The sequence below is a fragment of the Pseudomonas sp. MWU16-30316 genome (assembly GCF_020515645.1).
GTDB lineage: Bacteria > Pseudomonadota > Gammaproteobacteria > Pseudomonadales > Pseudomonadaceae > Aquipseudomonas > Aquipseudomonas cerasi.
In genome coordinates, this window is the sequence record NZ_JAIZAZ010000001.1 from 456,140 (window position 1) to 569,195 (window position 113,056).

The window sequence follows — 113,056 nt, forward strand, 5'->3', positions numbered from 1 at the left end:
TCTGACCGTGTCATAGACGATTTTCTCGCCTTCCGAGGTGTTGCCATCATTGATGACCTTGGCCTTGTCGATCAGGACGATACGGTCCTGGCCGGCGTAATACTGAATGGTGACGGCATAGGCCTGCACGATCGGCTTGTCCACGGCAGGCTTCTGCTCGTAGTAGGCCAGATTGCCGACCGAGGTGAATACGTCGACTTCGCCCTGGGCATTACGCGTGATCGTCACGGTGTTGCCCGTGATTTTCATCGAGCCCTGAGTGATGATGACATTGCCCTTGTAAGTCGCCACGCCTTTCTTGTCATCGAGCTGAGCATCGTCAGACTGGATGTGGATAGGCTGATCTCGGTCGGTTGGCAGGGACCAGGCGCTCGCGCTTCCCAGTGCTGCGCCCAGGCCGAGCAATAAAGGAAGAGTTTTAACGAGCCTCATACTGTCCTCTTACGTTGGACAGCAGGTCCATCCTGCTGTCTTTCAAATACGCTTTCATTCCCTTGGCCGTGGTCACACCGCCTGCGCCGTCGATTCTAACGTCTTGGTCGGTCTGCGCATATTGCTTCTGAGGGAATACGGTCATGCGACTACTGGTGATGATAGTCGTACGTTGTTTTTCATCGGTGCGTTCAACGCGCACGGAATCGATCAGCTCGACCTGGTCGCCGCCGGACGAAACCTCGCCTTTCTTGCTCTGCACGTGCCAGGGAAACTCGCCGCCGCGGTACATGTGCAGGTCTGGCGTGGTCAGCAGGGTCACGTCAGTGGCTTTCACATGCTCCACCTTGTCGGAGGTCATGTCGTACTGAAGCGTGCCGTCGGGCAGGTACTGAACGCTGTGGGCGTTGATTGCATAGTAGTCGATGACAGTGTCGTCGACCGTCGAGACCGGTTGATCCATGAAGCTTTCCGGGCTGATGTTCCAGTAGCCGACCGCTGCCAGCAGCAGCGCCAGTACCCCGAGAAGCAGGAACTTGCGAATTTTTTTAGTGAACATAATGGCTTCTATAAATAGGCGGAGTGAGCCGCTTCAAGGTTGCCTTGCGCACTCAGAATCAGTTCGCAGAATTCGCGCGCTGCGCCTTCGCCGCCTCGCGCCCTGGTTATCCCGTGTGCATGCTCGCGTACAAAGCCGGCAGCATTGGCCACTGCCATGCCCAGACCTACGCGTCTGATGACGGGCAAGTCTGGCAGATCATCACCCAGATAGGCGACTTGTTCGTAACTCAGATTGAGTTCTGCCAGCAACTTGTCCAGCACTACCAGTTTGTCTTCACGCCCCTGGAACAGGTGTTCAATGCCCAGGCTCTTTGCCCGGCGCTCGACTATCGCGGTCTTGCGGCCACTGATGATCGCCGTGGTGACGCCCGAAGCTATCAGCATTTTAATGCCTTGGCCGTCGAGGGTATTGAATGTCTTGATCTCGCTGCCGTCTTCCATGAAGTAAAGGCGGCCATCGGTCAGCACGCCATCGACGTCGAAGACTGCCAGCTTGATGGCCTTGCCGCGTTGCATGAGATCCTGGGTCATTATTTCGGTTTCCATTACATGACGCCTGCGCGCAGGAGATCCTGCAGGTTGAATGCGCCAACCGGCCGGTCGTTCTGGTCTACGACAACAAGCGCACTGATTTTGTTGTCCTCCATGATTTTCAGCGCCTCGGCGGCGAGCATCTCGGCATGGGCGGTCTTGCCATGAAGCGTCATGACCTCATCGATGATGGTCTGGCGGATATCGACAGGGCGGTCCAGCGTCCGGCGCAAGTCACCGTCCGTGAAGATGCCGGCCAGGGTGCCATCGGCTTCGACGATGGCGGTCATGCCCAGACCTTTACGAGTCATTTCAAGCAGTGCGTCGCGCAGCAGGGTACCGCGTTGCACGCTGGGCAGTGATTCGCCGGAGTGCATCACATTCTCGACCTTGAGCAGCAGGCGACGACCCAATGCGCCGCCCGGATGTGAGAATGCGAAATCTTCGGCGGTGAAACCGCGGGCGTCGAGCAGCGCTACGGCGAGGGCGTCGCCCATGACCAGTGCGGCGGTTGTCGAGGACGTCGGTGCCAGGTTGAGCGGGCAGGCCTCATGCACGACATGCGCGTTGAGGTTGATGTCGGCAGCCTTGGCCAGAATGGACTCGGGGTCGCCGGTCAGGCTGATCATCTTTATGCCCAGGCGCTTGATCAGTGGCAGCAGGGTGACGATTTCGTTGGTGCTGCCAGAGTTCGACAAGGCCAGGATGATGTCGTCACGGGTGATCATGCCCATGTCGCCATGGCTGGCTTCGGCCGGATGCACGAAAAAAGAGGTGGTGCCCGTGCTCGCCAGCGTGGCAGCGATCTTGTTGCCGATATGTCCGGACTTGCCCATGCCGACCACGACCACGCGCCCTTTGCTGGCAAGGATCATTTCGCACGCGCGCACGAAATCGCCGTCAAGACGTTCAAGCAAGCCTTGCATGGCTTCTATCTCAAGGCGAATGGTGCGTTGCGCCGATTGGATCAGGTCACTGGATTGGTTCATGTCTGGAAAGGGTCAGCCTGCTGAAAGGCGGCGATTATAGCGGTAATGAACGATTCCCTCACGTCTGATCGTCGTTGTGTTGTTTTTAAACGAATTTTCTACGTACCTGCGGGTCTGTATTCAAGCCTGTGGCCATAACATTGTGGTACAGAATAATTCAGCGAATACCTGAACCGCTCGGTTCTCTTCTTGGGGGCGGGTGGCTGCGGTGATATAGTTCGCGGCCTGTTCGGCACGCCTGGACAGCCTGTCGGTGTTCAAAAACCGACGGCTCAAGGCGGAAGCTGTATCGCAAGGAGTTTAGATGAGTCCTGATGACGCCTATGCGGTCGAGTTGAAAGGTGTGTCTTTCAAACGCGGTGCGCGCAGCATTTTCAATAACGTTGATATTCGTATTCCGCGCGGCAAGGTTACCGGGATCATGGGGCCGTCAGGTTGCGGCAAGACCACCCTGTTGCGCCTGATGGGTGCCCAGTTGCGCCCGAGCGAGGGACAGGTGTGGGTCAATGGCCAGAATCTGCCGGAGCTGTCGCGCAGTGATCTGTTCGATGCCCGCAAGCAGATGGGCGTTTTGTTTCAGAGCGGTGCACTGTTTACCGATCTGGATGTTTTCGAAAACGTCGCCTTTCCCCTGCGCGTGCACACCGAGCTGCCGGAAGAAATGATCCGCGACATCGTTCTGCTCAAGCTTCAGGCCGTGGGCCTGCGCGGCGCGGTGGAACTGATGCCGGACGAATTATCGGGCGGCATGAAGCGTCGTGTCGCGCTGGCGCGCGCAATCGCTCTCGATCCGCAGATTCTCATGTATGACGAGCCCTTTGTCGGGCAGGACCCTATTGCGATGGGGGTGCTGGTGCGTCTGATCCGGCTGCTTAACGACGCACTGGGTATCACCAGCATCGTGGTGTCCCATGACCTCAGCGAGACTGCGAGCATTGCCGACTATCTATATGTCGTCGGCGACGGGCAGGTGCTGGGGCAGGGTACGCCGCAGGAACTGATGTCCTCGGACAATCCACGTATTCGTCAATTCATGACCGGCGAGCCGGACGGCCCTGTACCGTTCCACTATCCGGCGCCGGATTTTCGCGAAGATCTATTGGGGAAGCGCTGATGCGCAATAAGTCACTGATGGACCGGGTCAGCCTGCTGGGGCGTTCGGCCATTGATATTGTTACTGTTCTGGGGCGTTCCGGTCTGTTTTTGGTGCACGCCCTGCTCGGTCGCGGCGGTGCCGGCAGCAGTTTTCAATTGCTGGTCAGGCAGCTGTATTCGGTGGGGGTCATGTCGCTGGTCATCATTGTGGTGTCCGGCATGTTCATCGGCATGGTACTGGCGTTGCAGGGCTTCAGCATCCTGACCAAATACGGTTCGGAGCAGGCGGTCGGCCAGATGGTTGCCCTGACCCTGCTGCGTGAACTCGGTCCTGTGGTGACGGCCTTGCTGTTCGCCGGTCGTGCCGGGTCTGCATTGACCGCCGAGATCGGCAACATGAAATCCACCGAGCAGCTGTCGAGCCTTGAAATGATCGGTGTCGATCCACTCAAGTACATCGTTGCGCCGCGTCTGTGGGCCGGCTTCATCTCGTTGCCGATTCTGGCGATGATTTTCAGCGTGGTCGGTATCTGGGGGGCTTCCTGGGTGGCGATCGATTGGCTCGGAGTCTATGACGGTTCTTTTTGGTCGAACATGCAGAACAGCGTTTCTTTCACGAACGATGTGCTCAATGGGGTGATCAAAAGCGTCGTATTTGCCTTCGTGGTGACATGGATTGCCGTTTTCCAGGGTTACGATTGCGAGCCTACTTCCGAGGGGATCAGTCGCGCGACGACCAGAACCGTCGTATACGCCTCGTTGGCCGTGCTGGGACTGGACTTTATTTTGACCGCTTTGATGTTTGGAGATTTCTGATGCAAAACCGTGCCATCGAAACCGGAGTCGGTCTGTTCCTGCTGGCGGGGATACTGGCTCTGCTCCTGCTGGCCCTGCGAGTCAGTGGTCTGAGCACGAGCGCGAGCACCGACACTTATAAACTTTATGCCTACTTCGACAATATTGCCGGTTTGACTGTCAGAGCCAAGGTAAGCATGGCTGGCGTCACGATCGGCAAGGTGACGGCGATCGATCTGGATCGCGATACCTTTACCGGTCGCGTCACGCTGGAGATTCAGAAGAAGGTCGATAACCTGCCTTCGGACTCGACTGCGTCGATTCTGACTGCCGGTTTGCTGGGTGAAAAATACATCGGTCTGAGCGTCGGTGGCGATGACAAGCTGCTCAAGGATGGCGGGACTATCCATGACACGCAGTCGTCGCTGGTGCTGGAAGACCTGATCGGAAAATTCCTGCTCAATACTGTTAGTAAAGACGCCAAGTGAGGAGCTTCAAATGATCTCTATTCTGCGCCGTGGCCTGCTGGTATTGCTGGCCACTCTGCCAATGCTGGCGAATGCCGCGGCGACCCCGTCGGCTCATGACCTGGTGGAGCGCACCACCAAGGAACTGTTGAGTGACCTGGCGACCAATCGCGAGCAGTACAAAGCCAACCCAAGCGCGTTCTATGATGCACTGAACCGCATTGTCGGTCCTGTCGTGGATGCCGATGGCATTTCCAAAAGCATCATGACCGTGAAGTACTCCCGCAAGGCGAGCCCTGAACAGGTGAAGCGTTTCGAGGAAAACTTCAAGCGCAGCCTGATGCAGTTCTACGGCAATGCCTTGCTTGAATTCAACAACCAGGGCATCACCGTCGCACCTGCCAAGGACGAAGGCGATGACCGCACCAGCGTTGACATGCAGGTCAAGGGCAATAACGGCGCGATCTATCCGGTTTCCTACACGCTGGTCAAGCTGAACGGCGAGTGGAAAGTGCGTAACGTTGTCATCAACGGTATCAATATCGGCAAGCTGTTCCGTGATCAGTTCGCCGATGCCATGCAGCGCAACGGCAACAACCTGGATACCACCATCAACAACTGGGCTGGCGAAGTGGCCAAGACCAAATCTACCGTTGATGCCACGCAGAAGCCGGTGCAATGACCGAATCTGCCGTCCGCCTCGTCGGGCCGGGTGAGCTCAGGCTGATCGGTGTGCTGGATTACCGTACAGGGCCGCAACTGCGCAAGCAGGGTGCGGCGTTGATCAAGTCCGGTGATCTGGCAGACCTCACGCTTGACTGCTCGGGTGTCGAGAAGTCCAGCAGCGTCGGCCTGGCCTTGTTGCTGGCGTTCATGCGCGACGCCCGTGATGCGGGCAAGTCGATGACCATCCGTGCACTCCCCGAAGACATGCGCCAGATAGCTCGCGTATCAGGTTTGACCGAGCTGCTGGACGCCCACTGAAAGGCATCATCGAAAAAGCCCTTTATCCGGGACCTGCTTGTCGGGCTTCGCATAACATGGGCTTTTTTTGTATGATGCCAGACCCGCGCGCGTACAGCGCCGATCGAGGTTAAGCATGCAGGCCGTAGAAGTTAAAAGCTTCCTTGAAGGAAAGCTGCCGGAAATCAAAGTGGAAGTCGAAGGCGAAGGCTGCAACTTCCAGTTGAACATCATCAGCGACGAGTTGGCCGGCCTGAGCCCGGTCAAACGTCAGCAACAGATTTATACCCATCTGAACCCCTGGATTGCCGATGGCAGCATCCACGCGGTGACCATGAAATTTTTCAGCCGCGCTGCATGGGCCGAGCGTTCCTGAGCCAATTGGTGTCGAGACTCTAATGGATAAATTGATTATTACCGGCGGCGTTCGTCTTGATGGCGAAATTCGCATTTCCGGGGCAAAGAACTCTGCCCTGCCGATCCTTGCCGCCACGTTGCTGGCGGACGGACCCGTCACCGTTCAGAACCTGCCGCACCTGCACGACATCACGACCATGATCGAGCTGTTCGGTCGCATGGGCATCGAGCCTGTCATCGACGAAAAGCTCAGTGTCGAAATCGATCCGCGCACCATCAAGACCCTGGTCGCCCCGTACGAACTGGTGAAAACCATGCGTGCGTCGATTCTGGTGCTGGGCCCGATGGTCGCTCGATTCGGTGAGGCCGAAGTGGCTCTGCCAGGCGGCTGTGCCATCGGTTCGCGTCCGGTCGACCTGCACATCCGTGGTCTTGAAGCCATGGGCGCGATCATCGACGTCGAAGGTGGCTACATCAAGGCCAAGGCACCCGAGGGTGGCTTGCGCGGTGCCAACTTCTTCTTCGATACCGTGAGCGTGACCGGTACTGAGAACATCATGATGGCAGCCAGCCTCGCCAACGGTCGCAGCGTGCTGCAGAACGCCGCACGCGAGCCCGAGGTTGTCGATCTGGCCAACTTCCTGATCGCAATGGGCGCCAAGATTCACGGTGCAGGTACCGACACCATCACCATCGATGGCGTCAAGCGTCTGGGCCCGGCCACTTATAAGGTCATGCCTGACCGTATCGAGACCGGCACCTACCTGGTGGCCGCTGCTGTTACCGGCGGTCGCGTTAAGGTCAAGGACACCGATCCGACCATCCTCGAAGCTGTGCTGCTCAAGCTTCAGGAAGCAGGTGCTGAAGTCACGACCGGTGAAGACTGGATCGAGCTGAACATGCACGGCAAGCGTCCAAAGGCGGTCAATGTGCGTACCGCGCCTTACCCGGCGTTCCCGACCGACATGCAGGCGCAGTTCATTTCGCTCAACGCGATTGCCGAGGGCACGGGGGCGGTCATCGAGACCATCTTCGAAAACCGCTTCATGCACGTGTATGAAATGCACCGCATGGGTGCTCAGATTCAGGTTGAAGGCAACACCGCCATTGTCACCGGCACCGAAGTACTCAAGGGCGCGCCAGTCATGGCGACCGACCTGCGTGCATCGGCCAGTCTGGTGATCTCGGCGCTGGTCGCTCAGGGCGACACGCTGATCGACCGCATCTACCACATAGACCGTGGTTACGAGTGCATCGAAGAGAAGCTGCAAATGCTGGGTGCCAAGATCCGCCGCGTTCCGGGCTAGCAGCAGGCGGCCCTGATGCCGCTGGCATCGGGGCCGCCTGTTCTGTCGCGGGTGTGATTTCTGATTCGTTTCACTTCAGGTCAACAGGCCTGAGGGCTGTCATGCGCCGCTTGCGTCGTGACAAAAGTTTCCTGATAAGGACTTACGTTTCCCATGTTGACCATCGCACTGTCCAAGGGCCGCATTCTTGATGACACCCTGCCGCTTCTCGCTGAAGCGGGCATCGTGCCGACCGAGAATCCGGACAAGAGCCGCAAGCTCATCATCCCCACGACTCAGGCCGATGTGCGCCTGCTGATCGTGCGCGCCACCGACGTGCCGACCTATGTCGAGCATGGTGCCGCCGATCTGGGTGTCGCGGGCAAGGATGTGTTGATGGAATACACCGGTCAGGGCCTCTATGAGCCGCTGGACCTGCAGATTGCCAAGTGCAAGCTGATGACCGCTGGCGCCATCGGTGCGGTCGAGCCCAAGGGCCGTCTGCGCGTGGCTACCAAGTTCGTCAACGTTGCCAAGCGTTACTACGCCGAGCAGGGCCGTCAGGTCGATATCATCAAGTTGTACGGCTCCATGGAGCTGGCACCGCTGATTGGCCTGGCAGACAAGATCATCGATGTGGTCGACACCGGTAACACCTTGCGCGCCAACGGCCTCGAGCCTCAGGAACTGATCGCGACCATCAGTTCGCGTCTGGTGGTCAACAAGGCCTCCATGAAGATGCAGCACGCACGTATCCAGGCCCTCATCGACACCCTGCGCAAGGCAGTGGAGTCGCGACACCGTAGCTGATCCCTTCACGCAACGTTGAGTTGCGTCCAGCTATCCGTGTCATAGCCAAATTTCTCAGGTGCCTGCGCGGATAGCTTGGTAGCTTTAGGCTCCTGAGCATCCGCCAATTATTGAGGCCCCGCTATGACCACTCCCACTGCAATTCGCCGACTCGACGCTGCTGACCCGGATTTCGCACGACATCTGGATCATCTGCTGAGCTGGGAAAGTGTGTCTGACGATTCGGTCAACCAGCGCGTGCTCGACATCATCAAGGCGGTGCGTGAGCGGGGCGACGCGGCGCTGGTCGAGTTCACCCAGAAGTTCGACGGGCTACAGGTTGCGTCGATGGCCGACCTGATCCTGCCTCGCCAGCGCCTGGAGCTAGCGTTGACGCGCATTACCCCGGTTCAGCGCGAAGCCCTGGAAAAGGCCGCCGAGCGTGTACGCAGCTACCACGAAAAGCAGAAGCAGGATTCCTGGAGCTACACCGAGGCCGACGGCACGGTGCTGGGCCAGAAGGTCACGCCGCTGGACCGTGCAGGCCTGTACGTGCCGGGTGGCAAGGCTTCCTACCCGTCTTCGGTATTGATGAACGCCATACCGGCCAAGGTGGCAGGCGTGACCGAAGTGGTCATGGTCGTGCCGACGCCGCGTGGTGAAATCAACGAGCTGGTGCTGGCCGCTGCCTGTATTGCAGGGGTTGACCGGGTGTTCACCATTGGCGGGGCACAAGCTGTTGCCGCGCTGGCGTACGGCACTGAAAGCGTGCCGAAAGTCGACAAGGTGGTCGGTCCTGGCAACATTTACGTGGCGACCGCCAAGCGTCATGTGTTCGGCCAGGTGGGGATCGACATGATCGCCGGTCCTTCCGAAATTCTGGTGGTGTGTGACGGCCAGACCGATCCTGACTGGATTGCCATGGACCTGTTCTCCCAGGCCGAGCACGACGAAGATGCCCAGGCCATTCTGGTCAGTCCGGATGCCGAATTTCTCGACAAGGTCGCCGCCAGCATCACCCGTCTGCTACCGACCATGGAGCGGGCGGCCATCGTCGAAACGTCGATCAATGGCCGCGGTGCGCTGATAAAGGTGGCTGACATGGCCCAGGCTATCGAAGTCGCCAATCGCATTGCGCCCGAGCACCTTGAACTGTCGGTCGCCGATCCGGAAGCCTGGCTGCCGCAGATCCGCCATGCGGGTGCGATCTTCATGGGGCGCCACACCTCCGAAGCACTGGGCGACTACTGCGCAGGTCCCAACCATGTGTTGCCGACCTCTGGCACGGCGCGTTTCTCTTCGCCGCTGGGCGTCTACGATTTCCAGAAGCGCTCGTCGATCATCTATTGCTCGCCGCAAGGTGCGTCCGAGCTGGGCAAGACAGCGTCCGTGCTGGCTCGTGGCGAATCCCTGAGCGGCCACGCGCGCAGTGCCGAATATCGAATCACTGACCCTGACTGGAAAGCAGGCAACACAGAGGACGGCAAATAATGAGCAAATTCTGGAGCCCTTTTGTCAGCGATCTGGTGCCTTATGTGCCGGGCGAACAGCCGAAGCTGACCCGACTGGTCAAGCTTAATACCAATGAAAACCCGTATGGCCCTTCGCCAAAGGCCATCGACGCCATGCGCGCTGCGCTGACCGACGACTTGCGTCTGTACCCGGACCCCAACAGTGATCTGCTCAAGCACGCTGTCGCCGATTACTACAAGGTGCAGCCCAATCAGGTGTTCCTGGGCAATGGCTCGGATGAAGTGCTGGCGCACATTTTCCACGCTTTGTTTCAGCACGATGCTCCGCTGCTGTTCCCGGATATCAGCTACAGCTTCTATCCGGTGTATTGCGGCCTGTATGGCATCGACTATGAAACGGTCTCGCTGGACGCGCAGTTCCAGATCCGTGCTGTGGACTATGCCAAGCCGAATGCCGGGATCATCTTCCCCAACCCGAATGCGCCGACGGGTTGCCTGCTCGGTCTGGACAAGGTCGAGCAGATCATCAAGGCCAGCCCGGATTCGGTGGTGGTCGTCGATGAAGCATATATCGACTTTGGTGGCGAGACGGCCATTACGCTGATCGACCGTTACCCGAACCTGCTGGTCACTCAGACCCTGTCCAAGTCGCGCTCGCTGGCCGGTCTGCGCGTTGGCCTGGCGGTGGGGCATCCTGACCTGATCGAGGCGCTGGAGCGGGTCAAGAATAGCTTCAACTCCTACCCGCTGGACCGCATGGCCAACGTGGGAGGGGCAGCGGCTTTCGAGGATCGCGAGCACTTCGAGACGACCTGCAACAAGGTCATCGAAAGCCGCGAGGCGCTGGTCGAGCAGTTGCAGGGCAAGGGCTTTGAAGTGCTGCCATCGGCAGCCAACTTCATCTTCGCTCGCCACCCGCAACACGATGCCGCAGCACTGGCCGCCAAACTGCGCGAGCAGGGCGTTATCGTCCGCCACTTCAAACAGCAGCGAATCGCCCAGTTCCTGCGTATCAGCATCGGCACGCCAGAGCAGCATCAGGCGTTGCTGGAAGGTCTGGGCGACATCTGAGACGCGGATCGGTCAGCCCGAAAACGGGCTGACCTTGCGCTGCCACAGCATCATCGATGCCGCAGAGCATCCGCATGGCCTGGAAACACCGCCGACCTATGTGAGTAATCCAAACGGCTCGAAAACACCCCGGACCTGTGTGGGAGCGAGCTTGCTCGCGAAGAGGCCCGTTCAGCCTCTGAAACTCCATTGATCAGGTAATCCGCCTTCGCGAGCAAGCTCGCTCCCACAAGATCATCGCTGCCGCAGAGCATCTACATTGCTTGAAACACTTCGGACCTGTGTGAGTGTCTCGCATGGCTTGAAAACACTCCGGATCTGTGTGGGAGCGAGCTTGCTCGCGAAGAGGCCCGTTCAGCCTCTGAAACTCCATTGATCAGGTAATCCGCCTTCGCGAGCAAGCTCGCTCCCACAAGATCTCGCTGCCGCAGAGCATCCACATGGCTTGAAACACTTCGGACCTGTGTGAGTGTCTCGCATGGCTTGAAAACACTCCGGACCTGTGGGAGCGAGCTTGCTCGCGAAAAGGCCTGCACAAGCGCCGAAAATGCATCGATTGAAACACTTTCTTCGCGAGCAAGCTCGCCCCTCACGCCCTTCGGGCAGAAGCCCGGACGCCCTTTATTCCCGGCGTCACAGATCTGTGCTGTACCGCACTTTCAGGTAATGGCGCATCACTCCGGCGCTGCGGCGGGTGTCGGGGCGGGTGGTGGGCGTAGGCCGACTTCGGCGCTCAGGCGCATTTCCTTGCCGTTGCGCATCACGTCGATAGCAATCTTGTCCTTGGGTTTGGTGCGCGCCACTTGGTTCATCGAGCGACGACCATCGCCGGCAGGTTCGCCATTGATGCTCAGGATCACGTCGCCCATTTGCAGGCCGGCTTTCTGCGCCGGTCCGTCGCGGAAGATGCCGGCCACAACGATACCTGGACGATCCTTCAGCCCGAAGGATTCGGCCAGTTCCTGGGTCAGGGGTTGAACTTCGATGCCCAGCCAGCCACGAATGACCTGACCGTGCTCGATGATCGACTTCATGACATCCATTGCCAATTTGGTCGGAATAGCGAAGCCGATGCCCTGGGAGCCGCCGGACTTGGAAAAAATCGCGGTATTGATACCGATCAGATTGCCGCTGGCGTCTACCAGCGCACCGCCCGAGTTACCCGGGTTGATGGCCGCATCGGTCTGAATGAAGTCTTCATAAGTATTGAGGCCCAATTGATTGCGCCCGGTGGCACTGATGATCCCCATGGTCACGGTCTGGCCGACCCCGAACGGGTTGCCGATCGCCAGCGCAACATCGCCGATGCGGATGCTGTCAGAGCGCGCGATGGTAATCGCGGGCAGGTTTTTCAAATCGATCTTGAGCACCGCCAGGTCGGTTTCCGGGTCATTGCCGATGACCCGGGCAATGGTTTCGCGGCCGTCTTTTAGCGCTACCACGATCTGGTCAGCGCCAGTGGTGACGTGGTTGTTGGTCAGTATGTAGCCTTCAGGGCTCATCATCACGCCAGAACCCAGGCTCGATTCCATACGCTTCTGCTTGGGCGTGTTGTCGCCGAAGAAGCGGCGGAACTGCGGGTCTTCGAAAAGCGGATTGTTGCCCTTGTTGACCATCTTGGTGGTATAGAGGTTGACCACCGCGGGCGCTGCGGCAATGACCGCGTCGGCATAGGAAGACGGACCTTGCATGACGTTGGTGGTCTGTGGGGCCTGTTGCAGATTGACATCCAGGCTCGGCAGACCGACCCACTGCGGATAGCGCTGAATAATCAGCATGGCGATAAGCACGCCAGCCAGCAATGGCCAGCCGAAAAAACGCAGTGCCTTGAACATTTAACAAGTCCTGATGGTTGCGGGCGCAGAAAGTTTTGCCACGGGTGCGCCATAATGGCGGGCATTATACGAGTACAACGCAGCTCTGAACTGCATATTTAGGAGTCTTTTATGGCTGTTGCCCTGAGCACCCTGGTCGAAGAAGCCGACCGCTATCTGAACAGTGCCCGGATTCAGGATTACTGCCCCAATGGCCTGCAGGTCGAAGGGCGGCCGCAAGTCATGCGCATCGTCAGCGGCGTGACGGCCAGTCAGGCCCTGCTGGATGCGGCAGTCGATGCCCAGGCTGATCTGGTTCTGGTTCACCACGGTTATTTCTGGAAGGGCGAAAACCCGTGTGTCGTCGGCATGAAGCAGCGTCGCCTGAAGACCTTGCTCAAACACGACATCAGCCTGCTGGCCTATCACCTGCCGCTGGATGTGCATCCCGAGGTGGGCAACAACGTGCAACTGGCGCGTCAACTGGACATCACGGTCGAAGGCCCTCTGGACCCTGAAAACCCGCGTGTGGTCGGGTTGATCGGCTCGTTGTCCGAGCCCATGACTGCGCGGGATTTTGCCCGTCGCGTGCAGGATGCGCTGGGGCGTGAGCCATTGCTCATCGAAGGCAGTCAGATGATTCGCCGTGTCGGCTGGTGCACGGGCGGTGGTCAGAACTACATTGATCAGGCAGTGCTGGAAGGCGTCGATCTGTTCCTCAGTGGCGAAGCGTCAGAGCAGACGTTTCATAGCGCACGCGAGAATGACATCAGCTTCATTGCGGCCGGTCATCATGCCACCGAGCGCTATGGCGTGCAGGCGCTGGGCGATTATCTGGCGCGACGGTTTGCGCTCGAGCATATCTTCATCGACTGCCCGAACCCGATTTGAACGATCAAACAGCAGGGCATATGCATAGATCGTTTCGATCTAGCTGCGTCGCTGATTAGCGATATCACGCATGTTAAAGTGCCCGGCTCGAATACGGCCCGCTGGCCGCCCCGGGGTTTCCCGGTCCATAACGAACGCAATCCGTGAGTAGCCATGGTTGACAAACTGACGCATCTGAAACAGCTGGAGGCGGAAAGCATCCACATCATCCGCGAGGTCGCCGCCGAGTTCGATAACCCGGTGATGCTGTACTCGATCGGCAAGGATTCGGCCGTGATGCTGCACCTGGCGCGCAAGGCATTCTTCCCCGGTAAACTGCCATTCCCGGTCATGCACGTCGATACGCGCTGGAAATTTCAGGAGATGTATCGCTTCCGCGACCAGATGGTCGAGGAAATGGGGCTGGACCTGATCACCCACATCAACCCCGATGGCGTGGCACAGGGCATCAACCCGTTCACCCACGGCAGCGCCAAACACACCGACATCATGAAGACCGAGGGCCTGAAGCAGGCGCTCGACAAGCATGGTTTCGACGCCGCCTTTGGCGGTGCCCGACGCGATGAAGAAAAGTCCCGGGCCAAGGAACGCGTCTACTCGTTCCGCGACAGCAAGCACCGCTGGGACCCGAAAAACCAGCGTCCCGAGCTGTGGAACGTCTACAACGGCAACGTCAACAAAGGCGAGTCGATCCGTGTGTTCCCGCTCTCCAACTGGACCGAGCTGGACATCTGGCAGTACATCTACCTCGAAGGCATCCCGATCGTGCCGCTGTATTTCGCCGCCGAGCGCGACGTCATCGAGAAGAACGGCACGCTGATCATGATCGACGACGAGCGCATCCTCGAGCATCTCACCGATGAAGAGAAGTCGCGCATCGTCAAGAAAAAGGTCCGTTTCCGCACCCTCGGCTGCTACCCGCTGACCGGTGCTGTCGAGTCCGAAGCGACCAGCCTGACCGACATCATTCAGGAAATGTTGCTGACGCGAACTTCCGAGCGCCAGGGCCGGGTCATTGACCATGACGGCGCTGGCTCGATGGAAGAAAAGAAACGTCAGGGTTATTTCTAAGGGGTGTCACATGTCGCATCAATCTGATTTGATCAGCGAGGACATCCTCGCCTACCTGGGCCAGCACGAACGCAAGGAAATGCTGCGCTTTCTTACCTGTGGCAACGTCGATGACGGCAAGAGCACGCTGATCGGGCGTCTGCTGCACGACTCCAAGATGATCTACGAAGATCACCTGGAAGCCATCACCCGTGACTCGAAGAAGTCCGGCACCACTGGCGATGACGTCGATCTGGCGTTGCTGGTGGATGGTCTGCAGGCCGAGCGGGAGCAGGGCATCACTATCGATGTCGCCTATCGCTATTTCTCCACGGCCAAGCGCAAGTTCATCATTGCCGACACCCCGGGCCACGAGCAGTACACCCGCAACATGGCCACCGGCGCGTCGACCTGTGACCTGGCGATCATTCTGGTGGACGCGCGCTATGGCGTGCAGACCCAGACCCGTCGTCACAGCTACATCGCTTCGCTGCTGGGCATCAAGCACATCGTCGTCGCCATCAACAAGATGGACCTCAACGGCTTCGATGAAAGCGTTTTCGAGTCGATCAAGGCCGATTACCTGAAGTTTGCCGAGGGCATAGCGTTCAAGCCGACCACCATGGCTTTTGTGCCGATGTCGGCGCTCAAGGGCGACAACGTGGTGAACAAGAGCGAGCGTTCGCCGTGGTACACCGGCCAGTCGTTGATGGAAATTCTCGAAACGGTCGAAATCGCCAGCGACCGCAACTATGCGGACCTGCGTTTCCCGGTGCAGTACGTCAACCGTCCGAACCTGAACTTCCGTGGCTTCGCCGGTACGCTGGCCAGCGGCATCGTGCACAAGGGCGACGAGATCATCGTGCTGCCATCGGGCAAGAGCAGCCGTGTGAAGTCCATCGTCACCTTTGAAGGTGAGCTGGAGCAGGCCGGGCCGGGCCAGGCAGTGACGCTGACCATGGAAGACGAGATCGACATTTCCCGTGGTGACCTGCTGGTGCATGCCGACAACGTTCCGCAGGTCAGCGATGCGTTCGAGGCCATGCTGGTGTGGATGGCCGAAGAGCCGATGCTGCCGGGCAAGAAGTACGACATCAAGCGCGCCACCAGTTATGTGCCGGGCTCTATTGCCAGCATCACCCACCGGGTCGATGTGAATACGCTGGAGGAGGGCCCTGCCAGCTCGTTGCAACTGAACGAGATCGGCCGGGTCAAGGTCAGCCTCGATGCGCCCATCGCGCTGGACGGCTACAGCAGCAACCGCACCACGGGTTCGTTCATCGTCATCGATCGTTTGACCAATGGCACCGTTGCGGCAGGCATGATCATTGCCAAGCCGGTTTCAGGTGGTGGCTCGCAGCACCATGGCGAACTGGCCCACGTCTCCACAGAGGAGCGCGCGCAGCGCTTCGGTCAGCAACCGGCCACCGTGTTGTTCAGCGGCCTGTCCGGCGCGGGCAAAAGCACGCTGGCCTATGCGGTCGAGCGCAAGCTGTTCGACATGGGCCGTGCGGTCTATGTACTGGACGGTCAGAACCTGCGTCATGACCTGAACAAGGGCTTGCCACAGGATCGTGCCGGTCGTACCGAGAACTGGAGCCGTGCTGCTCATGTGGCGCGTCAGTTCAACGAAGCCGGCCTGCTGACTCTGGCCGCATTCGTTGCGCCGGACGCCGAAGGGCGTGAGCGCGCCAAGGCGCTGATCGGCAAGGATCGTCTGCTCACGGTCTATGTGCAGGCATCGCCAGCGGTCTGCCGCGAGCGTGATCCACAGGGCCTGTATGCCGCTGATGGCGACAATATCCCTGGCGAGTCCTTCCCGTATGACGTGCCGCTGAATGCCGATCTGGTGATCGACACGCAGACACTCAACGTTGAAGAAAGCGTCAGGCAGGTGCTGGATCTGCTGCGCAGCCGCGGCGCGATCTGATTCATAGCCTCTAGCAAGGGGCTTACATCTGCAGGGGATTGCAGTGTCGATCCCACAAAAAAGCCCGCCGCAGACAATCTCTGCGGCGGGCTTTTTGTGTGGCTGTGAAAGCTTACTTCTTCAAGCCGTAATGCTCGTCCAGCATGCCCGGGGTGTTGGGCGACTTGGGGGCGTAATCCTTGGGCGTTTCAGTGTCGCGTGGCGGGGTCAGGCGGTCGCGATGATCGCGGTGCGCATGATTGGCCTCAGGGTGCAGGGCGGCCAGCAGGCGTTGGCGGGTCAGCTCGTCGAGAGCCAGGCGGTTGGCGCCCTCGGCAAGGTGTTCCTGAACATCCTGATAGCTCTGTGAAAGCTTTTGTACCAGATTGGCCGTGCTGTTGAAGTGCGTGACTACCTCGTTCTGATAGGTGTCGAAACGCTCCTGAATGTCATCCAGCTGGCGCTGGGTGCTGTTCGGAACGGTGTTGGGCAGCAGGCGTGCCACCAGAAAACCAATGACGACACCGGCCACCAGGGCGAGCGTCGGCAACAACCAGACTAAGAGCGAGTGTTCCACGAGTCCTTCCTCTATAAACGGCTTTGCTTTACGTTAACGGCTCGAACCTGCGCTGTATACCCGCGACGTATCGTTGATATGCATGCCGCAGACAATCAGCTAGACGAGTCGACCCATTTCGAGGTCACGGAGTTCTGTTTTGCTCATGCGTGAAACCCCATTATTTATCGATGGCCCTGAGGGCCAGCTCGAAGCGCTGTATCAGGACGTCCCCGACGCCCGAGGTGTTGCACTGATCTGCCATCCTAACCCGATACAGGGCGGAACGATGCTCAATAAAGTCGTTTCGACGTTGCAGCGCACCGCACGCGATCAGGGTTTGATCACATTGCGCTTCAATTATCGCGGCGTCGGCGCCAGTGCCGGTACGTCGGTTGCCGGGCCGGGCGAGATTGATGATGCCCAGGCAGCCGCCCGATGGCTGCGGGCGCAACATCCGGATCTGCCGATGACCCTGTTCGGATTTTCCTTTGGCGGCTACGTTGCTGCAAACCTGGGTGGCAGGCTGGAAGCGCAGGGTGAAAAGCTCACGCACGTGTTTCTGGTTGCTGCTGCGGCTTCGCGGCTCGAGGATCAGAGCGTGCTGCCCCAGGCTTGCCCGCTGACGATCATTCAGCCCGAGAACGACGAAGTGATCGAGCCCGAGACCGTCTATGCATGGTCCGCCGCGTTGCAACGTCCCCATGAGCTGCTGAAAGTGGCAGAATGCGGACACTTTTTTCACGGCAAGCTGACTGATCTGAAAGATCTGCTCCTGCCGCGACTTTCCAGCTGATTGCAGCCGTATTGCATCCTATTGATAAGCGACCTGCCATGACCACTCGTATCCTGACCGGTATCACGACCACCGGCACTCCCCATCTGGGCAACTACGCGGGCGCCATTCGCCCGGCCATTGTCGCCAGCCGTCAGAGCGATTTCGACTCGTTCTACTTTCTGGCCGACTACCACGCGCTGATCAAATGCGATGACCCGCTGCGCATTCAGCGCTCGCGTCTGGAAATCGCCGCGACCTGGCTGGCAGCGGGGCTGGACGTTGATCGTGTGACCTTCTATCGCCAGTCGGACATTCCCGAAATCCCGGAACTGACCTGGCTGCTCACCTGCGTCGCGGCCAAGGGCCTGCTCAATCGCGCCCACGCCTACAAGGCGTCGGTGGACAAGAACGTGGAAAGTGGCGAAGACCCGGATGCAGGCATCACCATGGGGCTGTACAGCTACCCGGTGCTGATGGCTGCCGACATCCTGATGTTCAATGCGCATCAGGTTCCGGTAGGGCGTGATCAGATTCAGCACGTTGAAATGGCCCGCGATATAGGCCAGCGTTTCAATCACCTGTTCGGCAATGGCAAGGAGTTCTTCGTCATGCCCGAGGCATTGATCGAAGAGAGCGTAGCCACGCTGCCAGGCCTGGACGGTCGCAAGATGTCCAAGAGTTACGACAACACCATCCCGTTGTTCAGCGGTGCCAAGGACATGAAAGGCGCGATATCGCGCATCGTCACCGACTCGCGTGCGCCGGGCGAAGCGAAAGACCCGGACACCTCGCACCTGTTTACTCTGTACCAGGCGTTCTCGACGGCCGAGCAGTGCGCTGAATTCCGCTCTGACCTGTTGCAGGGCCTGGGCTGGGGCGAAGCCAAGAATCGTCTGTTCACGTTGCTGGATGCACAACTGAGCGAACCCCGTGAAAAGTATCTGGGGCTGATCGAGCGTCCTGCCGATCTCGAAGACATCCTGCTCGCTGGCGCGCAGAAAGCCCGTCGCGTCGCCACTCCGTTTCTCGAGCAATTGCGCGAGGCGGTGGGCCTGCGGTCGTTCCGTACCGTGGTGCAGAACGCCGACACCGGCAAGAAAAAGGCCAGCAAGGGCGCTCGTTTCGTCAGCTTCCGTGAAGACGACGGCAGCTTCCGTTTCCGCCTGCTGGCAGCCGATGGCGAGCAGTTGCTGTTGTCGCGCAACTTTGCCGATGGCAAGGCTGCAGGCGTGGTCAGCAAGCAGTTGCAGCAGGGCGGCGAACTGGACCTGCGCAGCGAAGACGATCGCTTCACGCTGTGGCTGGACGGCGCCTGTGTGGCGGACAGTCCGGTATTCGCCGACGCTGCCGCGCGCGACAGTGCCATCGAAACTCTCAAGCTGGCGCTCGCTCCTCAACAGGACTGATTGCCAATCCCCGGGGTCGTCGCTACAGTGACGACCCGTTTTTGTTGCCTTGCTAACGAATTATGACGCCCCTAGAACGATATCAAGCTGATCTGAAACGCCCGGACTTCTTTCACGATGCCGCGCAGGAAAACGCTGTGCGTCATCTGCAGCGCCTGTACGACGATCTGATCGCCGCTCACGACAGCAAGCCTGGCCTGTTCGGCAAACTGTTCGGCAAGAAAGAGCAGACGCTGGTCAAGGGGCTGTACTTCTGGGGTGGCGTAGGCCGCGGCAAGACGTATCTGGTCGATACGTTCTTCGACGCACTGCCGTTCCAGGACAAGGTCCGTACGCACTTCCACCGCTTCATGAAGCGCGTGCACGAAGAGATGAAGACCCTCAAGGGCGAGAAAAACCCGCTGACGATCATCGCCAGGCGGTTTTCCGACGAGGCGCGGGTCATCTGCTTCGACGAGTTTTTCGTCTCCGATATCACCGATGCCATGATCCTCGGCACGCTGATGGAAGAGCTGTTCAAGAACGGCGTGACGCTGGTGGCTACGTCCAACATCGTCCCGGACGGCCTGTACAAGGACGGCCTGCAGCGGGCGCGTTTCCTGCCGGCCATCGCGCTGATCAAGCAGAACACCGACATCGTCAACGTCGACAGTGGCGTCGATTACCGTCTGCGCCACCTGGAACAGGCCGAACTGTTTCACTTTCCGCTTAACGAAGTTGCACAGGAAAGCCTGCGTAAAAGCTTCAAGGCCCTGACGCCGGATTGCGCAGAAACCATCGAAAACGATGTGTTGATGATCGAAAATCGCGAGATCCGCGCGCTGCGCACCTGTGACGACGTGGCTTGGTTCGACTTCCGTGAATTGTGCGACGGCCCGCGCAGTCAGAACGATTACATCGAGCTGGGCAAGATCTTCCATGCCGTGCTGATCAGCGGCGTCGAGCAGATGGACGTTGCTACTGACGACATCGCCCGGCGCTTTATCAACATGGTCGACGAGTTCTACGATCGCAACGTCAAGCTGATCATCTCGGCCGAGGTTGAATTGAAGGACCTGTACACCGGCGGCCGGTTGATGTTCGAGTTCCAGCGTACCCTCAGCCGCCTGCTGGAAATGCAATCCCACGAATTCCTCTCGCGGGCGCACAAGCCTTAGCAGTTGCGGCGAGCTTCAGGCGACAGGCCTGAAGCTCGATCACGCTGCGCCTTGTACCTCAAAGCCGCTCTTTATGGCCTTCGAACTGTTGCCGGTACTGATTGGGTGACAGCTCGGTGTGCTGGCGGAACAGTCGGGCAAAGAAGCTGGCGTCGTCGTAGCCCACTTCATAGCTGATGGTCTTGATGCTCTTGCGCGTCCCAGAGAGCAATCCCTTCGCCGTTTCGATCCGCAGTCTTTGCAGGTAATGCAGTGGCTTGTCGCCCGTGGCGGTCTGAAAGCGGCGCATGAAATTGCGAATGCTCATGCCATGCTCGCGGGCCACGTCTTCAAAGCGGAACTTGTCGGCAAAGTGCTCTTCCAGCCAGTGCTGAATTTGCAGGATGACCACGTCCTGATGAAGCTTCTGACCGCCAAAACCGATTCGCCCCGGCGAGTAGGTGCGACGCACTTCATAGAGGATGTCGCGGGCGACGGCCTGGGCGACATTGGCGCCGCAGAAGCGCTCGATCAGATAAATATACAGATCGCAGGCTGAGGTCGTGCCGCCCGCGCAATACACGTTGTCGGCGTCGGTAAGGTGCTTCTCCTGATTGAGCAGGACCTTGGGATAGCGCTCGGCAAATGCGCTGAAAAAACGCCAGTAGGTCGTCGCTTCCTTGCCGTCCAGCAAACCGGCTTCGGCAAGCCAGTAGACACCGGTGGCTTCGGCGCAGAGTACGGCGCCGTTGGCGTGCTGTTCGCGCAACCACGGCAGGGTCTGTGGATAACGCTGGCAGAGGGTTTCAAAATCGTCCCAGAAGGCCGGGATGACGATAATGTCGCTCTGGCACAGCGCGCCGTCGACCGGCAGGGTGACATCGCTGAAGCTGCTGACAGGCAGCCCGTCGGGGCTGACCAGGCGCGTTTCGAAGGCGGGCACCAGGCCGTGGCCCAGTTGCTTGCTGTAGCGCAGGCTCGCCAGGTGGAAGAAGTCCTTGGCCTGCATGACAGTGGAGGCAAACATCTTGTCCGTGGTCAGAATGCTTACGCGGCGCAGAAGAGTGGCGTGTCGGATCGGCATAATCGTTATTCTTATATGGGTAAATGGTCAAGCTACGGCTGGATCGTCTTATTTTTTGCCAAAACTGTCCAGTCTCGTTACGTGGAGCCCCTTGGCAGGGCACCCATGATGGCTTTGTGCTAAGAGGATCAATATCCGCCAATCCACGCCTCGCAGGCAATAAACAGAATGTGAACAAAAAATCCGGTTGAGGTTATTTTTACAGTCTGTATAATCCGCCAGCTCTTTGCAGTGGAAGTGATGCGCCGTCTGCCGAAGAATCTTGCCGTATAACGGACGCGCTGACCCGAGCCCCCGATAGCGTCTGTTTCCGGCTGCCTTTGACTTGTCAAAGTACGCACTATTCAGTAAGATCCGCCGTCTAATTTTCAGGGCGGCCCCTGAGGCTATAAAGAATGAAAACTTTTACTGCTAAACCGGAAACAGTTAAGCGCGACTGGTTCGTCGTCGACGCTGCTGGTCAGACCCTGGGTCGTCTGGCCACCGAAATCGCGAGCCGTCTGCGTGGCAAGCACAAACCGGAATACACTCCGCACGTTGATACCGGCGACTACATCGTCGTGATCAATGCCGAGCAGATCCGCGTTACTGGTGCCAAGACCACCGACAAGATCTACTACTCACACTCCGGTTTTCCGGGCGGGATCAAGTCGATCAACTTCGAAAAGCTGATCGCCAAAGCTCCTGAGCGCGTGATCGAGACCGCGGTCAAAGGCATGCTGCCTAAGAACCCGCTGGGTCGCGACATGTATCGTAAGCTGAAAGTCTATGCGGGCGCTGTACACCCTCATACTGCTCAGCAGCCCCAAGAACTGAAGTTTTAACGGAATAGTTCATTATGTCGGCGACTCAAAATTACGGCACTGGCCGTCGCAAGACCGCAACCGCTCGCGTTTTCCTGCGTCCGGGTACTGGTAACATCTCGATCAACAACCGCTCCCTGGACAATTTCTTCGGCCGCGAAACTGCCCGCATGGTAGTTCGTCAGCCGCTGGAACTGACCGAGACCGTTGAAAAGTTCGACATCTACGTCACCGTTATCGGTGGCGGCGTAAGTGGTCAGGCTGGCGCAATCCGCCACGGTATCACTCGCGCTCTGATGCAGTACGACGAGACACTGCGCGGTGCTCTGCGTAAAGCAGGCTTCGTGACTCGCGATGCTCGTGAAGTTGAACGTAAGAAAGTCGGTCTGCGTAAAGCGCGTAAGCGTCCGCAGTACTCGAAGCGTTAATACGCTCTTCGTTCAAAGAAAGAACGTCCATCCCCTCGCGGGGCTGGGCGTTTTTTTATGGGCGTGATTTTTACGGTCATGATGTTTTTGCGTTGCTCGTTTTACGTCGATATTGTGAAATTTATCCGCCTGTCGACGAAGATTACGGAATTTACATCGCGTAAATGAGCTATCTTGTGGCCCGCGACGAACGCCTGTCATGTTGTGTTCATTATCGGATTCGCCCTTGAAGCGCGTTCGTTCGTCTGTCCGATAAATTTTAACAAGCGAGGAGGATCGCCATGGGCGTGACCAACCGGTTGGCCTGCTACTCCGACCCCGCCGACCACTATTCTCATCGCGTACGCATTGTGCTCGCCGAGAAGGGTGTCAGCGCCGAAATCATTGAAGTGGCGGCAGGTCGTCATCCGCCGCAGCTGATTGAAGTAAATCCATACGGCAGCGTGCCGACCCTCGTCGATCGTGACCTGGCGTTGTACGAGTCGACCGTGGTGATGGAGTATCTGGATGAGCGCTATCCACATCCGCCTCTGCTGCCTGTCTATCCGGTTGCCCGTGCCAACAGTCGTTTGCTGATCCATCGTATCCAGAGAGACTGGTGTGGCCTTGTCGACCTGATTCTGGATACGCGCAGCAAAGAGCCTGCTCGTGTTCAGGCGCGCAAGGAGCTCCGCGAGAGTCTGGCCGGGGTTTCTCCGTTGTTCGCGGAAAAAGCTTTTTTCATGAGCGACGAGCTAAGTCTTGTTGACTGCTGTCTACTCCCCATACTCTGGCGTTTGCCAATTTTGGGTATTGAATTGCCGCGGCCTGCCAAGCCGCTGCTTGATTACATGGAGCGCCAATTTGCGCGTGAGGCTTTTCAGGCGAGTCTGTCTGCTGCCGAACGTGAAATGCGCTAAGGCTTAAGGAGCCGTTAATGAACTCCAGTCGCCCTTATCTTGTTCGTGCTCTTTACGAGTGGATCGTCGATAACGATTGCACCCCGCATGTGCTGGTCAATGCGGATTACCCGTCGGTGCAGGTCCCGCAAGGGTTTGCCAATGACGGGCAGATTGTCTTGAATGTTTCGCCGAGTGCCGTGCGTCATCTGCATATGGATAACGAAGCGGTGAGCTTCGAAGGCCGCTTCGGCGGTGTGCCGCACACGCTTTATGTACCTGTCGCTGCCATCCTGGGTATTTATGCCCGCGAGAACGGTCAGGGCATGGTTTTCGATCTGGAGCCCTCCATGGAAGAGGGCGAAGAAATCGAGATCGAGATCGAAGACGATACGCCTCCGCCAGACAGCGAACCGCCTCGTCCGAGTGGCAGGCCGAGTCTGAAGGTCGTGAAGTAAAAACCGGCAATAAAAAAGGCGATCTTCGGATCGCCTTTTTCATGCCTGTCGGTTACCCGTCAGTCGATGTACTCGAAGAGTTTGACGATCTTCTGCACGCCGGAGACGCCCTGTACCAGGTTGGTGGCGCGATTGGCTTCGTCCTGGGTTACCAGGCCCAGCAGGAAGACGATGCCGTTCTCGGTCACCACCTTGATGCGCGAGCCGGGAATGGATGCGTCAGCGATCATCTGGCTTTTGATCTTGGTGGTCAGCCAGGCGTCATTGTTGCGCGCCAGCAGCGAGGAGGGTGCCATCACCTGCAGTTCGTTGTTGACCTTCTTGACGCGCTGAACAGCGCTGGCGGCCTGTTCGGCCATTGCCTTGAGGTCGGCACGCGGTGTCTGGCCAGCCAGCAGCACGATGCCGTTGAAGCTGGTCACGACGATGTGCGAGCCCTCTGCGAGGTCAGGGTTGGCCTTGGAGATGTTGACGGCTGCCTTGGTCTCGATCAGTGAATCGTCGATCTTGCTGCCGAAGGTGCGCGTGCCGCGATCGTCTTTGATCGGTTTTTCGCGAGTGGCCGTGATCACCGAACTGCATCCGGTGATGCTGAGGCACAGTGTCAGAACCAGTAGGCTGAGACGATTAGGGGTCATTCTTCACTCCCGAACAGTTGGCTGTCGATCAAATCGCAAAGGCAATGGATCGCCAGCAGATGGACTTCTTGTATGCGTGCCGTGACATTGGCGGGTACGCGGATCTCCACATCCTCGGGCAATAGCAGCGAGGCCATGCCGCCACCGTCGCGTCCTGTCAATGCTACGACAATCATTTCGCGATCATGTGCGGCCTGGATGGCTTGAATAATATTCGCCGAGTTGCCGCTGGTGGAAATGGCCAGCAACACATCGCCTGGCTGACCCAGCGCGCGAATCTGTTTGGAGAAGATTTCGTTGTAGCTGTAATCGTTGGCGATCGAGGTGATCGTCGAGCTGTCGGTGGTCAGTGCAACCGCTGGCAGGCTCGGCCGCTCGCGCTCGAAGCGGTTGAGCAGTTCCGAGGAGAAGTGCTGTGCATCGCCCGCTGAACCGCCATTGCCGCATGCGAGCATCTTGCCCTCGTTGAGCAGGGCATTGACCATGACCTGACTGGCTTGCTCGATAAAGGGTGCAAGGACTTCCATCGCCTGTTGCTTGGTTTCGATGCTGGCCTGGAACAGCCGGCGAATTCGGGATTGCATGTCCATCAATGTGACCTTAATTAGAGCGTACGGCGGCGGGACGGATGCGCCGGGTTCTCCCGGGAGCTATCCGGCACACAAGGTGTGCAGCCGGCAAAACAAATAGCGAAATCGGTGACGGTTAGTAGTGTGTTGCAGGTCATGACTCAAGTCGGATTGCTGCTTCACTGCGCCAGGTCAGCTGTCAAAAGCGCTCTTGATCCAGTTCAGTGGTGCGGCCTTGCCGGGCTCGCCTTCAATGGCGATCACGTCGAAACGGCAGGGGTGATTGGCCCAGGCCGTTGCGTGCTGCAGAAAAAGCTGTGCGGCTGTGACGAGTTTCTCCTGCTTGCGAAAATCGACGCTTTCCGTGGCGCCGCCCCATCCTGAATGGCGCCGGTAGCGAACTTCGACGAATACTACTGTATCGCCGTCAAGCATGACTAGATCAAGCTCGCCGCGTTTGCATAACCAGTTTTGTTCAATCAGGCGCAGGCCCTGCTGCTGCAAAAACTGCAGGGCGAAGGCTTCGGCCTCGCGCCCTGCTTGCTGGCGGGTGCTGCGTTGCATCAAGGAGCGGTGTCCGGCAGGCGCTGGATCTTGCCGTCGACGAACTCGGCCCATGGCAGCTGGCGTTCGACGCGGCGGCCAGGGTTCAGGCTGAGGCTACCGGACAGCCCGTCAATGCGGCTGTCAGGCATCGCCTTGAGTTGAGCGAGGCGCGGCGCCAGGCGATACGCGTCGATACCCATCGCATACAGACGACCCAGGCTGCCTGCAGCCTGTGGCCATTGTGCGGTGACCTGCTGGCGCAGCGGGTCTTCGGCGTTCAGCAGCCATGGCGTTTCGCAGAAGCGCACGCCATTCAGGTCCATGTATTGGGCGTGATCGTTGCTGTTGGTGAACAGGTGCGAAGTGGCATAGACCGGAACGTCACCGGCGTACTGGAAGACCATGGTGGGTTTGATCTGTTGCGCTTGTTGTGGCGTCGCGGCGAGGAACATGAAGTCGATGTCCTGGCGACGGCTCGGCTGAGCTGCGATCTGAGTGCCGGCCGTGCTTTGCAGGCGCTGAGCGCGGCCTTCGCTATTGCGCAGCTGGAACAGGTCGGCGACCTGCTGTGCCAGTTCTACCGGCTGATCAACGTGCTCTGCAGCGATCAGCGTACCGCCCTTGGCTTGCCAGCTCTTGCGGAAGGCATCCAGCACGCGGTCGCCCCACTCACCTTTCGGAACCATCGCCACGGCGCTGCGCTTGCCGTCCGCCCAGGCACGACGAGCAACCTCGCGGGCTTCGTCTTCTGCGGCCAGGCCGAACTGATACAGCTGCGCCGGGCCTTCATTGCTGGTATCGCTGTAGTTCAGCGCCAGTGTAGTAATAGGCAACTGCTGACGGCTGTTCAGTTGTTTGACGAGATTCTTTTCCAGCGGACCGACGACCAGTTGCACACCAGCGGCCTGAGCCTGACGGTAGAACTCGTCCATCGAGGTGATTCGCGAGCTGTCGAAGACCTGAATGGCCGGAGGATTCTCACCTGCTTGCTGAGCCTGGAAGTGCGCGGCCATGAAGCCTTCGCGCAGCGCCTTGGCGACTGCGGCCAATTGGCCATCCTGCGGCAGCAGCAGGGCAATTTTGGTAATCGGCTCGCTGGTCAGTGCACGCAGCTGCGCGAGAGCGGTTGGCAGTTGCAGTGCAGCAGGGTGTTTCGGATTCTGCGCTTTCCAGCTGTCGATGGCAGCCTGTTGCTGCTCAAGCGTGCCTGCGCCCTTGATCGAGCGAGCCAGGTTCAGCCAGCCGCCCATATCGTCGGTCGCTGTGCTCTGCAGTTGCTCGGCGGGCAGGGCAGAGACCAGTGTCCAGATCGCGTCATTGTTGGCGCTGGCGTCTGCGCCTTGCAGCAACGGGCCGGCATAAACACGTTCATTGGCGGCTGCGAGCGCCTGGCCATCGGCTTCAAGAGCGCGTGCCTTGACCATGTGCGTGCGAATCTGCTGCTCGACCGACAGCTCGCCCAGGCGCTGCATGCTTGGATGATTCAGGGCGGTCAGCGCTGCCTTGGGTTGATTACGGCCCATCGCCAGTTCGGCGGACAGTGTGCTGGCGAAAACCTGCAAGCCGGGCTTGAGTTGATCGATTTGCACCTGTCCGAGGATTTGCGCGGCGCGTCCTGCGTCATTCTGGCGGCTGGCCAGATCGGCCGCACTCAAGCGCAGCGTTGCGGCCTGCTCGGGGGTTTTGGCGCTGGCGGCCTGCTCGAGCAGTTGCTCGATGCTGGCATCAGGGGTTCGAGGCAGCTCGCCAAGGCTGGACGAGGGCGAGCTGGCACAGGCTGCAAGGAGGGCAGCGAGGCAGAGGGCAGAGAGCAGCCGCAGACAAGCGATCATTGGTATGTTCCTGAAACTCGAGCGAATTAACGGGGGATTGTACCCAAGCGCTGGCCGGGGTGCGATGTCGAAGGTATTTAAAGCCGTGATATCAGTCGCGTTAAGGTCATCTGGCGGCCAAATCGTTCAATTGGAGAGGTGCGCCGCGTTTCTTGCTCGGGTCTGAACATGTTTTCATTCCTTTTTTGTCGGCATCCTGACGCGCGAACCGTTCCGCCGCGCCGCAGCCTGTACAATGCAGTTTTTCCAAGCACCTGTTATAACCTGCGAGGTTTGCGTTTTGACTGTTCCGGTTGTTTCGAATTCCACTCCGGGTTCGCTTTATGTAGTGGCGACTCCCATCGGCAATCTGGACGACATGAGTGTGCGAGCCTTGAAGGTGTTGCGTGAGGTCGCGCTGATCGCAGCTGAAGACACGCGCCATTCCGCACGGCTGATGCAGCACTTCGGCATCTCGACTCCATTGGCAGCCTGTCACGAACATAACGAACGTGATGAGGGTAGTCGCTTCATTACACGTCTGCTGGCCGGAGATGACGTTGCGCTGATTTCCGATGCCGGCACGCCGTTGATCTCCGACCCCGGTTATCACCTGGTGCGTCAGGCGCGTGCCGCAGGTGTTCAGGTTGTACCGGTGCCGGGCGCGTGTGCCTTGATTGCGGCTCTGTCTGCGGCCGGGCTGCCGTCGGATCGATTCATTTTCGAAGGTTTTCTTCCGGCCAAGGCTGCGGGTCGCAAGGCCAGGCTCGAGCGTGTCAGGGAAGAGCCACGCACGCTGATCTACTATGAAGCGCCGCACCGCATCCTGGAGTGCCTGCAGGATATGGAGCTGGTCTTCGGTGCTGACCGTCAGGCCTTGCTGGCGCGTGAAATAACCAAAACTTTCGAAACCCTCAAGGGTCTGCCTTTGGGTGAGCTGCGTGCATTCGTCGAATCGGACAGTAATCAGCAGCGCGGAGAATGCGTGGTGCTGGTGGCTGGCTGGACGCCGCCGGATGACGAAGATGTCATTGGTGAAGAGGCTCGTCGGGTGCTGGATCTGCTGCTTGCAGAGATGCCGCTCAAGCGCGCCGCAGCGCTGGCAGCCGAAATAACCGGCGTGCGCAAGAACCTGCTGTATCAGGTGGCGCTGGAGAAACAGAAGGAGTAACGGGGGCTTTTGAAGGGGGTAAGCGAGCCACACAATGCTATTAAAGCTTGTTCTTGATGGCGTGTGCCGCTAACCTTGTCGGCGGAGAGTCGATTGGACAGTCGCTGCCTCTTGTTGTTCCGCAACAAGGGGGGGAGGAAAGTCCGGGCTCCATAGGGCGGAGTGCCAGGTAACGCCTGGGAGGCGCGAGCCTACGGAAAGTGCCACAGAAAATAACCGCCTAAGCGCTTCGGTGCCGGTAAGGGTGAAAAGGTGCGGTAAGAGCGCACCGCACGTCTGGTAACAGTTCGTGGCAAGGTAAACCCCACTCGGAGCAAGACCAAATAGGGTTCCTAGGCGTGGCCCGCGCTGGAACCGGGTAGGTTGCTAAAGGCGTCCAGTGATGGCCGTCGTAGAGGAATGACTGTTCTCGACAGAACCCGGCTTACAGATCGACTCTCCACCTTTTTTCTTCCCCTTCGTTTCACGCAGCAAAACCCCTCCGTAATACCAAAAAAATCTTACAGCTCATAAATCACATTAACTTTGAATCGCAACGATTTGAGCTGTGTGGGATTTATCCGTCAGTTCCTTCGCAAAATTACCTTTTTAGCCCCGATACCTCTCCTAAATCTCCGAAATGTAAGGGTTTTCCTTAAGACCGTGCCTTGACGGTGTGGTGGGCGCGTTCCTATAGTGTGCGCAAGTGGCAGAAAGTGGCACGAAGTGGGTTTTTTTAGCGCAAAAAGCTAATATTCGGAGAATGCGCCTGTGTTCCGTGGTGCCAATGCGATCAATCTCGATGCCAAGGGCCGTCTCGCTATGCCGAGCCGGTACCGTGACGAGTTGGATTCGCGTAGCGCCGGCCAACTTATCGTGACCATTGATGCCGTTGATCCATGCCTTTGCCTTTATCCGCTTTCCGAATGGGAGCTGATAGAAGCAAAACTTCGTGATCTGGCGACGTTTCGTGAAGAGAACCGCCGTCTGCAAAGGCTTCTGATTGGTAATGCTGTCGATCTGGAACTCGACGGGAGTGGGCGTTTTCTGGTGCCGCCGCGCCTGCGCGAGTACGCCAGGCTGGATAAGCGCGTAATGCTGGTGGGCCAGCTCAACAAGTTTCAACTGTGGGACGAGGACGCCTGGAATGCTCTTGCTGATGCTGACCTGGCTGCCATTCAAAAACCTGGCGCGATGCCCGACGAATTACGTGATTTGATCCTGTGACTATGAATAGCGGCTTTACCCACATCACCGTGCTGCTTGAAGAAGCCGTGGAGGCTCTCGCGGTGCGCGCCGATGGCTGCTACTTGGACGGCACGTTCGGGCGTGGCGGGCATAGTCGTCTGATACTCAGCCAGCTGGGCCCAGAGGGTCGGCTCCTGGGATTCGACAAGGACCCTCAAGCGATTGCCACCGGGCAAGCGCTAGCGGCCGAAGACGGCCGCTTTGTCATTGTGCAGCGCAGCTTTGCCGAATTGGGATCCGAGACTCAGGAACGCGGTTTGGCGGGCAAGGTCAGTGGCATTCTGCTGGATCTGGGTGTGTCGTCCCCGCAGCTGGATGATCCCGAGCGCGGTTTCAGCTTCATGAACGACGGTCCTCTGGACATGCGCATGGACCCGACCCGTGGCGTGAGCGCTGCCGAGTTCATCGCGACTGCACCGGCTGAAGAGATTGCCCGCGTTTTCAAGGAATACGGCGAAGAGCGATTTGCCAAGCGGATGGCCAATGCGGTCGTCGCGCGCCGCGAAGTCCAGCCTTTCGAGCGCACAGCCGATCTGGCAGAAGTGCTCAAGGTCGCCAACCCTGCCTGGGAAAAGGGCAAGAATCCTGCAACGCGTGCCTTTCAGGGCCTGCGTATTCACGTAAATAACGAATTGGGCGATCTGGAAGCCGGTCTCGAAGCGGCTCTGGATGCGCTGGAAGTGGGCGGCCTTCTGGTCGTCATCAGCTTTCACTCGCTGGAAGACCGCATCGTCAAGTTGTTCATGCGCAAGCTCGCCAAGGGCGAAGCCGACAACATGCCGCGCAATCTGCCGATCCAGTTCAAGCCGTTCGAACCGAAAATCAAAATTCACGGCAAGGCCCAGTTCGCCTCTGATGTCGAAACCAAAGCCAACCCGCGCTCGCGCAGTGCTGTCATGCGTGTAGCGGAGAAGCTCAGGTGAGCCGTCTGTTTCTGAAACCTCTGCCCGGCGGCAGCTTCATTATGCTGCTGCTGTTCATTGCTGTACTGATTTCGGCGATTGGCGTTTCCTATAGCGCACATTGGAATCGTCAACTGCTCAACTCGCTGTATTCGGAAATGAGCGTGCGCGACAAGGCGCAGGCAGAGTGGGGCCGGTTGATTCTTGAGCAGAGCACCTGGACTGCACACAGCCGTATCGAGACTCTGGCCACCGAACAACTGAAGATGCGCATCCCGAGCGCTGCCGAAGTACGGATGGTGGCGCCATGATGAAGCTCGATGGCGCTCTTTATCCGTGGCGTTTTCGCGTAGTCGTAGGGCTGCTGGTATCCCTCGTGCTCGCCATTTGCTGGCGCATCGTCGACCTGCAGGTCATCGACCATACCTTTCTTAAAGAGCAAGGCGATGCACGCAGCCTTCGGCATATCCCTATTCCGGCGCACCGTGGCCTGATCACCGACCGTAACGGCGAGCCGCTGGCGGTCAGTACTCCTGTGACGACGCTGTGGGCCAACCCGCGTGAAATGCAGCAGGACAAGTCCAAGTGGCCGATGCTGGCAGCCGCGCTGGGTCAGGATCTCAAGGCATTGACCGAGCGTCTGGACTCGCAGGCGAACAAGGAATTCATCTATCTGGTCCGTGGCCTGACGCCAGAGCAGGGCCAGTCGGTCATCGACCTGAAAGTACCGGGTGTCTACGGCATCGAAGAATTCCGCCGCTTTTATCCTGCCGGCGATGTCACCGCACACATGGTCGGCTTTACCGACCTTGATGACCATGGCCGCGAAGGCGTCGAGCTGGCGTATGACGACTGGCTCGCCGGTGTGCCTGGCAAACGTCAGGTCATCAAGGACCGGCGCGGTCGACTGATCAAGGATGTTCAGGTCACCAAGAATGCCAAGGCCGGAAAGACCTTGGCTTTGTCCATTGACCTGCGCCTGCAGTACCTGGCGACCCGTGAACTGCGCAATGCCATCGTCGAGAACGAGGCCAAGGCCGGCAGCATGGTGATCATGGACGTCAAGACCGGTGAGGTGCTGGCGATGGTCAACCAGCCGACCTACAACCCGAACAACCGCCGCACCATGGTGCCTGCCGCCATGCGCAACCGGGCCATCATCGACGTGTTCGAACCTGGTTCGACCATGAAGCCGATCTCCATGACCGCGGCGCTGGACAGTGGCCGCTGGAAGCCGACCGACAAGGTCGAGGTTTATCCGGGCACCCTGCAGATCGGCAAATACACGATTCGTGACGTGACCAAGACCGAAGGCCCGATCCTCGATCTGACCGGCATTCTGATCAACTCCAGTAACGTCGGCATGAGCAAGGTCGCGTTCGATGTGGGCGGTGAGGCGATCTTTCGTGCCATGCAGCGCGTCGGTTTCGGTCAGTACACCGGCCTCGGCTTCCCTGGCGAGCGCGTCGGCAACCTGCCCAACTACCGCGAATGGCGCAAGGCTGAAACCGCCACGCTGTCCTATGGCTACGGTTTGTCGGTCACGGCTTTGCAACTGGTGCATGCCTACGGCGCGCTGGCCAACAATGGCCGCATTGTGCCGTTGACCATTCTGAAAACAGATAAAGAGCCGGAATCGACCCAGGCCATTCCGGAGAAAACCGCCAAGACCCTGCAAGGCATGTTGCAGCAGGTTATCGAGGACCCGCGCGGCGTCTATCGCGCCCGTGTACCGTCCTACCACGTCGGTGGCAAGAGTGGTACGGCGCGTAAGACGTCCATCGGTACCAAGGGCTACGCGGAAAACTCCTATCGCTCGCTGTTCGCCGGGTTCGGCCCGATGAGTAACCCGCGTTACGCCATCGTGGTCGTCATCGACGAGCCGAGCAAGGGTGGTTACTACGGCGGTCTGGTTTCGGCCCCGGTATTCAGCAAGGTCATGTCCGGCACGTTGCGTCTGATGAACGTGACGCCGGACAACCTTGCGCCACCTGAACAAGTCAACGCCGCACCGGCAGCCAAAGGAGGGCGTGGTTGATGGCCTTTAATCTGAGCAAGATTTTCGCTCACACCGACCGCGATGCGCTGATTCGCGAGTTGACTCTCGACAGTCGCAATGTCCGTCCGGGTGATCTGTTTCTAGCCATACCGGGTATCAATGTCGATGGCCGTGCGCATATTGCCGACGCGCTCAAGCGTGGCGCGGCGGCTGTGGCGTACGAAGTCGAAGGCTCGACCGTTCTGCCGATCACTGACGTGCCGCTGATCCCGGTCAAGGGGCTCGCCGCGCAGTTGTCCGATATTGCCGGCCGCTTCTACGGCGACCCGAGTCGCAGTCTGAATCTGGTAGGTGTTACCGGCACCAACGGCAAGACCAGCGTCACCCAGCTGGTTGCGCAGGCGCTTGATGCGCTGGGTCAGCACTGCGGCATCGTCGGCACACTGGGCACAGGATTCTACGGCGCGCTGCAAAGCGGCCGTCATACCACGCCTGACCCGATTGCCGTTCAGGCGACGCTGGCCGATCTGAAAAAGGCCGGTGCGCGCGCAGTGGCGATGGAAGTGTCGTCTCATGGGCTGGATCAAGGGCGGGCGACGGCGCTGGCGTTTGATGTGGCGGTGCTGACCAATCTGTCCCGTGATCACCTGGATTATCACGGCACCATGGAAGCGTACGCTGCCGCCAAGGCCAAGCTGTTTGCATGGTCCAACCTGAAATGCCGGGTAATCAACCTGGATGATACTTTCGGTCGTGAACTGGCCGGTATCAAGCAAGAGTCGCGGTTGATCACCTATAGCCAGCTGGATAGCTCGGCCTACCTGTATTGCCGCGATGCGAAATTCGATGATGATGGCGTGCGCGCTACGTTGGTCACGCCTCAGGGCGAGCATTTCCTGCGCAGCAGCCTGCTGGGTCGCTTCAACCTGAGCAACGTGCTGGCTGCGGTCGGCGCTTTGCTGGGCCTGGATTACGCGCTGGACGAAATTCTCAAGGTGCTGCCGAAACTCGAAGGCCCGGTCGGGCGCATGCAGCGTCTGGGTGGTGCCGACAAGCCGCTGGTGGTTGTCGATTACGCGCATACTCCGGATGCGCTGGAAAAAGTCCTCGAAGCACTGCGCCCGCACGCCAAAGGCCGTCTGTTGTGCCTGTTCGGCTGCGGCGGTGATCGTGATCGCGGCAAGCGTCCGCTGATGGCTGAAGTGGTCGAACGCCTGGCAGACGGTGCGTGGGTCACCGACGACAACCCGCGCTCCGAATCGCCAGCCAGTATTTTTGACGATATTCGCCCTGGCTTCGCTGCTGTCGACAAGGTGCGTTTCATCGAAGGTCGCGGTCAGGCCATTGCCGAACTGATTGCCAGCGCCAATGCCGATGACGTCGTAGTGCTCGCCGGCAAGGGCCACGAGGACTATCAGGAAATCAATGGTCAGCGGCAGCCATTCTCCGATTTGCAAGAAGCCGCCAGCGCGCTTGCCATATGGGAGCCTGCAAATGCTTAAGCCAATGACCTTCAGCGAACTGGTTGTACCACTCGATGCGCGTCTGGTCGGGGGCGACTGCAGCTTTTCCGGCGTGAGCACCGACAGCCGTGGCATCGAGCCAGGCCAGCTGTTTGTAGCCCTGACCGGGCCGCGTTTTGACGGTCATGAATACCTCGATCAAGTGGCTGCCAAAGGTGCGGTCGGTGCTCTGGTCGAGCGCGAAGTGCAGGGCGCCGCCTTGCCGCAACTGGTCGTGCTGGATACCCGCAAGGCGCTTGCCCAACTGGGTGCCATGAATCGCAATGCATTCGTCGACCGGCCGGTTGCTGCAGTCACCGGCTCCAGTGGCAAGACCACGGTCAAGGAAATGCTCGCGAGCATCCTGCGCACGCGCGGCCCGGTGCTGGCGACCCGAGGCAACCTGAACAACGAATTGGGCGTTCCACTGACTCTGCTGGAACTGGCCCCGGAATACACGTCCGCTGTGATCGAGCTGGGTGCGTCGCGGGTCGGCGAGATTGCCTACACCGTAAGCCTCGCCAAGCCGCACGTCGCCATGATCACCAACGCCGGAACTGCCCACGTCGGCGAGTTCGGCGGCCCGGACAGAATTGTCGAAGCCAAGGGCGAGATTCTCGAAGGTCTCGGCGCGGGTGGTACTGCAGTATTGAATCTGGAAGACAAGGCGTTTCCGATCTGGCGCAAGCGCGCCGGCGATCGCAATGTCCTGACCTTCGCACTGACCGACTCTGCGGCTGACGTGTACGCCAGCGAGCTGAGCCGTGATGCTCGGGGCTGCCCGGCTTTTACCCTCAACAGCCCGCTCGGCACTGCCCGGGTCCAGTTGAACCTGCTCGGCACACACAATGTGTCCAACGCCTTGGCCGCTGCGGCTGCGGGCTGCGCAATGGGTGTGCCGCTGGAAGGGATCGTCACCGGGCTGAACAACGTGCAGCCGGTCAAGGGCCGTGCCGTGGCGCAAATCGCCAGCAATGGCATGCGCGTCATCGATGACACCTACAACGCCAACCCTGCCTCGATCAACGCGGCCGTCGACATCCTCACCGGCTTCACCGGTCGTACCGTACTGGTGCTGGGCGACATCGGTGAGCTGGGCGAATGGGCCGAGCAGGGCCATCGCGAAGTGGGCGCCTATGCCGCTGGCAAGGTGTCGGCGCTGTATGCCGTCGGCCCATTGATGACTCACGCGGTCAGCGCCTTCGGCGAGCACGCTTACCACTTTGCCAGTCAGGCTGAACTGATCGCGGCGCTGGGCGCCGAGCAGAATCCTGATACCACTTTACTGATCAAGGGCTCGCGTAGCGCTGCGATGGAACACGTCGTGGCTGCCTTGTGCGGTTCTAGCCTGGAGAAACATTAATGCTGCTGCTGTTGGCCGAGTTTTTACAACAGTTCTACAAAGGCTTCGCGGTCTTTCAGTACCTGTCATTGCGCGGGATCCTTGGCGTGCTCACCGCCCTGACGCTGTCGCTGTGCCTGGGGCCGTGGATGATCCGCACCCTGCAAATGCGTCAGATCGGTCAGTCGGTGCGCAACGATGGTCCGCAATCGCACCTGTCCAAGTCGGGTACGCCGACCATGGGTGGGGCGCTGATCCTGTCGTCCATCGGTATCAGTACATTGCTGTGGGCTGACCTGAGCAACCGTTACGTATGGGTTGTGTTGCTGGTGACACTGTTGTTCGGCGCCATCGGCTGGGTCGATGACTACCGCAAGGTGATCGAAAAGAATTCCCGGGGCCTGCCGAGCCGCTGGAAGTATTTCTGGCAGTCGGTTTTTGGCCTCTGTGCAGCGATCTTCCTTTATACGACTGCACCGTCGGCGACTGAAACCACGCTGATCGTGCCGATGCTCAAGGATGTGCGTATCCCGCTGGGTATCGGTTTCATCGTGTTGACCTATTTCGTGATTGTCGGCTCCAGCAATGCAGTCAACCTGACTGACGGGCTGGATGGTCTGGCGATCATGCCGACGGTGATGGTAGGCGGTGCCTTGGGCATCTTCTGCTACCTGTCGGGTAACGTGAAATTTGCTGAATACCTGCTGATTCCCTACGTGCCGGGGGCGGGCGAGCTGATTGTGTTCTCTGGGGCGCTGATTGGCGCCGGGCTCGGATTCCTCTGGTTCAACACGTATCCGGCGCAGGTGTTCATGGGCGACGTCGGTGCGCTGGCACTCGGCGCGGCGCTGGGCACCATGGCGGTGATCGTTCGTCAGGAAATGGTCCTGTTCATCATGGGCGGCGTGTTCGTGATGGAAACCCTTTCAGTGGTCATTCAGGTTGCGTCTTTCAAACTTACCGGCCGCCGCGTATTCCGCATGGCGCCGATCCACCACCACTTTGAACTCAAAGGCTGGCCCGAGCCACGTGTGATCGTCCGTTTCTGGATCATCACCGTGATTCTGGTGCTCATTGGCCTTGCCACGCTGAAACTGAGGTAGAACGAGTGTCCCTGATCGTTTCCGACCGCTTCCGCATTGTCGTGGGTCTAGGCAAAAGCGGCATGTCCCTGGTTCGCTTCCTGGCGAACCAGGGCGTGTCCTTTGCCGTGGCCGACACGCGGGAGAATCCTCCTGAGCTGGCGACCTTGCGTCGCGACTATCCGCAGGTGGAAGTGCGTTGTGGCGAGCTGGACGTGGATTTCCTCTGCCGTGCCGATGAGCTGTATGTCAGCCCCGGTCTGGCCCTGGCGACCCCGGCCCTGCAGCAGGCTCACGCACGTGGCGTCAAACTGTCGGGCGACATCGAACTGTTCGCGCGTCACGCGAAGGCGCCGGTGATTGCCATTACCGGCTCGAATGCGAAAAGCACCGTGACGACACTGGTCGGCGAAATGGCTGCTGCCGCTGGAAAGCGTGTGGCGGTGGGCGGCAATCTCGGCACTCCGGCGCTGGACCTGCTCAGCGACGACGTCGAGCTGTACGTGATGGAGCTTTCCAGCTTTCAGCTCGAAACCACTGACCAGCTCAATGCCGAAGTGGCGACCGTGCTGAATATCAGTGAAGACCACATGGACCGTTACAGCGGCCTGCCTGCCTACCACCTGGCCAAGCACCGGATTTTCCGTGGCGCGCGGCAGGTGGTGGTCAATCGTCAGGATGCGCTGTCCCGTCCGTTGATTGGCGAAGGCCTGCCGTGCTGGACATTCGGCCTCAACAAGCCCGACTTCCATGGTTTCGGCCTGCGTGAAGAGAACGGCGAAAAGTACCTGGCGTTCCAGTTTGAAAACCTCATGCCGGTACGTGAGCTGAAAGTGCGTGGTGCGCACAATCAGTCCAACGCGCTTGCCGCCCTGGCCCTGGGGCATGCGGTCGGCCTGCCGTTCGACGCCATGCTCGCCAGCCTGCGCGAGTTCACTGGTCTGGAGCATCGCTGCCAGTGGCTGCGCGAGCACGAAGGCGTTCATTACTACAACGACTCCAAAGCCACCAACGTGGGTGCCGCGCTGGCTGCCATCGAAGGTCTGGGCTCGGATATCGACGGCAAGCTGGTGCTGATCGCCGGCGGCGATGGCAAAGGCGCTGATTTCAGCGGTTTGCGCGCGCCAGTCGCCGAGCATTGCCGCGCGGCGGTCTTGCTCGGGCGTGATGCCCAGCTTATTGCCCAGGCATTGGGCGACGCTGTCCCGCTGGTGCATGTCGACACCGTCCAGGCGGCTGTCGAGCACAGCGCAAAACTGGCTCAGCGTGGCGATGCCGTATTGCTTTCTCCTGCATGCGCCAGTCTGGACATGTTCAAGAATTATGAAGAGCGCGGACGTGTGTTCGCGCAGGCAGTGGAGTGCTTGTCATGATCTTCGGTGTGATCAAGCCTTATCCATCGCCACTGATCAGTGGGCGAGGCATCGACCTGGACTTCCCGATGCTGGTCGGCTGCCTGGCGCTGCTCGGCCTTGGCCTGGTGATGATTACCTCGGCCTCGTCGGAAGTTGCCGCCGTACAGTCCGGTAACACGCTGTACATGATGACCCGTCACCTGGTTTATCTGCTGATCGGTCTGGGTGCCTGTGGCGTGACCATGATGATTCCGGTCGCCACCTGGCAACGCCTGGGCTGGATGATGCTGCTTGGCGCGTTCGGCCTGTTGCTGCTGGTACTGGTGCCGGGAATCGGGCGCGAGGTAAACGGTTCGATGCGCTGGATCGGTTTCGGCGCGTTCAACGTGCAGCCGTCGGAAATCGCCAAGGTATTCGTGGTGATCTTCCTTGCCGGCTACCTGATTCGTCAGCAGCAGGAAGTTCGCGAAAGCTGGATGGGCTTTTTCAAGCCGTTCATCGTGCTGCTGCCGATGGCCGGTCTGCTGCTCATGGAACCTGACTTCGGTGCGACCGTGGTAATGATGGGCTCGGCGGCAGCCATGCTGTTTCTCGGCGGTGTCGGCCTGTTCCGCTTCTCGCTGATGGTGGTGCTGGCGGTCGCTTCTGTGGTGGTGCTGGTCCAGGCCCAACCTTACCGGATGGCGCGTCTGACCAACTTTACCGACCCGTGGGCCGACCAGTTCGGTTCCGGCTATCAATTGACCCAGGCACTGATCGCCTTCGGTCGCGGCGAGTGGTTCGGCGTCGGACTGGGCAACAGTGTGCAGAAGCAGTTCTATCTGCCGGAAGCGCACACCGACTTCGTGTTCTCGGTACTTGCAGAAGAGCTGGGCGTGGTGGGTTCGCTGATCACCGTCGCGCTGTTCCTGTTCGTCAGTATTCGCGGCATGTACATCGGCATGTGGGCCGAGCGCGCCAAGCAGTTCTTCGGTGCCTATGTGGCCTACGGCCTTTCGTTCCTGTGGATCGGTCAGTTCCTGATCAACATCGGTGTGAACGTCGGTCTGCTGCCTACCAAGGGGCTGACCCTGCCGTTCCTCAGCTACGGCGGCAGCTCGCTGGTGATCTGCTGCGCGAGCCTCGGGCTGCTGCTGCGCATCGAGTGGGAATCGCGCAACAACATGGGCAGTGAAGAAGCCGAGTTCAAGGAAAGCGACTTCGCCGAGGACACACCGCATGGACGCTAACGTGCTGATCATGGCAGGCGGGACCGGCGGGCATGTATTCCCGGCGCTGGCCTGTGCGCGCGAGTTCCAGGCACGCGGCTACAAGGTCCATTGGCTGGGCACGCCGCGTGGTATCGAAAACGAACTGGTGCCGCAGGCCGGTCTGACGCTGCACCTGATCAACGTTACCGGTCTGCGTGGCAAGGGCCGCTTGTCGCTGCTCAAGGCGCCGTTCATGTTGCTCAAGGCCCTGATGCACGCACGCAAGGTTGTGCGTGAGGTGAAACCGGTCTGCGTGGTCGGCTTCGGTGGCTACGTCACCGGCCCTGGCGGTCTGGCGGCGAAGCTGGCAGGCGTACCGTTGATCATTCACGAGCAGAATGCCGTTGCCGGTACCGCCAACCGCAGTCTGGCCTCGTTCGCCAGCCGGGTGTGCGAAGCGTTCCCGAACACCTTTGCGGATTCATCCAAGCGTCGCACCACCGGCAACCCGGTGCGTGTCGAGCTGTTTCTGGAAACACCGCGTCAGGCTCTGGCCGGACGCAAGGCTCGTCTGCTGGTACTGGGCGGAAGCCTGGGCGCGGAGCCGTTGAACAAACTGCTGCCCGAGGCGCTGTCTCAGCTGCCTCAGGACATCCAGCCCGAAGTGTTTCATCAGTCGGGCAAGAATCATGACGCAGTCACCGCCGAGCGCTATCGCAACGTGGGCGTCGAGGCGCAGGTTGCGCCATTCATACAGAACATGGCCCAAGCCTATGGCTGGGCCGATCTGGTGGTCTGCCGCGCAGGCGCATTGACCATCAGCGAACTGGCCGCCGCCGGCCTGCCGTCGTTGCTGATACCGCTGCCCCACGCGATTGATGACCATCAGTCACGTAACGCTGACTATCTGGCTCGCGAAGGCGCAGCCTTCGTCATGCCGCAAGCGACAACTGGCGCCGCCGAGATGGCAGCACGCCTGAAAGAGGTTTTGATGCAACCCGAACAATTGAACAGCATGGCCCGCACTGCACGCAGCCTGGCCATGCCTGATGCAACCAGCACTGTCGTCAACGTCTGTGTGGAGGTGGCCCATGGTTGAGAATCAACGCGCCATGCCACAACCTGAAATGCGCCGTATCCGTCGTATCCACTTCGTCGGTATCGGCGGTGTCGGCATGTGCGGGATCGCCGAGGTGTTGTTGAACCTGGGTTACGAAGTCTCGGGCTCCGACCTGAAGGGCTCGGCCGTGACCGAGCGCCTGGAATCGTTCGGCGCACAGATTTTTATCGGCCATCGTGCCGAGAACACCATCGGTGCCGACGTGCTGGTAGTGTCCAGTGCCGTCAACACCTCCAACCCGGAAGTGGCCACCGCGCTGGAGCGCCGCATTCCGGTCGTACCGCGTGCCGAGATGCTCGCCGAGCTGATGCGTTATCGCCACGGCATCGCTGTTGCCGGTACGCACGGCAAGACCACCACCACCAGCCTGATCGCTTCGGTATTCGCTGCCGGCGGCCTGGACCCGACCTTCGTGATTGGCGGCCGTCTCAACGCGGCGGGCACCAATGCGCAGCTGGGCACCAGCCGCTACCTGATCGCCGAAGCCGATGAGAGCGACGCCAGCTTCCTGCACCTGCAGCCTCTGGTCGCTGTGGTCACCAATATCGACGCCGATCACATGGCGACCTACGAAGGCGACTTCAACAAACTGAAGAAGACCTTTGTCGAGTTCCTGCACAACCTGCCGTTCTATGGGCTGGCGGTGATGTGCATCGACGATCCGGTGGTGCGTGAAATTCTGCCGTTGGTCAAGCGTCCGACGCTGACCTATGGCTTCAGCGAGTCTGCCGATATACGTGCAATCAATGTGCGTCAGGACGGCATGCTGACATTCTTCACCGTACTGCGCCGCGACCGCGAGCCGCTGGATGTGTCGGTGAACATGCCCGGCAATCACAACGTACTCAACTCGCTGGCGACCATCGCCATCGCCACCGACGAGGGCGTCAGCGACGAGGCCATCGTTCAGGGCCTTTCCGGGTTCCAGGGCGTCGGTCGGCGCTTCCAGGTCTACGGCGAGCTGCCGGTTGACGGCGGCAACGTGATGCTGGTCGATGACTACGGTCACCATCCGCGCGAAGTCGCTGCCGTTATCAACGCTGTGCGTGGCGGCTGGCCTGACCGTCGTCTGGTGATGGTCTACCAGCCACACCGTTTCAGCCGCACCCGTGACCTGTACGACGATTTCGTCCAGGTGCTGGCAGACGCCAATGTGCTGCTGCTGATGGAAGTCTACCCGGCCGGTGAAGAACCGATTCCTGGTGCGGACAGCCGCAACCTGTGCCACAGCATTCGTCAGCGTGGCCAGCTGGACCCGATCTACATCGAGCGTGGTGTCGAGCTGGCGCCGCTGGTCAAGCCGCTGTTGCGTGCCGGCGACATCCTGTTGTGTCAGGGCGCTGGCGACATCGGTGGTCTTGCGCCACAGCTGCTGAAAAGCCCACTGTTCGCCGGTGCCAAAGTGGCCCCCACCGAAGGGAAGCTGAAATGACAGCCGTCGCCCAGTCGTCCCTGCGCTCGACACTTGAGCCGAAAAGCTTCGGCCGTGTCGCCGTGCTCTTCGGTGGCAAGAGTGCCGAGCGGGCGGTCTCGCTGAACTCGGGTAATGCCGTGCTCGGCGCGTTGCTCGAGGCTGGCGTGGATGCGTTCGGCATCGATGTGGGCGATGACTTTCTGCAGCGACTGGTCAGCGAGAAAATCGACCGTGCCTTTATCGTTCTGCACGGACGTGGCGGTGAAGACGGCACCATGCAAGGCCTGCTGGAATGCCTGGAAATCCCTTATACCGGCAGTGGCGTACTGGCTTCTGCCCTGGCGATGGACAAGTTGCGCACCAAGCAGGTCTGGCAGAGTCTCGGCCTCGCCACACCGCTGCATGCCGTTCTTGAAAACGAGAGTGATTGTATTTGCGCCGTGACGGAACTGGGCCTGCCTTTGATCGTCAAACCGGCCCATGAAGGTTCAAGTATCGGTATGGCAAAGGTGAACAGCGTCGATGAATTGATCGCCGCCTGGAAAGCCGCCAGTACCTACGATTCGCAAGTATTAGTCGAACAGTGGATTCAGGGACCTGAGTTCACTGTGGCGTCTCTGCGTGGCCAGGTGTTGCCTCCCATCGGCCTGGGCACTCCTCATAGTTTTTATGATTACGATGCCAAGTACCTGGCGTCCGATACTCAGTATCGGATTCCGTGCGGACTTGGCGATGCGCAGGAACAGGAACTCAAACAACTTGCAGCACGTGCTTGCGATGCCATCGGCATTGCAGGCTGGGCGCGCACGGATGTCATGCAGGACGCACAAGGCAAGTTCTGGTTACTGGAAGTCAATACTGTACCCGGCATGACCGATCACAGTCTGGTGCCTATGGCGGCCCGTGCGGCAGGTCTGGATTTTCAACAACTGGTGTTGGCGATTCTGGCCGACAGCGTTCAGGCGAGAGGTTAAGGCATGTACGGCGCGTCGACACGTCCTCAGCCACCTGCTCCCGGCCGCAACAAGCCGGTGCCGCGCGGCGCCAGCCGTATGGTGGCCAAGGAGCCCTTGTCGGCGCGCCTGCCCAAGGCCAACTTCAGTTTTCTGAAGCGTTTGCTCTGGCCTGTGCTGTTGGTGGTTCTGGGCTTCGGTACTTATGAGGCAGCACAGCGTCTGCTGCCGTACGCCGACCGCCCGATCACCCGCATCAACGTGCAGGGCGATTTGAGTTACATCAGCCAGCAGGCTGTGCAGCAGCGGATTGCGCCTTATGTGGCGTCGAGCTTTTTCAAGATCGATCTGGCTGCCATGCGCACCGAGCTTGAGCAGATGCCCTGGATCGCGCACGCCGAGGTCCGTCGTGTATGGCCGGATCAGGTCGTGATTCGTCTTGAAGAGCAGTTGCCGGTTGCCCGTTGGGGCGATGAAGCGCTGTTGAATAACCAGGGGCAGGCTTTCACACCGCGTGAACTGTCCAATTACGAACATCTTCCCCAGTTGTTCGGCCCGCAGCGGGCCCAGCAGCAGGTGATGCAGCAGTATCAGGTGTTGAGTCAGATGTTGCGCCCGCTGGGCTTCTCCATCGTGCGCCTGGAGCTGCGCGAGCGTGGCAGCTGGTTCCTGACGACAGGTGCCGGTAGTGCTGGCCCGGGTATCGAGTTGTTGCTTGGACGCGACCACCTTGTCGAAAAAATGCGCCGCTTCATCGCGATTTACGACAAAACGCTGAAAGACCAAATAACGAATATCGCGCGCGTCGACTTGCGTTACTCCAACGGCCTTGCGGTCGGTTGGCGCGAACAGGCAGCGCCGGCGACGGAAAAACCCGCCGTCGCGAAGAATTGATAAGAGGCAGGACCATGGCAAATGTGCAAAGCGGCAAAATGATCGTCGGGCTGGATATCGGTACCTCCAAGGTGGTGGCACTGGTAGGCGAAGTCGCGGCCGATGGCTCGCTGGAAATCGTGGGTATCGGTACCCATCCCTCCCGCGGCCTGAAGAAGGGCGTGGTGGTGAATATCGAATCGACCGTGCAGTCGATCCAGCGCGCAATCGAAGAAGCGCAGCTGATGGCCGGCTGCCGTATCCACTCGGCATTTGTTGGTGTGGCAGGCAGCCACATTCGCAGCCTGAACTCACACGGCATCGTGGCGATTCGTGATCGCGAAGTCAGCTCTGCGGATCTGGAGCGTGTGCTCGATGCTGCTCAGGCGGTGGCCATTCCTGCCGACCAGCGCGTGCTGCACACCTTGCCTCAGGATTACGTGATCGATAATCAGGAAGGCGTGCGTGAGCCCCTGGGCATGTCCGGCGTACGTCTGGAAGCCAAGGTTCACGTGGTGACCTGTGCGGTGAACGCGGCGCAGAACATCGAGAAGTGCGTACGTCGCTGCGGGCTGGAAGTCGACGACATCATTCTCGAACAGTTGGCCTCGGCGTATTCCGTGCTGACCGATGACGAGAAAGAACTGGGTGTCTGCCTGGTGGACATCGGAGGCGGCACTACCGACATCGCGATCTTCACCGAAGGCGCCATTCGCCACACAGCGGTCATCCCGATTGCGGGTGATCAGGTGACCAACGACATCGCCATGGCGTTGCGCACTCCGACCCAGTACGCCGAAGAAATCAAGATTCGTTATGCCTGTGCGCTGGCCAAGCTGGCCGGTGCAGGCGAAACCATCAAAGTGCCGAGCGTGGGAGACCGCCCACCTCGCGAGCTGTCGCGTCAGGCCCTGGCCGAAGTGGTCGAGCCTCGTTACGACGAGTTGTTCACCCTGATCCAGGCCGAACTGCGCCGCAGCGGCTACGAAGACCTGATCCCGGCCGGCATCGTGCTGACCGGGGGCACAGCGAAAATGGAAGGTGCGGTCGAACTGGCCGAGGAAATCTTCCACATGCCGGTGCGCCTGGGCGTACCGCACAGCGTCAAAGGGCTCGCTGATGTCGTCCGCAACCCGATTTACTCAACCGGCGTAGGCCTGTTGATGTACGGGCTGCAAAAACAATCGGATGGCATTTCGCTGTCCGGGATTGTCGGCAACAGCAGCTACAGCGACGAAACCAAGGCACCGGTGCTTGAGCGTATCAAGCGTTGGGTGCAGGGCAATTTCTAAGTTTCAACGTTTAACGGTTTCACAGCTTCAGATTCAGGGCTTCACCAGCAGTATCGGCAGGCAGTAGGCAAAACTAACTAGAAAGCGGAAGGAGAGAGAAAATGTTCGAACTCGTAGACAACGTCCCGCAAAGCCCGGTTATCAAGGTTATCGGCGTAGGCGGTGGTGGCGGCAACGCTGTCAATCACATGGTCAAGAGCAACATCGAAGGCGTGGAATTCATCTGCGCCAACACCGATGCTCAGGCGCTGAAAAACATCGGCGCGCGGACCATTCTGCAGCTGGGCACCGGCGTGACCAAGGGCCTTGGCGCTGGCGCCAACCCTGAAGTCGGTCGTCAGGCCGCACTGGAAGATCGTGAGCGCATTGCAGAAGTTCTGCAGGGCACCAACATGGTTTTCATCACCACTGGCATGGGCGGCGGTACCGGTACCGGTGCAGCACCGATCATTGCTGAAGTGGCCAAGGAAATGGGCATTCTGACGGTCGCAGTCGTGACCCGTCCGTTCCCGTTCGAAGGTCGCAAGCGTATGCAGATCGCCGATGAAGGCATCCGCATGCTGTCCGAAAGCGTCGACTCGTTGATCACCATTCCCAACGAGAAGCTGCTGACCATCCTCGGTAAAGACGCCAGCCTGCTGTCGGCTTTCGCCAAGGCTGACGATGTACTGGCCGGTGCCGTTCGCGGTATCTCCGACATCATCAAGCGTCCGGGCATGATCAACGTCGACTTCGCCGACGTGCGTACCGTGATGAGCGAAATGGGCATGGCGATGATGGGCACTGGCTGCGCCAGCGGTCCTAACCGTGCACGTGAAGCGACCGAAGCAGCGATCCGCAACCCGTTGCTCGAAGACGTCAACCTTCAGGGCGCTCGCGGCATCCTGGTCAACATCACTGCCGGTCCTGACCTGTCTCTGGGTGAGTACTCGGACGTGGGTAGCATCATCGAAGCGTTCGCTTCCGAGCACGCGATGGTCAAGGTCGGTACCGTTATCGATCCGGACATGCGTGACGAGTTGCACGTGACCGTGGTTGCCACCGGCCTGGGCGCGAAAATCGAGAAACCTGTCAAGGTCATCGACAACACGCTGCAGACCACCCAGCAGGCTCCTGCGCAGCAGGCGTCCCGTCAGGAAGCACCATCGGTCAACTACCGTGACCTGGATCGTCCTACCGTGATGCGCAATCAGGCACACGCAGGCGCTACAGCAGCGGCGAAGATGAATCCAAACGATGATCTCGATTACCTGGACATCCCGGCTTTCCTGCGTCGTCAGGCCGATTGATGAAATGTATCAGGGGTATTAGGGTGATTGGTGTTCAGCAAAGGCATGGTCTGCTATCATCGCCAGCCTTTGTTGATACCAGTTCGCAACTTGCGCTGAAGCGGCCCATGCCATGATAAAACAACGCACCCTGAAAAATATTATCCGTGCCACAGGTGTAGGCCTGCACTCCGGGGAGAAGGTTTACCTGACCCTCAAGCCCGCACCTGTGAATACCGGCATTGTGTTTTGCCGAGCTGACCTTGACCCCGTCGTGCAGATCCCTGCGCGTGCGGAAAACGTCGGTGACACCACTCTGTCGACCACTCTGGTCAATGGTGATGTCAAAGTCGACACGGTAGAACACTTGCTCTCGGCCATGGCTGGCCTTGGCATCGATAACGCCTACGTCGAGCTCTCTGCCTCCGAAGTTCCTATCATGGACGGCAGCGCAGGCCCTTTCGTATTCCTGATTCAATCGGCAGGCCTGGAAGAACAGGACGAGCCGAAGAAATTCATCCGTATCCTGCGTGAAGTCACAGTCGAGGAGGGCGGTAAACGCGCTACTTTTGTGCCTTTCGAAGGGTTCAAGGTCAGTTTCGAGATCGATTTCGATCACCCCGTCTTCCGTGACCGCACCCAGAGTGCAAGCGTGGACTTTTCCAGTACTTCCTTCGTGAAGGAAGTCAGCCGTGCCCGGACCTTCGGGTTCATGAGTGATATCGAGTACCTGCGCAAGCACAACCTCGCACTCGGCGGCAGCGTGGAAAACGCCATCGTGGTCGACAAGGACGGTGTACTGAACGAAGACGGCCTGCGTTACGAGGACGAATTCGTCAAACACAAAATCCTCGACGCCATCGGTGACCTCTACCTGCTGGGCAACAGCCTGATTGGTGAGTTCCGGGGTTTCAAATCGGGGCATGCACTGAACAACCGTCTGCTGCGTACGTTGATCGAGCAGAAAGACGCTTGGGAAGTGGTGACTTTCGAGGATGCCAGTACGGCACCTATTTCTTACATGCGTCCTGTCGCGGCCGTGTAAGCAAGCTTTACTCTCTTTCCTTTTGTTCTTTAAAGGCTGCCCTCGGGTGGCCTTTTTTTATGGGTTTTTCAGGGGAGGTCAGTGCTGGCGGCGATCAGGCAGGGTTACTTCCTGTCCTTTGCATGGCTGGCCAGTCTTTCCAGTGCGGCACGCAAGCGCGGATCGGTGATGCCTTCAGCGGTGGCCTGAATGTTTTCGGCAGCCACTGCCGACAGGTCGATGGTATGCGTGGCAGCTCCGCGTGGCGCTTCAGGCGGCTGCACCTTGAACACAATGCGGGTCAGGTTGATGAATTCGTCGAAGGCCATCATTTGCCGGTGCAGGCGTTTCTGCTGGTAGCGCAGGCGCGTGGCCCAGTGACCGTCCGTCACGATCAGCAACAAGGTACCTTCGCGCCACGAAGCCACGCGACAATGCTCCCGGGCCGCTGGTTGCAGCTGGCTTTCGAGCAGGCGCTGCAAGTGGCTGAGCCGCTCGGCGTGACGAAATATAGCCTTCAGGGGCTTGGCTTCACGCAGCAAAACCGCGGGCGGGCGGGCGTTCAGAGGACGAAAGGCCATGGTGGGATGCCTGGGTAACAAGATGAACATCTTAACAGAAAGCGTTCTGACGGCTGCTTTTCAGGGCATTTCCGTGCTTTCATATGCAAATCAATGAGTAACTTCCCCGGATAACGGGTTGAAGTGCTTGAAAATGGCCCCATTGTAAACCTGCCCCGTCACAGCGCTGTGCCAGCATCGTGGAATAACGCCACTTTCCTCACCATCGTTTCCGGGTAGAATGCTCGTTCGCATGCGGCCATCTGGGCTGCACGGGCGACTCACGGGGCCGCCCTCCATTCCTATGTGTGGAAGATCCTGTCGATATGTTTGCGCCTTTGTTGAAAAAACTTTTTGGAAGCAAGAACGAGCGTGAAGTAAAACGCATGCTCAAGACGGTACAGATCGTCAATGCCTTCGAAGAGCAAATGGTGGCCCTTTCGGACGAGCAACTGCGCGCCAAGACCGAAGAGTTCAAGGCCCGCATAGCCAAAGGCGAGACCCTCGATCAATTGCTCCCTGAAGCCTTTGCTGTCGCTCGTGAAGCGGGTAAGCGTGTCATGGGCATGCGCCACTTCGACGTACAGTTGATCGGCGGCATGACCCTGCACGAAGGTCAGATCGCGGAAATGCGTACCGGTGAAGGTAAAACCCTGGTCGGTACGCTGGCTGTCTACCTCAACGCATTGTCCGGCAAGGGCGTTCACGTGGTTACCGTGAACGACTACCTCGCTCGCCGCGATGCCAACTGGATGCGTCCGCTGTACGAATTCCTCGGCCTGACCGTAGGCATCGTCACGCCATTCCAGCCGCCGGAAGAGAAGCGCGCCGCCTACGCTGCCGATATCACTTACGGCACCAACAACGAGTACGGTTTCGATTACCTGCGCGACAACATGGCGTTCAGCATGGACGACAAGTTCCAGCGCGAACTCAATTTCGCCGTGATCGACGAAGTCGACTCGATTCTGATCGACGAAGCGCGTACGCCGCTGATCATCTCCGGTCAGGCTGAAGACAGCTCCAAGCTGTACACCGAAATCAACCGCCTGATCCCCAAGCTCGAGCAGCATATCGAGGAAGTGGAAGGCGAAGTCACCAAGCCGGGTCATTTCACCGTTGACGAGAAAACCCGTCAGGTCGAGCTGAACGAAGCCGGTCACCAGTTCATCGAGGAAATGCTCACCGAAGTCGGCCTGCTGGCTGAAGGCGAGAGCCTCTATTCGGCGCATAACCTGGGCCTGCTGACTCACGTCTATGCCGGTCTGCGGGCGCATAAGCTGTTCAATCGCAACGTCGAATACATCGTTTCCGACGGTCAGGTGCTGCTGGTTGACGAGCACACCGGTCGTACCATGCCGGGTCGTCGCCTCTCCGAGGGCCTGCATCAGGCTATCGAAGCCAAGGAAAACCTGAACATTCAGGCCGAAAGCCAGACCCTGGCATCGACCACGTTCCAGAACTACTTCCGTCTGTACAACAAGCTGTCCGGCATGACCGGTACGGCCGACACCGAAGCGTTCGAATTCCACCAGATCTACAACCTGGCCGTGATGGTCATCCCGCCTAACAAGCCTTTGGCGCGCAAGGACTTCAACGACCTCGTCTACCTGACGGCGGAAGAGAAGTACGCCGCCATCGTCACCGACATCAAGGCCTGCCTTGCAGAAAACCGTCCGGTGCTGGTGGGTACAGCGACCATCGAAACTTCCGAGCACATGTCCAGCCTGCTCAACAAGGAAGGCATCGAGCACAAGGTTCTGAACGCCAAGTTCCACGAGAAAGAAGCGGAAATCATTGCGCAGGCCGGTCGTCCGGGTGCATTGACCATCGCCACCAACATGGCCGGTCGTGGTACTGACATCCTGCTGGGAGGCAACTGGGAAGTCGAGGTCGCCAATCTGGAAGACCCGACTCCGGAGCAGATCGCGCAGATCAAGGCTGACTGGCAGAAACGCCATCAGCAGGTGATCGAAGCGGGCGGCCTGCACGTCATCGCCTCCGAGCGCCACGAATCGCGCCGTATCGACAACCAGCTGCGCGGTCGTGCCGGCCGTCAGGGCGACACCGGCTCCAGCCGTTTCTACCTGTCGCTCGAAGACAGCCTGATGCGCATCTTTGCCTCTGACCGGGTGAAGAACTTCATGAAGGCGCTGGGCATGCAGTCCGGTGAGGCCATCGAGCATCGCATGGTGACCAACGCCATCGAAAAAGCGCAGCGCAAGGTGGAAGGTCGCAACTTCGACATCCGCAAGCAATTGCTGGAGTTCGATGACGTTGCCAACGAACAGCGTAAAGTGATTTATCACATGCGTAACACGTTGCTGGCCGCCGAGAACATTGGCGAGACCATTGCCGACTTCCGTGAAGAAGTGCTCAACAACCTGATCAGCCAGCATATTCCGCCACAATCCCTGCCGGAGCAGTGGAATGTTGCCGGTCTGGAATCGGCGCTCAACACCGACTTCGCGGTTCAACTGCCGATCCAGCAGTGGCTCGACGAAGACGACAACCTGCACGAAGACAGCCTGCGCGAAAAAATCATGGCGCAGCTGCTGCTGGCTTACAACGAGAAGGAAGACCAGGCCAGCGCCGAAGCCCTGCGTTCCTTCGAGAAGCAGATCCTCCTGCGCGTGCTGGACGACCTGTGGAAAGATCACCTGTCGACCATGGACCACCTGCGTCACGGTATCCACCTGCGCGGTTACGCTCAGAAGAACCCTAAGCAGGAATACAAGCGCGAGTCCTTCACGCTGTTCCAGGAACTGCTCGATTCGATCAAGCGCGATACTATCCGTGTGCTTTCGCATGTTCAGGTTCGCCGCGAAGATCCAGAGGAAGAAGAAGCACGCCTGCGTCAGGAAGCCGAAGAGCTGGCCAGTCGCATGCAGTTCGAACACGCGCCTGCACCGGGTATCGAGCAGCCGCTGCTCGACGAAGAGGGTGGCGAAGCGCCTGTTGCCGTTGCATCCGAGCCGGTTCGCAACGACCAGAAACTGGGCCGCAACGAGCTGTGCTGGTGTGGTTCGGGCAAAAAATTCAAACACTGTCACGGCCAGATCAACTAAGCCTTTGACTGTGTAATACCTGCGCCGCGACCGGCTTGCCCGTCGCGGCGTTTTTTCATTGATCGGCGTACCGATGCGGACGGCGCCACACTCCATGAGGAGCACCCCGATGGCTGTTGGTCTTGGTCCTTTGCCTGCGTTGCACCCGGTTCCCGGTTTTGAACTTGGCATTTCTTCTGCCGGCATCAAACGCCCGGGGCGCAAGGATGTCGTGGTCATGCGCTGTGCCGAAGGCTCCAGCGTTGCCGGCGTATTCACCTTGAATGCGTTCTGCGCAGCGCCGGTCATTCTGGCCAAACAGCGTGTTCAGGGCACCGTGCGTTATTTGCTGACCAACACCGGTAATGCCAATGCGGGCACAGGCGAACCAGGTCTTGTGGCGGCGCGGCGTACCTGCGAGAAGCTGGCGCAACTGACTGGCGTCGATGCTTCGGCGGTGCTGCCCTACTCGACGGGCGTGATCGGCGAGCCGTTGCCTGTGGAAAAGATCGAAGGCGCCCTGCAAGCCGCGCTGGATGATCTGTCTGTGGATAACTGGGCCGCTGCGGCGACCGGCATCATGACCACCGACACCCTGCCCAAGGGCGCCAGCCGTCAGTTCAGCCATGACGGCGTGACCGTCACTGTGACCGGCATCAGCAAGGGTGCAGGCATGATTCGCCCGAACATGGCGACCATGCTCGGTTACATCGCCACCGACGCCAAAGTGGCGCAGAGCGTGCTTCAGGACCTGATTCGTGACGGCGCCAACAAGTCGTTCAACCGCATCACCATCGATGGCGACACCTCGACCAACGATTGCTGCATGCTGATCGCCACCGGTCAGGCTGACCTGCCGGAAATCACCGAGGCCAGAGGCCCGCTATTCGAAGCGTTGAAGAAAGCCGTGTTCGATGTGTGCATGGAAGTCGCTCAGGCCATCGTGCGTGACGGTGAAGGTGCGACCAAGTTCGTGACCGTTGAAGTCAATGGTGGCGGCAATCATCAGGAATGCCTGGACGTCGGTTATGCCGTGGCCCACTCGCCACTGATCAAGACCGCGCTGTTCGCCTCCGACCCGAACTGGGGACGTATTCTGGCGGCTGTCGGCCGTGCCGGTGTGCCGGATCTGGACGTGAGCAAGATCGACGTATTCCTGAGTGGCGTGTGCATCGCCAGCCAGGGCTGCCGCGCCACGACCTACACCGAAGAGCAGGGCTCGGCGGTGATGGCCGAAGAAGAAATCACCATCCGTATCGAGCTGGGCCGCGGCAATTGCAGCGAAACGATCTGGACCACCGATCTTTCTCACGAGTACGTGAAGATCAACGCGGAATATCGCACCTGATTCAATGCCCGGCGCGCCGGCATACTGTCTTCGCGCCGGGCTCAATGGAGCTGAACCATGAGCCTGCACCTGATTATCGGCGACAAACGCTACTCCTCCTGGTCGCTGCGTCCCTGGCTGGTGCTGGAAATGACCGGTGCTTCGTTCACCGATCAGGTCATCCGCCTGAACCAGCCTGACACCCGTGCGAACATTCTCAAGTATTCACCCACCGGCAAGGTCCCTGCGTTGCAGTGCGAGCACGGCACGATCATCGATTCGCTGGCCATTTGCGAATACCTGGTCGAACGTTTTCCGGACGCTGGCCTGTGGCCGAGTGACATCGCTGCGCGTGCCCAGGCACGTTCTGCCTGCGCGCAGATGCACAGCGGCTTTGTCAGTCTGCGTTCGAACATGCCGATGGACCTGCGCCAGGATCAGGCACTGGAAGTAATCCCGGTCGATACCCAGAACGACATCGACCGTATCGTCGAACTGTGGGCCGAATGCCGCACTGCGTCGGCCGAAAGTGGTCCGTTTCTGTTCGGCAAGCCAAGCATTGCCGACGCGTTCTTTGCCCCGGTAGCCATTCGCCTGCGCAGCTACCGTGTCGAGTTGCCTGAAGAAGCGCTGAAGTACATCGAAACCATTTACCAGTGGCCTGCTTTCAAACGCTGGCAGCAGGCCGGTCTGGAGGAGTCCTGATCGTGAAGCGAGTTCATGTGGCCGCCGCCGTCATTCGTGGCGCTGACGGCAGCGTATTGATTGCCCGACGTGCCGACACTCAGCATCAAGGCGGCCTCTGGGAGTTTCCTGGCGGCAAGGTCGAGGAGGGCGAGACCGTCCAGGCCGCGCTCGCACGTGAACTGCAGGAAGAGCTGGGCATCCTGGTGACGGCGGCACGTCCGCTGATCAAGGTTTGTCACGACTATCCGGACAAGCAGGTGCTGCTGGACGTCTGGGAAGTCTCGGCGTTCACTGGCCTGGCGCATGGTGCAGAAGGGCAGCCGCTGGTCTGGGCCAGCCCGCGTGAGCTGGCCAATTATGACTTTCCGGCCGCCAATCAGCCTATCGTCGCGGCGGCACGTTTGCCCGGCGAGTACCTGATCACCCCTGAGGGGCTGGACAATATCGAGCTGTTGCGCGGTATGCAGAAAGCCATCGCAGGCGGCATCAAACTGGTCCAGTTGCGTGCGCCGGGTGGTTACGACCCGAAGTACCGTGACCTGGCCGTGGATGCGGCGGGCCTGTGTGCCGGCAAGGCGCAGCTCATGCTCAAAGGGCCTCTGGAGTGGCTGGGCGACTTTCCGTCCGCCGGTTGGCACCTGACGGCGGAGCAACTGCGCAAGTACGCCAGTCGCGGGCGTCCGTTCCCTGAGAACCGTTGGCTGGCTGCGTCATGCCATAGCGCCGAAGAGCTGGCTTTGGCAGAGCAGATGGGTGTGGATTTCGTCACCCTGTCGCCTGTTCAGCCAACCCTGACCCACCCCGATGCGCAACCGCTGGGCTGGCGGCAGGCAACGCAACTGATTGCAGGCTTCAACAAGCCGGTCTTTCTGTTGGGTGGCGTAGGCCCTGCCGAGCGTCAACAGGCCTGGGAAAGCGGCGCACAGGGCGTGGCCGGGATTCGCGCGTTCTGGCCTGACGAGATCGTCTGACGGTCAGCAGAGGACGCAGAGCTCCCAGAACGGCATGCCTACGCAGAGTACCTGACGTTATACACAAGTCTGCTCTTGATTCTGGCCGCAGGCCGTGGGAGTGAGCTTGCTCGCGAAGAGGCCAGTAAAACCCCTGAAAATGGGGCGTCTGGACCAACATCTTTGTGAGCAATGCGGATCGCCGCCCCGCTCAATCCCACAAGGCCTATACCTAACGCCAGGCCGCTGGCGTGAGGGTGTCTTCTGTGCTGCTCCGTGTAATGGATATGCCCGTCAAACCGGCTTGGGCGCGGGCTGCCAAAGGATCTCGGCAATGCCCTGTCTTCTGGCGATCAATCGAGCAGCGACGAACAGCAGGTCCGACAGCCTGTTGATATACGCCAGCCCTGCGCCTTCCAGCGGCTCGACAGCATTCAGATGCTGACAGCGACGTTCTGCACTGCGCGCCAGGCTACGGCAGATGTGCGCTTGGGCGATCAGCGATGAACCGCCTGGCAAAATGAAATTCTCCAGTGGCCCCAGTTCGTCATTCCAGACATCGATGGCGGCCTCCAGTCGCTCGACCTCGGCTTCGTTCAGCGCCTTGTAGGTCGGCATGGCCAGTTCGCCGCCCAGATCGAACAGACGGTGCTGACACGGTGCAAGTACTTCGATCACTTCCTTGAGGGCCGGGACGCGCTGAGCTTCATCGATCAACCCTGCCAGCAATAGCCCCAGCTGGCTGTTGAGCGTATCGACCTCACCGATGGCCTCGACGCGCGGATGATCCTTGGAGACCCGACGGCCATCGCCCAGACCGGTTTCACCGGCATCGCCAGTGCGCGTGTAAATCTTCGACAAACGAAAGCCCATTGATGCGATTCCTGATCAGGATTTTGAAATGACCTGCTGCTGAACGCTCACCTGGTTGGCCACCAGCGGTAGACGCAGCGTAAAGCAGGTGCCTGTGCCGAGAGAGGAATGTACCTCCATCTGGCCTTTGTGGTTGTTGGTGACAATGAAGTAGGACACCGACAAGCCCAGTCCGGTGCCCTGGCCTATTTCCTTGGTGGTGAAAAACGGCTCGAACGTACGCTTGCGGATGTTCTCCGACATGCCGATGCCGTTGTCCTCGACCTGGATCTCGGCCCACGGCGGATTGAGGCGCGTGCGCAGGGTGATGCGCCCGGGCTCTTCGCTCTCCGGCCGCTGGTGAATGGCCTGCGCGGCATTCTTCAGCAGGTTCAGCAGCACCTGCTCCAGCTCGTTGGCAATGCACGGCACCGGACCCAGTTCGGGGTCGAACTGACGGATGATGTGCTGGCCCTTGAAGTCGAAACCGATGGTCAGATCGAAGTCGTTACTGGCGATCTCCACGGCCTGATCGATCAAGGCCGGCAAGTCGCAGGGTGATAACTGACGACTGCTCAGGCGGCTGAAATTGAGCATGTGGCTGACGATTTTTGCGGCCCTGGCACCGGCCTGCTGGATGCCGTCGAGCAGTTTGGGCACTTCGCGGCTTTCCAGGTAATGGTTGACCTGTGCCAGATCGACGCCGTCGGCCTCGGCCTGCTCGATGTTCTTCGGCAGCTCCGGGGACAGCCGCCGGCGGATGTTCTGCACGTTGTGCAGAATGGCGCCCAGCGGGTTGTTGATCTCATGCGCCATGCCTGCTGCCAGCCCGCCGACGGACAACATTTTTTCCGACTGCACCATCATTTCTTCCAGCGATATGCGCTGGGTGATGTCATCGATCCGGATCACCACGCCGCGCCCGGCATCACCGGTCAATGGGTAGAACGTCAGCGCGTAGTGGCGGGACTCGTCATTCTTGATCCAGGTCACGCGCTCTATCTTGGTCACGCTGTGGCGCTCGACGGTGTGCTTGATCTGCGGCAGAAACGAGCGCATCGGCTCGAAGGCCAGGAAGATCGGCTGGTTCAGCGCTTCGTCCAGAGTCGTCCCGGACAATGCCGTCGCCTCCTGATTCCACTGGGTGACGTACAGCTGTTCATCCAGCGCGATCATCGCCGACGGCATCGAGTCGATGATGCTGTTGAGGTAGTTCTGGAAGCCGGTGAGCTTCTTCTCGATCTTGCTGCGCACCTGGACTTCCAGCTCCAGCTTGCGGTTGGTGTGGCGTGTCTCCTCGGCCAGCCCTTGGGCCTGATCGTAGGCTTCCTGCGAGTCGTCCCGCGCGCGCTTGAGTTGCTGTTCACGCGCCTCGATACGCGACAGCATGGTGTTGAACGCCTCGGCCAGGCTGCCGATTTCATCCTCGTTACCGGGTTCTGCGCGGAGTGCGTAGTTCTCTTCGCGGGTCACCTGCCGGGACAGTTCTTCAAGCTGATAAATAGGTTCAGTAATCAGGCGCCGAATCTGCCGTGCCACCACCAGCCATAGCAACACGCTGAACACCAGAATGCCCAGGCTGGCAGTCAGCGTACCGGTGTAAAACGCTGGTGGCAGCTCACTGCTGGCAACCAGCAACAAGTGCCCTGGCGGCTCGTCGCCCTTCGGTACGGTAATGACCTGCGTACTGCGAAATTCGGTCAGGCGCCAGTTGTCCATGTCTTTGAAGTGTCTGGGCAGCTCAAGGCTTTCGCCCTGATGCATCTGCTCAAGTCGCTCGCCGTTGTTGTCATACAGAGCTGCGGCACGTAACGGCCCGTAGCTTCTCAGTTCCTTGAGCAGCGCGCGCGCCTCATCAGGCGAGTACAAGGCCCGTTCGTTGAGGTTGGCGCTGCTGATCAGCCGGCCGATGGTCTGCAGGGCCTGCGGAGCCATCGCCTCTTGAGAGATGTAATAGGCCGCGCTGATGAAGGTCAGGTTGGCGACCAGCAGCACGGTGGTCATCAGGACCAGCAGGGCGGCCAGTAGTTTCTGACCGACTGGCAGGTTTTCCAGGCGTTGGCGCAAAGGCATTGGGCAAGTCGCAGTGACGGGTGATGCGAGCAGGGTAGCGCGGGCTAGTCGGTACGCAAACCCTTGCTTGCCAGATGGGCTGTCAGACGCGTCTGCAAATGCTGCAGGTGCGGTGCGGGGCTGCCATGACGCGCTGCGGCTGCGCACGCATAACCCAGCAGGTAGCTGATTTCGGTGCGTCGTCCGTGAAGCACATCCTGATACATGGATGAATAGTTGGCGGCGGTCGCCTGGATGACCCGCAGCACTTCGGCATGCAGTTCCTGCGCGGCCGCTGGCTGGCCGCAGCGGCCCAGCAGCTCGGTCAGCTCGGCGCACAGCGTGGCGACCTCGCTGGCGTGCTCGAGCAGGCCACCATTACGGCAGTCATGCAGCACCGTCAGCGGGTTGATCGCGCAGTTGAGGGCCAGCTTGCGCCACAGGCGGGTCAGGATGTCCGGCGTCCATTGGTGGGGAATGCCACTGTCGTGCAAGTCCTGCAGAAGCGCGGGGGCTGTCGGGTTGGATGCATCCCCCAGCCAGTTGAAACCATGGCCAGCAAACCTGACACGCCAGTCCGACTCCAGAAACGCGCCTTCGGTGCTGGAGGCGAACAGGCAGCGCACGTGGGGGATTTGCGCCGCCACAGCGTCCTGGCTGCCCAGGCCGTTCTGCAACAGGATGACGTCGGCCTGCGCCGTCAATCGCGGAGCCAACTGAGCGACAGCCTGCTCGGCCTCGTAAGCCTTGCAGGCCACCAGCAGCCGTTCGATGGGCTGTCGATGGTCGGCGGTCTGCGCTTCAACCGGGTACGCATGGGCAATATCGTTCTCGACCAGCGTCACGCAACTGCCATTGGCTTGATAGGCGGCCAGCCGATCAGCGTTGCGAAGGATCAACCGCACCGGCAGATTCGCGCGTGCCAGTCGCGTCGCCCAGAGACTGCCCAGGCTGCCTGCACCGAGAACATGCCATGTCACCGCCATCACAGCGGCACGTTATGGCGCTGAAGCGGTCTGCAGAAGGTGAAAACAAGGATGTGCATGGAGGCTCACAGTGAACGCTGGAAAAGTCTCGTTATAATGAGCGTTCTTTCACACCGTCAAGTCATGCGTGCCCGAATTGTGCGCACGCCGTTTATCTGGAGAACATACATGCCCTCGTTCGACGTAGTGTCCGAATTGGATAAACACGAAGTCACGAATGCCGTCGACAACGCTATCAAAGAGCTGGACCGTCGCTATGACCTCAAAGGCAAAGGCACGTTCGAGTTCAAGGAACTGACCGTCACGCTGACTGCAGAAGCAGACTTCCAGCTGGAGGCCATGATCGAAATCCTCAAGCTGGCGCTGGTCAAACGCAAGATCGACGCGAAGTGCCTCGAGATCAAGGACGCTTATGCTTCCGGCAAATTGATGAAGCAGGAAGTCATCCTGCGTGAAGGCATCGACAAGGAGCTGGCGAAGAAAATCGTCGCTCACATCAAGGAAGCCAAACTCAAGGTCCAGGCCGCCATTCAGGGCGAGCAGGTGCGGGTGACCGGCAAGAAGCGCGACGACCTGCAAGAAGCCATCGCAGCGCTGCGTGCCTACGATTCGGGCATGCCGTTGCAATTCAACAACTTCCGCGACTGATCGTTGCATTGAAAGCCGGGGAACCCTGCGTTCCCCGGCCAGTCCGAATCGCCCTGAGCATTGAAATGACGGCAGGCCGCCGTGGTTTTGATCGCAGTTCGTGACGAGTAAGGAGATAACGATGGATTTAAACGCAGAAGTCGGTCATCTGTGGCAAGCGTCGCAGGCCTGGATTCCGATGATCATGGAGTACGGCAGCCGCTTGCTGCTGGCAGTCGTTACATTGTGCGTAGGCTGGTGGCTGATCAACCGGCTGACCGGCAAACTGGGCGCCTTGCTGGCCTTGCGACACGCCGATCTGGCCTTGCAGGGCTTTGTCAGCAACCTGGCCAACATCATTCTGAAAATCCTGCTGGTGGTCAGCGTCGCGTCGATGATCGGCGTGGAAACCACCTCGTTCGTGGCGGCGATCGGTGCGGCCGGTCTGGCGATCGGTCTGGCCCTGCAAGGCAGCCTGGCGAACTTCGCCGGTGGCGTACTGATTCTGTTGTTCCGTCCGTTCCGTATCGGTGACTGGATTGAAGCCCAAGGTGTGTCGGGAACCGTCGACAACATTCAGATCTTCCACACTGTACTGCGCACCGGCGACAACCGTACGGTGATCATTCCCAACGGCAACCTGTCCAACGGCATCATCACCAACACCAACCGTCAACCGACCCGCAAGATCACCTTCGACATCGGCGTCAGCCACGATGCGGATTTGAGGAAAGCATTGCAGGTCCTGCTGGACATGGCCGACGACCCGCGCGTACTCAAGGACCCGTCCCCCCAGGCCGTGGTGGCTGCGCTGGGGGAGAACGCAATTACCTTGTCCCTGCGTGTCTGGACCAGCAGTGGCGACATGGGCGACGTGACGTCGATGTTCAACATCGAAGCGCGCGACCGCCTGAAGGACGCAGGCATCGAGATCCCACTGCCGCAACGGATTGTGCGGGTGGTTCAGGAATAGTTGTGAGTGCGGTATGAAAAAGCCCTGGCTCGTGAGAGTCGGGGCTTTTTTAGTTGCAGGTTCAGGAAAAGGCTCTTTCCATGGTTGATGATTGTCTGCCTTCAGCGATGCCCGGGCGCTTTACCGTCTGTTGATACGAACATGCCTTTCAGCTCTCCAGCACAAAAAGTAGGTTATTTACTGTAAATGTAACCGTCGTCGTCCTCATCTTCCTCGTTGATATCTTTGAGTTTTTCTTGATGAGGCACCGGGTAAAGACCCAGTACAGCCGCTATTCCCGCAGATATGCCCATGAGGAATGGGGTCGGCTCGGGATACTGCGAAAGTTTCCGATCGGGTTCCTCTGTGGGATTAACGCCGCTGCCAGTGGGGAGCTTCATTATCTTCATACCATCAGCGGTGAGAATGCAGCGAGGTGGTACTATTTTGCCTTCAAACATGTCCACTATTTCGGCGTTGGGTAAGGGGGTGAGGGGCTCGCTGACCTGTGCACCCGATTCGCTATGCGTGAACAAGAACTTCTCGCCGCTTTTCTCGATACGAATCCTTGGCTGATTCTTGGGCTTTGTGGCGTAGTCACCAATCAACTCGTCACACGGGGACACTGACTCTTGCGCACAGCCCGCTAATAGAACCATCCCGGCGACTAAATGCATCCCTACGACGGCCTGACAAAAACGCGTGTACATGTTTCTTCCTTGTTCCAATTGAGGGGGCAGTTCCATGTCGTTTCCTGTACTTGCGCTGCATGACCTGATCACGAAATATCCTAAACCACTCGCACATTCATGGCGTGGCTGGCCACACCCTGACAGCCGCACGCCAGTCGATGGCCGTGCAGGACCACCGGTATGCCGTTCAGTTTTCGGGTGGGGTGGCCTTCGATAAAGGCGAATTCTCCTGAATGAAGCGGGCAGGTGGCTTTGTCGCCCAGCACGGCCGGAGGCTTGCCATTAAGGGTGTGGGTGCCTGCCAGTTGGCAGGACACCACTCGGCCACCACTGCTGGTGGCGTCGCCCAGGCAGACGGGATAACTCATTCCGCAGGTGCCCCGCCGGTTGGCGAGCCGAAGGTGAACGGGTCTGCGCCGCGGTTCTGGCTGTTCTTCGCTTTGCGGGCTTCATCGGGCGGGCGGACCATTTGTACGGTCAGGCTGCCATCGGTGCCGGCGTAGACCACGGCACTGACGCCGCCATCCTTGTAACTGGCGATGGTCGCCAGATTGATCTCGACCAGCGCACCACTGACCCCGGTATTGCCCAGACGGCGGCCGATGTCGTAGCCCTCTTCGACATTGCCCAGCTCAAGACCGTGGCCGTCCTTGTTCAGGTCGTGCAGGGCATTGTTCAGGGCGATTTCCGCTTCCGGGTTATTGGTGCTGTCGTAGAACACCCGCACAGGTTTCTGACCGTCGGGCAAGGTATCCAGCGCCTGCACCCAGGCTGCTTGCAGCGCTTTGGCTTGCAATGCAGGTTTCAGGCGCTTGCCGTTTTCATCCTGCATGGGCGCCTTGATCGGGCGGTGCAGATAGCCGAGTACCGGTGCAGCGTCGAACTCCTTGACCTGATGCTGCCCCCAGCGAATGGGCAGCCAGGGTGAGGGCTCGAAGTTGCCAGGGCCGCGATTGCTGATGGTTTTCCATAGAGTAGGGAGTTGGGATTGCCAGTAGGCGGTGGACATGGTGCCTGGAGCGTAGGGGCTTTCAATCCCCTTGGCGTTCTCCTCGCTTTCGTACCAGTCTGAAAATGCTTTATCACGGCTCCAATAAAAAGCCCAAAGTTTGCCCAGATCGGTATTTTTGTTTTGATTGTCTTCTTTTTCGCTTATCGCATAAGGACGAATATACCGGTCTACACGATCCGAACGGGTGACAAGTAGGCCTGTCATGCTTTCGAACACGGTCGGTACGACCTGAGCATTTTTGGGCAGGCCGGGGGTACCACGTTTACGATAAATGTTTCGTGTGACGTCGCCGTCCTGACTTGCGATCAATGCTTGTGGGACCTGCGGATTATCGTTGAAGAACTTGAAAAGTCGCTCAATCATGGCTTGAGCATTGCTCGTGCTCTCATCGTCCTGCCATAGGAATAGCGTGACGCCGAGAGTAGCAGCATTGCGACCGGCGTTGATCAGGTTTGCGGCTCTGTAGGGTTTTTCATATGGATTAGGTGGGCCAAGCGCGAAGACTGGAATCGGCCAATAGGCTACGGATTCAGACGCTGAATGTTTGAAAGCGACTTGTAATTTTATATCTGCGCTGATCTCTCTAGCGTCGAGTGAGGGGTCATAATCCTTGGGATCCCGTGAAAAGATAGAGACAAAATTATTGTTTTTCTTTTTTATGAAATCCCAGATTTCAGACTGATGATCTTCATAGATGCCAATTCCGCCACCTCTTATCTCCAGTGAATAGGTTCGCTGTCGAGCAGCCTCCTGTTCTGCATTCTGAGTGATCACTTCGGATTTATAAGCGGCCAGTTCAGCTTTTTCATGAGCGACCGCGTTGCCCCACCAATGCCCGCTGTACGCCAATAGTGCAGCAGCTAAAATCCCTGTAATACTCCAGCGTACCACTGAATGTATATCACGAAGTTCCACGTCGGTTTCCTGTGCTTTCAAATAAACAATGATGACAAAGCCGAGCCACAGCACCAGCGTTAGTCCGATCGTCCAGAGGTAGGGTCTTAGTGACGGGCGAAGTGAAGATTTTTGTTTGGTGTCCGTCACTGCTTTGCCTCTTTATTCAATACATTCTTGACCAAGGCCGGTGGGGACAGAGGGACCACCCCATAGGGTGGAAATATACCTTTTTGATAGTACTGATGACTGGCCTTTATCAATGCCTGGGCACGTGGACTGAGACGGCCCCACGCTGGGGACTCGGTTGTATTGAGAAATTTTTTTGCATCCATTCGCCAGTCCCCAATAGCCACCAGCAATTCACACATTGCTGGGTCGTCCAGGCTTTTGCATTGGCCAATCGCTATGTCCATTGCAGTGACCCAACGGTGATTCTCCGGACTCCGTAGCAAACCGGAGTGATAGGAGTTGTCTCCCCATGTACTGTTGTCATGTTCCATACGTTTACGGACTTCGGACGGTGTTTCTTCTCGCTGAAAGCTTCGACGATTGTTGGAGATGCGTACCGATCTGGTATGTTCTTCGGGGTCATTGGACAGGCTGTTATAACGTGCCAGAGCTTGCTCCTTATCAATCTTGTACGGGTCATACTCACCAGGCATCTGTATCCAGAGAAACGTGGCCGCGTCTTTGCCGAGTGCAACGCTTTTCCCGACATCGTCAGGCCTATCTCGGCCAGCGGTCGTGGCTGTCCCTCTGATTGCTTCGCCGCCAAACATCTGCGGTTCGTGAGGGGGATTCAATGCCTCTGCATTGATCAGGCGTTCTTGCCCTTCTGATACGGGTGCCTGAGAGACAAGCCCGACAAAGAAAGAACCGCCTGGGTAACGGCTTTCGCCCTCCGCACGCAGAAACTCGGGCTGAGGTGTCTTGCCTACCAAAACCGGCTCTCCGTCGCGATAGCGTTTTGTCCACATCCGCTGATAAAAGCGTCTTGCCTGCAGGATCATCATAGCCATTCGCCCATCCGGCAAAGCGTCAGGTACGCCATACGTGCCGATGCCCTGCACATCGTCCAGCGCCACTGTGGTGTCATCAGGACAGAAGTAGAGATACACTTTGCCGCGATTATCTCGTTCGGGGAAGACGGTCAAGTTACCTAGCTTATTCTTTCGGGTACCTTGAGCGGGCGACCATTTAGGCCCACTTCTGCCTGCATAGGTAGCGGGGTTTCTCAGGTCTGACAATGGCGGCTGTGTGTGAGGGTTTTTTGTAACCGCGCTGACGATATTGATCAGCGTTGATAGGGTGTCATGGTCTTTGGGTGTTACGTCTGGCAGCACACTGTAGGGTGAGTCAACCATGATCACAGTGTCCGCGCAACGCTGGCCTTCATCGACTAACAAGGCTTGCGCCAATAACGTTATAAGCGTGCCTTGACTATGGCCCATGATGGTGATGGTTTCATCGGGCGATAGGCGGCGAATCTCGCGGACCAGCATCGCCAAACGATGCGCTGCCAGCACAAAGTAGTGCCTTGAAGGCGCTTTTCCAAAGTATAAAGAGTTATCCGCACTCAAGAATTCTACTGAATGAGTTTTGAAGTTTGGCTCGAAGCCTTCTCCATACATTTCTTGTAAATTGTTTGTCGCGTTGGCGAAAAAACCACCGCCCTTGGCAAAATGACGATCCAGACGGTTGCCGTTGATGTCTTGAAACTGATTGCGCATTCGGAGCGGGTCGCCCGCCTCATCGCGTTTTATATCCTCAGGTGCTGCTCGATAGCCCCAGTAAAAAGGGATGAGAAGACTGTGGGTTTTAGGGTCAGTGGTGTCGCGTCGATAAAGATAAGTGTCAGAATCATCGATTATTACTTTCTGGTCACTGCTCCGTTTTTCAGGCGCTGTTTTTTCAGCTGCCTTGTACTTGGCCCCATACCGTCCCGCCACCAGATCCGGCCGATCCAGCCGCTCATTCACCCCCTGACACAACCCGGTCTCCACCCACTCATAAGAAGCCCCCGGGTCATTCACACCGTGCAGAAAGATCACTACGCCTGGCAAGTCGGCGGGCACTTCCATTTTGCTGGTGGTATTTAGGTTGGGGATCAGGCGTGTGTTGCCTTGGGCAACGGCGTATTCATCGGCGCCGTTCATTACGCACCTCCTTTCGGGGTACCGCTGCGCAGTGCCGATACTTGCGCCTGATGCATCATTTCGCGTTCCACGCGCTCGGTCAGTCCTTCTGCGTTCGTCATTCCTTTCACCAGGCTGCCATCTTCCAGTTTGATTTCATACGAGTGATCCGCTGCTGCCCGCGGGCTTTGTTCGCTGTGGCCGGGGTAGTGGAAGGTGACCTGCTGGGCGGCGGGGTCGCGGCCGAAAGAGGGGATAGCAGCGCTGTCGGTCTTGGGGCCGATCCAGTCGTGTTCGCTGGCGTGCACGGTGACTTTGCCTTGCGAGCCGATCTCGACGCCGCCGCCAATCTTGATGTAACTGCCGTCATCGGCGACCAGGCGGATGGTCGGCGCGGTGATGACCACTTCGCCTTCAACGGCCGAGACATGCAGGTTTTTCTGGGCATTGAGGGCGATGTCGTCTTCCTGCGCTTGCACCAGCACCTTGCCGCGGTTGGCGATGGCGCTGATGCCTGCATCCTGAGCGAAGGCCGACAGCCCTTTGCCTGCTTGCAGGTGCATGGCCGCGCCGCTGGTCAATTGCAGGTTGTCCTGCGCAGTGGTGTCGTGATTTTCACCCGCATAGTGAACCTGCGAGCGTGGTGTGGCGCTGGCAATGCCGGCGGCAGCGGTCATGGCCAGTACCGGGTCGCCCAGGCCGTTATTGTCCGGCGCGGGCCATTGGTCGAGCGACTGGCGCAAGGCTTCCATACCTTTGACATCCACCGCCTGACTGCCACGTGCGGCTGCGGTTTCGCCGAGGGATTTGAACAGCTCGCCGCACTCGGCCAGCAGTTTGAGCAGCTCTTCGCGATCCAACTGTGAGCCTTTTGCGTCGGTACGCGCATAGGTGGTCAGCAACATGCCTTGCGCGGCACGCAGGGCGATGGCGGCATCGGTGCGCAGTTCTGCGCCGTTGCCGCGTGGCTGAGCGGTGCCGTCAGTACGCGGATCGGTCAGTTTGCCCAGGTTGAGGGCAGTGGCCTGATGGGTCGTGCCCATGCGTGCGCGCAGCGAGCCCGGCGTGTCATCGAACAGCAGTTCGTTGAAGCCGCTGCCTTTGTGTTCCTGGGTGCGGATCCCCGACAGCGTGCGGTTGCCGGGCAGCCCCGAGGCCTTGCTGAAGCGTGGCGGCAGATTAATGTTGTTGTAGAGTACCGACGTCACCAGAGGCCGGTCGATATCGCCCGCCAGAAAAGTCACCAGCACTTCCTGGCCGATGCGTGGCATGAACTGATGCCCGAAGCCGCTACCGGCACTGGGCATCGCCACTCTTAACCAGGTGGTGCCTTGCGGCAGGCTGTCGCCGCGCTGCCAGTGGAACCTGACCTGTATCCGCGCCAGTTCATCAGTGAACACTTCTTCACCTTCCGGCCCGACCACGATGGCGCTCAGAGGGCCCGGAATGCTCGGGCGCGGGACGGTGATCGGATGACGGTAGGGGATTTTGTGGCGAATGCACACGAACTCGTTTGTGTAGCCCGCGCCTTCGTCCGACAGGTAATTGTTGCTGCCCTCATGCTTGACCGATATCAGCAGAAAACTGCGATCTTCAGCAGAGCCGCGGTCATGATCAAAATGTTGGGTCAGTTCAAAGGTGTGGCCAGGGTACATGGCGCGGCAGTTACTGTTGCCGGTGAATGTCTTGCCCTGAACTTCAATGGCCTCCAGACGCTGACGTACCAGGCGTTCACCGTCATTGAAGGTGCCGTGGCTGTAGTGATCGAGCACGTCATACACTTCATACGAATCGACGTTGCCCTGCTCGTTGAGACTCGGCATGCCAACCGGCAGCGAATTGCGCGGCTGCTTGTAATCGAAAGTCTGAATGGACATGCGCCCCGACTGCAGGCGTCGATGGCTGCGCCATTCGGTAATCGAATCCGCTGTCTCGGTAACGGATGCACTGTGATAACGAATGGTGGGCTGTTGCGGCAGGGGCGAGAGGTCACGCGAGTGATCAAGAATGATCAGCGTGTGCTTTTCCTGATTGTGATCGAAATAGAAGAACAACCCTTCGTGTTCCAGCAAGCGCAATACAAAGGTCAGATCGCTTTCACGGTACTGGGTGATGTAACTGTGTGTCTTGAGTGGCTGGCTGAGTTGAAACTCGAAATCGGGCAACGCGCCATAGGCCGCAAATACCGTTCGGATAACGGCTTCGATGGTCTGTTCCTGAAATATGCGCGAGTCGACGCGTCGCGAGAGCATCCACAGCCAGGGGCTCAGTGTTGCGCTGTAACGTGCCAGACCGCCGTCGCTGCCTTCCAGGCTGAAGGCACTGATATAGCCATTGATGAAGCGCGACTCGCCGGTGGCCAGCTCTATTGCCAGTTGTGCAGGCTGGCCGATCTGCGATTTGAGCTCCAGGCCGTCATCGCGACTGATCATCGACAACTCGAAACTGAACAGCTCGGACAGGCTTTCAGTGCCGGAAAAACGTTCCAGCAGGAGTTCCTGTTCGTCACGGGCAACGGTCGTCAGTTTGATCAGACGACGGTTTTGTGGCGCAAACAGCGCCGTTAGATCCTTTAACATTGTTGCTCCGTTATAAAGCCAGCGCCTCTTTTGATGAAGAGTGCTGATATAGAGAGGTGGGTGAGTCTATAGACTTCTTTCCGGGGGCACACAGTTAAATTGCAAAGGGCCATTACCGAGCGACATTACTCCTGAAGGCGCGGTGAGGCAGTGAGGAATGGCTAACGATGTCGTCGGCCAATTCATAAGAAGCTGTAGTGCGTTTCTTACGGCTTAATGAGAGACGCCACGAGGAAAGACTGTAAGGGGAGGGCGCGCGATATGAAAAAAGCCCTGGCGGGTGAGCGTCAGGGCTTTTTTATTCGGCGATTACTGCAGGCTTATATTGGCCAGCGTAACGATAATGCCGATTGCCGCGACGACGGCGGCGACTGCGTTGATCGAGAACACCGTGCGTAGGGTTGTGGAGAGTCTCCACGGTTTTACGGCGAATGCATAAATCATCAGAAAGATGATCGCGAAGATTTCAACCTGCGCGAGCAGCACTACGGCGCTGCCAAAAGCCATTGATCCGGAGAGGGCATCAGCATCTCGCGACATATAATATGTCAGCAGGGTGCCGATGATCGGCAGCCAGATCCCCAGGCTGATAAGGATCAGGGGGACGGGGTTGAAAGCGCGTGCTTTGTTTTCGGTGTCCAATGTTGTTCCTTGAAGGGTTAGCCAGGGCTCAGGGCTTGTCGATAACGGAAGCCTCTTGAGGCGGCTCGGTCTTCGCCGTGCGTATCTCTCGGTTCCATTGCAGGATGATCATCACCAGCGTCGGAATGCCCAGCAGCGCGGTGATCAGGAAGAAGTTGTGGTAGCCGTACTTTTCCACCACCACACCGGAGTAGCCGCCCAGCAGGCGCGGTAGCAGCAGCATGATGGAGCTGAGCAAGGCGTATTGCGTGGCGGAGAACTTCAGGTTGGTGAGGCTCGACAGGTAGGCGACGAACGCCGATGTCGCCAGCCCGGAACTGAGGTTGTCCAGCGAGATGGTGAGGATCAGCATCTTCACGTTCGGGCCCATGTCCGCCAGCAACAGGAACAGGATGTTGGTCGAGGCTGAGGTCAGGCCGCCGATGAACAGGATCGGCATGATGCCGAAGCGCACGATCAGCAGTCCGCCGATACCGGCCCCCAGCAGGGTCATGATCAGGCCGAAGATTTTGCTGACGCTGGCGATCTGGTCCTTGGTAAAGCCCTGATCGATGTAGAACACGTTAGCCATGACGCCCATCACCGTGTCCGACATCCGGTAGGTCGCGATCAGGCCCAGCAACAGCAGCGCCTGCCAGCGGTAGCGCATGATGAAATCGTTGATCGGAGTGAGCACCGGTGCCAGTCCGCGGCGACCCATCGAGGATAGGCAGGCGATGGTCAGGAGCGTGTAGAGAATCGCGCGTAAAAACGCCCGGTCTTCCAGCAACAGGTCCATCCAGCTGGTGCCGTTGAACAGCACACTGGCGAAGTCGGTATTGTAAAGTTGGGTAAACATCGCCGGTACGGAGACCAGCAGCACAATCAGCACGAACACCGAGGCCAACTGGTGCGAAAAGCCATAGCGCGCTGCCGACAGCTGGGTGCGCAGCGGCACCGGCGGCTCGCGCATGATCAGTGTGGTGACCAGGGCGGGCAGCATCAGCAGACCGAACAGCACATAAGTACCGGTCCACGCCGAATGCTTGTAGGCAAAGCCCGTCGAGCCGAAGCCCTCGGCGAAATACAGTGCACCCGCGGTCGCCAGCAGTGCAGCGACCCGGTAGCCGGACATGTAGCTGGCGGCGAGGGCAGCCTGTTGCGTGTCCTGGGCAATTTCCAGTCGGTAGGCATCAATGGCGATGTCTTGCGTTGCGGAGGCGAAGGCCACCACTACGGCAATTGCGATCAGCCAGGACAAATGCTTCTGCGGATCGCAGAAGCCCATGCCGATCAGGCCGAGAATCACCAGGCTCTGTGCCAGCACCAGCCAGGAGCGACGTCGCCCGAGTTTGCCGAGCAGGGGCAGACGCCATTGGTCGAGCAATGGCGACCAGACCCATTTGAAGGCGTAGGCAAGGCCGATCAGGCTCGCATAGCCGATGGTCTCGCGCGCGACACCGGCTTCGCGCAACCACACGGACAATGTCGAAAAGACCAGCATATAAGGCATGCCCGCAGCGAATCCGAGCAGCAGTAACACTAATGTCGACGGGCTGGCATATGCGGCGAGCGCGGCGCGCCAGGTTTTACGGGGCATGGGCTGGAATCTGCCTCAGGTTACGAAAACAAAGGGCGCACTCTAACCGCTGTGCTATAGGGGACGCCAGCCATGGCGCTGCATATCAACCCGATTATTCACAATGGTCACGCCCTCGGCGCGTAAACGTGCCCGTTGTTCATCACCGGAAACGCTGCCAGGCGGCAGACTGAGCCGACCACCGGCGCCCAAAACCCGGTGCCAGGGCAGGGAAGAGCCGTCCGGCAGCTGGCTCAACGTACGGCCCACCCAGCGTGCAGCTCGGCCCAGGCCCGCCAGTTCGGCGAGCTGCCCGTAGGCGACCACTTTGCCTTCCGGTATCTGCGCCATCGTCAGGTAGAGAGCGGTGCGTCGTGCCTCGCTCGGCGATTGCCCTGCCGGGTAAAGTAATGTTAAGTCCGGGTCTGCCACGCGATAATCCTGTATAAAAACGATATTGATTGTCGTTCAGTGAACTTTTGGTTGTCCGGGCTGTCAGTTACCACCGTGCTTGGTGGTACATGGATCGTCCCGTCACCTCCCCCGCAGGAAAATGCCCGATTCCCGCCTTACAGAGCCTAGTTATCGCTTATGTTGTCCAGAACCCTGTTGTGCCTTGCAATCACTGCTGTTTCCACTCCATTGCTTGCCGATACCGTCTGGTTGAAGAATGGCGACCGCCTGACCGGCACAATCAAGGTGTTCGACGGCGGCAAGTTGCTGCTGCAGACCGAATACGGCGGCGCTATCGCGCTGGACTGGAAACAGGTCAAGACCCTGAAAAGCGATCAGCCGTTGCTGGTCAAGCAGGATGAGCATGGCGGCGAAGTCTCCAATTCGCTGCAGGCTGCGGATGACGGCAAGGTCGTGCTGGCCAATGGCGATGCGCCCAAGACCGTCGATCTGGCAAGTATCCATCAGATCATCAAGCCCAAGCCGGTTATCACGGATCTTGTCTGGAAAGGCAACATCGATGCGGCGCTGGATTTCCAGCAGGCCGAAAACGATACCAATGATTACAACGTCGCCTTCAAGACCTCGGCTCGTCATGGCGACTGGCGTCACAACGCCAAGGGCGATTACAACCGCGAGACCACCGACGATGTGGTTGGCACTGACAACTGGAGCGCCGAGTACTCGCTGGACCGCTTCCTGACCGAGAAATTCTTCTGGGATGGCCGCGTCAGCTACAAACGCGACAAGGTCGAGGATCTGTCTCGTCAGCGCGTCGTAGGTACCGGTCCAGGTTACCAGCTGTGGGATGACGAACTGGGTGCATTCAAGGTCGGTGCGCTGCTTAACCGTACCGATTTCGAGTTCTCCAACGACGAGAAGGAAAACTTCTATTCCGTTGCCGGCACCTGGGATTACAACCGCTACCTGATTGGCAAGAAGGTCGAATTCTTCACCAACGGCGAACTGGGCAAGCCGCTGAGCTCCGTTGCCGATTACTCGCTGGATGTCGAGGCGGGGCTGCGCTACAAGGTGACCGACTGGGCGTCGCTTAACCTGAAAGCCGAGAAGAACGTCATCAGTGGTTCGAGCAATGGCGATGTCGACAAGACGCGCTACACCGCTGGCTTCGGCGTAAGCTGGTAAGCGAAGGGCGGGCGGCGCACACCCTGTGCGTCGCCCGCTGCTTTTACGCGCTGACTAGATTCGCATCGCGCCATCCAGTTCGAGGATGCGTCCGCTGAAATAATCATTCTCCAGAATATAAGCCACCGAGTGTGCAATCTCGTCGGGCCTGCCCATGCGCTTGAGCGGGATGGCCGAGGTCATTTTCTCAAGTGCTTCGGGGCGCATGCTGCCGGTCATTTCGGTTTCGATGAATCCCGGCGCCACACCTGCCACACGGATACCGTAGCGGGCCAGTTCCCTTGCCCAGGTAACCGTCGCAGCCGCCACGCCAGCCTTGGCTGCCGAGTAGTTGGTCTGTCCGATATTGCCCGCACGTGAAATCGACGAGATATTGATGATCGCGCCCTGACTCTTCTGCTCGATCATTTTCGCCGCCACTTCACGTGTGCAGAGGAATACGCCGGTCAGGTTGACGTCAATCACCGCCTGCCATTGCGCGAGGCTCAGTTTGGTCATCTCGCCATCCTTGACCTTGACCAGCAGGCCGTCACGCAGAATGCCAGCGTTGTTGACCAGGCCATGAATGGCGCCGAAATCCTCGGCGACCTTGCTGACCGTGTCGACGACCTGTTCTTCATTGGCAACGTTGCACAGATAAGCGCGAGCCTTGACCCCGAGTGCCTCACAGGCGGCGACAGCCTGATCGAGTTTCTCCTGATTGAGGTCCAATAGCGCCAGATTGGCGCCTTTGCCGGCCAGGTATTCGGCCATGGCTCTGCCCAGCCCCTGGCAGCCGCCGGTGATGATTATCAGCTTGTCTTTCAATTCCATATGCGTGCCCAATCACAGTTGATCGTTTCCATGGCATCACTGGCGGGTTGCGAGTGCTTATGCCATAGCCAGAGCACGTTATAGGCTGTTTTTGCGCGTTCGTCTCGGCTCTGCCATCTAGCCTTGAAATACACCGATACACGTTTGTGAAGGCCTGGTTCAGCTCACTTGTGCGCATAATTTAGCGGTAAGCCAGATGCAGGGAGCTTGAATTAACGATCTTCTGACATCACATACGGTCTACTCGGAAGGCATTCTTCCCTTGAGGAACTCATTTGATGCGTGTTTTTTTGCTGCTGTTTCTATTATTCCCGGTACTTGAGCTGTTTCTGCTGGTTCGTGTCGGGATGTCCATCGGCTTTCTCTGGACGTTCCTGCTGGTCGTCGCGACGTCGATGCTCGGCTTGTTCGTGATGCGCGTGGCCGGTTTCGCGACGGCGCTGCGTGCACGCGAAAGCCTGGCGCGTGGCGAGTTGCCTGCGCAGGAAATGCTGGAAGGCCTGATGGTTGCCGTGGGCGGCGGCCTGCTGCTGTTGCCTGGTTTCATCAGCGACATTCTGGGTGTGATCTGCCTGCTGCCGATCACCCGTCGTCTGCTGATCAACAAGGTCCGCCAGCGCGCCCAGGATCAGGCCATGCGTCAGCGTGCCTTCGCCGATGATTTGCAGACACCTGCCAATCAGGGTGCGTCGAGTCATCGCCCGACGGCGATTCACCAGCCTACCCGCGAGCCCGACGTCATCGAAGGCGAGTTCGAGCATCGCGACAAGTAATCTTCCACACCCCCCGGCAGCGCGGCACCTCAGGGTGCCGCGTTCGTTTTGACCAGGCGGTTCGGGTGTAAAAAATTTCTACCCAAGACTTGTAATCACTTTGCTCGCCCTTATGTATGGGTCACCGCAAGGTTTCTGGCCTGAAGGCCAGACCGTATTCTGCGGTTCGCGCGTCGAACCGTAACCGGCAAGTCCGGATTTAAACCGGCCGGTGCACTCACCGGACGATCAAACAAACATAATCAGGAGATCGACAATGAAGCTTCGTCCTCTGCATGACCGCGTCGTCATCCGTCGCAGTGAAGAAGAAACGAAAACTGCCGGCGGTATCGTTCTGCCAGGTTCGGCTGCTGAAAAGCCTAACCGCGGCGAGATCGTTGCTGTGGGTACCGGCCGCGTGCTGGACAACGGCGAAGTACGTGCGCTGGCTGTGAAAGTGGGTGACAAGGTTGTGTTCGGCCCTTATTCCGGCAGCAACACAGTGAAAGTAGACGGCGAAGACCTGCTGGTGATGAGCGAGAACGAGATTCTTGCTGTCGTCGAAGGCTGAGTGCTCCCGCTGACTTCCGTTACTACTAAGTATTCAAGGAATAATGATCATGGCTGCTAAAGAAGTTAAATTCGGCGATTCTGGCCGCAAAAAAATGCTCGCCGGTGTAAACGTCCTGGCTGACGCAGTTAAAGCGACCCTGGGCCCTAAAGGCCGCAACGTTATCATCGAGAAAAGCTTTGGCGCTCCGCTGATCACCAAAGACGGTGTTTCGGTTGCCAAGGAAATCGAGCTTAAAGACCGTTTCGAAAACATGGGCGCGCAGCTGGTCAAAGACGTTGCCTCCCGTGCCAACGATGATGCAGGCGACGGTACCACTACCGCTACCGTTCTGGCTCAGGCCATCGTCAACGAAGGCCTGAAGGCCGTCGCTGCCGGCATGAACCCGATGGACCTCAAGCGCGGCATCGACAAGGCGACCATCGCCATTGTTGCCGAGCTGAAGAAGCTGTCCAAGCCATGCACCGACACCAAGGCTATTGCCCAGGTCGGCACCATCTCGGCCAACTCCGATCACTCCATCGGCGACATCATTGCTGAAGCCATGGAAAAAGTGACCAAAGACGGCGTTATCACCGTTGAAGAAGGTTCGGGTCTGGAAAACGAGCTGTCTGTTGTAGAAGGCATGCAGTTTGACCGTGGTTACCTGTCCCCGTACTTCATCAACAAGCCGGACACCATGGTTGCCGAGCTGGACAGCCCGCTGCTGTTGCTGGTCGACAAGAAGATCTCCAACATTCGCGAAATGCTGCCGGTTCTGGAAGCAGTCGCCAAGGCTGGCCGTCCTCTGCTGATCGTTGCCGAAGACGTTGAAGGCGAAGCGCTGGCCACTCTGGTTGTCAACAACATGCGCGGTATCGTGAAAGTTGCAGCCGTCAAGGCTCCAGGTTTCGGCGATCGTCGCAAGGCCATGCTGCAGGACATCGCTGTTCTGACTGGCGGTACCGTTATCTCCGAAGAGATCGGCCTGAGCCTGGAAACCACTACCCTGGAACACCTGGGTAATGCCAAGCGCGTCATCCTGAACAAGGAAAACACCACCATCATCGATGGTGCTGGCGTGAAAACCGATATCGACTCGCGTATCTCCCAGATCCGTCAGCAAATCGGCGACACCAGCTCGGACTACGACAAGGAAAAACTGCAAGAGCGCCTGGCCAAGCTGTCTGGCGGCGTTGCAGTGATCAAGGTCGGTGCCGGTTCCGAAGTCGAGATGAAAGAGAAGAAAGCCCGCGTTGAAGACGCCCTGCACGCAACCCGCGCAGCCGTTGAAGAAGGCGTGGTACCTGGCGGTGGCGTGGCACTGGTTCGCTCCCTGCAGGCTATCGAAGGTCTGAAAGGCGACAACGCTGATCAGGACGTCGGTATCGCTCTGCTGCGTCGTGCAGTCGAAGCGCCTCTGCGCCAGATCGTTGCCAACTCCGGTGACGAGCCAAGCGTTGTTGTTGACAAGGTCAAGCAGGGTTCGGGTAACTTCGGTTACAACGCTGCTTCCGGCGAATACGGCGACATGATCGAAATGGGTATCCTTGACCCGGCCAAAGTGACTCGCTCTGCTCTGCAGGCCGCGTCCTCCATCGCCAGCTTGATGATCACCACCGAAGCGATGATCGCTGACGTGCCTGAAGACAAGCCAGCAGGCGGCGGCATGCCGGACATGGGCGGCATGGGTGGTATGGGCGGCATGATGTAAGCCGGCTTTACCCCTTAAGCTACACCCATAAAGAACCCCGCCTTGTGCGGGGTTTTTTTATGACCTTTCTGTGCCGGACCAATCAGTGCGTCGGTTGTATGTTGCTGTTCGCGAGGCCCTTGGGTTCGGGACGATAAAGCACGAAGTAATAAACCCCCAGGCAGATCAGCCAGCAGAACACTGCGGTCCAGATGTTATGGGAAAAGAAGTGCGCACCTTGCAGCATTCGCCCGACAGAGAAAACAGTTCCCAGGCCAAACGCCAGAGCCAGACCCATCTTCGCCATCCGTGGGCGACGGTCGCGAAGGGCGAAGAACAGTGCGAACAGGGTAAAGCCGGTCGCCGCATGCCCGCCCGGCCAGCAGCGTCCCGGTTTATCGGTCGCAGGGCGTGGGCTCAACAGTTCGCTGTAGGTTTCCTGACCACCGAATTCTTTCAGGCTCCAGGGGCATTGCACTGAAGTCACCACTTTCACCGGGGTAACGAAGGCGGTGGAAAGCGCCATGGACAGCACCAGGCAACCCAACTCTCTGCGCCACGGGATCAGGCGTTCTACCTTGAAGGACGCCGCGAAGCCGATCATGGCCAAAGCGCCGAATACCATGACCAGCTGTTTGGCGCGGTCGTGGAGAACGTCTTCGAGAAAATAACTGTGCCTGCCAATGAACTGCCCGCTGACGGGATCGAAGGCCAGCTTGGCGATGTCCATGTCCAGTGACGTCAGTTCCAGCAGCATGAGGATCAGCGCCACGGCAGTGGGGATACCCAGGTAAATCCACGGGTTGATCGAACGGGAGTAGGGTGGGGCGACGTTTTTCGACATATCGAATCCAGATCTTTGAAGGGCATGCCGCGATTATTGTGTGCGACGGTTCGTCTCAAAGTGTGTCATGAGCCTTATGAATCATAGGTGAAAAAATCGTCATGCCATATCGGCGCTGGCCCTGACGCCCACTTCGTCTTAAGCTGCGCCAGCCCAAACTGCATATGAGAGTGCTTTATGCGAATTCTTCTGGTTGAAGACAACCGCGACATCCTGGCGAACATGGCCGATTACCTGGGCATGAAAGGCTATACCGTCGACTGCGCCCAGGATGGCCTCTCAGGACTGCATCTGGCAGCCACCGAGCACTATGACCTGATCGTTCTCGACATCATGCTGCCCGGCATCGACGGCTACACCTTGTGCAAGCGCCTGCGCGAAGATGCCCGGCGCGACACGCCAGTCATCATGCTGACTGCCCGCGATCAGTTGGACGACCGTCTGCAGGGTTTCCGCTCTGGTGCTGACGACTACCTGCTCAAGCCATTCGCCCTGTCTGAACTGGCCGCGCGGATCGAAGCGGTATTGCGTCGAGCCCAAGGCGGCGGGCGGCGTACCTTGCAGGTGGCCGATCTGGTCTATGACCTTGACACCCTCGAGGTGACACGTGAGGGGCGCATGCTCAAGCTCAACCCGGTCGGGCTCAAGCTGCTCGCCGTGCTGATGCAGAAGAGCCCGCATGTACTGCGCCGCGAGATTCTGGAAGAAGCCCTGTGGGGCGACGATTGCCCGGACAGCGACAGCCTGCGCAGCCATGTGCACCAGTTGCGTCAGGTGATCGACAAACCGTTTGGCAAACCGCTGTTGCAGACCGTGCATGGCGTGGGCTATCGCTTGGCCGAGGGCCGGGATGGAGTTTAAACAGAGTCTTGCCCAACGGATCATCATTGCCTTTGCATTGATGAGTGCACTGGTCGCCGGGTCGTTCGCCATCGGAATCATTTCCACCGTTCACCTGGTCGAAGAAAAGCTGATTTCCGCCGGCCTCGGGGGTGACCTCAACCGCCTGATGCTGATGGACAGTGTCAGCGACTGGAGCCACCGGCCCAAGCCCGACCAGTTGTTCTACTTCAGCAATGGTCCGGGTGACTTCGATCTGCCCAAGGATATTCGTCACCTCGAGCCAGGCTTCCACGAGGTGTTCCGTGGGCCGTTGTCCTACCACGCCATGATCGAGGTGGTGGATGGCCGGCATTACGCCCTGTTGCAGGATCAGAGCGATTTTGAAGAGCGTGAGCGGGTGCTGTTCGCCGTCGTGCTGGTCGGTTTCGTTCTGGCGCTGGCGCTGGCGGTGTTTCTGGGTTGGGTGCTGGCGCGCCGGGTCATGGCGCCTGTCGTACGTCTGGCCCGGCAGGTTCGCCACCGTGACCAGCTGCTTGGACTGGCACCGCCACTGGCGCCCGACTATGCCGCTGACGAAGTCGGCGAGTTGGCGGTGGCCTTCGATGCAACATTGGGTCGCTTGCGGCAGGCGCTGATCCGTGAGCGTATGTTTACCAGCGATGTGAGTCATGAACTGCGTACGCCGTTGATGGTGCTGGCCAGCTCTTGTGAGCTGCTGCTGGAAAACCCTGCGCTCGATCTGCGAGGCCGTCGTCAGGTAGAGCGTATCGGCCGTGCCTGCGAAGAAATGCGCGATCTGGTGCAAACCTTCCTCATGCTCGCGCGCACCCAGCGCGAAGACCCGGCCATGACGCCCAAGGCCACGCTGGTCGGGGTGGCCGAGCAATTGATCTCCCAGTGGCGTGACCCGATAGAGAGCAAGGGGCTGCAGTTGACCTACACGCCGCCTGCCGATGACCAGCTGTCCGATATTCGTTACAACGCGACCTTCCTGCATGCCGTGATGGGCAACCTGCTGCGCAACGCGCTGCATTACACCGATCACGGATTCATTGCGCTGACCCTGCACGCTGAAAGCTTCACCGTGGAGGACAGTGGCGTGGGCATTCCCGAGGAAAAACGCGAGGCGATGTTCGAGCCTTTCGTACGCGGCAACGAGCAGCGCGGAGAGGGGCTGGGCCTCGGGCTGTCACTGGTGCAGCGCATTTGCACCAATCAGGGATGGAGCGTCGATCTCACCCCTATGGAACCCCATGGTTGCCGGTTCAAGGTGACGCTCAACGTGGTCAAACCCTGACCTTCCTCTCGAGTAGACCGGCCTTATTGGGTAGCGGCCAATTGACTGCACTTCGTCGATTGGCCACACACTGCCTCTAACTCTCTGTAAAATCTCGAAACACCTGACGTTAAAAGGTAACATTTTTTTCACATTCAGATGACCTGACGGTGACGGCGGTGCCTTTAGTTTGGCCCCCATCAACATCAGGAGCTGCTCTCATGAGCGATCGCATCGAACTCGAGTTTTCCCGAAAGTACGACAAGACACATGCCCGCCAGTACCTGGAAAAGCATCAGGACGGTATCTGGCGCAAGCTGTCGCATCATCGCGATGAACAGCTGGCGAGAAAGGCTCTGCACATGGCCGGGGACCCGGGCCTGGTGCTGGACCTGCCTTGTGGTGCGGGACGCTTCTGGCCATTGTTGGCCGAGAAGCCGAACCGCTCGATCATCGGTGCCGATAACTCCGCAGACATGCTCAGCACCGCCTGTGCCTCGCAGCCGGCAGACGTTGTAAAAAGGGTACAACCTTTGCAGACATCTGCCTTTGCCATCGACCTGCCTGATAACGCAGTAGACAGCATCTTCTGCATGCGCTTGTTGCACCATGTTGGTCAGTCCAGCGACCGGATGGCTCTATTGCGCGAGTTTCAACGCGTAACCCGTGACAGCGTGATCGTCTCCCTCTGGGTGGATGGCAATTTCAAGGCATGGAAGCGTGCGCGTCTGGAGAACAAGCGTCAGCAGAAAACTGGGCGGGAAAGTTACCAGAATCGTTTTGTGTTACCTGTTGTTACCGCAGAAACCGAATTTGAGCAGGCAGGATTTCGCATTCAGAACCGAATGGATTTCCTGCCCATGTACGCCATGTGGCGAGTCTATGTCCTACGTAAAAGGTAAAAAGATGGGTTTGCAGTCCATGAAAGAACCAGTTGTGAACCCGATCCAGAATGAGTTCGATCAGTTCTGGAGCCAGCGTGGCGAATGGGTTGAAGAACCCAATGTGCGTCGCGGTGGAGAGAGTGGTGTGCAGCGGCTGGTCATGGACGATGGGCAGACCCTCTATGCCAAACGTCAGACAGGTCACATCTACCGTAGCCTGCTGCACCCGCTGGGCCGACCTACCGTGCTGCGTGAGCGCGAGGCGCTTGAGGGGCTTCGCAAGCTTGGCGTCGTCGTCCCCGAAGTGGTGTTTTGCGGTGCCGAGCGGGGCGAGGACAATGCCTGGCGGGCATTGCTGGTGACGGTGGCGCTGGAGGGCTTCGAGGAAATTGAAAAATGGCAGGCTGCCGGAGGGCGCGAGCGCCATGGCGAGCTGTTCTATGAGCGCGTGCTCAAGGAAGTGGCAGACACTCTGGCCCGCATGCACCTTGGCCGCTGGCAGCACAGCTGTCTGTACATCAAGCACATTTTCGTGCGGGTGACAGGGGACGGGCCGGACGCCAACGTCGAGGTCGCCTTGCTCGATCTCGAAAAGGGCCGTCGTCGCCTTACCGCGCAAGGCGCAGCCCAACACGACATGAAACAGCTACGACGCCATTCGTCATTCAGCGCTGCAGACTGGCAGAAGTTGATCTACTTTTATCAAGCAGCGTTTGGCAGCTCTATCAAAGGTTTAGAGTCATGAAGCTAGAAATGGCAAGAGGTCTGTTTATCTTCGGTGCGCTGGCAGTTGCCACCGTCGCCGTGGCGGCGCTTGAACAACCGTCCACCCGCATACTTACCACACAGCATGGCGAGGGCTACTGCCCACTGCCACGCGTGGCGAAGAGTCTGGTGAACGTACAGCCGGACCACGACCTTTTGCTGTTCATGTACAGCCTGGCGCAGGGTACCGGGGTTAAAAACTGAAGCCCTCACAGGCCCGGTATCTAACCCACCTCAGCCAGGTGAAGATGGTTGTCCCACAGCCCGGCCGGCAGGTCCAATGGCTGGGCCAGCAGCTGCGCCTTGCGGCAATCATAAAATCGGCAGCGTCCCTGGCCTGAGGTCACGACAAAGCCATCGGTCACAGCCCCCACGCCCGCGCAGTCCGGCAAGGGCGCATCCAGTTTCAATGCGCCACTGTCCAGATCCCAGATAAAGAAGCGGTTGCCGCGGGGTGCCGTCAGGGCCACCAGTCGCAGCTCGCTGTGTACTGCGACGCTGGCGGTGTAGTGGGCCATCGCGCGCAATTGCTCCTCTGCCACCGGAAACGCCTGGAATGGCTGGCCTGGACGCTTGATTGCCAGCAGCTCGGCCAACTCGTGGCTGTCGCCCATGAACTGCTGACCCGCGACGATGGTGCCATAGCTGGCGATGCCCATGTGGCGTACGCTGTTCATCTGTTGGGAAAGCGCTTCCTTGCTGAGCAAGGTGCCGTCACGCTGCATGATGACCAGGCTGGGTTGCATGGCATCGAGGTTCATCTCTACCCGACTTTCCGCTTCGGTGCGAATGCCGCCATTGGCGATCACCAGCGTTTCACCGTCCGGCATCCACGAGACCTGGTGCGGACCGATGCCATGCGTGGGGATCTCGGCCCAGTGCACCAGGCGCTCGTCAACGAAGCGGTAGACGCCCAATAAGCCGCGGCCTGGGTCACGGGTGTCGTTTTCCGTCGCATACAGCCATTCGCCGTCGCGATGGATCACCGCATGGCCGTAGAAGTGGCGGTCAGGCTGCGAAACGATGGTTTGCAGCAAGCGGCCATCGCGCAGATCGATCAGGTAGCTTTCAGTGCCAGGACGACGGGCGATGAACACCGCGAGTGGCAGGTCGGGATGATTGATGATGTCGTGGCAGCGCTGGCCCACCTGGGTCGCGAATACCTGCGTCCCGTCGAGCCTGAAACCCACCGCATAGTGCTTTCCGTCGCCATCGTCGCGAGCGGAAAGCAATAAGGGGCGTGTGTCTTTCTGCCGGAACAGTGTCCAGCCACCCAGCGTGCAGGCGCTGCGCAGAAGACTGCCGAGCGCCATGGCCTGACGTCGCAACATCACATGTACCTCTTGATCAATCGCCGTCGTTGGCGTTGAAACCCAACTGAATGCCGAGTGCCTTGGCCAGCTCGCCTTCGTGCAGGCGGTGCACGGCGTTCAGGCTGTCGTAAAACGCATTGAGTTGCTGGCGTCCTGCATCCGTGGCCAGCAGGTCGGCCAGTGGCGGCTTGAGTTCCGACAGCAATTTTCGGCTGTTAGCGTAGGCGGCGTCGATTTTGTCGGCCAGCGGTTTCTGCTCGGCGGGCAGCAGGCTGCGCAATCCCTTGTTGTCGACACCGGTCCACACCGTTTCGGCGCTGATCAGGCTGGCTTCCAGGCTGCTGAGCGACGACTTGCTGCGCCACGCATCTGCCTGGAATGGCTGCGGCTGCCCCTTGCTCTGACGACCCAGTGGCGTGCCAAGTTTCTTCTTCAGGCTGTCGAGCGCGGTGACCTGAACCCGCAGCAATTCGGCAATCGCCTCGTGGGAGTCGGCGTAGCGCTGATTGGGGAACTTGCTCAGTTGCGCGAGCATGCCGTCGGTGCTGTTCCAGCTGTTGAGGATTTCTTCGGCAAGCAGCTTTTGGCGCTCACCGATGGCCATCAGCAGCGGGCAGTAGCGCGCTTTCTGCTCGGCATTGGCCATGTCGATGTCAGCGTCGAAGAGGATGTATTCGTAGGCGGACAAACCCTGCACCACGACACTGGCCTTGGACAGTTCCTGAGCGGTGATCTGTGGCTGTGCAGTCACCAGTTGCTCGACCTGACGGCCCACCAGGTTTTTCTTGTCCGGCCAGAACTGTATTTGCCAGGCGCGGTTGCCTTCGGCCAGAGGACCGATCAACAGCGGTTGCAACTCTGCCCAGGTCTTCTGTGCTTTCAGAAAGTCGGCGCGGGCTGTGGCCAGATCAGTCTTGCCCTGGCAGAACGCCAATGCGCTGGCTGCCAACTGACGATCAGCCTCCACCCAACGGCTGTAAGTCGGCAGGATGACCTGTTTGGCAATCGCTGCGGACGTCACGGCCTGAGGATCGGATGGCGAGCAGGCACCCAAGGCAAGTGCCGCAAGGCTGGTCAGCAACAACTTGGGTCGGAACATGTCCGGCTCCTTATTTTTGAAAGAACGATGTTTGAACAGGAAGATTCTGCAAAGGGCGCAATCATAACGAATTCAGGAAGGCCAGCAGCGCTTCACGTTGCTGTGCGTCAAAAGCCAGAACCTGGCGCTTTGCCGCCTGGGCTTCGCCGCCGTGCCAGAGTATCGCCTCAAGCACGTTACGTGCGCGACCGTCGTGCAACAGTTGGGTGTGTCCGCTTACCGTGCCGGTCAGGCCCAGCCCCCACAAGGGCGGGGTGCGCCACTCACTTCCGCTGGCCTGGAACTCGGTACGGTTATCGGCCAGCCCTTCGCCCATGTCGTGCAGCAGCAAGTCGCTGTACGGGCGAATCTCCTGATTGGCCAGCTCAGGCTCGGAGGCGTCGCTACGGGTTTTGAAAGAGGGGGTGTGGCATTGCTGGCAGCCCGCCTGGAAAAACAGGTTCTTGCCTGCCAGCACCTGCGGGTCGTCGACCTTGCGACGTGCTGGAACAGCCAGGTTGCGGGTGTAGAACTCCACCAGACGCAGGATGTTGTCGCTGACTTCCGGTTCGCCATCCGGACCGTTGCCATTGGGCGCGGCCAGGCAATCGGTCTGGGCCGGCGTGCAGTCATCGAAAGGCCGCAGGCTGGTGGTCAGCCCCATGTCGCCGGAAAACGCGTGCACGTTCTGCTGGTTAAGGTTTGGCTGTCCGGCTTTCCAGCCAAACCTGCCCATCACTACTTTTTGCCGAGCATCGTCCCAGACCCAGTTGGGACGTCCCGAGATGCCATCGGCGTTCTTGTCATCGGGGTCGGCATTGGCAAGGATGGCCTCATCGGCAATGGCCTCGAGCAAGCCCAGGCCGATCATCGGCGGAGCTACGCGTGCCGAGATGTGCGTATCGGGGTGCATGGGGCCGTAGCCCAGCTGGGTAATCCTGAGGGTCGGCTGGCGCAGCTCGACGGCGGTGCCATCGCGAAATTCGACCGTCAGCGCATCGTACTCGACCCGCACCTTGCCCTCGGGCGCTACGCCGGGGTTCGACATGTCCTGCAATTGCCCGCCGTAAACCGGTTCGGGCAGCACACCGTTGCGCTTTATAAGGTCGGCATAGGCAGGGTCATCGGGAATCGACAGCCTGACCAGCATCGACACGGCATTGCTGTCGCCAGCTTCCGGCGGATGACCGCGACCGTCCTTGATATGGCAGTTCTGGCAGGCATTGGTGTTGAACAACGGCCCAAGCCCGTCGCGAGCCGTGGTAGTCGAGGGCGCAGTCACCCACGGGCTGCGGAAAAAGCTGTTACCGACACTGAAGTCCAGCCGCCGCACGGGGGACAGATTGGCCGAGGGCATGGAGAAAGCGTTCTGATCGCTCTTCCTGACGGTGGCGCTGCCAGCGGACAAGGCTTCTCCCGGCTCGGCGTGCGTGAAACGCGGGGCGTCATCGCATGCGCTCAGGACCAGGGTCGTGAGCAAGGCAAGTGACAGACGGAGCCGCGTAATCATAGACATCCTGCAACGGGGCGAAAAATCGGGGCGTGCAAGCTTAGCAGCCTCGTGCGGTTTGAATAAGAGGGATTATCGTTTGCCTGCTCTGACGTAATGCGTTGTTACGAATCTCTGAGGCTGGTCTGGTCCCGGCATTTTTGCCTATGCTGCACATGTCGAAGTTGACAGCACACACGCAGATAAAACACCCAGCAGAGACCACATCAATGGATAACCCGGAAAACAGCGCGTTCGTGACCACCACCGAGGCACTGGAAGCGCTCTATGGCCCGATTGCTCCTCCTTCCATGACCAAGGAAGTCGACCATATTCACGCGGTTTACCGGCCCTTCATCGAGTCGGCACCCTTTGTTGTGCTGGCCTCTGCCGGGCCTGACGGCCTTGATGCGTCCCCGCGTGGTGATCAGGCGGGCTTCGTGCATATCGAGGACAACAAGACGCTTTATCTGCCTGACCGGCGCGGCAACAACCGCATCGACACCTTGCGCAATATCATCAGCGACCCACGTGTCGCGTTGCTGTTCCTCATCCCTGGCGTGGGCGAGACCTTGCGGGTCAACGGAACAGCGCAGATATCGGTTCAGCCCGAACTGTTGTCGCGTTTCGAAGTGAACGGCCAAATGCCCAGGTCGGTGCTGCGCATCTCCGTGACCAGCGTGTACTTCCAATGCAGCAGGGCAACCATCAGGTCCGGTTTATGGGATGCAGCCCGGCACATCGAACGCAGCGCGCTGCCGACTGCCGGGCAAATACTAAAAGCGGTTTCGGCCGAGCAGATCGATGGTGACGCCTATGACAAGGCGTTGCCGGGACGCATTGCGGATACGTTGTATTGATCATGGCTGATACCGTATTGCGCCTCTTGTGGTCATGTCTTGATCAGACACCGGTTTTGCTCTGATTTTTTTCCTTCTCAAGAAAGTAGTCGAAGATACTCATACCCTTGCGAAGACTTTTGCGGACTTCTTCACTTTCCTTGATCAGCTCGGCGCTAGGAGATTGCCATTGTTCGCGGGGCAGGGGTTTGGACCAGTCCAGTACTGCTTTGGGAAATGCCGTTTTCGGCAGTTGCTTGACCCAGCTGGCGACGTGGCAGGGCAACGTCCAGCCGCTGAAAAACTGGATCAGCAGAAAGCCGAACAGGTAGCGCAAGCAGCCGTGGTCAAGCAGGTAGTCACGGCGACACATGTGGAAAAACGCCACAGTGCCTTCCTCCAGGTCAGTGCCCATCATGGGCTTTCGCAGGGCGCTCGGGCCTTCTTCCATGTAGGCGCGGATCGCTTCCCACTCGCTGACTGCCATGCCGAGCGTGAAGGTAGGCACCGTGAGCCACATCACCTGGCTATCCGAGGCGTCTATGAAGCCGATCATCAGAGCGAATTTCTGCTGAGTGCCGTATTGCGTTGCAACTGTGCTGCTGCTGACGCAGGCAATAACTTCTTCCCACGGGATGAACCGGGGTGGCTGGCCGCGCTTGGCGACATAGGCCACCTCGCGACGCTGGCGATTGAAGCGGATTGGGGGAGTGGAGATTTGGTGAATAGCTTGAAGTAAAAATAAGCTGTAGCTGCTTATCAAAAATGAAAAGAACCCCCAGATAGGCCAATTAGGTGAAAAGGCGGTGACTACGATTTCGAACACCGGGCGCCCAGTGTTTATATGATCAAGGGCTCCGAGCCCAAGACATATCGTGAAAATGAACAAAGCGATGCCCACGATAACGCCTAGGTAACAGCGAACTGAAAATTCTATTTTTGGAACGCCCATCGCAAAGTCAAGATAAACTTCATTGGTTGCTTGATGGAGTTGTTGCGGGCTAGTAACCGCCACCCCCGTTATTAAAGGAAGTGGTGCAAGATAAAAAATACTTGTGCTGGATTGATGTTCGGTATCGCCAGCTTGACGGGAGCGATTATAGTTATAATTGGTCATCCAGAAACTCTCTTTTGATCTGAACGGTCGGCAATGCAATTTTCTCCGTCTGGTAGGTTGGTACCGCTTTTATTGGTTTGTTTAGCACATCCATACCTAGTGCTATGCGGTAAGTTAGATATCCTCTGTCTGCGTTTAAGTAAGTTGATGCTAATGCTGGCTTAACAGCCAAGTGTAATGCCAACATGGCATTGTGTCCCTGCCAGCCTATTGGGATTTCCAGCGCCAATGTTAAAGGTGAAACAGAAAAAACAGACAGCTTATTGCGAAGCATCTCGCTAACATTCTGTTTATGAGATGAGTGTTGAAGCTCAGCTTCCCACCGTAGTGAAGTGTCTTCAAAGCTGGCTTGGGTCAAGCCTGGCAATACCAGGTGCAAACTACGTACAGATTCACCCTCTGTAAGTCCATGAGTAATACCGTTATCAAAAATAGTAGGCAGCAGGTTGATCTCTGCAAGTCGTTGTGAATGAGTGCTCCAATCCCAGGCTTGGGGCTCGTTACCCCACATACAGTAGAGCAACCACTGTTGCTGTTCCTCCAGGTTGGAGTAGTTGAATAGGGCCTCGCCGCCCAGCTGAAGTGCGGTGAAGGCGAGTCCCCAAGGTGTGAGCTGAATCGAAAGTCTTAGGAATCTTGGTCCTCTGGTAGACCACGCTATGCTTGCCACTTCTTTTTTAGAGTAAGTGGTATCAAGGTAAATATCCTTCAATATGCCTATCAGTTCTTTGCCGGTCTGTAGCGTCAAGGCAGCGTTCACGCCGGTAGCGCCAACGTCACCTGTCAGCGCCATGAGCGCTCCTATTTTTTCACCCGATGTGCTGTACATCAGCGCTGTTTGCCATTTTTCCCAATTATTCCATGCCGTACCTGCTCCGCCCAATAAACTCAGCGGAGCAATAAATGCTCCCAACCCCAATCCTATTTTTCCGAGACGAGCAGTGAGCAGCTTTCCTCCCGTTTCAGAACTTTCGACCGCTAGGGCTCGGAGAGCATTATCGATCATTGCAACGTACACCGCTTGAAAGACTGATAACGCTGCCGAAGCCACACTACTGAACCCACCGATAGCTATTACAATTTCTTTAATGGTTCTACGATTGTCAGAGCCACTCCAAACACTCCAAACCTCCCCCAGATTCCCAACCTGCAGACACACCGCCAGTAACGGAAAGAAACTCCCCTTCAACGCAGCCGCAGCTGCCCCTTGAGTCGCGTACCCCTTAAATGCTCCCGCCCGCAGCTTTTTAATTTCGTCATTGAGCGCTTGCAGTTGCGGGTCAGTGATGTCCAGTCGCACGCCAATCGCGCCGTTGCGCGGATTGCCGGTCGGGGTGATGGCTGTTTCCAGGTCTCGGCGCAGCGCGTTGCGCGTGTTGCGGGTCTGCAGCAGCCGTTGGTTGGTGTATTGCCTTTCGTAAAGCAGACCTTGATGTTGATCCGCTGTGAGTGTGCGGCGGTTGATGAGTTTGGTAAGGCGGTTGCGTTCTCTGATGAGGTCGTCTTCGCTGGCAAGCAGCTGATTCAAGCGCGCGAAGTTGTCGCGAAATTTTGTCACGTCGGCTTCGTCGGCAATTCGCAGGGTGACGGCTTCCTGCTGCAGCGCCACCAGCATGCCCAGTCGTTGGGCTCGATTGCTTGCTCTGCCGAAGTTGTCCAGATGCTGGCGTAGTTGCGGGCTGTTCAGCTTCTGTTGCATCTCAATCAGCCAACGCTCCAGATGCAGGGCGACGGCAGGGATGTAGCTGGCATTGACGGCTTGGTGCAACGGTAGTGCGGCGGGGTCCAGGTTCAGGCTGTTGGTCCAGTGATTACCCATGATGTGGCTGATATCAGCGATGCGCCTTTGCGCATCGGCCAATCCGTCGCTGAAGTTGCGAATATCATCCAGCCACTTGAGCAGGTTGCCTGATTTGGCGCGCAGAAAGTCCATGTCCAGACGCCCATAGAACACCGGCAGAACGTAGTGGGGGTTATCGTGAAAGTAGTCGCTGACCTTCCGCAGGCTTTCGTCGGTGCGGCACAGGTCGCGGGTGCAGTTGAGCTCCATCGCCAAGGCGCTTTTCAACTGGTCGGGATGGTCTGGATCGAAGTACCAGGCACTTCGATAGAGTTCCCCCTGAGTGAACAGGCTCACGCGATCGTGGGTAATATCGTCGAGTCGTTGCGTCCAGCGTTGAAGGTGCGAGCGCTCCTGGGACAGATAAGCGTGCATTTCTTGGTGGCGAACGAGATCGTAAATACCTCGTGAGCCGAGTCCGACGCCGTTCAGCGTGCCCTGGCTGTTCTTTTCCAGCGCTTCAATGTCGTCTTCCAGTTGTTCATGGAGTGGTTGGCCAAGCGCGAGCAGCATCTGTGAGTGCTTGTTTTCCATGTTCAGTCTGGCAAATCTGGCTTGCGGCCGTTCGGTGTAGGCGCCCCCGCGCATGGCGGAATACTGCCCCGCTGAAGTAGTCGCTGGCACAGGTCCCTGATGGTGTTCCCGGTGCCAGTCATTGCGCGCATTGAGGTAATCATAAATGCGGCTGCGTTGTTCAGGCGTGGTGTTCTTCAGCAGTTTCGAGTCCGGGTTTGTCTGCCGGGCAGTGTTGTCGCCAACGCTCATCAGTGTGTCAATGTAGCTGGCCGTTATGTAACGCATTTCATTGTCGTTACGCTCACGCCACTGGTTGAGCCAACCCACCACCTCGTCCTGTTCCTGCGCAAGGTCGCGCAGCATGCCGATGCTGTCGTCGAGTACCAGATACAGGTGATTCAGTTCGTAGTACGGGTTGAGTGTGTTTTTCAACTCGCCGATATGCGCCTCGCGAAACAGCGGCAGATGCTCCCAGACATAGTCCTGTTGTTCCTCCTCTGGCATATCGGGTGTAGTGCATTGTTGTGCCGGCAACTCGGCGAGTTCGGCAAGCTGCTCTCTGACTTGCTGTTCGACGCGAAGGTGGACGCCGCCTTGCTGGCAATCGGCTTCAGCCAGATTCACTTTCTGCATGAAATAGAAACGGTCTGCTGCGCTGTCCAGCACGCGGGTGCATTTGGCTGCTGTCCATTGCAGTTCGGCATAGGCAACATGCAACGTCGTATCGCGGGCAAAGATCAGGGTGTGCTCGCCAATCGTGGTCTGCCTGACATCCTGAGCGACTTCCCGGTCCTGCCAGAGCAGTTTGGTCGGTACGCCGCTTTCAAGGCGATACTCATGCAGATAGCCGCTGCTTTCATCAATCACATACAGATAGCCGTCACGTACCAGACGCAAGCCGAGCGGTCGTTTCAAGTCTCGGTAGCCGTCGGTATCCGAGGGGTTGTGAAGCCGTTCCACACGGCCGTAACGCAATGGCAATAGCTGGACTTTGGTGCCCATCAACGGGCAGTTACTCGTACTGTTGCGGGCATCAATATGGGTTCTTGCTCTGGCCTCCCAATAGGCTTTGTCTACAGGCGAAAGTGTTTTGCGACTCATGGCCGGGTTGCTCCGTGCTGTTCGCGACTGCGTTTCACTGCCAGCCAGTTGGCCTGTTGAATACGCTGAGATGGCGTCAAAAAGGACTTTTCATCCATCAGCGTTCTGATATCAGGATGCGAGTCGTCCGGCTGGGTAGCCAGAAAGCAGATGACGTTGGCGTAATGGAAAATATCCGCTTCGCTGTTGAAGCCTGCTTCATAGGCTGTGAAGGCCAGTGCATGCACATGGCCGTATCGCGACTTCAGACCTGTGGATGTGAGGTAGGCCGGAAAAAATGTGCGCAGGTGCTGGTCAAGACTGATCACGATCAGGCGAAACGCAACGTCACTGATGGCCTCCATCTGCCGATCGCTCATCCGATACAGGATCGTGTTGTCATGAATGGCTGACTCACCATGACGCTCGTGCTTTATCCAGTGTTCAGTGATGACATCTGCTGCATAAACACTGTCGATAGGGCCGAACAACCGATTATCGGTATGTGCCGGATGAAGGCCGAGCAGCGCGTTTGCGACGGGCGGGTCTGAAAGGTTCAAATAGCAGGCCTCGCCTGCTGGTTTGTCAACGAACACCAGCCAGCGCAGATGGTCAGCCACCGTCTTGTGGCTGGCATCACTGAATAGCAGCAGACCCCATTCTTCGCGCGCGTGAGTCAGGAAACTTGAAAATGTCGGGTCGTATGGGCCATCGATCTGAATCAGGGCGGGCGAGATATCCAGCAATTCGCTGAAGCGGGTTTGCAGGAACAGCAGTGTGCAGACAGGGGAGGAGTTCCACTCGAAAAGCTTTCTTCTCAGATCGGGAAGATTGATGGCGTTGAGCAGCAAATAGGCGTTTTTCGCCCATGGCAGATCTTCAGGGCCGGGTTCAAATTCAAACATGAGCGCGCTTTGAAGGGGAACGAGGCGCGGATACTCGGTGGTGTGGTGTCTGCCTTCAATACCCGAAAACCAGTTTAGGAAAGGCCCTACAAAGATCACTGAAAGATCTTTGGCCTACGGGTCGATCAGACACAAAAAATGCCGGTCAGCGAACTGACCGGCATCGATGGTTATCGCAACAAACGCGGTTGATCAGAACTCGTGATCGGCGTTGTCCGGGTTCAGGTCAGTGATGCCCAGCTTGCCAGCCGCCTGTTCGATGGCGCCTGTCTGTTTGACCAGCGCGGCGATGGCGTCACGCACCACCTGATTGCCTGCGGTGTTGCCGGCAGCGATCAACTGGTCGAAATGCTCGCCCTTGTTCGCATGATCGACGATGACCTGCAACTTGGCCTGCGTGTCGTCCAGGTCGGCGCGCAAGGTGGCGTCGGTGGCGGGATCTACCTTGGCGACCAGAGACGAAAGGCTCGGCCCGCTGACCTTGCTGCCGTCGGTGCGGGTGTACTCGCCCAGGTAAACGTTGCGAATGCCCTTGCCGTTGTAGAAGTGCGAGTTGTGCGTGTTGTCGCTGAAGCAGTCGTGTTCGTCTTCGCTGGAGTTGGCTTCCAGTGCGACTTTCATGCGCTCGCCCGCCAGTTCACCCAGCGACAGGCTGCCCATGCCGAAGAGCATCTTGCGCAGGCCGCTTTCACCGGGTTCGGCTTCCAGCGTGGCGCGGTAGTTGTCGGGCACGCCGGCCTTCCAGTTACCGGACATTTCTTCGAGGTCGCTGACCAGCAGGTCGGTGACGGCCTTGAGGTAGGCACGGCGGCGATCATTGTGGCCGCCGGTCGCGCCAGCGCCTTCCAGGTAATCGCTGGCCGGACGTGCGCCGGCACCAGGGCCGGTGCCGTTCAGATCCTGGCCCCAGAGCAGGAATTCGATGGCGTGGTAGCCGGTGGCGACGTTGGCCTCGGAACCGCCCAGCTCGTTCAGGCTGGCGAGTTTTTCGGAGGTGATTTCCTTCACGTCGACCTTGTCTTCGCCGACCTGAATTTCGGTGTTGGCGATGATGTTGGCAGTGGCACCCGGGTTGCCCAGCGCGTGCTGGTAATCCTTGGCCACATAGTCGATCAGGCCTTCGTCCAGGGGCCAGGCGTTAACCTGTCCTTCCCAGTCGTCGATGATGGTGTTGCCGAAGCGGAAGACTTCGCTCTGCATGTAGGGCACACGCGCAGCGATCCACGCTTCGCGGGCCGCTTTCAGGGTTTCATCGTTGGGCTTGGCCAGGAAGGCGTCGACGGCAGTGCTGAGTTTTTTCGCGCCGGCCTCGGCATCGTCGAACACGGCGGACACCATGTTGGCGTAGTTCGCGACCACAGCCTTGGCCGCCGCGTCGTCAGTCTGGGCAGCGGCTGCCGGAGCAGGGGCCGCAGGCGTCACAGCCGGCGTCGCCGGAGCAGCGGCTGGCGCGGGTGCCGGGGCGGCAGCCTTGTCCTTGCCTTCGCCACAACCGGCGAGAGAGATAGCGATGGCCAACAGACTAGCGGTTGCCAGAGGCATACGAATCATGACGGAATCCTGCGTCGATAAAGGTGGTGGCGGGGTGCGCCCATAAAATCTGCGACATAATGCGAAAGATTTGCATTCGGTGTAAAGGCAAAAAGCCTGTGTCGGCGTAATCGGACATCCGGCAGGTTGTAACAGTCGGTTTCAAGATGACGTGAATGGCCGGAAGTGTGCAGGTCGGCTCACAGGCTGGTGGCGTGGTCCTGACGCGACTGCTTGAGGTAGGCCAGCAACTCCCGACCCTGCAACGGCTTGCTGTACAGATAGCCCTGGCCTTCATGACAGCCCTCGGTCACCACGTAGGCCTCCTGCTCGACGGTCTCCACGCCTTCGGCAATGACTTGCATGCCCAGGCTTTTGCCCAACTGGATAATGGCTCGCACGATGGTGGCGTCATCGTCGTCGTCAATCAGGTCCTGCACGAAGCTGCGGTCAATCTTGATCTTGTCCAGCGGCAGACTTTTCAGGTAGCTCAGCGATGAGTAGCCGGTGCCGAAGTCATCAATGGCAATCAAGGCGCCGGAGCGTCGCAAGCTCAACAGGTGCTGGGCGGCGGTGTTGATATCTTCCATCAGCCCGGTTTCGGTCACTTCCAGTTCCAGGCTGCGCGGTGGCAAGCGATAGATCTGCAGCAGGTTGTTGACCACACGCGGCAACTCCGCGTGATGCAACTGCACAGTCGACAGGTTGACTGCCATGCGCAAGTCGGTAAAACCCTGGTCGAGCCATTCGCGCAGTTGGCGGCAGGCCTGATCCAGCACCCATTCCCCGATGGTGATGATGCTGCCGTTCTGTTCGGCCAGCGGGATGAATACGTCCGGCGGCACCAGGCCATGTTCCGGATGCTGCCAGCGGATCAGCGCTTCCACGCCGACGATACGGTGATCGCGATAGCTGATCTGCGGTTGATAGACCAGATACAACTGATTGAGTGGCAGGGCTTCTCGCAGGTCTTTTTCAAGTTCGCGGCGGCGGCGCATTTCGCTGTCTACGCTGGCGATGTAGAACTGATACCGGTTACGCGAGCGGGCCTTGGCCAGCGTCATGGTCTGCTCGGCTTTTTGCAGCAGTTTCTCGGTGCTGTCGCCGTCTTCGGGAAACAGGGTGATGCCGATGGTTGCCCGCAGTCGAATCGGTTGATCACCGACGATGAACGGCGCTTCCAGCTCATCCAGAATATTTTGCGCCAGCTCTGCCGCCTCGTAGGGCTGCTCGATGTTGGATTGCACCAGCGCAAACTGGTCGCCGCCCAGGCGCGCCAGTGCCCCGAGTCGCACGCTGTGCGCGCGCAGACGGTCAGCGAGTGCGAGCAGCAATTGATCGCCGGACTGGTAGCTGAACTGTTCGTTGATGCCTTTGAAGTCATCCAGACCCACGCACAACACCGCCACTCGGTGTTGCTGGCGTCCTGCATCGTCCAGAATCCTGTCCAGCCCGGTCTGCAACTGAAGTCGGTTGGGCAGACCGGTGAGGAAATCGTATTGCGCCATGCGCTGCAGATTGTTTTCGGCCTCATGGCGCAGGTAAGTGTGGCGTTCGATGGAGGCCAGCAACTGGTTGGCGGTGTTGACCCAGATCCCCAATTCGTTTTTCTCGTGGCCTTTAAGCAACGGCAATTGGTGTTCGCTGGGGCGGTCGGGGTTGATCGCGATCAGGTGCTCGATGATCTTCGACAGCGGCTTGGTCAGCAGCCAGTGATAGACCAGATACAGCACCAGCCCCATTGCCAGCGCACGCAGCACGCCCGCGACAAAGATGATTCCGGCATTGACCAGAAAGCTTTCACCGTAATTGGCCGTGTCCAGCGTGATGCGCAGGTCGCCGTAATACTCGCTGTAGGGGCTGCGGCCTACCAGTTGAGTGGTGAAGCTGCGTTCCTGGCCAAGGATGAGGTCTGTCAGCCACCGCGTAGGGGACGTCTTCAGCGGCCGGTCTTTCTCGGCGAGCAGGCTTTCGTTAGGGTGCCCGATGGACGCCATGCGCACGGAGTCATCCTGGAACAGGCCTTCGATGACCTGCATGCCCATCTCGCGGTCCAGGCTGTAGACGGCCTGTGTCGACGGATCGCGGAACATGCCGAGAATTCGCTCGGCGTCGCTCGCCACAGCCTGACGTGTCTTGTAGGCGTCGAAGACGATTTGCGCACAGCTGAGCAGGACGCCTACCAGAAGCGCCGAAAGCAGCACAACGCGCAGCAACTTTACCGACAGGCTGTTCTTGAGTTCCAGCTTCAATGGCCGTTCCTTAGTTAGTGTCGGAGGGCATATCGCCTCATGACCCTCGAAAAACCAGACCCGCACGACGTGACCTTGTCACAACCGGTGCGCCTGGCTGATCTTCGCGTTCCTTGCACCTGCTGGCCAAAGCCACCTCAATGCGTCGGGTGGCCAGGTAGGTAACTAGAGCAGAACACTGTAAAGAATTACGTCATAGAGAATTAAGTTGTATTACGAGTCAGCGAGCGTTTTCCGACAATACACAAAGTACGAGCGGCAGGCGAAAAAAGATTTGCGATTCGCCTGACCGGCAGGCAGGCGGTTGACGTTATATGTGAAACAAACGTCTGGCAGGCGGCCCTTACAGGCCTGGAAACATAAAAAACCCGACGCGAGGCCGGGTTTTTCGATGAGGCTGGAATCAGGCTGCGAATTGCTTGGCCACGAAGTCCCAGTTCACCAGGTTCCAGAACGCTTCTACGTACTTCGGACGCAGATTGCGGTAGTCGATGTAGTAGGCGTGTTCCCACACATCGCAGGTCAGCAGCGGGGTGTCGCCGCTGGTCAGCGGGTTGCCGGCACCGATGGTGCTGGCCAGTGCCAGGGAGCCATCAGCCTTCTTCACCAGCCAGCCCCAGCCGGAGCCGAAAGTGCCGATGGAAGTCTTGCTGAACTCTTCCTTGAACTTGTCGAAGGAACCGAACGCCTTGTTGATGGCTTCGGCCAGAGCGCCGGTAGGCTCGCCGCCAGCATTAGGAGCCAGGCAGTTCCAGTAGAACGTGTGGTTCCAGACCTGAGCGGCGTTGTTGAAGATACCGCCCGAGGAGGTCTTGATGATCTCTTCCAGGGTCTTGCCTTCGAACTCGGTGCCAGGCACCAGGTTGTTCAGGTTCACGACGTAGGTGTTGTGGTGCTTGTCGTGGTGATATTCCAGAGTCTCCGCAGAAATGTGCGGCACCAGAGCGTCTTTGGCGTAGGGCAGTGGCGGCAATTCAAAAGCCATGGTTTATCTCCTTTCAGGTCAATTGCGGTAGTCGCACGGCCGATCACGGGCGGCCAGATACAGCATGCACCGGGAGTTTTACTCTTTTGCGGCGCAGACCCCGGATCATAGCACCGGGTCTGCGCCTTAACCACGCAACAACTGTGTGGGATAGAGGTTCCCCCGGGTTTGACTCTGCGGTCATGAAATCCGTCAGGTCGAGCGGATCAACTGCACGGCCACGCTGAACATCATCACTGCGATCATCAGGTCCAGCATCCGCCAGGTGGCAGGTCGGGCCAGCCAGGGAGCCAGCCATGCCGCGCCCAGGGCGAGGCTCGAGAACCACAGCAGCGAAGCGCTGGCTGCGCCGGCGACATACGCGCCAGGCACGCCCTGTTGTGCGCCCAGCGAGCCAATCAGCAACACGGTGTCCAGATAGACGTGCGGGTTGAGCAAGGTAACGGCCAATGCGCTGAGCAACACGGTGCGCAGTGATTTTCTGCCAACCGCTGCGCTGTGTTCCAGGCTCTGCCGCGAGCAGGCGCGGCGTAATGCCTGCAGGCCATACCAGCTCAGGAATATCACGCCGCCCCAGCGTGCCACCGCCAGCAGCATCGGATTCTGCGCCAGCACATTGGCCAGACCGAACACGCCTGCAGCCACCAGGATGGCGTCGCAGAAAATGCACAGCATCGCCACGGCCACATGATGTTCACGACGCAGGCCCTGAGCCAGCACAAAAGCATTTTGAGTACCGATAGCCATGATCAGGCCTGCCGCGATCAGCAGCCCATTGAGGTAGCTTTGCCACATGAGGATGTTCCATTGAGCGGATTCAGGTAGCCATTCTCAGAGGGTGAGGGTTATAAGGAAAACCAATAATCTTCATCGCTCATTAGGAAAACTGATGTTCGACTACAAATTGCTGTCGGCGCTGGCGGCCGTGATCGAGCAGACCGGGTTCGAGCGCGCCGCTCAGGTGCTTGGGCTTTCTCAGTCAGCAGTCTCGCAACGCATCAAATTGCTGGAGGCGCGCATTGGCCTGCCGGTGCTGGTACGCGCCACGCCGCCGAGCCCGACCGACATCGGCCGGCGCCTGCTCAATCACGTGCAGCAGGTCCGCCTGCTGGAGCGCGATCTGCAAAGTCAGGTACCGGCACTGGACGAGGAGGGCATGCCCGAGCGTTTGCGAATCGCCTTGAATGCCGACAGTCTGGCAACCTGGTGGGCGCCGGCCATTGGCGCGTTTTGTACGCAACACCGTTTGCTGCTGGATCTGGTTGTCGAAGATCAAGACGTAGGCCTCAAGCGCATGCGCGCCGGTGAGGTGGCGGCCTGCCTGTGTGGCAGCGAGCGTCCGGTGGCGGGGGCCCGCAGCCAGTTGCTGGGGGCCATGCGCTATCGGGCGCTGGCCAGTCCCGCGTTCATCGCCCGCCATTTCCCGGACGGTGTCAGCCCAGAGACGCTCGCCAGATCCGCTGCCTTGGTATACGGCCCGGACGATCTTCTGCAGCATCGGTATCTGGCTATGTTGGGTGTTCAGGACGGCTTCGAGCATCATTTGTGTCCTTCCTCCGAAGGTTTCATCCGTATGATCGAGGCGGGCATGGGCTGGGGGCTGGCGCCCGAGTTGCAGGTGCGCGACCAGTTGCGCAACGGCACGCTGCTCGAATTACTGCCGGACCGTTGCATCGATGTGCCGCTCTACTGGCATCATTGGCGCAATGGTGGGCAGCTTCTGACGCGCCTCACCGAACATCTTGCGCAACATTCGGCTCACTGGCTGGTGCCGCTGAGCGAAGACTGATCGTCAACAGGATCATGTGTAATCCATGCAGGCAGGGTTTTGCCTTTCCTGCAGACGCGTTAACGGAGCGGTAAATGAAGATTCTGGTCACCGGCGCGAGCGGCTTCATCGGCGGACGCTTTGCGCGTTTTGCCCTTGAGCAGGGCATGAGCGTGCGGATCAATGGCCGTCGTGCCGAAGGTGTCGAGCACCTGGTCAGGCGCGGTGCCGAGTTTATTCAGGGCGACCTCGCCGATCCTTATCTGGTGCGCGCACTGTGCGATGACGTGGAAGCGGTCGTGCATTGCGCGGGCTCGGTCGGTACGTGGGGACGTCGCCAGGATTTCATGCAGGGCAACGTGCAGCTCACGGAAAACATCGTCGAGGGCTGCCTGAAACAGAGGGTGCGAAGGCTGGTTCATCTATCTTCGCCGTCGATCTACTTTGATGGCCACTCGCACCGTGGCATCAAGGAAGAGCAGGTGCCCAAGCGCTTTCACAATCACTACGCGGCCACCAAGTATCTGGCCGAGCAAAAGGTCTTCGGTGCCGAAGAGTTCGGGCTTGAAGTCATTGCCCTGCGGCCACGCTTTGTCACCGGCGCGGGCGATAACAGCATTTTCCCGCGTCTGCTGCACATGCAGCGCAAGAGGCGCCTGGCGATTGTCGGCAACGGCTTGAACGTGGTGGATTTCACCAGCATGCAGAACCTCAACGAAGCCCTGCTGAGCAGCTTGCTGGCAACGGGTTCTGCACTGGGCAAGGCCTACAACATCAGCAATGGCACGCCGGTCCCGCTGTGGGACGCGATCAATTATGTGATGCGGCAGATGCACTTGCCTCAGGCCACCCGTTATCGTTCATACGGGCTGGCCTACAGCGCTGCGGCGATCAATGAGGCCGCCTGTATGCTGTGGCCGGGCAGACCTGAACCTACCCTGTCGAGAGTGGGCATGCAGGTCATGAACAGGGATTTCACGCTTGATATCAGCCGCGCCAGGCATTATCTGGATTATCAGCCCCAGGTCAGCCTGTGGACGGCGCTGGATGAATTCTGTGGCTGGTGGCAGGCACAGCACGCGATCTGAAAGCGGTAATGGCACAGTGAGATTGATTCTGCGCTGTTGTTATACTGCCCAACTTTGATCTACGAACTTTGATTTAACAGCTTCCTGAAGGGTTATTCATGCGCAACGATCCCTACGACGACGTCGATGACGTTCCCAGCCTGAGCGCCAAGGACGATGATGACGACTTCGCGCCGAGCAATAGCGCACGCGAGCGCACCACCGTCTATTCGCGCACCACGCCTGTAGTCAAGGTCAAGGCGCCGAGCACCGGGCCTTTGTGGGCGTTGGTCGGTGCGTTGTTCATTGCTTTCTGCGGTCTGGGTTGGTGGAGCTTTCAGCAGGTTTCTCTGATGGAGCAGCAGTTGGTGGCGACTCAGGAAAGCTTTGCGCGCATCAGCGAAGAAGCGGCGGGGCGCTTGCAGGATATTTCCGGCAAGGTGGTCGCGACCGAAGCGCTTTCCAGTGATGGAGAGGCGCTCAAGCAGCGTATCAAGTTGCTGGAAGCGCAACTGGAAGATCAGGACAAACAACGCGAAGGCGTTGAAGGTCAGCAGGGCAGTCTCGACAAACGTCTGGAGCAGATGGCCGCGCAAACCGCCCAGCAGCAGAGTGAAAACGCGCAGTTGCAGGAACAGCTCAAAAGCGTTGTCGCTGAACTGACCACGCTCAAGGCCGCGTTGCCTGACCTGAAGACCGCTCAGGCGGATCAGGGCAAGCTGGATGCGCAGATCAAAAGCGTGGCGGCCGATGTCGCCACGTTGAAAAAGCAGGGCAACCCGTCTGCCGCTGTCGAACGCCTGGAGCAGGACCTGATGGTGCTGAAAAGCGAACAGGAAAACCGCCCGGCGCCTTCGGCAGAAGCCAATACGGCCGAGTTCGATGCGTTTCGTGCTCAGGTGACTCGTAACATCAATACCCTGAACAGCCAGATCCAGAACCTGTCGCAACAGCTCAACGCACGCCGTTGACCTTGGCATCCTCTGCCGCCTTCAGTGCGGCAGTTCGCCGAGGGAGCGCTGGCCAGTAAATCCAGGTGCAGATACGAAGAAACCCCGATTCCTGCGAATCGGGGTTTCTGGTCTTACGACAGCGGTTTACATCCGTGAGTAGTCGATGTAGCCGACTGGCCCTTTGCCGTAGAACGTTTCCGGATGGGCTTCATTCAGAGGCGCATCGCTGGCCAGACGCTCGGGCAGGTCCGGGTTGGCGATGTAAGGCACGCCAAAGGCAATGGCGTCGGCCTTGCCTTCTGCCAGCCAGGCGTTGGCAGTGTCCTTGGTGAATTTCTCGTTGGCGATGTAGACGCCGCCGAAATCCTTCTTCAACTGTGGGCCAAGGCTGTCTTCAGCATCACGCTCACGGGCACAGATGAACGCGATACCGCGCTTGCCGAGCTCTTTAGCCACGTAGCTGAAGGTTTCGGCGCGGTTTGCATCGCTCATGTCGTGCATGTCGAAGCGAGGCGAGAGGTGAACGCCTACACGGCCAGCGCCCCAGACTTCGATGACGGCATCCGTGACTTCCAGCAGCAGACGCGCACGATTTTCCACCGAACCGCCGTACTCGTCGGTGCGCTGGTTGGTGCCGGTCAGCAGGAACTGTTCAAGCAGATAGCCGTTGGCGCCATGCACTTCCACGCCGTCGAAGCCCGCCGCCTTGGCGTTTTCCGCACCGACGCGATAGGCCTCGACGATGTCACCGATTTCCGCCAGTTCCAGCGCCCGCGGGGTTGGCAATGGGGTGATCGGACGCATCAGGCTGACATGGCCTTCGGCTGCGATTGCACTTGGCGCGACCGGGGTTTCGCCGTTCAGGTAGGCAGGGTGGGAAATACGGCCCACGTGCCACAACTGCAGGGCAATGCGGCCACCGGCGTTATGCACTGCCTTGGTGATGTTGCTCCAGCCACGCACCTGATCGTTGGACCAGATGCCCGGGGTGTCGGGGTAGCCCACGCCCATTGGCGTCACAGAGGTGGCTTCGGTCAGGATCAGGCCCGCCGAGGCACGCTGAACGTAATACTCGGCCATCATCGCGTTCGGTACACGGCCTTCATCGGCACGGCAGCGCGTCAGTGGGGCCATGATGATGCGGTTGGGCAGTTGCAGATCGCCCAGGGTGATCGGGTCAAAGATAGTCGTCATGTGTCGAATCCTCGTAATTGATCAATGCGTAGCAGGTGCCAGCTCGGGGTTGCCGGTCTGGCGAAAGGTAATCAGGGTAATCAGCAGCGCCAGCACGGCCAGGATGGCGGCGGCCAGCGGTACGCTGGTCAGGCCCAGACCGTGGGCGATGACGCTGCCACCGACCCAGGCGCCCAGCGCGTTGCCGACGTTGAAGGCGCCGATGTTCAGGGTTGACACCAGGTTCGGTGCGGCTTTGCCGAACGTCACCACGTTGATCTGCAGGGCCGGGACGGCGGCGAAGGCCGCGACTGCCCAGAGGAACAGCGTGATTTCAGCCGGGATCAGCGCGGTGCTGGTCCAGCTGAGTACGGTGGAGATCACCGCCATCGAGACGAATACGCCAATCAGCGTGGACGCCAGGCGGCGGTCGGCCATCTTGCCGCCAATCACGTTGCCGGCGGTCAGGCCCAGGCCGATCAACAGCAGGGTCCAGGTCACGCCGTTGGGCGATACGCCGGTGACTTCGCCGAGCAGTGGGGCGATGTAGGTGAACAGGGTGAACATGGACGCTGAAAACAGCGCAGTCATGGTCAGCGACAGCCAGATGCCGGCCCCTCTGAGGGCGCCGAGTTCAGCGCGCATGTCGAGCTTTTCTTCGTTGCGGTTGGTCGGCAGGAAGCGGATCAGGCCGATCAGCGCAATCACCCCGATGACCGTGACGGCCCAGAAGGTCGAGCGCCAGCCCGCGTATTGACCCAGCGCAGTACCCAGCGGCACGCCCAGTACGTTGGCCAGTGTCAGGCCGGTGAACATCAAGGCCACCGCTGAGGCACGCCGGTTGGCGGGCACCAGACCTGCGGCAACCACCGAGCCGATGCCGAAGAACGCACCGTGACACAGTGCAGTCACCACGCGGGCGAACATCAGGACGTTGTAGTCACTGGCCAGCGCACAGAGCAGATTGCCGATGATGAAAATCCCCATCAGCGTGACCAGCGCGGCCTTGCGCGGCAGTTTTGCCGTGGCCATGGCCATGAACGGTGCACCGACAGCGACGCCCAGCGCATAGCCGGTCACCAGCCAGCCTGCACCGGGGATCGATACGCCGAGGTCGGCTGCCACATCGGGCAGCAGGCCCATGATGACGAATTCGGTGGTGCCGATGGCGAAGGCGCTCAGAGCCAGAATGAGTAGCGAAAGAGGCACGGGGCAACTCCTGGTAAACGTTGGAAAATCAGGTCGGGTTGTTCAGTTCTTCAACCAGCGCCTGAACGAATGCCTGTATGACTTCTTCGTTGCGTCTGAAGAAATGCCATTGGCCGACCTTCTTGCTGCTGATCAGACCAGCGCGTTGCAAGGTCGCCAGATGGGCCGAGACAGTGGATTGTGACAATCCCGCACGCTGATCGATCTGTCCGGCGCACACGCCGTGTTCGATCGAGTACTCCTGGGCGGGAAAGCTCGCACGCGGGTCTTTCAGCCAAGTCAGGATTTCTCGGCGGACCGGGTGGGCCAGGGCTTTTATTATGTCGTCGAGGTCGATCTGCATGTCGTTCTCACAGGCGGTGTAGCGATATATCGCGATAGAGCGAACCTTATATCTATATTTCGCGATATACAAATATGATTATGTGCTTAGGATCAGCCAAATCGCTATATCGGGTTATAACGATATATGGACAGCGGGCCCGAAAGCGGCCTAGGCTTGCAGCCATGAACTACTTGGCACATCTTCATCTTGGCGGGCACCGGCCCGCCCAATTGCTTGGCAGCCTGTATGGCGATTTCGTCAAAGGTCCGCTGCCGGGACGTTTTCCTGCGGAACTGGAGGCGGCGATTCGTCTGCACCGCAGCATCGACGCCTTCACTGACAGTCATCCGCTGATCAAGGCCTCCATTGCCCGCTTTCCGCTCCAGAGACGGCGCTATGCCGGCATCATGCTCGATGTTTTTTTCGATCACTGCCTGGCGCGCGACTGGCATCGTTATGCCGACCTGCCGTTGGACGCATTCACCCGCAAGGTCTATGGCACGCTGGCTGCCGAGCCACAATTGCCCGAGCGGCTGGCGCTGATCGCACCGCGCATGGCGGCGCAGGACTGGCTGGGGTCGTATCGGGATTTCGGAGTGCTGGAGCAGGTGTTGAGCGGGATATCCCGACGCCTGTCAAAACCCGAAGGGCTGGCCGGCGGCATGCAGGAACTGCAGGCGCTGTACCAGCCCTTGAGTGCGGATTTCGCCGAGTTCTATCCGCTACTCGAGGATTTCGCTCAGGCCGCTCGGGCCGGACGCGAAACCTCGTCGCTCGGCTGAACCGGCGGCTCGCCAAACAACGCCACCTGAACGGCCTGCTGGGCCTTGAAGGCCAGTGCGGCGCGTTCCTGGTCAGCGGTCGGAATCGGTGTCAGCAGGTGAATATGCACATCGCTCTGCTCGTTGGCGAACAGTCGGCGCAAGTGCGACAGCAAGTCATCGTCGCCAATGAAGGGGGCGATCGGGTCCGGCTTGCCGTCACGCGAGTAACCAATGGCCACCGGCTGGATCGGCACGCCAGCGTCGATGGCGCTGGACAGCAGACGACCGTGAAAGGTGCGCAGGCTTTTGCCGTCCGTGGTGGTGCCTTCGGGGAAGATCAGCAGCGCGTTGCCTTGCTGCAGATGGTTGCACATCTGCTTCTGGATCAGACGGCTGTCGCCCGATCCGCGACGAATGAACAGCGTACCGGCCTTCAGCGCCAGCCAGCCCGCTACCGGCCAGGTCCGCACTTCGGCCTTCGACAGAAACGACAGCGGCGCGAGCATGCCGAGCAGGGCGATGTCGGTCCATGACACATGGTTGCTGACCCACAGCATGGGTTGGGTTGGCAGTTGACCTGTCACGGTGACGCGAAACGGCAGGGCGTTGGTCAGGCGTGCCATGAACCAGCGGCTCCAGCGCTGCCTGCGCTCCATCGAACCTCCGATCCTGGTGCGTTCCAGGACCGCGAACGCGCTGGCAATCGTCAATCCGAGCGCTACGACCAGTAGCACCCGGACTACGCGGGCATAGCCGCGCAACCGGCTCATCACACGGCCGCCTTGAAGTGGCGGGCATAGCGCGGGCACAAGTCGTCGCGCTTGAGCAGGATGAACACGTCGGCCACCTGGAAGTCTTCGTCCCAGCACGGTTCGCCGCAGATCTTGGCCCCCAGACGCATGTAGGCCTTGAGCAGCGGTGGCATCTCGCAGATCACATTGCTCGGGATGTCGAGGGTCGGCAGCGGATTCTTCGGCTCGGCGCGCAGGTGCTCGTTGCACAGGTAGCGTTCGCGCAGGCGTTGCATGATCGCATGGGCCTGAATACCGCCGTCCTGCATCGGGATGCTCGCGCAGCCCATCAGGTAGCTGTAACCGCCTTCGTTGAGCACCTCGGCCAGTTCGCTCCACAACACCGCGATGGTGCCGCCGTTGCGATAGGCCGGATCGACGCAGGTGCGACCCAGTTCGAGGATCGGCCCTTGCAGATTGACCAGCCCGTGCAGGCTGAATTCCTCTTCGCTGTAGAAGCGTCCCAGCGTGTTGGCGGCCTGATGGTCGAGCAGCCGGGTCGTGGCAACCAGACGCCCGGTGTTCAGGTCGCGTACCCCGATGTGCGAGCAGTGAACATCGTAATCGTCGATGTCCAGGCCTTGTTCAGCGCCGTTGAGACGGGCGTTGAACTCTTCGCTGAACACACTGAAACGCAACGCCTGTGCTTCCTGCAAGGCGCGCGCTCCAATCAGGCGCTCGGCCTGAAGACGACGTTCAGAAGTGTTGTCACGAATGCGGGCGATCTGGGTCATACGAATCTCCATGAGCCAGCCTTGCAGATGCAGAGAGGGCTGGTTGACTGATTTGTCCAGGCGCTTTGCCGTACTTGCAGGCTAGGGAGATGGCGTGTCATGCCTGTGAAGCTTTGGTGATGGTTGTGTGACGGGAAACGCTGTGGCCATTTCCTCTGCGTCTGCTCTTGGGTTGATAGCTGACTGTCATGAAACGCTGATACGGTGTGCGGATAATTCTGTAGAGGCCTTGTCATGCCGCTTGGATTTGTCCGTCTGTGTCTGGTTCTGATTCTGGGTTTCAGTACCCAGGGCGTCGTTGCTCAAACATGGCCGACAGAGCAATGGCCTTCTCAGTCTGTGCCGCGATCTGCGGCCATCGAAGAGCTCGAGGCCTACGCCTTCCCGCCCCGTGACGACGCCACGCGCAAGGGCATTCGCACCGATGCGCTGCTGGTGATTCGTGATGGCGAAGTCGTGTACGAGCGCTACGGCGGTGTGACCACCGCGCAAACGCCGCACCTGACCTGGTCGATAAGCAAAAGCATCATGGCGACGGTGCTGGGGGTGGCGTTTGCAGAAGGACGCTTTCAACTGAATGATCCGGTGGCGAAGTTCTACCCGCCGTTCAAGGCGCACCCCGATATCGCCATCAAAGACCTGATGCACTGGGCTTCGGGTCTGGATTGGCAGGAAGACTACGAATACGCACCGCTCAACTCTTCGGTGGTCGCCATGCTCTACACCCGCGGGCGCGACGACATGGCGCGCTTCACCGCCGATCACCGCGCTGCCCACCCCCCCGGCAAGACTTACCTCTACTCCAGCGGCGATAGCACCGTTCTGGCGGCGGCCTTGAAAAAGATGGTCGGCGATGATGCTTATCCGGGTTACCCATGGACCGCGCTGTTCGACCCGCTCGGCATCCGCAGTGCGGTCTGGGAAACCGATGGCGCGGGTACATTTGTAGGCTCTTCCTATGCCTACATGACCGCCCGCGATCTGGCCCGCATCGGCCTGCTGATGCAGCGCGGCGGGCAATGGCAGGATCGGCAGTTGCTCAACAAGGAGTGGATGGGCTTCGTGCTGACGCCGTTTGCCGGTGAGGGCGTGGATGCCAGTGTTGAAGTGCCCGCTGGCCAATGGTGGCTCAACCGAACTGCCGATGGCGGCAAAGGACCGTGGCCAGACGCTCCCCCTGACACCTTCGCGGCATTGGGGCATTGGGGGCAGGCGCTGTATGTGATTCCCGATCAGAAGCTGGTGATCGTGCGCTATGCCGATGACCGCGACGCTACCTACAACCACAATGAGATGCTCAAGCGCGTACAGGCCGCGTTTGGCAAGGAGGGCGGTCAATGAGCACGCGCCGAATGTTCATCCTGCGCCGTCCCTTCAGCAGCCTGCTGTTGCTGATGGTTGCCGCACTTGCCGTGCTCGCCTGGCAGTACCGTGTGAACCTGCAGGCGTTCCCGACCATCATCAGTGCCTACACCGCCAAGGAATACTGCTCGTGCAGGTACGTCATGAATAATTCCGAAGCGTATTGCCAGGGCTACATCAAGCAGTATCTGCCCAGCACGCTGGTCGACGACAGCAGTCAAAAACGGGTCATTGCCAGCGGCCTGGGACGCACCAGCAGCGCGTCCTGGCAGGGTGAGCGACAGGGTTGTCGCCTGCTGCCATGAGGGCCTGATGAATTGCCGCCGAACGCGGGCGTTTGCCAGCGGTCAGACAGGCGGATAAGGTGGCCCTCAATTGCACGTCTGGAGTCTGCATGCTCACTATGAATCGCCTGCTGCTGGTCATGCTGGCCGCCGTGGCGTTACCTGCCCATGCGAACTGGTATCTGGATAACGAGTCGTCGCGACTCTCGTTCACCTCGACTAAAAATGCCGATATTGCCGAAGTGCATCGCTTTCTGGTGCTGCACGGCAAAGTCGACGCCAAGGGGCTGGCTGAAGTGGAAGTTGAAACCGATTCAGTCAGCACCGGCATTCCGCTGCGCGACGAGCGCCTTCGAGAGCAGGTGTTTCAGGTGCGCAAGTTTCCGGCTGCTCAGATCAATGCGCAGTTAGACATGCGCCCGATCAATAACCTCGCGCCCGGCGCACAACTGGAACTGCGTTTACCGCTGACCGTCAGCCTGCGCGGCAAGACCCACAGCTATAACGCCGAGCTGCTGGCGACGCGTCTCGACGAGCGGCGATTTCAGGTCGTGACGCTCGAGCCGCTGGTGATCCATGCCCAGGATTTCGATATGACCCCGGACTTCAAGGCCTTGCGCAACGCCGCAGGATTGTCGGCGGTGAGCCTCTCGGTCCCGGTCGGGGCTGTCCTGATCTTCACGGCGCGCTGATATGAACGGTGCGATTTTTCCGTGGCGTGAAAACAACCGCTTTCAATTGCTGATCGACGGTCCTGCGTTCTTTCCGCGCATGATCGCAGCCATCGATCGCGCCGAGCAGCAGGTCGATCTGGAGTTGTACCTGGTCGAAGCCGGGGCCTGCGCCGACGCTATCGTGCGCGCGCTGGTCGAGGCGGGCAGGCGTGGCGTGATTGTGCGCTGCCTGTTCGATGACTTCGGTTCCAAAGCCTTCGACGCCGGCCTGCGCAAGCAACTGACCGATGCCGGTGTGATTCTGCGTTTCTACAATCCGATCCACTGGCGGCGGGGCGTGCGTAACTTCTACCGCGACCATCGCAAACTGCTGGTGGTGGACAAGGCCTTGGCCGTGGTGGGCGGCACCGGTGTGACCGACGAGTTCTGGGAGCCGGACAAGGACGCCAGCCAGTGGCACGAAGTGATGGTCGAAATCACCGGGCCGTTGGTGATCGACTGGCAGGCGCTGTTCAACCGGCAGTTCCACGCCAACGCCCGGCGTTTCGCCTGGCGTCCGAAAGAAAACTTCGGCCTTGATCATCTGCCCAAGGCCCCGATAACCGGCGAGGGCCTGGGTCGTGTCGCGTATGCCGATTCCCGCCAGCACCGCGACATCCTGCAGTCGCTGGTACGTGCGCTGAACACCGGGCAAAAGCGGATCTGGCTGGCCACCCCTTACTTTCTGCCCACCTGGAAAGTTCGCCGCGCCTTGCGTCGGGCGGCGGCACGTGGCGTTGATGTGCGTTTGTTGCTGACCGGGCCGCGCACCGATCACCCGTCCGTACGCTACGCCGGTCACCGCTACTACCCGCGCCTGCTGCGTGCCGGGGTCAAGGTGTTCGAGTACCAGCCGTGCTTTCTGCACCTGAAAATGGTCCTGATCGACGACTGGGTGAGTCTCGGCTCGTGCAATTTCGATCACTGGAATCTGCGCTTCAACCTGGAAGCCAACCTCGAAGCCCTCGACCCCGGACTAACCCGAGACGTGGTCGCCAGCTTTGAAAAAGACTTCGCCCTGAGCGCCGAGACCACGCTGGCAGACTGGAAGGCCAGACCGCTGTGGCGACGGGTCAAGCAGCGCTTGTGGGGCTGGATCGACCGGCTGGTGGTGAACTTGCTGGATCAGCGTAACTGAGGTTTGCGCGGGGCCGAGCGTGGCCCCGGGTTGTCATCCGGTCAAACGATGCATTCCAGTGAGCGATCAACCATGGCTTTGGCCATCTCGGCCATGTGCAGCACCGAAAACGCCAGATCACGGCTGGTGCCCTGAGTGCTGTCGCCGGACTCATAGGCCGTCGTGATGATGCAGCGCAGCAGATCCGAAGCGTAGTTGAGCGCTTCTTCCTGGCTGACGGATGCGTTGACGGTGAACAGGGCGGTGGGCGGGTCGGGGACGATTTTATCGGGCATGTTTGCAACTCCTGATCAATGAAAGGAGCCGCCCCTTTCGCTACCAAACGATCAGGGTGGCGGCCGTACGCAGGTTGGTAGACCGGTGACCAGGCAAGCCGGTGCGTCCGAAGACGCCAAGCGCACGGCCACCATAAACGCAGGCCGAAAAAATGCGCCTTGAGAAGGTGGCGCATTGCGCACAGGTCACTCAGGTCTACCAAACCTGATCGCTGATTGGGCAGCGACCGATGAAGGCTAGAGACCTGAATAGCCAAGCGCAATAGGCCGGGATTTTCTCGGAAATTTCCTTCAATTGGAAGGGAGGCTTCCTGCAGTTAATTCTTACAAGAGTTATCGAAAAAGGTTTTCTGAGGATCTTTCGTTGCCTGCCTTGTAAACGTGGGTACACTCTTTTCTACGTCACAAAGACGTGTTCAGCGCTAAGGACAGGAATGGATAATATAGGGAGCGATGGGCAACAGCCGGAAAGCCTCAATCTGAAATTCAACTATAAATTCTTCTTCTGGCTGCTGTTCTCGATAGTGGTTTTGAAACTCACACTGTTCGACTACCTGGACAGCCCTTCGGGCGCGGACGAAGTAGTCATGAAGCGCGAGCTGCCACAGGGTGACTGGCTCTACATCACTCGCTACGGCGCACCCGCAACAGATCAGGACACCTTGCGTTTTTACATCAGTAAACGTCTGGATGGCAGCGACTCGCAAGTGCTGAAGCAGTTGAACGACTCTAATCTTTTTCTGCTGACTGACAGCGCTCTGAGTGATGTGAAGATTTTCGACACGCCAAATGGTGTTGGTGTAGAAGTGACTGGCGCTGTTTATCAGTATTTCAGCAAGCAGTACATCACCGAGGGGGTGACGTTAAAAAGCTATCGGATCACATTGAATCAGCATGATGTGTCTCCGCCCTACAGATAATGTGCGGGGTAGAGTGCTTGCAATGAAAATAGCCTGTGCAGCGTTTGCTGGACAGGCTTGTTGCTGAAGGAAGTAGTTAAGGCTTTTTGATATTCTGCATGTAGGTATGATTTGGTTCTGTAACGACTTTCTTCGTCAACGCGTCCAGTTCCTTGCTGTGATACATGTCCAGGCATTTCAGCAGGTCGAATTTTATACCCTTGATCTGGGATTCGGCCAAAGGGTTTGTGTAGTCGCGCGCGAGGTATTTTTTTACCAACGCTCTGATTTCATCTGGACCTTCCTCCCAATCGTAGTTTGCCCAGTCTTCCATTGCGGTGGCACTACTGCCCGCGTCAATTCCTACCTTGACATCATATGCATAGGCATTTGCTATACAGTTGGCGAGCACCAGGTCCTTGTAGTTCTGTGCATAGCTTCTATGCATGCCTTCCGGTGATGAAGGTAGTGTGTCTGCAAAACAGTTGGTTGTCGCGAATACAAGAAATACTGTCTTGATTGCAAGAGGTAGCCTCATTGCACTTAACTCCATTTGGTGTTTAGGGTTTTTTGTAGTCTTGCGCGTCGGTATGTGTAGGGTTTATTACGGCTTTTTTTGTCTGTGCTTCCAGCTCTTTGCTGTGGTAAAGATCAAGACACTTAAGCAAGTCAAATTTCACACCTTTTATTTCGGACTCGACAAGAGGGTTTGTGTAGTTTCTTGCGAGGTAGTTGTCTACGAATTCTCTGGGTTTCTCAGGACTTTTTTCCCAATCATAGTTGGCCCACTCGCGCAACGCTGTGACGCTGCTGCCAGCGTCAGTCCCGACGTTGTCACTGAATTTGTAAGCGCTCGCAATGCAGGTGGCAAGAACCATGTCTTTATAGTTTTGTGCGTGGGTTCTATACATGCCTTCTGGCGATGATGGCTGAGCAGATGCATGAATAGTAAGCGCGGTGAGCGAGCAACAGGCCAGTACGGTCGTAAAAAGTGATTTCATTGCGTAAGGCTCCAGAAATTTGTCATGGCTAGCAATCTCGACACAGTCCTTGTAGTGATCATCCAGTGCTTCACCCGGTATGCCTGAAAAAAAATTTATTTTTCATGAGTCCAGTGGTTTACAGCCAGCAGAAGAATAAGCTGTGTTGCGAGGAGGGACAGGGGCAATGAGCCTCAGGAAGGTACCGAACCATCTCGGTTTGTTGTCTGAAATGTATTACGGACTGATCGCAAGGGCACGATGTTTCTAGCCACTGTGCCGTATTATTCAGGGAGTAAGTTACCGGGTTATATTGGCAACAGACTGACGCGTCTATTTGAGCCGATCGCAATTTCAGGTTCAATCAGTTACTCAGCAAAAACCCGGCTTGCGCCGGGTTTTTATTGTCTTGCAGATCAAAGCTTACTGCACTTCCACTGCCAGACTGTCGCTGATCTTCTTCTGCCAGATCTGCGGGCCGGTGATGTGAACGGATTCACCGTTGCTGTCCACCGCAACGGTAACCGGCATGTCCTTGACCTCGAACTCGTAGATCGCCTCCATGCCCAGTTCGGCGAACGCCACGACTCGGGATTTCTTGATCGCCTGAGCCACCAGATATGCAGCACCACCAACGGCCATCAGGTACACGGCCTTGTGGTCACGGATCGCTTCGATGGCGGTCGGGCCGCGTTCGGATTTGCCGATCATGCCCAGCAGGCCGGTCTGGTCGAGGATCTGACGGGTGAACTTGTCCATCCGGGTGGCCGTGGTCGGGCCTGCCGGGCCAACGACTTCTTCGCGTACCGGATCAACCGGGCCGACGTAGTAGATGAAGCGACCCTTGAGGTCCACCGGCAGCGTTTCGCCCCTGTTGAGCATTTCGACCATGCGCTTGTGCGCGGCGTCGCGGCCGGTGAGCATCTTGCCATTGAGCAATACGGTTTCGCCCGGTTTCCAGCTCTGCACTTCTTCCGGGGTCAGGGTATCGAGGTCGACGCGGCGGGCCGATGGGCCGGCTTCCCAGACGATTTCCGGGTAGGCGTCCAGCGATGGAGCCTCCAGCGAAGCAGGGCCGCTGCCATCGAGTACGAAGTGCGCGTGGCGGGTGGCGGCGCAGTTGGGGATCATGCACACCGGCAGCGACGCAGCATGGGTCGGGTAATCCATGATCTTGACGTCTAGCACGGTGGTCAGACCGCCCAGGCCCTGAGCACCAATGCCCAGTTGGTTAACCTTCTCGAACAGCTCCAGACGCATCTCTTCGATACGATTCTGCGGGCCGCGAGCCTTCAGCTCATGAATGTCGATGGACTCCATCAACACTTCCTTGGCCATGACCGCAGCCTTTTCTGCGGTGCCGCCGATACCGATACCGAGCATGCCCGGCGGGCACCAGCCAGCGCCCATGGTCGGGACGGTTTTCAGAACCCAGTCGACGATCGAGTCGGAAGGGTTGAGCATCGCCATCTTCGATTTGTTTTCCGAGCCGCCACCTTTCGCCGCGACGTCCACTTCCACGGTGTTGCCCGGGACGATGGAGTAATGAATGACGGCCGGGGTGTTGTCCTTGGTGTTTTTGCGAGCGCCTGCCGGATCGGCAAGGATCGAGGCACGCAGCACGTTCTCAGGCAGGTTGTAAGCGCGACGCACGCCTTCGTTGATCATGTCGTCCAGGCCCATGGTGGCGCCGTCCCAGCGAACATCCATCCCCACGCGCACAAAAACCGTGACGATGCCGGTGTCCTGGCAGATCGGGCGGTGACCGGTCGCGCACATGCGCGAGTTGATCAGGATCTGGGCGATGGAGTCACGAGCGGCAGGCGACTCTTCACGCAGATACGCCTCGTGCATGGCCTGGATGAAGTCTACGGGGTGGTAATAGGAAATGAACTGCAGTGCGTCTGCAACGCTCTGAATCAGGTCGTCTTGCTTGATCACGGTCATGCGGCGCGCTCCTCTGTAAGGACGGGAACATTCAATTACGCTATCGGCGGCAGTCTGGAACTGCGGCTTGAACCAGAGCTGTCAGGTTGGCCGTAGCGGGCGCAAAAAGGCGCGGCAGTATAACCCGCCCGACAGGCCAGTCTGTACAATCGCCGTTATTTTCTGCACAGGCCGTTTTGATGCCTCAATTGCATGTGGGTGAGCTTAGCTGGTCGGTGGCGTCGGCCAGCAATCTGCTCGACGCCCTGAACCATGCCGGTATTCCGGTCCCTTATAGTTGCCGTGCCGGCAGTTGCCACGCGTGTCTGGTGCGCGTCGTAAAGGGCGAGCCTGAAGACGCGTTGCCCGACGCGCTGCCTGCTGAAAAGCGCCAGCAGGGTTGGCGGCTCGCCTGTCAGTGCCGAGTGGCAGGAGATCTGGCTGTCGAGGTGTTTGACCCGCAGCGCGATGGCCTTCCTGCCACAGTAGCAGGCTGCGACTGGCTCTCTGCGTCGGTGCTGCGCCTGCGTCTGGAGCCTGCGCGGCCACTGCGCTATAGCGCCGGGCAGCATCAGGTGTTGTGGACTGATAGCGGTGTTGCGCGACCATACTCGCTGGCGAGCCTTCCCGGCGAGGATGCGTTTCTGGAGTTTCATATCGACTGCCTGCAGCCCGGGGCCTTCCGTGACGTTGCCCGCCAGTTGCAGGTGGGTGACGCCCTGAGGCTCGGCGAGTTGCGTGGCGGGGCGCTGCGTTACGACCCGGACTGGCAGGAAAAACCCTTATTGCTGCTGGCCGCCGGCACCGGGCTTGGCCCTTTATGGGGTGTGTTGCGCGAGGCGCTGCGCCAGGACCATCAGGGCGCCATACGTGTGATTCATCTGGCCCGCGACAGCCAGGAGCATTATCTGGCCGATGAACTGCACGCCCTGGCTGAACGTTATCCCCAGCTGCATGTTCAGCTGGTTACTCCGCAGACGCTACAAACAACCCTGGCTGAACTGCGCCTGTTGTCGCGGCACGCAATGGCGCTGGTGTGCGGCAGTGCTGACAGCGTCGAGATGTTTGCCAAACGGCTGTATCTGGCCGGGCTGCCGCGTAATCAGTTGCTGGCGGATGTGTTTGTGGCGCGCGAATAAATAAAAGGCACGTTAGTTAAAGCTCTAGTTCCGTATGCTCCCACGCCCTACGGGCAGAAGCCTGAAAGCCCAACTTCCCGGGCTGACACAATGCAAAAAGGCCCCGGCTCTTGCGAGACGGGGCCTTTGGCTTGCAGTGCTGCGATCAGACCAACGGGTCGCCGACGTGCAGAATCTTCATGCCGTTGGTGCCGCCGATGGTGTGGTAGCTGTCGCCCTTGGTGAGGATGACCCAGTCACCTTGCTCGACCAGACCACGCTTGAGCAGTTCGTCGACTGCGGCCTGGCTGACCTGACCTGGCGGCAGGGCTGCCGGGTCGAAGGGCACGGTGTAGACACCACGGAACATCGCTGCACGCGCCTGAGTGCCACGGTGCGGGGAGAACGCGTAGATTGGCACCGAAGAGCGGATGCGCGACATGATCAGCGGGGTATAGCCGCTTTCGGTCAGTGCGATGATCGCCTTTACACCCGGGAAGTGGTTGGCGGTGTACATGGCCGCCAGCGCGATGCTTTCATCACAACGGGTGAAGGAGTGACCGATACGGTGGCTGGAAGTCTTGCCGGTCGGGTGCTTTTCAGCGCCGATGCAGATACGGGCCATGGCCTGAACCGCTTCGATCGGATAGGAGCCTGCAGCACTTTCGGCCGACAGCATCACGGCGTCGGTGTAGTCGAGCACGGCGTTGGCCACGTCGGACACTTCGGCACGCGTCGGCATCGGGCTTGAGATCATCGACTCCATCATCTGCGTGGCGACGATCACCGCCTTGTTGTGGCGACGAGCGTGCAGGATGATGCGTTTCTGTACGCCGACCAGTTCGGCATCACCGATTTCAACGCCCAGGTCTCCACGAGCGACCATGACCGCATCACTGGCGCGGATCAGCTCATCGAGCACTTCGTCGTTGGCAACGGCTTCGGCACGTTCGATCTTGGCCACCAGCCAGGCCGTACCACCGGATTCGTCGCGCAGCTGGCGAGCGTATTCCATGTCGGCGGCATCGCGCGGGAAGGAAACGGCCAGGTAATCCAGGTCCATCTCGGCAGCGAGCTTGATGTCCTGCTTGTCTTTTTCGGTCAGTGCCGGCGCCGTCAGGCCACCGCCACGACGGTTGATGCCCTTGTGATCGGACAGCGGGCCACCGATCAGCACGGTGCAGTGCAGTTCGTCGGCGGTCTGGGTGTCGACGCGCATGACCACGCGACCATCGTCGAGCAGCAACTCGTCGCCTACGCCGCAATCCTTGACCAGATCCGGGTAGTCGATACCCACGATCTGCTGATTGCCACTGGTCAGCGGATGAGCGGTAGAGAAGGTGAACTTGTCACCGACCTTCAGCTCTATTCGCTTGTCGGTGAACTTTGCAATACGGATCTTCGGACCCTGCAGGTCGCCCAGCAGAGCGACGAAGCGCCCGTGTCTGGCGGCGATTTCGCGGATCAGCCTGGCGCGAGCCTTGTGCTCGTCCGGAGTACCGTGAGAGAAGTTCAGACGAGCAACGTCGAGACCCGAAAGGATCAGTTGTTCGATGACTTCCGGCGAATTGCTGGCAGGGCCAAGTGTGGCGACGATTTTGGTGCGGCGAACGGTCATGCACAAACTCCTTAATTGAAGCGCAGCGAGAGGCTACTCCTGTCTGGGTCTTTAGTCATTGTTCCTTTGCACTACCGTGTCAGGGTCAGGGAGGGCAATCGGCTGACAACCGGCGCTCTATTGGCCTGAAGAAACAGGCCGTGACGCCGATACAGGGCAGAGAA

At 58.9% G+C, this 113,056-nt stretch carries 108 protein-coding genes and 1 other RNA gene (1 of these 109 only partly in view); 64 read left to right on the top strand and 45 right to left on the bottom strand.

What is annotated here, in order from left to right:
- The 4 genes in view from lptA to LCH65_RS02225 are tightly spaced (at most 8 nt apart) and all read right to left on the bottom strand, a layout consistent with a single transcriptional unit that may run on beyond the window.
- On the bottom strand, positions 1 to 432 hold the 5' portion of the coding sequence (gene lptA, locus LCH65_RS02210) for a lipopolysaccharide transport periplasmic protein LptA (protein ID WP_002555088.1). The gene continues 117 nt to the left of window position 1, outside the view; only the first 432 of its 549 coding nucleotides appear in the window; the start codon lies at positions 430 to 432; its stop codon lies off the left edge, out of view.
- Positions 419 to 991 (bottom strand): LPS export ABC transporter periplasmic protein LptC, encoded by a 573-nt coding sequence (lptC, locus tag LCH65_RS02215; RefSeq protein WP_024661038.1) that lies wholly within the window; start codon positions 989 to 991, stop codon positions 419 to 421. The genes lptA and lptC overlap by 14 nt, the downstream gene beginning before the upstream one ends.
- Before the next feature lie 8 nt (positions 992 to 999).
- Positions 1,000 to 1,539, bottom strand: coding sequence for an HAD family hydrolase (locus LCH65_RS02220; RefSeq protein ID WP_003413390.1), 540 nt, complete (start codon positions 1,537 to 1,539; stop codon positions 1,000 to 1,002).
- Positions 1,539 to 2,513: a KpsF/GutQ family sugar-phosphate isomerase gene (locus LCH65_RS02225; RefSeq protein ID WP_003400250.1), complete on the bottom strand. Its 975-nt coding sequence runs from the start codon at positions 2,511 to 2,513 to the stop codon at positions 1,539 to 1,541. Before LCH65_RS02225 ends, LCH65_RS02220 begins: the two co-directional genes overlap by 1 nt.
- A 304-nt stretch (positions 2,514 to 2,817) precedes the next feature.
- Between LCH65_RS02225 and LCH65_RS02230 the strand changes: the two genes are divergently transcribed.
- The 10 genes from LCH65_RS02230 to hisC all read left to right on the top strand — a co-directional run bounded on the left by LCH65_RS02230 (position 2,818) and on the right by hisC (position 10,808).
- Positions 2,818 to 3,627 (top strand): ATP-binding cassette domain-containing protein, encoded by an 810-nt coding sequence (locus tag LCH65_RS02230; protein ID WP_003313589.1) that lies wholly within the window; start codon positions 2,818 to 2,820, stop codon positions 3,625 to 3,627.
- Complete coding sequence (mlaE, locus tag LCH65_RS02235) at positions 3,627 to 4,424, top strand: lipid asymmetry maintenance ABC transporter permease subunit MlaE (RefSeq protein ID WP_003364085.1); 798 nt, start codon at positions 3,627 to 3,629, stop codon at positions 4,422 to 4,424. The genes LCH65_RS02230 and mlaE overlap by 1 nt, the downstream gene beginning before the upstream one ends.
- Complete coding sequence (gene mlaD, locus LCH65_RS02240) at positions 4,424 to 4,891, top strand: outer membrane lipid asymmetry maintenance protein MlaD (RefSeq protein ID WP_003313587.1); 468 nt, start codon at positions 4,424 to 4,426, stop codon at positions 4,889 to 4,891. Before mlaE ends, mlaD begins: the two co-directional genes overlap by 1 nt.
- Positions 4,892 to 4,901: 10 nt before the next feature.
- Complete coding sequence (locus tag LCH65_RS02245) at positions 4,902 to 5,552, top strand: ABC transporter substrate-binding protein (RefSeq protein ID WP_003364082.1); 651 nt, start codon at positions 4,902 to 4,904, stop codon at positions 5,550 to 5,552.
- Positions 5,549 to 5,854: an STAS domain-containing protein gene (locus LCH65_RS02250; RefSeq protein ID WP_003431491.1), complete on the top strand. Its 306-nt coding sequence runs from the start codon at positions 5,549 to 5,551 to the stop codon at positions 5,852 to 5,854. Before LCH65_RS02245 ends, LCH65_RS02250 begins: the two co-directional genes overlap by 4 nt.
- Before the next feature lie 115 nt (positions 5,855 to 5,969).
- Positions 5,970 to 6,209, top strand: coding sequence for a BolA family protein (locus LCH65_RS02255; RefSeq protein WP_002555079.1), 240 nt, complete (start codon positions 5,970 to 5,972; stop codon positions 6,207 to 6,209).
- A 22-nt stretch (positions 6,210 to 6,231) separates the two neighbouring features.
- Positions 6,232 to 7,497 (top strand): UDP-N-acetylglucosamine 1-carboxyvinyltransferase, encoded by a 1,266-nt coding sequence (gene murA, locus LCH65_RS02260; protein ID WP_002555078.1) that lies wholly within the window; start codon positions 6,232 to 6,234, stop codon positions 7,495 to 7,497.
- Between the two features lie 153 nt (positions 7,498 to 7,650).
- Complete coding sequence (gene hisG / locus LCH65_RS02265; RefSeq protein WP_002555077.1) at positions 7,651 to 8,286, top strand: ATP phosphoribosyltransferase; 636 nt, start codon at positions 7,651 to 7,653, stop codon at positions 8,284 to 8,286.
- Between the two features lie 123 nt (positions 8,287 to 8,409).
- Positions 8,410 to 9,756 carry a histidinol dehydrogenase gene (hisD, locus tag LCH65_RS02270; RefSeq protein ID WP_058397322.1) on the top strand — a complete coding sequence of 449 codons (1,347 nt, stop codon included), beginning with the start codon at positions 8,410 to 8,412 and terminating at the stop codon, positions 9,754 to 9,756.
- Complete coding sequence (gene hisC, locus LCH65_RS02275) at positions 9,756 to 10,808, top strand: histidinol-phosphate transaminase (protein WP_058416190.1); 1,053 nt, start codon at positions 9,756 to 9,758, stop codon at positions 10,806 to 10,808. The genes hisD and hisC overlap by 1 nt, the downstream gene beginning before the upstream one ends.
- Before the next feature lie 674 nt (positions 10,809 to 11,482).
- Here hisC and algW read toward each other — a convergent pair.
- Positions 11,483 to 12,643 carry a Do family serine endopeptidase AlgW gene (gene algW, locus LCH65_RS02280; protein WP_226439102.1) on the bottom strand — a complete coding sequence of 387 codons (1,161 nt, stop codon included), beginning with the start codon at positions 12,641 to 12,643 and terminating at the stop codon, positions 11,483 to 11,485.
- Positions 12,644 to 12,754: 111 nt separating this feature from the next.
- Here algW and LCH65_RS02285 point away from each other — a divergent pair, with 111 nt between their 5' ends.
- The 3 genes from LCH65_RS02285 (at position 12,755) to cysN (ending at position 16,493) form a co-directional block, all read left to right on the top strand.
- Positions 12,755 to 13,513, top strand: a complete 759-nt coding sequence (locus LCH65_RS02285; RefSeq protein WP_003364071.1) for a Nif3-like dinuclear metal center hexameric protein — start codon at positions 12,755 to 12,757, stop codon at positions 13,511 to 13,513.
- A gap of 153 nt (positions 13,514 to 13,666) precedes the next feature.
- On the top strand, positions 13,667 to 14,584 hold the full coding sequence (gene cysD / locus LCH65_RS02290; protein WP_003313577.1) for a sulfate adenylyltransferase subunit CysD: 918 nt from the start codon (positions 13,667 to 13,669) through the stop codon (positions 14,582 to 14,584).
- Positions 14,585 to 14,594: 10 nt separating this feature from the next.
- Complete coding sequence (cysN, locus tag LCH65_RS02295) at positions 14,595 to 16,493, top strand: sulfate adenylyltransferase subunit CysN (protein ID WP_003431487.1); 1,899 nt, start codon at positions 14,595 to 14,597, stop codon at positions 16,491 to 16,493.
- 112 nt (positions 16,494 to 16,605) lie between these two features.
- On the opposite strand, the gene LCH65_RS02300 is transcribed toward cysN, so the two are convergent.
- A complete protein-coding gene (locus tag LCH65_RS02300; RefSeq protein WP_003364066.1) occupies positions 16,606 to 17,049 on the bottom strand; it encodes a DUF1043 family protein in 444 nt (147 codons plus the stop codon).
- Between the two features lie 145 nt (positions 17,050 to 17,194).
- Between LCH65_RS02300 and LCH65_RS02305 the strand changes: the two genes are divergently transcribed.
- From LCH65_RS02305 to zapE, 3 genes are all read left to right on the top strand, one after another.
- The gene (locus tag LCH65_RS02305; protein ID WP_003364064.1) at positions 17,195 to 17,824 is read left to right on the top strand and encodes a thioesterase domain-containing protein; all 630 of its coding nucleotides are present in this window, start codon (positions 17,195 to 17,197) and stop codon (positions 17,822 to 17,824) included.
- Between the two features lie 38 nt (positions 17,825 to 17,862).
- Positions 17,863 to 19,212, top strand: coding sequence for a tryptophan--tRNA ligase (locus LCH65_RS02310; protein ID WP_058416191.1), 1,350 nt, complete (start codon positions 17,863 to 17,865; stop codon positions 19,210 to 19,212).
- 62 nt (positions 19,213 to 19,274) lie between these two features.
- The gene (gene zapE, locus LCH65_RS02315) at positions 19,275 to 20,369 is read left to right on the top strand and encodes a cell division protein ZapE (RefSeq protein WP_003340671.1); all 1,095 of its coding nucleotides are present in this window, start codon (positions 19,275 to 19,277) and stop codon (positions 20,367 to 20,369) included.
- Positions 20,370 to 20,427: 58 nt separating this feature from the next.
- Here zapE and LCH65_RS02320 read toward each other — a convergent pair whose 3' ends face one another.
- Entirely contained in the window at positions 20,428 to 21,333 is a 906-nt protein-coding gene (locus tag LCH65_RS02320) for a GlxA family transcriptional regulator (RefSeq protein WP_161420698.1), read from the bottom strand.
- A gap of 494 nt (positions 21,334 to 21,827) precedes the next feature.
- On the opposite strand from LCH65_RS02320, the gene rplM reads away from it, so the two are divergent.
- From rplM to LCH65_RS02340, 4 genes are all read left to right on the top strand, one after another.
- The gene (gene rplM / locus LCH65_RS02325) at positions 21,828 to 22,256 is read left to right on the top strand and encodes a 50S ribosomal protein L13 (protein ID WP_002555065.1); all 429 of its coding nucleotides are present in this window, start codon (positions 21,828 to 21,830) and stop codon (positions 22,254 to 22,256) included.
- Between the two features lie 14 nt (positions 22,257 to 22,270).
- A complete protein-coding gene (gene rpsI / locus LCH65_RS02330; protein ID WP_002555064.1) occupies positions 22,271 to 22,663 on the top strand; it encodes a 30S ribosomal protein S9 in 393 nt (130 codons plus the stop codon).
- 281 nt (positions 22,664 to 22,944) lie between these two features.
- Positions 22,945 to 23,562, top strand: a complete 618-nt coding sequence (locus LCH65_RS02335) for a glutathione S-transferase N-terminal domain-containing protein (protein WP_003431480.1) — start codon at positions 22,945 to 22,947, stop codon at positions 23,560 to 23,562.
- Between the two features lie 17 nt (positions 23,563 to 23,579).
- On the top strand, positions 23,580 to 23,999 hold the full coding sequence (locus LCH65_RS02340) for a ClpXP protease specificity-enhancing factor (RefSeq protein ID WP_003313571.1): 420 nt from the start codon (positions 23,580 to 23,582) through the stop codon (positions 23,997 to 23,999).
- A gap of 59 nt (positions 24,000 to 24,058) precedes the next feature.
- On the opposite strand, the gene LCH65_RS02345 is transcribed toward LCH65_RS02340, so the two are convergent.
- The 4 genes from LCH65_RS02345 to LCH65_RS02360 all read right to left on the bottom strand — a co-directional run bounded on the left by LCH65_RS02345 (position 24,059) and on the right by LCH65_RS02360 (position 27,584).
- Positions 24,059 to 24,637, bottom strand: coding sequence for a BON domain-containing protein (locus tag LCH65_RS02345; RefSeq protein WP_226439103.1), 579 nt, complete (start codon positions 24,635 to 24,637; stop codon positions 24,059 to 24,061).
- Positions 24,634 to 25,227 carry a phosphoheptose isomerase gene (locus tag LCH65_RS02350; protein WP_226439104.1) on the bottom strand — a complete coding sequence of 198 codons (594 nt, stop codon included), beginning with the start codon at positions 25,225 to 25,227 and terminating at the stop codon, positions 24,634 to 24,636. The genes LCH65_RS02345 and LCH65_RS02350 overlap by 4 nt, the downstream gene beginning before the upstream one ends.
- 171 nt (positions 25,228 to 25,398) lie before the next feature.
- Entirely contained in the window at positions 25,399 to 25,773 is a 375-nt protein-coding gene (locus LCH65_RS02355; protein WP_170846025.1) for a YraN family protein, read from the bottom strand.
- Positions 25,770 to 27,584 (bottom strand): penicillin-binding protein activator, encoded by a 1,815-nt coding sequence (locus LCH65_RS02360; protein WP_024662621.1) that lies wholly within the window; start codon positions 27,582 to 27,584, stop codon positions 25,770 to 25,772. Before LCH65_RS02360 ends, LCH65_RS02355 begins: the two co-directional genes overlap by 4 nt.
- A gap of 280 nt (positions 27,585 to 27,864) precedes the next feature.
- Here LCH65_RS02360 and rsmI point away from each other — a divergent pair, with 280 nt between their 5' ends.
- The 18 genes from rsmI to lpxC all read left to right on the top strand — a co-directional run bounded on the left by rsmI (position 27,865) and on the right by lpxC (position 47,298).
- Positions 27,865 to 28,734, top strand: a complete 870-nt coding sequence (gene rsmI / locus LCH65_RS02365) for a 16S rRNA (cytidine(1402)-2'-O)-methyltransferase (protein WP_003431476.1) — start codon at positions 27,865 to 27,867, stop codon at positions 28,732 to 28,734.
- An 85-nt stretch (positions 28,735 to 28,819) separates the two neighbouring features.
- Positions 28,820 to 29,177: RNase P RNA component class A (gene rnpB, locus LCH65_RS02370), an RNA gene on the top strand.
- Between the two features lie 307 nt (positions 29,178 to 29,484).
- Positions 29,485 to 29,940 (top strand): division/cell wall cluster transcriptional repressor MraZ, encoded by a 456-nt coding sequence (gene mraZ, locus LCH65_RS02375; protein WP_002555055.1) that lies wholly within the window; start codon positions 29,485 to 29,487, stop codon positions 29,938 to 29,940.
- 2 nt (positions 29,941 to 29,942) lie between these two features.
- A complete protein-coding gene (gene rsmH, locus LCH65_RS02380; RefSeq protein ID WP_226439249.1) occupies positions 29,943 to 30,884 on the top strand; it encodes a 16S rRNA (cytosine(1402)-N(4))-methyltransferase RsmH in 942 nt (313 codons plus the stop codon).
- Complete coding sequence (ftsL, locus tag LCH65_RS02385; RefSeq protein WP_003340690.1) at positions 30,881 to 31,174, top strand: cell division protein FtsL; 294 nt, start codon at positions 30,881 to 30,883, stop codon at positions 31,172 to 31,174. The genes rsmH and ftsL overlap by 4 nt, the downstream gene beginning before the upstream one ends.
- On the top strand, positions 31,174 to 32,901 hold the full coding sequence (locus LCH65_RS02390) for a penicillin-binding protein 2 (protein ID WP_010427469.1): 1,728 nt from the start codon (positions 31,174 to 31,176) through the stop codon (positions 32,899 to 32,901). The genes ftsL and LCH65_RS02390 overlap by 1 nt, the downstream gene beginning before the upstream one ends.
- Positions 32,901 to 34,364, top strand: a complete 1,464-nt coding sequence (locus tag LCH65_RS02395) for a UDP-N-acetylmuramoyl-L-alanyl-D-glutamate--2,6-diaminopimelate ligase (RefSeq protein ID WP_226439105.1) — start codon at positions 32,901 to 32,903, stop codon at positions 34,362 to 34,364. Before LCH65_RS02390 ends, LCH65_RS02395 begins: the two co-directional genes overlap by 1 nt.
- Entirely contained in the window at positions 34,357 to 35,727 is a 1,371-nt protein-coding gene (gene murF, locus LCH65_RS02400; protein WP_003431469.1) for a UDP-N-acetylmuramoyl-tripeptide--D-alanyl-D-alanine ligase, read from the top strand. Before LCH65_RS02395 ends, murF begins: the two co-directional genes overlap by 8 nt.
- Positions 35,727 to 36,809, top strand: a complete 1,083-nt coding sequence (gene mraY, locus LCH65_RS02405) for a phospho-N-acetylmuramoyl-pentapeptide-transferase (protein WP_003431468.1) — start codon at positions 35,727 to 35,729, stop codon at positions 36,807 to 36,809. The genes murF and mraY overlap by 1 nt, the downstream gene beginning before the upstream one ends.
- Before the next feature lie 5 nt (positions 36,810 to 36,814).
- The gene (gene murD, locus LCH65_RS02410) at positions 36,815 to 38,161 is read left to right on the top strand and encodes a UDP-N-acetylmuramoyl-L-alanine--D-glutamate ligase (protein WP_044308992.1); all 1,347 of its coding nucleotides are present in this window, start codon (positions 36,815 to 36,817) and stop codon (positions 38,159 to 38,161) included.
- Positions 38,161 to 39,372: a putative lipid II flippase FtsW gene (gene ftsW, locus LCH65_RS02415; RefSeq protein WP_162885659.1), complete on the top strand. Its 1,212-nt coding sequence runs from the start codon at positions 38,161 to 38,163 to the stop codon at positions 39,370 to 39,372. Before murD ends, ftsW begins: the two co-directional genes overlap by 1 nt.
- Positions 39,362 to 40,432 (top strand): undecaprenyldiphospho-muramoylpentapeptide beta-N-acetylglucosaminyltransferase, encoded by a 1,071-nt coding sequence (murG, locus tag LCH65_RS02420; protein WP_074805047.1) that lies wholly within the window; start codon positions 39,362 to 39,364, stop codon positions 40,430 to 40,432. Before ftsW ends, murG begins: the two co-directional genes overlap by 11 nt.
- Positions 40,425 to 41,885, top strand: coding sequence for a UDP-N-acetylmuramate--L-alanine ligase (gene murC / locus LCH65_RS02425; RefSeq protein ID WP_003431458.1), 1,461 nt, complete (start codon positions 40,425 to 40,427; stop codon positions 41,883 to 41,885). The genes murG and murC overlap by 8 nt, the downstream gene beginning before the upstream one ends.
- Positions 41,882 to 42,841: a D-alanine--D-alanine ligase gene (locus LCH65_RS02430; RefSeq protein WP_044308994.1), complete on the top strand. Its 960-nt coding sequence runs from the start codon at positions 41,882 to 41,884 to the stop codon at positions 42,839 to 42,841. Before murC ends, LCH65_RS02430 begins: the two co-directional genes overlap by 4 nt.
- 3 nt (positions 42,842 to 42,844) lie before the next feature.
- Complete coding sequence (locus tag LCH65_RS02435) at positions 42,845 to 43,714, top strand: cell division protein FtsQ/DivIB (RefSeq protein WP_003364019.1); 870 nt, start codon at positions 42,845 to 42,847, stop codon at positions 43,712 to 43,714.
- A gap of 14 nt (positions 43,715 to 43,728) precedes the next feature.
- Positions 43,729 to 44,985 (top strand): cell division protein FtsA, encoded by a 1,257-nt coding sequence (ftsA, locus tag LCH65_RS02440; RefSeq protein WP_003364017.1) that lies wholly within the window; start codon positions 43,729 to 43,731, stop codon positions 44,983 to 44,985.
- Positions 44,986 to 45,086: 101 nt separating this feature from the next.
- Entirely contained in the window at positions 45,087 to 46,274 is a 1,188-nt protein-coding gene (ftsZ, locus tag LCH65_RS02445) for a cell division protein FtsZ (protein WP_002555041.1), read from the top strand.
- Between the two features lie 112 nt (positions 46,275 to 46,386).
- Positions 46,387 to 47,298 (top strand): UDP-3-O-acyl-N-acetylglucosamine deacetylase, encoded by a 912-nt coding sequence (gene lpxC, locus LCH65_RS02450; protein WP_003364012.1) that lies wholly within the window; start codon positions 46,387 to 46,389, stop codon positions 47,296 to 47,298.
- Positions 47,299 to 47,402: 104 nt separating this feature from the next.
- Here the strand turns inward: lpxC and LCH65_RS02455 are convergent, their stop codons facing one another.
- Positions 47,403 to 47,858 (bottom strand): DciA family protein, encoded by a 456-nt coding sequence (locus tag LCH65_RS02455; RefSeq protein ID WP_003313540.1) that lies wholly within the window; start codon positions 47,856 to 47,858, stop codon positions 47,403 to 47,405.
- A 305-nt stretch (positions 47,859 to 48,163) separates the two neighbouring features.
- Here LCH65_RS02455 and secA point away from each other — a divergent pair, with 305 nt between their 5' ends.
- The 4 genes from secA to LCH65_RS02475 all read left to right on the top strand — a co-directional run bounded on the left by secA (position 48,164) and on the right by LCH65_RS02475 (position 53,869).
- A complete protein-coding gene (gene secA / locus LCH65_RS02460) occupies positions 48,164 to 50,905 on the top strand; it encodes a preprotein translocase subunit SecA (protein ID WP_054082050.1) in 2,742 nt (913 codons plus the stop codon).
- 109 nt (positions 50,906 to 51,014) lie between these two features.
- Entirely contained in the window at positions 51,015 to 52,232 is a 1,218-nt protein-coding gene (gene argJ, locus LCH65_RS02465) for a bifunctional glutamate N-acetyltransferase/amino-acid acetyltransferase ArgJ (RefSeq protein WP_226439106.1), read from the top strand.
- A gap of 57 nt (positions 52,233 to 52,289) precedes the next feature.
- Positions 52,290 to 52,916: a glutathione S-transferase family protein gene (locus LCH65_RS02470; RefSeq protein ID WP_044308998.1), complete on the top strand. Its 627-nt coding sequence runs from the start codon at positions 52,290 to 52,292 to the stop codon at positions 52,914 to 52,916.
- Between the two features lie 2 nt (positions 52,917 to 52,918).
- On the top strand, positions 52,919 to 53,869 hold the full coding sequence (locus tag LCH65_RS02475) for a Nudix family hydrolase (protein ID WP_096106792.1): 951 nt from the start codon (positions 52,919 to 52,921) through the stop codon (positions 53,867 to 53,869).
- Between the two features lie 273 nt (positions 53,870 to 54,142).
- On the opposite strand, the gene LCH65_RS02480 is transcribed toward LCH65_RS02475, so the two are convergent.
- Genes LCH65_RS02480 through LCH65_RS02490 form a run of 3 tightly spaced genes read right to left on the bottom strand, consistent with a single transcriptional unit; the run spans position 54,143 to position 57,738 of the window.
- Positions 54,143 to 54,721, bottom strand: a complete 579-nt coding sequence (locus LCH65_RS02480; protein ID WP_003363999.1) for a cob(I)yrinic acid a,c-diamide adenosyltransferase — start codon at positions 54,719 to 54,721, stop codon at positions 54,143 to 54,145.
- A gap of 15 nt (positions 54,722 to 54,736) precedes the next feature.
- Positions 54,737 to 56,773 (bottom strand): ATP-binding protein, encoded by a 2,037-nt coding sequence (locus LCH65_RS02485; protein ID WP_003363997.1) that lies wholly within the window; start codon positions 56,771 to 56,773, stop codon positions 54,737 to 54,739.
- 44 nt (positions 56,774 to 56,817) lie between these two features.
- Positions 56,818 to 57,738, bottom strand: a complete 921-nt coding sequence (locus LCH65_RS02490; RefSeq protein ID WP_161429469.1) for a putative 2-dehydropantoate 2-reductase — start codon at positions 57,736 to 57,738, stop codon at positions 56,818 to 56,820.
- A gap of 168 nt (positions 57,739 to 57,906) precedes the next feature.
- On the opposite strand from LCH65_RS02490, the gene LCH65_RS02495 reads away from it, so the two are divergent.
- Entirely contained in the window at positions 57,907 to 58,386 is a 480-nt protein-coding gene (locus LCH65_RS02495; protein ID WP_003304827.1) for a YajQ family cyclic di-GMP-binding protein, read from the top strand.
- 121 nt (positions 58,387 to 58,507) lie between these two features.
- The gene (locus LCH65_RS02500; RefSeq protein WP_099266732.1) at positions 58,508 to 59,338 is read left to right on the top strand and encodes a mechanosensitive ion channel family protein; all 831 of its coding nucleotides are present in this window, start codon (positions 58,508 to 58,510) and stop codon (positions 59,336 to 59,338) included.
- Positions 59,339 to 59,511: 173 nt separating this feature from the next.
- Here LCH65_RS02500 and LCH65_RS02505 read toward each other — a convergent pair whose 3' ends face one another.
- The 8 genes from LCH65_RS02505 to LCH65_RS02540 form a co-directional block, all read right to left on the bottom strand.
- The gene (locus tag LCH65_RS02505) at positions 59,512 to 60,027 is read right to left on the bottom strand and encodes a hypothetical protein (RefSeq protein WP_161429479.1); all 516 of its coding nucleotides are present in this window, start codon (positions 60,025 to 60,027) and stop codon (positions 59,512 to 59,514) included.
- Positions 60,028 to 60,107: 80 nt separating this feature from the next.
- Positions 60,108 to 60,377, bottom strand: a complete 270-nt coding sequence (locus LCH65_RS02510) for a PAAR domain-containing protein (RefSeq protein ID WP_003350919.1) — start codon at positions 60,375 to 60,377, stop codon at positions 60,108 to 60,110.
- Complete coding sequence (locus LCH65_RS02515) at positions 60,374 to 62,065, bottom strand: DUF2875 family protein (protein ID WP_181017085.1); 1,692 nt, start codon at positions 62,063 to 62,065, stop codon at positions 60,374 to 60,376. Before LCH65_RS02515 ends, LCH65_RS02510 begins: the two co-directional genes overlap by 4 nt.
- Positions 62,062 to 64,074 (bottom strand): DUF3274 domain-containing protein, encoded by a 2,013-nt coding sequence (locus tag LCH65_RS02520; protein ID WP_003431439.1) that lies wholly within the window; start codon positions 64,072 to 64,074, stop codon positions 62,062 to 62,064. Before LCH65_RS02520 ends, LCH65_RS02515 begins: the two co-directional genes overlap by 4 nt.
- Positions 64,074 to 66,632, bottom strand: coding sequence for a type VI secretion system Vgr family protein (gene tssI / locus LCH65_RS02525; protein WP_226439107.1), 2,559 nt, complete (start codon positions 66,630 to 66,632; stop codon positions 64,074 to 64,076). Before tssI ends, LCH65_RS02520 begins: the two co-directional genes overlap by 1 nt.
- Positions 66,633 to 66,941: 309 nt before the next feature.
- Positions 66,942 to 67,274 (bottom strand): hypothetical protein, encoded by a 333-nt coding sequence (locus tag LCH65_RS02530; protein WP_003431437.1) that lies wholly within the window; start codon positions 67,272 to 67,274, stop codon positions 66,942 to 66,944.
- Between the two features lie 28 nt (positions 67,275 to 67,302).
- A complete protein-coding gene (locus LCH65_RS02535) occupies positions 67,303 to 68,853 on the bottom strand; it encodes an AmpG family muropeptide MFS transporter (RefSeq protein WP_003431435.1) in 1,551 nt (516 codons plus the stop codon).
- Between the two features lie 54 nt (positions 68,854 to 68,907).
- A complete protein-coding gene (locus LCH65_RS02540) occupies positions 68,908 to 69,264 on the bottom strand; it encodes an MGMT family protein (protein ID WP_003431434.1) in 357 nt (118 codons plus the stop codon).
- Between the two features lie 159 nt (positions 69,265 to 69,423).
- Between LCH65_RS02540 and LCH65_RS02545 the strand changes: the two genes are divergently transcribed.
- Entirely contained in the window at positions 69,424 to 70,431 is a 1,008-nt protein-coding gene (locus tag LCH65_RS02545; RefSeq protein ID WP_003431433.1) for a DUF481 domain-containing protein, read from the top strand.
- Positions 70,432 to 70,485: 54 nt separating this feature from the next.
- Here LCH65_RS02545 and LCH65_RS02550 read toward each other — a convergent pair whose 3' ends face one another.
- Complete coding sequence (locus LCH65_RS02550) at positions 70,486 to 71,244, bottom strand: SDR family oxidoreductase (protein WP_003413327.1); 759 nt, start codon at positions 71,242 to 71,244, stop codon at positions 70,486 to 70,488.
- A gap of 278 nt (positions 71,245 to 71,522) precedes the next feature.
- On the opposite strand from LCH65_RS02550, the gene LCH65_RS02555 reads away from it, so the two are divergent.
- The 3 genes from LCH65_RS02555 (at position 71,523) to groL (ending at position 74,260) form a co-directional block, all read left to right on the top strand.
- Positions 71,523 to 72,017 (top strand): FxsA family protein, encoded by a 495-nt coding sequence (locus tag LCH65_RS02555; protein ID WP_003363969.1) that lies wholly within the window; start codon positions 71,523 to 71,525, stop codon positions 72,015 to 72,017.
- Between the two features lie 256 nt (positions 72,018 to 72,273).
- Entirely contained in the window at positions 72,274 to 72,567 is a 294-nt protein-coding gene (locus LCH65_RS02560) for a co-chaperone GroES (protein ID WP_003304675.1), read from the top strand.
- A gap of 49 nt (positions 72,568 to 72,616) precedes the next feature.
- Entirely contained in the window at positions 72,617 to 74,260 is a 1,644-nt protein-coding gene (gene groL / locus LCH65_RS02565; protein WP_002555022.1) for a chaperonin GroEL, read from the top strand.
- Positions 74,261 to 74,342: 82 nt separating this feature from the next.
- Here the strand turns inward: groL and LCH65_RS02570 are convergent, their stop codons facing one another.
- Complete coding sequence (locus tag LCH65_RS02570) at positions 74,343 to 75,083, bottom strand: phosphatase PAP2 family protein (protein WP_226439108.1); 741 nt, start codon at positions 75,081 to 75,083, stop codon at positions 74,343 to 74,345.
- A 177-nt stretch (positions 75,084 to 75,260) separates the two neighbouring features.
- On the opposite strand from LCH65_RS02570, the gene colR reads away from it, so the two are divergent.
- From colR to LCH65_RS02595, 5 genes are all read left to right on the top strand, one after another.
- The gene (colR, locus tag LCH65_RS02575) at positions 75,261 to 75,944 is read left to right on the top strand and encodes a two-component system response regulator ColR (RefSeq protein ID WP_002555020.1); all 684 of its coding nucleotides are present in this window, start codon (positions 75,261 to 75,263) and stop codon (positions 75,942 to 75,944) included.
- Entirely contained in the window at positions 75,934 to 77,223 is a 1,290-nt protein-coding gene (locus LCH65_RS02580) for a HAMP domain-containing sensor histidine kinase (RefSeq protein WP_003431432.1), read from the top strand. Before colR ends, LCH65_RS02580 begins: the two co-directional genes overlap by 11 nt.
- A gap of 200 nt (positions 77,224 to 77,423) precedes the next feature.
- Positions 77,424 to 78,104 (top strand): class I SAM-dependent methyltransferase, encoded by a 681-nt coding sequence (locus LCH65_RS02585; protein WP_003405955.1) that lies wholly within the window; start codon positions 77,424 to 77,426, stop codon positions 78,102 to 78,104.
- A 4-nt stretch (positions 78,105 to 78,108) separates the two neighbouring features.
- On the top strand, positions 78,109 to 78,831 hold the full coding sequence (locus LCH65_RS02590; RefSeq protein ID WP_058416203.1) for a lipopolysaccharide kinase InaA family protein: 723 nt from the start codon (positions 78,109 to 78,111) through the stop codon (positions 78,829 to 78,831).
- Positions 78,828 to 79,055, top strand: a complete 228-nt coding sequence (locus LCH65_RS02595; protein WP_003363953.1) for a hypothetical protein — start codon at positions 78,828 to 78,830, stop codon at positions 79,053 to 79,055. Before LCH65_RS02590 ends, LCH65_RS02595 begins: the two co-directional genes overlap by 4 nt.
- Before the next feature lie 20 nt (positions 79,056 to 79,075).
- On the opposite strand, the gene LCH65_RS02600 is transcribed toward LCH65_RS02595, so the two are convergent.
- From LCH65_RS02600 to LCH65_RS02610, 3 genes are all read right to left on the bottom strand, one after another.
- Positions 79,076 to 80,182: a DUF1513 domain-containing protein gene (locus LCH65_RS02600; protein WP_226439109.1), complete on the bottom strand. Its 1,107-nt coding sequence runs from the start codon at positions 80,180 to 80,182 to the stop codon at positions 79,076 to 79,078.
- Positions 80,183 to 80,198: 16 nt separating this feature from the next.
- Positions 80,199 to 81,263: an imelysin family protein gene (locus LCH65_RS02605; RefSeq protein ID WP_003413318.1), complete on the bottom strand. Its 1,065-nt coding sequence runs from the start codon at positions 81,261 to 81,263 to the stop codon at positions 80,199 to 80,201.
- Between the two features lie 61 nt (positions 81,264 to 81,324).
- Positions 81,325 to 82,752 (bottom strand): di-heme oxidoredictase family protein, encoded by a 1,428-nt coding sequence (locus LCH65_RS02610; protein ID WP_226439110.1) that lies wholly within the window; start codon positions 82,750 to 82,752, stop codon positions 81,325 to 81,327.
- 209 nt (positions 82,753 to 82,961) lie between these two features.
- Here LCH65_RS02610 and LCH65_RS02615 point away from each other — a divergent pair, with 209 nt between their 5' ends.
- A complete protein-coding gene (locus LCH65_RS02615; RefSeq protein WP_058416206.1) occupies positions 82,962 to 83,591 on the top strand; it encodes a pyridoxamine 5'-phosphate oxidase family protein in 630 nt (209 codons plus the stop codon).
- Between the two features lie 43 nt (positions 83,592 to 83,634).
- Here LCH65_RS02615 and LCH65_RS02620 read toward each other — a convergent pair whose 3' ends face one another.
- The 7 genes from LCH65_RS02620 to LCH65_RS02650 form a co-directional block, all read right to left on the bottom strand.
- Positions 83,635 to 84,687 carry a DUF6708 domain-containing protein gene (locus LCH65_RS02620; protein ID WP_226439111.1) on the bottom strand — a complete coding sequence of 351 codons (1,053 nt, stop codon included), beginning with the start codon at positions 84,685 to 84,687 and terminating at the stop codon, positions 83,635 to 83,637.
- Positions 84,674 to 88,144, bottom strand: a complete 3,471-nt coding sequence (locus LCH65_RS02625; protein ID WP_226439112.1) for a toxin VasX — start codon at positions 88,142 to 88,144, stop codon at positions 84,674 to 84,676. The genes LCH65_RS02620 and LCH65_RS02625 overlap by 14 nt, the downstream gene beginning before the upstream one ends.
- Positions 88,141 to 89,028: a DUF4123 domain-containing protein gene (locus tag LCH65_RS02630; protein WP_226439250.1), complete on the bottom strand. Its 888-nt coding sequence runs from the start codon at positions 89,026 to 89,028 to the stop codon at positions 88,141 to 88,143. The genes LCH65_RS02625 and LCH65_RS02630 overlap by 4 nt, the downstream gene beginning before the upstream one ends.
- A gap of 192 nt (positions 89,029 to 89,220) precedes the next feature.
- Entirely contained in the window at positions 89,221 to 90,579 is a 1,359-nt protein-coding gene (locus LCH65_RS02635) for an imelysin family protein (RefSeq protein WP_003431423.1), read from the bottom strand.
- Between the two features lie 179 nt (positions 90,580 to 90,758).
- Complete coding sequence (locus LCH65_RS02640; protein ID WP_226439113.1) at positions 90,759 to 92,810, bottom strand: GGDEF domain-containing phosphodiesterase; 2,052 nt, start codon at positions 92,808 to 92,810, stop codon at positions 90,759 to 90,761.
- Between the two features lie 403 nt (positions 92,811 to 93,213).
- Positions 93,214 to 93,795, bottom strand: a complete 582-nt coding sequence (sodB, locus tag LCH65_RS02645) for a superoxide dismutase [Fe] (protein WP_003313497.1) — start codon at positions 93,793 to 93,795, stop codon at positions 93,214 to 93,216.
- 192 nt (positions 93,796 to 93,987) lie between these two features.
- Entirely contained in the window at positions 93,988 to 94,590 is a 603-nt protein-coding gene (locus tag LCH65_RS02650) for a LysE/ArgO family amino acid transporter (protein ID WP_096106006.1), read from the bottom strand.
- Positions 94,591 to 94,684: 94 nt separating this feature from the next.
- On the opposite strand from LCH65_RS02650, the gene LCH65_RS02655 reads away from it, so the two are divergent.
- The 3 genes from LCH65_RS02655 (at position 94,685) to LCH65_RS02665 (ending at position 97,601) form a co-directional block, all read left to right on the top strand.
- Positions 94,685 to 95,584: a LysR family transcriptional regulator ArgP gene (locus LCH65_RS02655; protein WP_122266519.1), complete on the top strand. Its 900-nt coding sequence runs from the start codon at positions 94,685 to 94,687 to the stop codon at positions 95,582 to 95,584.
- A 74-nt stretch (positions 95,585 to 95,658) separates the two neighbouring features.
- Positions 95,659 to 96,651, top strand: a complete 993-nt coding sequence (locus LCH65_RS02660) for an NAD(P)-dependent oxidoreductase (RefSeq protein ID WP_003363927.1) — start codon at positions 95,659 to 95,661, stop codon at positions 96,649 to 96,651.
- A gap of 98 nt (positions 96,652 to 96,749) precedes the next feature.
- Positions 96,750 to 97,601: a hypothetical protein gene (locus LCH65_RS02665; protein ID WP_003363925.1), complete on the top strand. Its 852-nt coding sequence runs from the start codon at positions 96,750 to 96,752 to the stop codon at positions 97,599 to 97,601.
- A 126-nt stretch (positions 97,602 to 97,727) separates the two neighbouring features.
- On the opposite strand, the gene LCH65_RS02670 is transcribed toward LCH65_RS02665, so the two are convergent.
- From LCH65_RS02670 to LCH65_RS02680, 3 genes are read right to left on the bottom strand one after another with little or no spacing between them, the layout of a single operon-like run.
- On the bottom strand, positions 97,728 to 98,777 hold the full coding sequence (locus LCH65_RS02670; RefSeq protein WP_226439114.1) for an alkene reductase: 1,050 nt from the start codon (positions 98,775 to 98,777) through the stop codon (positions 97,728 to 97,730).
- A gap of 21 nt (positions 98,778 to 98,798) precedes the next feature.
- Positions 98,799 to 99,965, bottom strand: coding sequence for an MFS transporter (locus tag LCH65_RS02675; RefSeq protein ID WP_003431415.1), 1,167 nt, complete (start codon positions 99,963 to 99,965; stop codon positions 98,799 to 98,801).
- A gap of 28 nt (positions 99,966 to 99,993) precedes the next feature.
- On the bottom strand, positions 99,994 to 100,308 hold the full coding sequence (locus tag LCH65_RS02680; protein ID WP_003363918.1) for a helix-turn-helix transcriptional regulator: 315 nt from the start codon (positions 100,306 to 100,308) through the stop codon (positions 99,994 to 99,996).
- Positions 100,309 to 100,472: 164 nt separating this feature from the next.
- Between LCH65_RS02680 and LCH65_RS02685 the strand changes: the two genes are divergently transcribed.
- Positions 100,473 to 101,072 carry an ACP phosphodiesterase gene (locus LCH65_RS02685; RefSeq protein WP_003431412.1) on the top strand — a complete coding sequence of 200 codons (600 nt, stop codon included), beginning with the start codon at positions 100,473 to 100,475 and terminating at the stop codon, positions 101,070 to 101,072.
- Here LCH65_RS02685 and LCH65_RS02690 read toward each other — a convergent pair.
- Together LCH65_RS02690 and olsB are read right to left on the bottom strand one after the other, a co-directional pair.
- Positions 101,030 to 101,824 (bottom strand): lysophospholipid acyltransferase family protein, encoded by a 795-nt coding sequence (locus LCH65_RS02690; protein ID WP_058416562.1) that lies wholly within the window; start codon positions 101,822 to 101,824, stop codon positions 101,030 to 101,032. The two genes, LCH65_RS02685 and LCH65_RS02690, sit on opposite strands and share 43 nt — an antisense overlap.
- Positions 101,824 to 102,579, bottom strand: a complete 756-nt coding sequence (gene olsB / locus LCH65_RS02695; RefSeq protein ID WP_003405915.1) for an L-ornithine N(alpha)-acyltransferase — start codon at positions 102,577 to 102,579, stop codon at positions 101,824 to 101,826. Before olsB ends, LCH65_RS02690 begins: the two co-directional genes overlap by 1 nt.
- 234 nt (positions 102,580 to 102,813) lie before the next feature.
- Here olsB and LCH65_RS02700 point away from each other — a divergent pair, with 234 nt between their 5' ends.
- The 4 genes from LCH65_RS02700 to LCH65_RS02715 all read left to right on the top strand — a co-directional run bounded on the left by LCH65_RS02700 (position 102,814) and on the right by LCH65_RS02715 (position 106,076).
- On the top strand, positions 102,814 to 103,920 hold the full coding sequence (locus LCH65_RS02700; protein WP_058416563.1) for a serine hydrolase: 1,107 nt from the start codon (positions 102,814 to 102,816) through the stop codon (positions 103,918 to 103,920).
- Positions 103,917 to 104,246, top strand: coding sequence for a hypothetical protein (locus LCH65_RS02705; RefSeq protein WP_003363909.1), 330 nt, complete (start codon positions 103,917 to 103,919; stop codon positions 104,244 to 104,246). Before LCH65_RS02700 ends, LCH65_RS02705 begins: the two co-directional genes overlap by 4 nt.
- A gap of 89 nt (positions 104,247 to 104,335) precedes the next feature.
- Positions 104,336 to 104,917 (top strand): YceI family protein, encoded by a 582-nt coding sequence (locus LCH65_RS02710; RefSeq protein ID WP_024661583.1) that lies wholly within the window; start codon positions 104,336 to 104,338, stop codon positions 104,915 to 104,917.
- A gap of 1 nt (position 104,918) precedes the next feature.
- On the top strand, positions 104,919 to 106,076 hold the full coding sequence (locus LCH65_RS02715; protein WP_003431405.1) for a phosphatidylserine/phosphatidylglycerophosphate/cardiolipin synthase family protein: 1,158 nt from the start codon (positions 104,919 to 104,921) through the stop codon (positions 106,074 to 106,076).
- 41 nt (positions 106,077 to 106,117) lie between these two features.
- On the opposite strand, the gene LCH65_RS02720 is transcribed toward LCH65_RS02715, so the two are convergent.
- Positions 106,118 to 106,351, bottom strand: coding sequence for a DUF3077 domain-containing protein (locus tag LCH65_RS02720; protein WP_003313478.1), 234 nt, complete (start codon positions 106,349 to 106,351; stop codon positions 106,118 to 106,120).
- A 434-nt stretch (positions 106,352 to 106,785) separates the two neighbouring features.
- Between LCH65_RS02720 and LCH65_RS02725 the strand changes: the two genes are divergently transcribed.
- Entirely contained in the window at positions 106,786 to 107,271 is a 486-nt protein-coding gene (locus tag LCH65_RS02725) for a hypothetical protein (protein WP_003363903.1), read from the top strand.
- A gap of 76 nt (positions 107,272 to 107,347) precedes the next feature.
- Here the strand turns inward: LCH65_RS02725 and LCH65_RS02730 are convergent, their stop codons facing one another.
- The 3 genes from LCH65_RS02730 to LCH65_RS02740 form a co-directional block, all read right to left on the bottom strand.
- The gene (locus LCH65_RS02730; protein WP_058416564.1) at positions 107,348 to 107,788 is read right to left on the bottom strand and encodes a type VI secretion system amidase immunity protein Tai4; all 441 of its coding nucleotides are present in this window, start codon (positions 107,786 to 107,788) and stop codon (positions 107,348 to 107,350) included.
- 22 nt (positions 107,789 to 107,810) lie between these two features.
- The gene (locus tag LCH65_RS02735) at positions 107,811 to 108,251 is read right to left on the bottom strand and encodes a type VI secretion system amidase immunity protein Tai4 (protein ID WP_003431402.1); all 441 of its coding nucleotides are present in this window, start codon (positions 108,249 to 108,251) and stop codon (positions 107,811 to 107,813) included.
- A 402-nt stretch (positions 108,252 to 108,653) separates the two neighbouring features.
- Positions 108,654 to 110,177, bottom strand: coding sequence for a fumarate hydratase (locus LCH65_RS02740; protein WP_003363897.1), 1,524 nt, complete (start codon positions 110,175 to 110,177; stop codon positions 108,654 to 108,656).
- A 179-nt stretch (positions 110,178 to 110,356) separates the two neighbouring features.
- Here LCH65_RS02740 and LCH65_RS02745 point away from each other — a divergent pair, with 179 nt between their 5' ends.
- Positions 110,357 to 111,295, top strand: a complete 939-nt coding sequence (locus LCH65_RS02745; protein ID WP_003431401.1) for an iron-sulfur-binding ferredoxin reductase — start codon at positions 110,357 to 110,359, stop codon at positions 111,293 to 111,295.
- Positions 111,296 to 111,440: 145 nt separating this feature from the next.
- On the opposite strand, the gene pyk is transcribed toward LCH65_RS02745, so the two are convergent.
- The gene (gene pyk / locus LCH65_RS02750; RefSeq protein ID WP_003363893.1) at positions 111,441 to 112,892 is read right to left on the bottom strand and encodes a pyruvate kinase; all 1,452 of its coding nucleotides are present in this window, start codon (positions 112,890 to 112,892) and stop codon (positions 111,441 to 111,443) included.
- Positions 112,893 to 113,056 lie beyond the last annotated feature (164 nt).

Coding starts and splice junctions, on each gene's coding strand:
- lptC (WP_024661038.1), bottom strand. CDS start 991: ATGTTCACTAAAAAAATTCGCAAGTTCCTGCTTCTCGGGGTACTGGCG.
- LCH65_RS02220 (WP_003413390.1), bottom strand. CDS start 1,539: ATGGAAACCGAAATAATGACCCAGGATCTCATGCAACGCGGCAAGGCC.
- LCH65_RS02225 (WP_003400250.1), bottom strand. CDS start 2,513: ATGAACCAATCCAGTGACCTGATCCAATCGGCGCAACGCACCATTCGC.
- LCH65_RS02230 (WP_003313589.1), top strand. CDS start 2,818: ATGAGTCCTGATGACGCCTATGCGGTCGAGTTGAAAGGTGTGTCTTTC.
- mlaE (WP_003364085.1), top strand. CDS start 3,627: ATGCGCAATAAGTCACTGATGGACCGGGTCAGCCTGCTGGGGCGTTCG.
- mlaD (WP_003313587.1), top strand. CDS start 4,424: ATGCAAAACCGTGCCATCGAAACCGGAGTCGGTCTGTTCCTGCTGGCG.
- LCH65_RS02245 (WP_003364082.1), top strand. CDS start 4,902: ATGATCTCTATTCTGCGCCGTGGCCTGCTGGTATTGCTGGCCACTCTG.
- LCH65_RS02250 (WP_003431491.1), top strand. CDS start 5,549: ATGACCGAATCTGCCGTCCGCCTCGTCGGGCCGGGTGAGCTCAGGCTG.
- LCH65_RS02255 (WP_002555079.1), top strand. CDS start 5,970: ATGCAGGCCGTAGAAGTTAAAAGCTTCCTTGAAGGAAAGCTGCCGGAA.
- murA (WP_002555078.1), top strand. CDS start 6,232: ATGGATAAATTGATTATTACCGGCGGCGTTCGTCTTGATGGCGAAATT.
- hisG (WP_002555077.1), top strand. CDS start 7,651: ATGTTGACCATCGCACTGTCCAAGGGCCGCATTCTTGATGACACCCTG.
- hisD (WP_058397322.1), top strand. CDS start 8,410: ATGACCACTCCCACTGCAATTCGCCGACTCGACGCTGCTGACCCGGAT.
- hisC (WP_058416190.1), top strand. CDS start 9,756: ATGAGCAAATTCTGGAGCCCTTTTGTCAGCGATCTGGTGCCTTATGTG.
- algW (WP_226439102.1), bottom strand. CDS start 12,643: ATGTTCAAGGCACTGCGTTTTTTCGGCTGGCCATTGCTGGCTGGCGTG.
- LCH65_RS02285 (WP_003364071.1), top strand. CDS start 12,755: ATGGCTGTTGCCCTGAGCACCCTGGTCGAAGAAGCCGACCGCTATCTG.
- cysD (WP_003313577.1), top strand. CDS start 13,667: ATGGTTGACAAACTGACGCATCTGAAACAGCTGGAGGCGGAAAGCATC.
- cysN (WP_003431487.1), top strand. CDS start 14,595: ATGTCGCATCAATCTGATTTGATCAGCGAGGACATCCTCGCCTACCTG.
- LCH65_RS02305 (WP_003364064.1), top strand. CDS start 17,195: ATGCGTGAAACCCCATTATTTATCGATGGCCCTGAGGGCCAGCTCGAA.
- LCH65_RS02310 (WP_058416191.1), top strand. CDS start 17,863: ATGACCACTCGTATCCTGACCGGTATCACGACCACCGGCACTCCCCAT.
- zapE (WP_003340671.1), top strand. CDS start 19,275: ATGACGCCCCTAGAACGATATCAAGCTGATCTGAAACGCCCGGACTTC.
- rplM (WP_002555065.1), top strand. CDS start 21,828: ATGAAAACTTTTACTGCTAAACCGGAAACAGTTAAGCGCGACTGGTTC.
- rpsI (WP_002555064.1), top strand. CDS start 22,271: ATGTCGGCGACTCAAAATTACGGCACTGGCCGTCGCAAGACCGCAACC.
- LCH65_RS02335 (WP_003431480.1), top strand. CDS start 22,945: ATGGGCGTGACCAACCGGTTGGCCTGCTACTCCGACCCCGCCGACCAC.
- LCH65_RS02340 (WP_003313571.1), top strand. CDS start 23,580: ATGAACTCCAGTCGCCCTTATCTTGTTCGTGCTCTTTACGAGTGGATC.
- LCH65_RS02345 (WP_226439103.1), bottom strand. CDS start 24,637: ATGACCCCTAATCGTCTCAGCCTACTGGTTCTGACACTGTGCCTCAGC.
- LCH65_RS02350 (WP_226439104.1), bottom strand. CDS start 25,227: ATGGACATGCAATCCCGAATTCGCCGGCTGTTCCAGGCCAGCATCGAA.
- LCH65_RS02360 (WP_024662621.1), bottom strand. CDS start 27,584: ATGATCGCTTGTCTGCGGCTGCTCTCTGCCCTCTGCCTCGCTGCCCTC.
- rsmH (WP_226439249.1), top strand. CDS start 29,943: ATGAATAGCGGCTTTACCCACATCACCGTGCTGCTTGAAGAAGCCGTG.
- LCH65_RS02390 (WP_010427469.1), top strand. CDS start 31,174: ATGAAGCTCGATGGCGCTCTTTATCCGTGGCGTTTTCGCGTAGTCGTA.
- LCH65_RS02395 (WP_226439105.1), top strand. CDS start 32,901: ATGGCCTTTAATCTGAGCAAGATTTTCGCTCACACCGACCGCGATGCG.
- murF (WP_003431469.1), top strand. CDS start 34,357: ATGCTTAAGCCAATGACCTTCAGCGAACTGGTTGTACCACTCGATGCG.
- mraY (WP_003431468.1), top strand. CDS start 35,727: ATGCTGCTGCTGTTGGCCGAGTTTTTACAACAGTTCTACAAAGGCTTC.
- murG (WP_074805047.1), top strand. CDS start 39,362: ATGGACGCTAACGTGCTGATCATGGCAGGCGGGACCGGCGGGCATGTA.
- murC (WP_003431458.1), top strand. CDS start 40,425: ATGGTTGAGAATCAACGCGCCATGCCACAACCTGAAATGCGCCGTATC.
- LCH65_RS02430 (WP_044308994.1), top strand. CDS start 41,882: ATGACAGCCGTCGCCCAGTCGTCCCTGCGCTCGACACTTGAGCCGAAA.
- LCH65_RS02435 (WP_003364019.1), top strand. CDS start 42,845: ATGTACGGCGCGTCGACACGTCCTCAGCCACCTGCTCCCGGCCGCAAC.
- ftsA (WP_003364017.1), top strand. CDS start 43,729: ATGGCAAATGTGCAAAGCGGCAAAATGATCGTCGGGCTGGATATCGGT.
- ftsZ (WP_002555041.1), top strand. CDS start 45,087: ATGTTCGAACTCGTAGACAACGTCCCGCAAAGCCCGGTTATCAAGGTT.
- lpxC (WP_003364012.1), top strand. CDS start 46,387: ATGATAAAACAACGCACCCTGAAAAATATTATCCGTGCCACAGGTGTA.
- LCH65_RS02455 (WP_003313540.1), bottom strand. CDS start 47,858: ATGGCCTTTCGTCCTCTGAACGCCCGCCCGCCCGCGGTTTTGCTGCGT.
- secA (WP_054082050.1), top strand. CDS start 48,164: ATGTTTGCGCCTTTGTTGAAAAAACTTTTTGGAAGCAAGAACGAGCGT.
- argJ (WP_226439106.1), top strand. CDS start 51,015: ATGGCTGTTGGTCTTGGTCCTTTGCCTGCGTTGCACCCGGTTCCCGGT.
- LCH65_RS02470 (WP_044308998.1), top strand. CDS start 52,290: ATGAGCCTGCACCTGATTATCGGCGACAAACGCTACTCCTCCTGGTCG.
- LCH65_RS02480 (WP_003363999.1), bottom strand. CDS start 54,721: ATGGGCTTTCGTTTGTCGAAGATTTACACGCGCACTGGCGATGCCGGT.
- LCH65_RS02485 (WP_003363997.1), bottom strand. CDS start 56,773: ATGCCTTTGCGCCAACGCCTGGAAAACCTGCCAGTCGGTCAGAAACTA.
- LCH65_RS02490 (WP_161429469.1), bottom strand. CDS start 57,738: ATGGCGGTGACATGGCATGTTCTCGGTGCAGGCAGCCTGGGCAGTCTC.
- LCH65_RS02495 (WP_003304827.1), top strand. CDS start 57,907: ATGCCCTCGTTCGACGTAGTGTCCGAATTGGATAAACACGAAGTCACG.
- LCH65_RS02500 (WP_099266732.1), top strand. CDS start 58,508: ATGGATTTAAACGCAGAAGTCGGTCATCTGTGGCAAGCGTCGCAGGCC.
- LCH65_RS02505 (WP_161429479.1), bottom strand. CDS start 60,027: ATGTACACGCGTTTTTGTCAGGCCGTCGTAGGGATGCATTTAGTCGCC.
- LCH65_RS02510 (WP_003350919.1), bottom strand. CDS start 60,377: ATGAGTTATCCCGTCTGCCTGGGCGACGCCACCAGCAGTGGTGGCCGA.
- LCH65_RS02520 (WP_003431439.1), bottom strand. CDS start 64,074: ATGAACGGCGCCGATGAATACGCCGTTGCCCAAGGCAACACACGCCTG.
- tssI (WP_226439107.1), bottom strand. CDS start 66,632: ATGTTAAAGGATCTAACGGCGCTGTTTGCGCCACAAAACCGTCGTCTG.
- LCH65_RS02535 (WP_003431435.1), bottom strand. CDS start 68,853: ATGCCCCGTAAAACCTGGCGCGCCGCGCTCGCCGCATATGCCAGCCCG.
- LCH65_RS02545 (WP_003431433.1), top strand. CDS start 69,424: ATGTTGTCCAGAACCCTGTTGTGCCTTGCAATCACTGCTGTTTCCACT.
- LCH65_RS02550 (WP_003413327.1), bottom strand. CDS start 71,244: ATGGAATTGAAAGACAAGCTGATAATCATCACCGGCGGCTGCCAGGGG.
- LCH65_RS02555 (WP_003363969.1), top strand. CDS start 71,523: ATGCGTGTTTTTTTGCTGCTGTTTCTATTATTCCCGGTACTTGAGCTG.
- LCH65_RS02560 (WP_003304675.1), top strand. CDS start 72,274: ATGAAGCTTCGTCCTCTGCATGACCGCGTCGTCATCCGTCGCAGTGAA.
- groL (WP_002555022.1), top strand. CDS start 72,617: ATGGCTGCTAAAGAAGTTAAATTCGGCGATTCTGGCCGCAAAAAAATG.
- LCH65_RS02570 (WP_226439108.1), bottom strand. CDS start 75,083: ATGTCGAAAAACGTCGCCCCACCCTACTCCCGTTCGATCAACCCGTGG.
- colR (WP_002555020.1), top strand. CDS start 75,261: ATGCGAATTCTTCTGGTTGAAGACAACCGCGACATCCTGGCGAACATG.
- LCH65_RS02580 (WP_003431432.1), top strand. CDS start 75,934: ATGGAGTTTAAACAGAGTCTTGCCCAACGGATCATCATTGCCTTTGCA.
- LCH65_RS02585 (WP_003405955.1), top strand. CDS start 77,424: ATGAGCGATCGCATCGAACTCGAGTTTTCCCGAAAGTACGACAAGACA.
- LCH65_RS02590 (WP_058416203.1), top strand. CDS start 78,109: ATGGGTTTGCAGTCCATGAAAGAACCAGTTGTGAACCCGATCCAGAAT.
- LCH65_RS02595 (WP_003363953.1), top strand. CDS start 78,828: ATGAAGCTAGAAATGGCAAGAGGTCTGTTTATCTTCGGTGCGCTGGCA.
- LCH65_RS02600 (WP_226439109.1), bottom strand. CDS start 80,182: ATGTTGCGACGTCAGGCCATGGCGCTCGGCAGTCTTCTGCGCAGCGCC.
- LCH65_RS02605 (WP_003413318.1), bottom strand. CDS start 81,263: ATGTTCCGACCCAAGTTGTTGCTGACCAGCCTTGCGGCACTTGCCTTG.
- LCH65_RS02610 (WP_226439110.1), bottom strand. CDS start 82,752: ATGATTACGCGGCTCCGTCTGTCACTTGCCTTGCTCACGACCCTGGTC.
- LCH65_RS02615 (WP_058416206.1), top strand. CDS start 82,962: ATGGATAACCCGGAAAACAGCGCGTTCGTGACCACCACCGAGGCACTG.
- LCH65_RS02620 (WP_226439111.1), bottom strand. CDS start 84,687: ATGACCAATTATAACTATAATCGCTCCCGTCAAGCTGGCGATACCGAA.
- LCH65_RS02625 (WP_226439112.1), bottom strand. CDS start 88,144: ATGAGTCGCAAAACACTTTCGCCTGTAGACAAAGCCTATTGGGAGGCC.
- LCH65_RS02630 (WP_226439250.1), bottom strand. CDS start 89,028: ATGTTTGAATTTGAACCCGGCCCTGAAGATCTGCCATGGGCGAAAAAC.
- LCH65_RS02635 (WP_003431423.1), bottom strand. CDS start 90,579: ATGATTCGTATGCCTCTGGCAACCGCTAGTCTGTTGGCCATCGCTATC.
- sodB (WP_003313497.1), bottom strand. CDS start 93,795: ATGGCTTTTGAATTGCCGCCACTGCCCTACGCCAAAGACGCTCTGGTG.
- LCH65_RS02650 (WP_096106006.1), bottom strand. CDS start 94,590: ATGTGGCAAAGCTACCTCAATGGGCTGCTGATCGCGGCAGGCCTGATC.
- LCH65_RS02655 (WP_122266519.1), top strand. CDS start 94,685: ATGTTCGACTACAAATTGCTGTCGGCGCTGGCGGCCGTGATCGAGCAG.
- LCH65_RS02660 (WP_003363927.1), top strand. CDS start 95,659: ATGAAGATTCTGGTCACCGGCGCGAGCGGCTTCATCGGCGGACGCTTT.
- LCH65_RS02665 (WP_003363925.1), top strand. CDS start 96,750: ATGCGCAACGATCCCTACGACGACGTCGATGACGTTCCCAGCCTGAGC.
- LCH65_RS02670 (WP_226439114.1), bottom strand. CDS start 98,777: ATGACGACTATCTTTGACCCGATCACCCTGGGCGATCTGCAACTGCCC.
- LCH65_RS02680 (WP_003363918.1), bottom strand. CDS start 100,308: ATGCAGATCGACCTCGACGACATAATAAAAGCCCTGGCCCACCCGGTC.
- LCH65_RS02685 (WP_003431412.1), top strand. CDS start 100,473: ATGAACTACTTGGCACATCTTCATCTTGGCGGGCACCGGCCCGCCCAA.
- LCH65_RS02690 (WP_058416562.1), bottom strand. CDS start 101,824: ATGAGCCGGTTGCGCGGCTATGCCCGCGTAGTCCGGGTGCTACTGGTC.
- olsB (WP_003405915.1), bottom strand. CDS start 102,579: ATGACCCAGATCGCCCGCATTCGTGACAACACTTCTGAACGTCGTCTT.
- LCH65_RS02700 (WP_058416563.1), top strand. CDS start 102,814: ATGCCGCTTGGATTTGTCCGTCTGTGTCTGGTTCTGATTCTGGGTTTC.
- LCH65_RS02705 (WP_003363909.1), top strand. CDS start 103,917: ATGAGCACGCGCCGAATGTTCATCCTGCGCCGTCCCTTCAGCAGCCTG.
- LCH65_RS02710 (WP_024661583.1), top strand. CDS start 104,336: ATGCTCACTATGAATCGCCTGCTGCTGGTCATGCTGGCCGCCGTGGCG.
- LCH65_RS02715 (WP_003431405.1), top strand. CDS start 104,919: ATGAACGGTGCGATTTTTCCGTGGCGTGAAAACAACCGCTTTCAATTG.
- LCH65_RS02720 (WP_003313478.1), bottom strand. CDS start 106,351: ATGCCCGATAAAATCGTCCCCGACCCGCCCACCGCCCTGTTCACCGTC.
- LCH65_RS02725 (WP_003363903.1), top strand. CDS start 106,786: ATGGATAATATAGGGAGCGATGGGCAACAGCCGGAAAGCCTCAATCTG.
- LCH65_RS02730 (WP_058416564.1), bottom strand. CDS start 107,788: ATGAGGCTACCTCTTGCAATCAAGACAGTATTTCTTGTATTCGCGACA.
- LCH65_RS02735 (WP_003431402.1), bottom strand. CDS start 108,251: ATGAAATCACTTTTTACGACCGTACTGGCCTGTTGCTCGCTCACCGCG.
- LCH65_RS02740 (WP_003363897.1), bottom strand. CDS start 110,177: ATGACCGTGATCAAGCAAGACGACCTGATTCAGAGCGTTGCAGACGCA.
- LCH65_RS02745 (WP_003431401.1), top strand. CDS start 110,357: ATGCCTCAATTGCATGTGGGTGAGCTTAGCTGGTCGGTGGCGTCGGCC.
- pyk (WP_003363893.1), bottom strand. CDS start 112,892: ATGACCGTTCGCCGCACCAAAATCGTCGCCACACTTGGCCCTGCCAGC.